The 114,187-nt window shown below is 61.9% G+C and carries 104 protein-coding genes, 1 pseudogene and 1 riboswitch (1 of these 106 cut by a window edge); of the genes and pseudogenes, 40 read left to right on the plus strand and 65 right to left on the minus strand.

Features of this window, described 5'->3' with window-relative positions:
- Window positions 1–185 precede the first annotated feature (185 nt).
- Window positions 186–551: pseudogene (locus JMY24_RS21930) on the plus strand (ISNCY family transposase); the annotation flags it as partial.
- A 40-nt stretch (window positions 552–591) separates the two neighbouring features.
- Here the strand turns inward: JMY24_RS21930 and JMY24_RS21935 are convergent.
- From JMY24_RS21935 to JMY24_RS21975, 9 genes are all read right to left on the minus strand, one after another.
- Window positions 592–1,218 carry a DAK2 domain-containing protein gene (locus JMY24_RS21935; protein WP_201702889.1) on the minus strand — a complete coding sequence of 209 codons (627 nt, stop codon included), beginning with the start codon at window positions 1,216–1,218 and terminating at the stop codon, window positions 592–594.
- Between the two features lie 11 nt (window positions 1,219–1,229).
- Entirely contained in the window at window positions 1,230–2,240 is a 1,011-nt protein-coding gene (locus JMY24_RS21940) for a dihydroxyacetone kinase subunit DhaK (protein ID WP_201702891.1), read from the minus strand.
- 48 nt (window positions 2,241–2,288) lie between these two features.
- On the minus strand, window positions 2,289–3,290 hold the full coding sequence (locus JMY24_RS21945; protein WP_128591625.1) for an ABC transporter permease: 1,002 nt from the start codon (window positions 3,288–3,290) through the stop codon (window positions 2,289–2,291).
- Window positions 3,287–4,822 carry a sugar ABC transporter ATP-binding protein gene (locus tag JMY24_RS21950; protein WP_128598428.1) on the minus strand — a complete coding sequence of 512 codons (1,536 nt, stop codon included), beginning with the start codon at window positions 4,820–4,822 and terminating at the stop codon, window positions 3,287–3,289. The genes JMY24_RS21945 and JMY24_RS21950 overlap by 4 nt, the downstream gene beginning before the upstream one ends.
- Before the next feature lie 60 nt (window positions 4,823–4,882).
- A complete protein-coding gene (locus JMY24_RS21955; protein ID WP_128598429.1) occupies window positions 4,883–5,980 on the minus strand; it encodes a sugar ABC transporter substrate-binding protein in 1,098 nt (365 codons plus the stop codon).
- 65 nt (window positions 5,981–6,045) lie between these two features.
- Window positions 6,046–6,717 (minus strand): class II aldolase/adducin family protein, encoded by a 672-nt coding sequence (locus JMY24_RS21960; RefSeq protein WP_128598430.1) that lies wholly within the window; start codon window positions 6,715–6,717, stop codon window positions 6,046–6,048.
- A complete protein-coding gene (gene mtnA, locus JMY24_RS21965; protein WP_128598431.1) occupies window positions 6,714–7,793 on the minus strand; it encodes an S-methyl-5-thioribose-1-phosphate isomerase in 1,080 nt (359 codons plus the stop codon). The genes JMY24_RS21960 and mtnA overlap by 4 nt, the downstream gene beginning before the upstream one ends.
- A 17-nt stretch (window positions 7,794–7,810) precedes the next feature.
- Window positions 7,811–9,079, minus strand: coding sequence for an S-methyl-5-thioribose kinase (gene mtnK / locus JMY24_RS21970; protein WP_128587229.1), 1,269 nt, complete (start codon window positions 9,077–9,079; stop codon window positions 7,811–7,813).
- A gap of 50 nt (window positions 9,080–9,129) precedes the next feature.
- Complete coding sequence (locus JMY24_RS21975) at window positions 9,130–9,825, minus strand: GntR family transcriptional regulator (protein WP_236597472.1); 696 nt, start codon at window positions 9,823–9,825, stop codon at window positions 9,130–9,132.
- A gap of 364 nt (window positions 9,826–10,189) precedes the next feature.
- Between JMY24_RS21975 and JMY24_RS21980 the strand changes: the two genes are divergently transcribed.
- A complete protein-coding gene (locus JMY24_RS21980; RefSeq protein WP_128598432.1) occupies window positions 10,190–10,948 on the plus strand; it encodes a Crp/Fnr family transcriptional regulator in 759 nt (252 codons plus the stop codon).
- On the opposite strand, the gene JMY24_RS21985 is transcribed toward JMY24_RS21980, so the two are convergent.
- From JMY24_RS21985 to JMY24_RS22000, 4 genes are read right to left on the minus strand one after another with little or no spacing between them, the layout of a single operon-like run.
- On the minus strand, window positions 10,923–11,579 hold the full coding sequence (locus tag JMY24_RS21985; protein WP_128598433.1) for an aspartate/glutamate racemase family protein: 657 nt from the start codon (window positions 11,577–11,579) through the stop codon (window positions 10,923–10,925). The two genes, JMY24_RS21980 and JMY24_RS21985, sit on opposite strands and share 26 nt — an antisense overlap.
- Before the next feature lie 31 nt (window positions 11,580–11,610).
- Window positions 11,611–13,128, minus strand: coding sequence for a sugar ABC transporter ATP-binding protein (locus JMY24_RS21990; protein WP_128598434.1), 1,518 nt, complete (start codon window positions 13,126–13,128; stop codon window positions 11,611–11,613).
- Entirely contained in the window at window positions 13,128–14,069 is a 942-nt protein-coding gene (locus JMY24_RS21995) for a sugar-binding protein (protein WP_128598435.1), read from the minus strand. The genes JMY24_RS21990 and JMY24_RS21995 overlap by 1 nt, the downstream gene beginning before the upstream one ends.
- 39 nt (window positions 14,070–14,108) lie before the next feature.
- Window positions 14,109–15,110: an ABC transporter permease gene (locus JMY24_RS22000; protein ID WP_128598436.1), complete on the minus strand. Its 1,002-nt coding sequence runs from the start codon at window positions 15,108–15,110 to the stop codon at window positions 14,109–14,111.
- Window positions 15,111–15,356: 246 nt separating this feature from the next.
- On the opposite strand from JMY24_RS22000, the gene JMY24_RS22005 reads away from it, so the two are divergent.
- Window positions 15,357–16,256: an NAD-dependent epimerase/dehydratase family protein gene (locus JMY24_RS22005; protein ID WP_128598437.1), complete on the plus strand. Its 900-nt coding sequence runs from the start codon at window positions 15,357–15,359 to the stop codon at window positions 16,254–16,256.
- A 126-nt stretch (window positions 16,257–16,382) separates the two neighbouring features.
- Here the strand turns inward: JMY24_RS22005 and JMY24_RS22010 are convergent, their stop codons facing one another.
- From JMY24_RS22010 to JMY24_RS22030, 5 genes are all read right to left on the minus strand, one after another.
- Window positions 16,383–17,666 (minus strand): MFS transporter, encoded by a 1,284-nt coding sequence (locus tag JMY24_RS22010; protein ID WP_201702899.1) that lies wholly within the window; start codon window positions 17,664–17,666, stop codon window positions 16,383–16,385.
- A gap of 115 nt (window positions 17,667–17,781) precedes the next feature.
- Entirely contained in the window at window positions 17,782–18,642 is an 861-nt protein-coding gene (locus tag JMY24_RS22015) for a fumarylacetoacetate hydrolase family protein (RefSeq protein ID WP_128598438.1), read from the minus strand.
- The gene (locus JMY24_RS22020; RefSeq protein WP_236597473.1) at window positions 18,639–19,322 is read right to left on the minus strand and encodes a hypothetical protein; all 684 of its coding nucleotides are present in this window, start codon (window positions 19,320–19,322) and stop codon (window positions 18,639–18,641) included. The genes JMY24_RS22015 and JMY24_RS22020 overlap by 4 nt, the downstream gene beginning before the upstream one ends.
- The gene (locus tag JMY24_RS22025) at window positions 19,319–20,113 is read right to left on the minus strand and encodes a shikimate dehydrogenase family protein (RefSeq protein WP_201702900.1); all 795 of its coding nucleotides are present in this window, start codon (window positions 20,111–20,113) and stop codon (window positions 19,319–19,321) included. The genes JMY24_RS22020 and JMY24_RS22025 overlap by 4 nt, the downstream gene beginning before the upstream one ends.
- Window positions 20,110–21,726 carry an acyl CoA:acetate/3-ketoacid CoA transferase gene (locus JMY24_RS22030; protein WP_201702901.1) on the minus strand — a complete coding sequence of 539 codons (1,617 nt, stop codon included), beginning with the start codon at window positions 21,724–21,726 and terminating at the stop codon, window positions 20,110–20,112. The genes JMY24_RS22025 and JMY24_RS22030 overlap by 4 nt, the downstream gene beginning before the upstream one ends.
- Before the next feature lie 284 nt (window positions 21,727–22,010).
- Between JMY24_RS22030 and JMY24_RS22035 the strand changes: the two genes are divergently transcribed.
- The 3 genes from JMY24_RS22035 (at window position 22,011) to JMY24_RS22045 (ending at window position 24,783) form a co-directional block, all read left to right on the plus strand.
- On the plus strand, window positions 22,011–22,463 hold the full coding sequence (locus JMY24_RS22035; RefSeq protein ID WP_128585497.1) for a MaoC family dehydratase: 453 nt from the start codon (window positions 22,011–22,013) through the stop codon (window positions 22,461–22,463).
- Between the two features lie 85 nt (window positions 22,464–22,548).
- Window positions 22,549–23,628: a LacI family DNA-binding transcriptional regulator gene (locus JMY24_RS22040; RefSeq protein WP_128594372.1), complete on the plus strand. Its 1,080-nt coding sequence runs from the start codon at window positions 22,549–22,551 to the stop codon at window positions 23,626–23,628.
- 438 nt (window positions 23,629–24,066) lie between these two features.
- Window positions 24,067–24,783 (plus strand): transposase, encoded by a 717-nt coding sequence (locus tag JMY24_RS22045; RefSeq protein WP_128594371.1) that lies wholly within the window; start codon window positions 24,067–24,069, stop codon window positions 24,781–24,783.
- A gap of 151 nt (window positions 24,784–24,934) precedes the next feature.
- Here JMY24_RS22045 and nfsB read toward each other — a convergent pair whose 3' ends face one another.
- The 3 genes from nfsB to JMY24_RS22060 are packed head-to-tail and all read right to left on the minus strand — an operon-like array spanning window position 24,935 to window position 27,900.
- Window positions 24,935–25,588: an oxygen-insensitive NAD(P)H nitroreductase gene (gene nfsB, locus JMY24_RS22050; RefSeq protein WP_128594370.1), complete on the minus strand. Its 654-nt coding sequence runs from the start codon at window positions 25,586–25,588 to the stop codon at window positions 24,935–24,937.
- Between the two features lie 34 nt (window positions 25,589–25,622).
- Window positions 25,623–26,843: an L-dopachrome tautomerase-related protein gene (locus JMY24_RS22055; RefSeq protein ID WP_128594369.1), complete on the minus strand. Its 1,221-nt coding sequence runs from the start codon at window positions 26,841–26,843 to the stop codon at window positions 25,623–25,625.
- Window positions 26,844–26,892: 49 nt separating this feature from the next.
- Window positions 26,893–27,900, minus strand: coding sequence for a zinc-binding alcohol dehydrogenase family protein (locus JMY24_RS22060; protein ID WP_201702902.1), 1,008 nt, complete (start codon window positions 27,898–27,900; stop codon window positions 26,893–26,895).
- A 131-nt stretch (window positions 27,901–28,031) separates the two neighbouring features.
- On the opposite strand from JMY24_RS22060, the gene JMY24_RS22065 reads away from it, so the two are divergent.
- Window positions 28,032–28,964 (plus strand): LysR family transcriptional regulator, encoded by a 933-nt coding sequence (locus tag JMY24_RS22065; protein WP_128594368.1) that lies wholly within the window; start codon window positions 28,032–28,034, stop codon window positions 28,962–28,964.
- A 55-nt stretch (window positions 28,965–29,019) separates the two neighbouring features.
- On the opposite strand, the gene JMY24_RS39395 is transcribed toward JMY24_RS22065, so the two are convergent.
- The 6 genes from JMY24_RS39395 to JMY24_RS22090 form a co-directional block, all read right to left on the minus strand.
- Window positions 29,020–29,322: a VF_A0006 family four-cysteine protein gene (locus JMY24_RS39395; protein WP_128594373.1), complete on the minus strand. Its 303-nt coding sequence runs from the start codon at window positions 29,320–29,322 to the stop codon at window positions 29,020–29,022.
- A 178-nt stretch (window positions 29,323–29,500) separates the two neighbouring features.
- Complete coding sequence (locus JMY24_RS22070) at window positions 29,501–30,829, minus strand: NAD(P)/FAD-dependent oxidoreductase (RefSeq protein ID WP_201702904.1); 1,329 nt, start codon at window positions 30,827–30,829, stop codon at window positions 29,501–29,503.
- Between the two features lie 265 nt (window positions 30,830–31,094).
- Window positions 31,095–32,393, minus strand: a complete 1,299-nt coding sequence (locus JMY24_RS22075) for an MFS transporter (RefSeq protein WP_128596535.1) — start codon at window positions 32,391–32,393, stop codon at window positions 31,095–31,097.
- 1 nt (window position 32,394) lies between these two features.
- Window positions 32,395–32,949 (minus strand): GAF domain-containing protein, encoded by a 555-nt coding sequence (locus tag JMY24_RS22080; RefSeq protein ID WP_128596534.1) that lies wholly within the window; start codon window positions 32,947–32,949, stop codon window positions 32,395–32,397.
- Window positions 32,950–32,982: 33 nt separating this feature from the next.
- Window positions 32,983–34,395 carry an MFS transporter gene (locus tag JMY24_RS22085; RefSeq protein ID WP_128596533.1) on the minus strand — a complete coding sequence of 471 codons (1,413 nt, stop codon included), beginning with the start codon at window positions 34,393–34,395 and terminating at the stop codon, window positions 32,983–32,985.
- A gap of 49 nt (window positions 34,396–34,444) precedes the next feature.
- Window positions 34,445–36,229, minus strand: coding sequence for a gamma-glutamyltransferase family protein (locus tag JMY24_RS22090; protein ID WP_128596532.1), 1,785 nt, complete (start codon window positions 36,227–36,229; stop codon window positions 34,445–34,447).
- Between the two features lie 219 nt (window positions 36,230–36,448).
- Here JMY24_RS22090 and JMY24_RS22095 point away from each other — a divergent pair, with 219 nt between their 5' ends.
- Window positions 36,449–37,126, plus strand: coding sequence for a FadR/GntR family transcriptional regulator (locus tag JMY24_RS22095; RefSeq protein ID WP_128596531.1), 678 nt, complete (start codon window positions 36,449–36,451; stop codon window positions 37,124–37,126).
- A 109-nt stretch (window positions 37,127–37,235) separates the two neighbouring features.
- On the opposite strand, the gene JMY24_RS22100 is transcribed toward JMY24_RS22095, so the two are convergent.
- The 4 genes from JMY24_RS22100 to JMY24_RS22115 form a co-directional block, all read right to left on the minus strand.
- The gene (locus JMY24_RS22100; protein WP_128596530.1) at window positions 37,236–38,474 is read right to left on the minus strand and encodes an MFS transporter; all 1,239 of its coding nucleotides are present in this window, start codon (window positions 38,472–38,474) and stop codon (window positions 37,236–37,238) included.
- Between the two features lie 193 nt (window positions 38,475–38,667).
- Window positions 38,668–39,720, minus strand: coding sequence for a serine hydrolase domain-containing protein (locus tag JMY24_RS22105; protein ID WP_128596529.1), 1,053 nt, complete (start codon window positions 39,718–39,720; stop codon window positions 38,668–38,670).
- A gap of 73 nt (window positions 39,721–39,793) precedes the next feature.
- A complete protein-coding gene (locus JMY24_RS22110; RefSeq protein WP_128596528.1) occupies window positions 39,794–41,083 on the minus strand; it encodes an MFS transporter in 1,290 nt (429 codons plus the stop codon).
- Window positions 41,073–42,521, minus strand: coding sequence for a M20 family metallopeptidase (locus JMY24_RS22115; protein WP_201702906.1), 1,449 nt, complete (start codon window positions 42,519–42,521; stop codon window positions 41,073–41,075). Before JMY24_RS22115 ends, JMY24_RS22110 begins: the two co-directional genes overlap by 11 nt.
- A 178-nt stretch (window positions 42,522–42,699) precedes the next feature.
- On the opposite strand from JMY24_RS22115, the gene JMY24_RS22120 reads away from it, so the two are divergent.
- Window positions 42,700–43,623 carry a LysR family transcriptional regulator gene (locus JMY24_RS22120; RefSeq protein ID WP_201702907.1) on the plus strand — a complete coding sequence of 308 codons (924 nt, stop codon included), beginning with the start codon at window positions 42,700–42,702 and terminating at the stop codon, window positions 43,621–43,623.
- A 39-nt stretch (window positions 43,624–43,662) separates the two neighbouring features.
- Here JMY24_RS22120 and JMY24_RS22125 read toward each other — a convergent pair whose 3' ends face one another.
- The 7 genes from JMY24_RS22125 to JMY24_RS22155 all read right to left on the minus strand — a co-directional run bounded on the left by JMY24_RS22125 (window position 43,663) and on the right by JMY24_RS22155 (window position 49,619).
- Entirely contained in the window at window positions 43,663–44,811 is a 1,149-nt protein-coding gene (locus JMY24_RS22125) for a DUF1501 domain-containing protein (RefSeq protein ID WP_128596527.1), read from the minus strand.
- Window positions 44,812–44,815: 4 nt separating this feature from the next.
- Entirely contained in the window at window positions 44,816–46,369 is a 1,554-nt protein-coding gene (locus JMY24_RS22130) for a DUF1800 domain-containing protein (RefSeq protein ID WP_201702908.1), read from the minus strand.
- Window positions 46,370–46,440: 71 nt separating this feature from the next.
- Window positions 46,441–46,950, minus strand: a complete 510-nt coding sequence (locus tag JMY24_RS22135) for a periplasmic heavy metal sensor (protein WP_201702909.1) — start codon at window positions 46,948–46,950, stop codon at window positions 46,441–46,443.
- On the minus strand, window positions 46,947–47,369 hold the full coding sequence (locus JMY24_RS22140; RefSeq protein WP_201702910.1) for a hypothetical protein: 423 nt from the start codon (window positions 47,367–47,369) through the stop codon (window positions 46,947–46,949). The genes JMY24_RS22135 and JMY24_RS22140 overlap by 4 nt, the downstream gene beginning before the upstream one ends.
- A complete protein-coding gene (locus tag JMY24_RS22145; RefSeq protein ID WP_201702911.1) occupies window positions 47,366–47,926 on the minus strand; it encodes an RNA polymerase sigma factor in 561 nt (186 codons plus the stop codon). The genes JMY24_RS22140 and JMY24_RS22145 overlap by 4 nt, the downstream gene beginning before the upstream one ends.
- A gap of 261 nt (window positions 47,927–48,187) precedes the next feature.
- Window positions 48,188–48,508 (minus strand): YXWGXW repeat-containing protein, encoded by a 321-nt coding sequence (locus JMY24_RS22150; protein WP_128597279.1) that lies wholly within the window; start codon window positions 48,506–48,508, stop codon window positions 48,188–48,190.
- 148 nt (window positions 48,509–48,656) lie between these two features.
- Entirely contained in the window at window positions 48,657–49,619 is a 963-nt protein-coding gene (locus JMY24_RS22155) for a cupin domain-containing protein (RefSeq protein WP_128597278.1), read from the minus strand.
- Window positions 49,620–49,730: 111 nt separating this feature from the next.
- On the opposite strand from JMY24_RS22155, the gene JMY24_RS22160 reads away from it, so the two are divergent.
- Both JMY24_RS22160 and JMY24_RS22165 read left to right on the plus strand, forming a co-directional pair.
- Window positions 49,731–50,270, plus strand: coding sequence for a carboxymuconolactone decarboxylase family protein (locus tag JMY24_RS22160; RefSeq protein WP_201702912.1), 540 nt, complete (start codon window positions 49,731–49,733; stop codon window positions 50,268–50,270).
- 126 nt (window positions 50,271–50,396) lie between these two features.
- Window positions 50,397–51,797: an FAD-dependent oxidoreductase gene (locus tag JMY24_RS22165; RefSeq protein ID WP_128597277.1), complete on the plus strand. Its 1,401-nt coding sequence runs from the start codon at window positions 50,397–50,399 to the stop codon at window positions 51,795–51,797.
- A 164-nt stretch (window positions 51,798–51,961) separates the two neighbouring features.
- Here the strand turns inward: JMY24_RS22165 and JMY24_RS22170 are convergent, their stop codons facing one another.
- On the minus strand, window positions 51,962–52,762 hold the full coding sequence (locus tag JMY24_RS22170; protein WP_236597475.1) for a substrate-binding domain-containing protein: 801 nt from the start codon (window positions 52,760–52,762) through the stop codon (window positions 51,962–51,964).
- Window positions 52,763–52,873: 111 nt separating this feature from the next.
- On the opposite strand from JMY24_RS22170, the gene JMY24_RS22175 reads away from it, so the two are divergent.
- Window positions 52,874–53,665 (plus strand): IclR family transcriptional regulator, encoded by a 792-nt coding sequence (locus JMY24_RS22175; RefSeq protein ID WP_128597276.1) that lies wholly within the window; start codon window positions 52,874–52,876, stop codon window positions 53,663–53,665.
- A gap of 17 nt (window positions 53,666–53,682) precedes the next feature.
- On the opposite strand, the gene JMY24_RS22180 is transcribed toward JMY24_RS22175, so the two are convergent.
- Window positions 53,683–55,020 (minus strand): MFS transporter, encoded by a 1,338-nt coding sequence (locus JMY24_RS22180; RefSeq protein WP_413231261.1) that lies wholly within the window; start codon window positions 55,018–55,020, stop codon window positions 53,683–53,685.
- Window positions 55,021–55,262: 242 nt separating this feature from the next.
- Here JMY24_RS22180 and JMY24_RS22185 point away from each other — a divergent pair, with 242 nt between their 5' ends.
- Both JMY24_RS22185 and JMY24_RS22190 read left to right on the plus strand, forming a co-directional pair.
- Window positions 55,263–56,045: an enoyl-CoA hydratase/isomerase family protein gene (locus JMY24_RS22185; RefSeq protein ID WP_128587867.1), complete on the plus strand. Its 783-nt coding sequence runs from the start codon at window positions 55,263–55,265 to the stop codon at window positions 56,043–56,045.
- Window positions 56,046–56,062: 17 nt separating this feature from the next.
- Window positions 56,063–58,174, plus strand: coding sequence for an acetate--CoA ligase family protein (locus JMY24_RS22190; RefSeq protein ID WP_128597275.1), 2,112 nt, complete (start codon window positions 56,063–56,065; stop codon window positions 58,172–58,174).
- Window positions 58,175–58,177: 3 nt separating this feature from the next.
- Here JMY24_RS22190 and JMY24_RS22195 read toward each other — a convergent pair whose 3' ends face one another.
- Window positions 58,178–58,486 carry a DUF4148 domain-containing protein gene (locus JMY24_RS22195; protein WP_128587862.1) on the minus strand — a complete coding sequence of 103 codons (309 nt, stop codon included), beginning with the start codon at window positions 58,484–58,486 and terminating at the stop codon, window positions 58,178–58,180.
- Between the two features lie 530 nt (window positions 58,487–59,016).
- On the opposite strand from JMY24_RS22195, the gene JMY24_RS22200 reads away from it, so the two are divergent.
- Both JMY24_RS22200 and JMY24_RS22205 read left to right on the plus strand, forming a co-directional pair.
- On the plus strand, window positions 59,017–59,154 hold the full coding sequence (locus JMY24_RS22200; protein WP_128587860.1) for a DUF3563 family protein: 138 nt from the start codon (window positions 59,017–59,019) through the stop codon (window positions 59,152–59,154).
- Window positions 59,155–59,308: 154 nt separating this feature from the next.
- Entirely contained in the window at window positions 59,309–60,121 is an 813-nt protein-coding gene (locus JMY24_RS22205) for an alpha/beta fold hydrolase (RefSeq protein WP_201702913.1), read from the plus strand.
- A gap of 48 nt (window positions 60,122–60,169) precedes the next feature.
- On the opposite strand, the gene JMY24_RS22210 is transcribed toward JMY24_RS22205, so the two are convergent.
- Entirely contained in the window at window positions 60,170–60,817 is a 648-nt protein-coding gene (locus tag JMY24_RS22210; protein WP_128595129.1) for a cysteine hydrolase family protein, read from the minus strand.
- 727 nt (window positions 60,818–61,544) lie between these two features.
- Here JMY24_RS22210 and JMY24_RS22215 point away from each other — a divergent pair.
- The 4 genes from JMY24_RS22215 (at window position 61,545) to JMY24_RS22230 (ending at window position 65,303) form a co-directional block, all read left to right on the plus strand.
- Window positions 61,545–62,234: a phosphatase PAP2 family protein gene (locus JMY24_RS22215; RefSeq protein ID WP_128595128.1), complete on the plus strand. Its 690-nt coding sequence runs from the start codon at window positions 61,545–61,547 to the stop codon at window positions 62,232–62,234.
- A 575-nt stretch (window positions 62,235–62,809) separates the two neighbouring features.
- A complete protein-coding gene (locus JMY24_RS22220) occupies window positions 62,810–63,616 on the plus strand; it encodes a DUF4118 domain-containing protein (RefSeq protein WP_128586440.1) in 807 nt (268 codons plus the stop codon).
- Window positions 63,613–64,500 carry an alpha/beta hydrolase gene (locus JMY24_RS22225; protein ID WP_128595127.1) on the plus strand — a complete coding sequence of 296 codons (888 nt, stop codon included), beginning with the start codon at window positions 63,613–63,615 and terminating at the stop codon, window positions 64,498–64,500. Before JMY24_RS22220 ends, JMY24_RS22225 begins: the two co-directional genes overlap by 4 nt.
- On the plus strand, window positions 64,497–65,303 hold the full coding sequence (locus tag JMY24_RS22230; RefSeq protein ID WP_128595126.1) for a MipA/OmpV family protein: 807 nt from the start codon (window positions 64,497–64,499) through the stop codon (window positions 65,301–65,303). The genes JMY24_RS22225 and JMY24_RS22230 overlap by 4 nt, the downstream gene beginning before the upstream one ends.
- Window positions 65,304–65,652: 349 nt before the next feature.
- Here JMY24_RS22230 and JMY24_RS22235 read toward each other — a convergent pair whose 3' ends face one another.
- The 5 genes from JMY24_RS22235 to JMY24_RS22255 form a co-directional block, all read right to left on the minus strand.
- Complete coding sequence (locus tag JMY24_RS22235) at window positions 65,653–66,048, minus strand: cupin domain-containing protein (protein ID WP_128595125.1); 396 nt, start codon at window positions 66,046–66,048, stop codon at window positions 65,653–65,655.
- A 44-nt stretch (window positions 66,049–66,092) separates the two neighbouring features.
- The gene (locus tag JMY24_RS22240; RefSeq protein ID WP_128586444.1) at window positions 66,093–66,572 is read right to left on the minus strand and encodes a carboxymuconolactone decarboxylase family protein; all 480 of its coding nucleotides are present in this window, start codon (window positions 66,570–66,572) and stop codon (window positions 66,093–66,095) included.
- A gap of 143 nt (window positions 66,573–66,715) precedes the next feature.
- On the minus strand, window positions 66,716–67,714 hold the full coding sequence (locus JMY24_RS22245) for a bestrophin family protein (protein WP_201702915.1): 999 nt from the start codon (window positions 67,712–67,714) through the stop codon (window positions 66,716–66,718).
- Between the two features lie 162 nt (window positions 67,715–67,876).
- On the minus strand, window positions 67,877–68,449 hold the full coding sequence (locus JMY24_RS22250; protein ID WP_128595123.1) for a YbhB/YbcL family Raf kinase inhibitor-like protein: 573 nt from the start codon (window positions 68,447–68,449) through the stop codon (window positions 67,877–67,879).
- 52 nt (window positions 68,450–68,501) lie between these two features.
- Window positions 68,502–68,669, minus strand: a complete 168-nt coding sequence (locus tag JMY24_RS22255; protein ID WP_201702917.1) for a hypothetical protein — start codon at window positions 68,667–68,669, stop codon at window positions 68,502–68,504.
- Between the two features lie 868 nt (window positions 68,670–69,537).
- Here JMY24_RS22255 and JMY24_RS22260 point away from each other — a divergent pair.
- On the plus strand, window positions 69,538–70,416 hold the full coding sequence (locus JMY24_RS22260; RefSeq protein ID WP_128595122.1) for an ATP-grasp fold amidoligase family protein: 879 nt from the start codon (window positions 69,538–69,540) through the stop codon (window positions 70,414–70,416).
- A 54-nt stretch (window positions 70,417–70,470) separates the two neighbouring features.
- Here the strand turns inward: JMY24_RS22260 and JMY24_RS22265 are convergent, their stop codons facing one another.
- Window positions 70,471–71,280, minus strand: coding sequence for a hypothetical protein (locus tag JMY24_RS22265; RefSeq protein ID WP_236597476.1), 810 nt, complete (start codon window positions 71,278–71,280; stop codon window positions 70,471–70,473).
- A gap of 497 nt (window positions 71,281–71,777) precedes the next feature.
- Between JMY24_RS22265 and JMY24_RS22270 the strand changes: the two genes are divergently transcribed.
- The 3 genes from JMY24_RS22270 to JMY24_RS22280 all read left to right on the plus strand — a co-directional run bounded on the left by JMY24_RS22270 (window position 71,778) and on the right by JMY24_RS22280 (window position 75,051).
- The gene (locus JMY24_RS22270) at window positions 71,778–72,779 is read left to right on the plus strand and encodes a sulfonate ABC transporter substrate-binding protein (protein ID WP_128595120.1); all 1,002 of its coding nucleotides are present in this window, start codon (window positions 71,778–71,780) and stop codon (window positions 72,777–72,779) included.
- A 191-nt stretch (window positions 72,780–72,970) separates the two neighbouring features.
- Window positions 72,971–74,377, plus strand: a complete 1,407-nt coding sequence (locus tag JMY24_RS22275; protein ID WP_128595119.1) for a selenium-binding protein SBP56-related protein — start codon at window positions 72,971–72,973, stop codon at window positions 74,375–74,377.
- A complete protein-coding gene (locus tag JMY24_RS22280) occupies window positions 74,374–75,051 on the plus strand; it encodes a hypothetical protein (protein ID WP_128595118.1) in 678 nt (225 codons plus the stop codon). The genes JMY24_RS22275 and JMY24_RS22280 overlap by 4 nt, the downstream gene beginning before the upstream one ends.
- Before the next feature lie 102 nt (window positions 75,052–75,153).
- On the opposite strand, the gene JMY24_RS22285 is transcribed toward JMY24_RS22280, so the two are convergent.
- Window positions 75,154–75,387, minus strand: a complete 234-nt coding sequence (locus JMY24_RS22285) for a DUF2795 domain-containing protein (protein ID WP_128586449.1) — start codon at window positions 75,385–75,387, stop codon at window positions 75,154–75,156.
- A 147-nt stretch (window positions 75,388–75,534) separates the two neighbouring features.
- Here JMY24_RS22285 and JMY24_RS38445 point away from each other — a divergent pair, with 147 nt between their 5' ends.
- Entirely contained in the window at window positions 75,535–75,843 is a 309-nt protein-coding gene (locus tag JMY24_RS38445) for a hypothetical protein (RefSeq protein ID WP_236597477.1), read from the plus strand.
- Window positions 75,844–76,025: 182 nt separating this feature from the next.
- On the opposite strand, the gene JMY24_RS22295 is transcribed toward JMY24_RS38445, so the two are convergent.
- The 6 genes from JMY24_RS22295 to tssF all read right to left on the minus strand — a co-directional run bounded on the left by JMY24_RS22295 (window position 76,026) and on the right by tssF (window position 85,943).
- Entirely contained in the window at window positions 76,026–76,280 is a 255-nt protein-coding gene (locus JMY24_RS22295) for a PAAR domain-containing protein (protein ID WP_128595117.1), read from the minus strand.
- 32 nt (window positions 76,281–76,312) lie between these two features.
- Window positions 76,313–77,176: a hypothetical protein gene (locus JMY24_RS22300; protein ID WP_193425091.1), complete on the minus strand. Its 864-nt coding sequence runs from the start codon at window positions 77,174–77,176 to the stop codon at window positions 76,313–76,315.
- 466 nt (window positions 77,177–77,642) lie between these two features.
- Window positions 77,643–78,296 (minus strand): hypothetical protein, encoded by a 654-nt coding sequence (locus JMY24_RS22305; protein WP_201702919.1) that lies wholly within the window; start codon window positions 78,294–78,296, stop codon window positions 77,643–77,645.
- On the minus strand, window positions 78,296–80,608 hold the full coding sequence (locus JMY24_RS22310; RefSeq protein ID WP_128595116.1) for a M23 family metallopeptidase: 2,313 nt from the start codon (window positions 80,606–80,608) through the stop codon (window positions 78,296–78,298). Before JMY24_RS22310 ends, JMY24_RS22305 begins: the two co-directional genes overlap by 1 nt.
- A 40-nt stretch (window positions 80,609–80,648) precedes the next feature.
- The gene (locus JMY24_RS22315) at window positions 80,649–82,805 is read right to left on the minus strand and encodes a type VI secretion system Vgr family protein (RefSeq protein WP_201702927.1); all 2,157 of its coding nucleotides are present in this window, start codon (window positions 82,803–82,805) and stop codon (window positions 80,649–80,651) included.
- Between the two features lie 177 nt (window positions 82,806–82,982).
- Entirely contained in the window at window positions 82,983–85,943 is a 2,961-nt protein-coding gene (tssF, locus tag JMY24_RS22320) for a type VI secretion system baseplate subunit TssF (RefSeq protein WP_413231262.1), read from the minus strand.
- Window positions 85,944–86,730: 787 nt separating this feature from the next.
- Between tssF and JMY24_RS22330 the strand changes: the two genes are divergently transcribed.
- The 3 genes from JMY24_RS22330 to JMY24_RS22340 all read left to right on the plus strand — a co-directional run bounded on the left by JMY24_RS22330 (window position 86,731) and on the right by JMY24_RS22340 (window position 90,137).
- Complete coding sequence (locus JMY24_RS22330) at window positions 86,731–88,935, plus strand: VTT domain-containing protein (RefSeq protein ID WP_201702929.1); 2,205 nt, start codon at window positions 86,731–86,733, stop codon at window positions 88,933–88,935.
- Entirely contained in the window at window positions 88,932–89,708 is a 777-nt protein-coding gene (locus tag JMY24_RS22335) for an endonuclease/exonuclease/phosphatase family protein (RefSeq protein ID WP_128597941.1), read from the plus strand. The genes JMY24_RS22330 and JMY24_RS22335 overlap by 4 nt, the downstream gene beginning before the upstream one ends.
- Before the next feature lie 120 nt (window positions 89,709–89,828).
- Complete coding sequence (locus tag JMY24_RS22340; RefSeq protein ID WP_128597942.1) at window positions 89,829–90,137, plus strand: hypothetical protein; 309 nt, start codon at window positions 89,829–89,831, stop codon at window positions 90,135–90,137.
- Window positions 90,138–90,164: 27 nt separating this feature from the next.
- Here the strand turns inward: JMY24_RS22340 and JMY24_RS22345 are convergent, their stop codons facing one another.
- The 3 genes from JMY24_RS22345 to JMY24_RS22355 form a co-directional block, all read right to left on the minus strand.
- Window positions 90,165–92,354, minus strand: coding sequence for a DNA-binding protein (locus JMY24_RS22345; RefSeq protein ID WP_201702931.1), 2,190 nt, complete (start codon window positions 92,352–92,354; stop codon window positions 90,165–90,167).
- Between the two features lie 161 nt (window positions 92,355–92,515).
- A complete protein-coding gene (locus tag JMY24_RS22350; protein WP_201702933.1) occupies window positions 92,516–93,886 on the minus strand; it encodes a PQQ-dependent sugar dehydrogenase in 1,371 nt (456 codons plus the stop codon).
- 37 nt (window positions 93,887–93,923) lie between these two features.
- Window positions 93,924–95,588 (minus strand): alpha-amylase family protein, encoded by a 1,665-nt coding sequence (locus JMY24_RS22355; RefSeq protein WP_128598688.1) that lies wholly within the window; start codon window positions 95,586–95,588, stop codon window positions 93,924–93,926.
- A gap of 48 nt (window positions 95,589–95,636) precedes the next feature.
- On the opposite strand from JMY24_RS22355, the gene JMY24_RS22360 reads away from it, so the two are divergent.
- From JMY24_RS22360 to JMY24_RS22380, 5 genes are all read left to right on the plus strand, one after another.
- On the plus strand, window positions 95,637–97,211 hold the full coding sequence (locus JMY24_RS22360; protein ID WP_201702935.1) for an alpha-amylase family glycosyl hydrolase: 1,575 nt from the start codon (window positions 95,637–95,639) through the stop codon (window positions 97,209–97,211).
- Window positions 97,212–97,488: 277 nt separating this feature from the next.
- Window positions 97,489–98,907, plus strand: coding sequence for an ATP-binding protein (locus JMY24_RS22365; protein WP_128598667.1), 1,419 nt, complete (start codon window positions 97,489–97,491; stop codon window positions 98,905–98,907).
- Window positions 98,908–98,916: 9 nt separating this feature from the next.
- Complete coding sequence (locus tag JMY24_RS22370) at window positions 98,917–99,285, plus strand: response regulator (RefSeq protein WP_128589018.1); 369 nt, start codon at window positions 98,917–98,919, stop codon at window positions 99,283–99,285.
- Entirely contained in the window at window positions 99,278–99,880 is a 603-nt protein-coding gene (locus tag JMY24_RS22375; protein ID WP_128589019.1) for a chemotaxis protein CheC, read from the plus strand. Before JMY24_RS22370 ends, JMY24_RS22375 begins: the two co-directional genes overlap by 8 nt.
- Window positions 99,881–99,936: 56 nt before the next feature.
- Window positions 99,937–101,328 carry a response regulator c-di-GMP phosphodiesterase, NosR family gene (locus JMY24_RS22380; RefSeq protein WP_128598666.1) on the plus strand — a complete coding sequence of 464 codons (1,392 nt, stop codon included), beginning with the start codon at window positions 99,937–99,939 and terminating at the stop codon, window positions 101,326–101,328.
- Window positions 101,329–101,370: 42 nt separating this feature from the next.
- Here JMY24_RS22380 and JMY24_RS22385 read toward each other — a convergent pair whose 3' ends face one another.
- Both JMY24_RS22385 and JMY24_RS22390 read right to left on the minus strand, forming a co-directional pair.
- Entirely contained in the window at window positions 101,371–101,856 is a 486-nt protein-coding gene (locus JMY24_RS22385) for a hypothetical protein (protein ID WP_201702937.1), read from the minus strand.
- Window positions 101,856–102,164 (minus strand): DUF6566 family protein, encoded by a 309-nt coding sequence (locus tag JMY24_RS22390; protein WP_128596858.1) that lies wholly within the window; start codon window positions 102,162–102,164, stop codon window positions 101,856–101,858. Before JMY24_RS22390 ends, JMY24_RS22385 begins: the two co-directional genes overlap by 1 nt.
- 156 nt (window positions 102,165–102,320) lie before the next feature.
- Here JMY24_RS22390 and JMY24_RS22395 point away from each other — a divergent pair, with 156 nt between their 5' ends.
- On the plus strand, window positions 102,321–103,241 hold the full coding sequence (locus JMY24_RS22395) for a DUF72 domain-containing protein (RefSeq protein ID WP_128596859.1): 921 nt from the start codon (window positions 102,321–102,323) through the stop codon (window positions 103,239–103,241).
- 53 nt (window positions 103,242–103,294) lie between these two features.
- Here the strand turns inward: JMY24_RS22395 and JMY24_RS22400 are convergent, their stop codons facing one another.
- Window positions 103,295–103,957 (minus strand): UdgX family uracil-DNA binding protein, encoded by a 663-nt coding sequence (locus JMY24_RS22400; RefSeq protein WP_128596860.1) that lies wholly within the window; start codon window positions 103,955–103,957, stop codon window positions 103,295–103,297.
- Between the two features lie 255 nt (window positions 103,958–104,212).
- On the opposite strand from JMY24_RS22400, the gene JMY24_RS22405 reads away from it, so the two are divergent.
- A complete protein-coding gene (locus JMY24_RS22405) occupies window positions 104,213–104,383 on the plus strand; it encodes a hypothetical protein (protein ID WP_164862278.1) in 171 nt (56 codons plus the stop codon).
- On the opposite strand, the gene JMY24_RS22410 is transcribed toward JMY24_RS22405, so the two are convergent.
- Entirely contained in the window at window positions 104,343–105,497 is a 1,155-nt protein-coding gene (locus JMY24_RS22410; RefSeq protein ID WP_201702939.1) for a GNAT family N-acetyltransferase, read from the minus strand. The two genes, JMY24_RS22405 and JMY24_RS22410, sit on opposite strands and share 41 nt — an antisense overlap.
- 309 nt (window positions 105,498–105,806) lie before the next feature.
- Between JMY24_RS22410 and JMY24_RS22415 the strand changes: the two genes are divergently transcribed.
- Window positions 105,807–107,072 carry an acyl-CoA dehydrogenase family protein gene (locus tag JMY24_RS22415; RefSeq protein ID WP_128596861.1) on the plus strand — a complete coding sequence of 422 codons (1,266 nt, stop codon included), beginning with the start codon at window positions 105,807–105,809 and terminating at the stop codon, window positions 107,070–107,072.
- A 90-nt stretch (window positions 107,073–107,162) separates the two neighbouring features.
- The gene (locus tag JMY24_RS22420; RefSeq protein ID WP_128586322.1) at window positions 107,163–107,681 is read left to right on the plus strand and encodes an SLATT domain-containing protein; all 519 of its coding nucleotides are present in this window, start codon (window positions 107,163–107,165) and stop codon (window positions 107,679–107,681) included.
- A gap of 10 nt (window positions 107,682–107,691) precedes the next feature.
- On the opposite strand, the gene JMY24_RS22425 is transcribed toward JMY24_RS22420, so the two are convergent.
- Window positions 107,692–108,393 (minus strand): YceH family protein, encoded by a 702-nt coding sequence (locus JMY24_RS22425; protein ID WP_128596862.1) that lies wholly within the window; start codon window positions 108,391–108,393, stop codon window positions 107,692–107,694.
- A 206-nt stretch (window positions 108,394–108,599) separates the two neighbouring features.
- On the opposite strand from JMY24_RS22425, the gene JMY24_RS22430 reads away from it, so the two are divergent.
- The 3 genes from JMY24_RS22430 to JMY24_RS22440 all read left to right on the plus strand — a co-directional run bounded on the left by JMY24_RS22430 (window position 108,600) and on the right by JMY24_RS22440 (window position 111,046).
- A complete protein-coding gene (locus JMY24_RS22430; protein ID WP_128596863.1) occupies window positions 108,600–109,172 on the plus strand; it encodes a lipocalin family protein in 573 nt (190 codons plus the stop codon).
- Window positions 109,173–109,228: 56 nt separating this feature from the next.
- Window positions 109,229–109,321: riboswitch (glycine riboswitch) on the plus strand.
- A 169-nt stretch (window positions 109,322–109,490) separates the two neighbouring features.
- Complete coding sequence (locus JMY24_RS22435) at window positions 109,491–110,702, plus strand: D-amino acid dehydrogenase (RefSeq protein WP_201702941.1); 1,212 nt, start codon at window positions 109,491–109,493, stop codon at window positions 110,700–110,702.
- A gap of 65 nt (window positions 110,703–110,767) precedes the next feature.
- Window positions 110,768–111,046, plus strand: coding sequence for a BON domain-containing protein (locus JMY24_RS22440; RefSeq protein ID WP_128596864.1), 279 nt, complete (start codon window positions 110,768–110,770; stop codon window positions 111,044–111,046).
- Window positions 111,047–111,067: 21 nt separating this feature from the next.
- Here the strand turns inward: JMY24_RS22440 and JMY24_RS22445 are convergent, their stop codons facing one another.
- Window positions 111,068–112,225 (minus strand): acetate/propionate family kinase, encoded by a 1,158-nt coding sequence (locus tag JMY24_RS22445; RefSeq protein WP_128596865.1) that lies wholly within the window; start codon window positions 112,223–112,225, stop codon window positions 111,068–111,070.
- Window positions 112,226–112,236: 11 nt separating this feature from the next.
- A protein-coding gene (locus JMY24_RS22450) for a phosphoketolase family protein (protein ID WP_128596866.1) crosses the window boundary here: on the minus strand, window positions 112,237–114,187 show its 3' portion. It continues 443 nt past the right edge of the window; only the last 1,951 of its 2,394 coding nucleotides appear in the window; the start codon falls outside the window, past its right edge; its stop codon occupies window positions 112,237–112,239.

The raw sequence follows: 114,187 nt of genomic DNA on the forward strand, positions 1-114,187 counted from the left end.
GTCCTTCGACACTACGTGGATTCAAACCGTTAAAGACAGACTCAAACCTGACATCAAGACTACGACATCTGTATTTAGCCAGCCCTGCGACATTTCAATCTGGCCTCGACATCGTGTGTAGTAGCTTTATAGAAATGTCGTGTTCTAGCCATTTAGAAATGTCGTGTTTTGCTGCTGATGCCATGCTGGCGTGCGAGAAGCTGGCCGAATGCCATGGCGTGGTGCTGGCGAAGGAAACCATGCGACGCTGGATGCGCGATGCAGGCCTGTGGATTCCGCGCAAGCAGCGTCCGCCGAAGCTTCACCAGTCGAGAATCCGCCGCGCCTGCCTGGGTGAACTGGTCCAGATCGACGGCAGCGATCACCGCTGGTTCGAGGACCGCGCACCGGCCTGCACGCTGCTGGTGTTCATCAACGATGCAACAGGCCGGCTGACGGCACTGCATTTAACGGCGACCGAATCGACCTTCACCTACTTCGAGGCGATGCGCGCGTACCCTAAACAGCATGGCAAGCCGGTGGCGCCGTACACCGACAAGGCCAGCGTCTTCTCTTGCAACACCAAACATTGAGCCCGCATGCCGAATCCCGCTATGCACCAAACGCGCCGCGCAGCGCCTCCAAAAAACGCACGTATGCCGTTGCTCCGGGGTCCGCATGGCCGATGCTTCGTTCCTGCACCCACGCAGCACGGCCCTTTCGAGATTGGATCGCAGCCGTCGCAGTGACACCCTCCTGCGCCGTGGCGATCATCGCATCGAGCAGCACGACGGCGCTGCCTTGCGATGCCTCCAGCGTATCGAGGCTCGGCAGCAGCGCATCGAGCACCGTCTTGTCGCCGAGCTGACTCTTGCCGCGTTCGACGATGCGACCCGCCACCGCGCGCCCAATCGCCAGGGCTTCGGCGTGCCCGACCCCTTGTGCGCCGGTAACCGCCCTGGCAGCCGCAAGCAGACCGCCGCCCACGAGCGCCGCGAACGTCGACGGATTCGCGGTCGAGAACGCCTTGCCGGCGGCCAGCAGCACATCGCTGAGCGATGCGTCGTCGGGCAATGCGGCAAGCGCCTTCACGACCGCAGCCGATCCCGCCCGAACCGTGATGCCGAGATCGCCATCGCCCAGGGCGGCGTCGAGCTCACGCAGTTCGTCGGCGTGAGCGGGAAGCGCATTCAGTGCGCGCGTCAGAAGCTCGCGCAGTTCGTTGTTGGATACAGTCATCGCATGCCTCTTCAGGATGCCGTGCCGTCGCGGAAGAACGGCGACTTTGCCGGTGCTTCGAGCAGCGCCTGAAGTTCGTCGTCGAGCAGCATCACAGTGATGGATGCGCCCGCCATCTCGAGACTCGTCACATATTCGCCGACATACGAGCGCGCCACCTTCAACCCGCGATCCGCGACAAGTTGCGCCGAACGTCGATAGAGCAGATAGAGCTCTTCCAACGGCGTCGCGCCGAGCCCGTTGACGAGTAAGGCGACACGTGAGCCTTTCTCTGCATCGAGATCGTCGAGAATCTGGCGCGTGATGCGTTCAGCAATTGCATCCGCGGATTCGAGCTTGCCGCGATGGGTGCCGGGCTCGCCATGAATACCGATGCCGATCTCCATCTCGCCTTCGGGTAGCGTGAAGGTGGGCTTGCCGGCGGCGGGCAGGATGGTCGGCGACAAGCCGACGCCCATGGTGCGGCAATTGGCGTTTGCCTTGCCGCAGACACGCGCCACGTCCTCCAGCGAATCGCCGCGCTCCGCTGCTGCGCCCGCGCATTTGAAGGCGAACAACATACCGGCGACGCCGCGCCGGTCGGCGGCGCGCTCCTTGGGCGCGGAGGCTACGTCGTCGGTCAGCACGACCGTCCGGATCTGGATGCCTTCCGGCTCCGCCAGGTCGGCCGCGAGATCGAAGTTCAGCACGTCGCCGCCGTAGTTCCCATACACGTAGAGCACACCGGCGCCCCCATTCACAGCCTTCGTCGCTTCCAGTATCTGCTCAGCCGACGGCGATGAAAAAACGTTGCCCACTGCGACGCCGCTGCACAAACCCTCCCCCACGTAGCCGAGAAAGCCGGGCAGATGACCTGAGCCGCCACCCGTCACGATGCCGACGCGCCCTTCTTTCGGCGCGTCCTTGCGTACCAGCGCCCGCTTGTCAGCCGTTGCGCTTTTGATCCACGCCGGATGGGCGATCAGCAGGCCTTCGATGATCTCATCGACAAAGACATCGGGTTCATTGATGATTTTTTTCATGTCGTGCTCCTCCGGTTCGGGGTGCTTTCACAGAATGCAAAAAGACGCTTACTGCTTGCGTCGCTGACTGAGCGCATCCAGCAGGACAGCCGCGAATATGACCCCGCCCTGTATGAACTGCGTCCAGAAGGGATTGACGCCGAGCAGCGACAATCCCACATTGATCACGCCGATGAGCACGACGCCGATAAACGTTCCCACGATCGACCCGCGTCCTCCGGCAAGCGACGTCCCGCCAATGACGATAGCGGCGATCACCTGCAACTCCAGCCCGTTGGCCGCGGAAGGCAACGCGGAATTGAGCCGCCCCGCAAGCACGATTCCGGCGATTGCGGCCGTCACACCGGCCAGCATGTAAGTGAGGAACACGACGCGATGCACCGGGATACCCGCGAGACGCGCTGCTTCCTGATTGCCTCCCACCGCGAACACCTGATGGCCGAACGTGGTCTTGCGCAACAACACGTGACCTATGGCGAAGATCACGAGCATGACTATCATCGGCATGGGCAAGCCCGCGACCGTTTTCGCGCCGAACGCCGTGAAGGTATTCGGGAAATCGAACTTGGTGCGGCCATCCGAAATGGCGAGGGTCAAGCCGCGCGCCATGGCCATCATCGCCAGTGTGACGATGAAGGGCACGAGACGCAGCCACGCAACGGCGAGACCGTTCAATGCGCCTGCCGCTGCACCTACCGCGAGCGCCACGCAAAGCCCCGCCATCCCGAGGCCGATGGCTCCTGGACTCGACCCAGCCATCACAGTCGCGGCGACCATGCCCGTCAACGCGACGAGCGAACCGACCGAAAGATCGATCCCCGACGTAATGATGACGAAGGTTCCGCCCACCGCCGCGATGCCGACCACCGACACCTGCACCATGATGTTCGTCAGCGTACTGGTCGTCAGAAACTCGGGCGATGCAATCGACAACGCAATACAAATGATGACGAGCGCGGCGAACAGTGGGCCGATCCCGCTCCTCAATTGGCGGATCACGCGGCGCGACAGCGCCTCCGTATCCGCGCGGTTGGCTGCCGTGGAGGTCATGCGCCTGCTCCTGTTGTAGCCCATTGAATGACAGCTTCGGAATGCGCCTTGTCGCGCGGGATCTCCGTCACGATGCTGCCGCGATACATCACGAGCACGCGATCCGACATGCCGAGCAGTTCCGGCAATTCCGAACTCACCATGACGACCGCCCCACCCGCCCGCGCCATGGACACCATATGCGCGTAGATTTCCGTCTTCGCCCCTACGTCTATGCCGCGGGTCGGCTCGTCGAGCATGATCACGACGGGTGCGGTTGCGGTGGCGCGCCCGAGAATCACCTTTTGCTGGTTGCCGCCCGACAGTGTCCGCGTGACCTGCAAGACCGATGACGAACGCACGCCGAAACGCGTGCTGGCATCTTGCGCCAGCTTGCGCTTCCTGGCATGGCTAACGAATCCGCCGCGTGCCAGCGCTTTGAGACTGGACAGTGCGATGTTTTCTTCGATGCTGGCATCGAGCACGAGCCCCTCGAGCTTGCGATCCTCTGACGTATACACGAGGCCGTGACGCACGCCTTCGGTCGGCGAATGATTCGCGATCTTCCTGCCTTTGACGAGTATCTCGCCACCCGTCGCGGGCAGTGCGCCGAAGATCGTCTTGAGCAGTTCCGTGCGCCCCGCGCCCGCAATTCCCGCGATACCGACAATCTCCCCCGCCCGCACCTTGAAGCTCGCATTGCGCAGCAGCGGCGCGCTGACGAGATTACGGACTTCGAGCACGACATCGCCGTAATCGCGCGGCTCCCACGGGTAGAACGATTCCAGATTGCGCGCGACCATCGCCTGCACGAGTTCGGCTTCGGTCCATTGCGACATGGGACGCGCACCGACAGTGGCACCATCGCGCATCACGACCGCCGAATCGGCCAGTTCGAACACTTCCTCCAGATGATGCGAAATGAAGATGATGCCCATGCCCGCAGCACGCAGCCTGCGCACCACGGAATACAGATTGACGATGTCCTGACTTTGCAGCGCCGCAGTCGGCTCATCCATTACGAGGATGCGCGCATCGCGCGCAATTGCTTTCGCCACTTCGACCAGTTGGCGCTTGTTGAGCGGCAGATCGCCGAGGCGCATCCACGGCGGCACATTGTCGAGGCCCACACGCGCAAGCGCCTCGCGTGCGAGCTGATTGGCTTCGCGCTGCATGAGGAAACCCTTGCGCGCCGGCATGCGGCCGAGGAACAGATTCTCCGCCACCGTCATGTCGTTGATGAGCGAGAGTTCCTGATAGATGACGGCGACGCCGGCGTCGATGGCCGCATGGGTGCCGCGCGCAAGCGGCACTCCGTCGATTTCGATCGTGCCTTCGTCGGGCTCGTAGGCGCCCGACAGCGTTTTGACGAGTGACGACTTGCCTGCGCCGTTCTCGCCGACGATCGCCATCACATGCCCCGCCCGCAATTCGAGGCTCACGCCGCGCAAGGCCTTCACGCCCGGAAAACTTTTGACGATGCCATGCATGCGCAGCAGCGGCACGGGTGTATCAACGGGCGCGTGCTCCCGTTCTTCGGCTTGCACTGTCATGTCGCCTCATTCCGTTTGCAGGCTGCGCGCTATCCGATGCAACGCAGCCCGCGGCTTGTCTTACTGTTTGACTTCCTCGGACCACAGCCCGTATTTCTTCGTCGCGTCCGAGTCGATATTCGACTTGTCGATTAGCAGAGTCGGCCAGGCATAGTTCGCCGGCACCTCTTTCTTCGCGCTGTAGTCGGCGACGAATTGCAACGACTTGGCCGCCATCTGAATCGGGTTCTGCGAGATGGTCGCGTCCTGCTTGCCCGCGCGAATCGCCGACAGCGCCTGCGCCGTGCCGTCCGCACCGATGACAAGAATGTGCTGCTTGTCGCCGAGCGGCTTGTAGCGGCCCGCATTGTCGATAGCTTTTTCCGCGCCGACTGTGTTGTCGTCGTTTGCGCCGAAGACCGCGTCGATCTGGGGATACTTCTGCAGGATATTGGTCATCGCGTTGAGGGACTTTTCCTGATCGAACGCGCCTTCCTGACGAGCGACCACCTTGATGTCGGGATATTTGGCAATTTCGTCGCTGAAGCCTTTCTCGCGATCGGTGGCGGCCGTCGTGCCTACGAGCCCGATCAGATCGACCACGTTGCCTTTCGCGGAGCCGTAGCGCTTCGTCAACTGGTCGGCGATCCATTTGGCCGCCGTCTGCCCTAGCGCGACGTTATCCGACGCAACGAAAGACGTGACCTTGCCGCCGTCCGAACCGCGATCCAGCGTGAACACTGGAATGTTCATCGAATTGGCTTTTTCGACGGCGGGAATAATGGCCTTGGAATCGATCGGATTGAGCACGAGCGCTGTGACGCCCTGGCTCAAAAGATTGATCGCGTCGTTCACCTGCTGTTGCGCGTCGCCATTCGCATTGGTTTGCACGAGATCGAAGCCCTGCTCTTTAGCGCCCTTCTCCACCCCCGCCTTAAGGCCGACGAAGAATGCGTTATTGAGCGTAGAAACCGAGAATCCAACTTTTGTCTTGCCGCCCGACGCGTTGGCCACGGGCGCGCTGGCCGGCGCGCTCGCGGCCTGGCCCGAACTGGTGCTGGTCGAGCTGTTGTCGCTTTTGGAACAACCGGCAAGCGCGGCTGCCGCACACAGCAGCACCGCACAGGTCGGCTTACCCAATACGTCCCATCCGTCGAATCTTGCTGAACTCCAGGCCATAGCTGTCTCCGTTGTAGGATTTATTCACTGCGATGCCAACGATAATTTCCCTTGAAGCAAGCGCGCTAACGCCCTGCTTGCCTGGGCCTGCCATAAGTCTTGAACCTTTCCAGCACCTCATCCATCTGCACATCCGACAAAAGCGGCGGCGGACCCAGCTGACACGCGAGCAGGTATTGCCGTGCCAGCACTTCCACTTCGTGCGCGAGCCACACGGCGCGCGCGAGATCGTCACCCAGCGCGACGACGCCGTGATGCGCAAGCAGGCACGCACGCCGGTCCTGCAACGCCTTGAGCGCATGATCCGAGAGCAACTGTGTGCCAAAGAGCGCATAGGGCGCGCAGCGAATCGAATCGCCGCCCGCTGCCGCAACCATGTAATGCAGCGCCGGAATGTCGCGTCCATGTATTGCCATAGCAGTGGCCGCGGTTGAATGCGTATGCACGACCGCATGCATCTCGTGCCGCGCACGAAGAATGTCGCGATGAATGCGCCATTCAGACGACGGGCGCTTCAAGCGCAGCACCTCGGCGTCGTCGTCCACGTCGAGCGATAGCCACACGATGCTTTCTTCGCGCAGCTCGCGCGCGGGCACGCCGCTCGGCGTGATCAGAAAACCATCGCCCAGGCGCGCGCTGACGTTCCCGGAGGTGCCCTGATTGATGCCGAGCCGCTCCATCTCGAGCGCGGTCTCGACGATTCCCCGGCGCAGCGCGCGTTCCTGCGCCGCGCTCATGCCGCGTTCCCCGCCGCCGGAAAGAAGTTCCCGAGCGATCGTTCGAACGGCGCATTCGCGATGCCACGTTCGGTGATGAAGGCCGTGACGAGTTCGTGCGGCGTTACATCGAATGCGGGATTGCGGGCCTTGATGCCGTGCGGCGCCGTGCGCTGCCCCGCGAAATGCGTGACCTCTTCGTCGCACCGCTCCTCGATCTCGATCTGCGCGCCGGTCGGCGTGCGAAAGTCGAGTGTCGACGACGGGCATGCCACGTAGAACGGTATGCCGTAATGCTTCGCTGCAATGGCAAGCCCGAGCGTGCCGATCTTGTTGGCGAAGTCCCCATTGGCCGCCACGCGATCGGTGCCGACGATCACCACGTCGACGAGCCCTTGCGACATGATCGAAGCGGCTGCGCTGTCCATGATCAGTGTCACGTCGACGCCGGCCTGCTGCAATTCGAATGCAGTAAGACGCGCGCCTTGCAGCAGCGGCCGCGTTTCGTCCGCGAATACCTTGAACGTTATGCCCTCGCGATGCGCTGCATAAATCGGCGCGGTGGCGGTGCCCAGGCCAGTGGTCGCAAGCGCGCCAGCATTGCAATGTGTGAGCACGCCGCCGCCCGGTTTGATGAGCGGCATGCCATGGCGGCCGATGCCTTCGCACAGCGTCTGGTCTTCCGCATGAATCTGGCGGGCCTCTTCGACGAGCGCCTCGTAAAGCGCAGTCGAATCGCTCGCGCTGCAAGTGTGCGCGCGTTCCAGCATGCGTCTGAGGCTCCAGCTTAGATTCACAGCAGTGGGACGCGCCGTATTGAGCCAGCGCGCCCGCCTTTCGAGTTCCGCCCGGAATTCGCCGAGCGGCAATGCACGCGCATCCTGAACGGCGACGCATAATCCATACGCCGCTGCCACGCCAATAGCGGGCGCGCCACGCACGCGCAATTCGTGAATGGCCTGCCATACGGCGGCTGCATCGGCGACATGCTCCACCACGATCTCATGCGGCAGGCGGGTCTGATCGAGCAGCAGAAGATTGCCGTCGCGCCATTCGATCGTAGGGGCCAGCGCGGGGAACAGGGACTGCGCAACCATGAAAGCTCCGTGTGCGGTTAAACGTGTGTCAGCGTCTCGCGCCGGATATCGCGCGCAAGCATGGCGACCTGCTCGATGTCGGTCAGCGTGTCGCGTTCCACGAGCAAGGCTTCCGCGCAACGCAGACAACGCACTTCGATCAGCGCCCGCGCCTGCGCATCCGGTATGCGCGTGATTTCGGCGACCTTCGCCATGCCCACGATGCGGCGAATCATCTTGCAGCCCGCAAAGCCGAGGGTATCCGCAAGCAGGCGGCGCATGAAATGCGCGCGATAGCCTTCGGCCGCGCGCGACTCGGTCTGCCCGCCGATGAAGCGGCGCTCGCTGCGGCTTTCGTGATCGCGCCAGAGTGCGATGAACTGCTCGCTGAAGCCATTCCATATACCGATCGCCTGCGCGAGCAGCCATTCCTCGTAAGCCGCTGGGTCGCGCCCATCCACACGGCCATGCCAGTCGCGCGAAAAATAAGCCAGCAGCAGATTGGCCAGCAAGGCGCCGATGTCGAAGCTCATCGGCCCGTAAAAAGCGAACTCAGGATCGATGACAAACGTCTCTTCCTCATTGACCATGATGGAGCCGGTATGCAGATCGCCATGCAGCAAGGTCTCCGCACGATTCATGAATGCCCATTTCATGTCGCCTGCGGCAATACGCAATGCTTCGTTCGTTCTCAGGCGTTCGAGTACGGAAAGCGGCAGTGCCGGGCTATAGACATTGGAAGGATGGTCTTCGAAGGGAAAAGTGAATACGAGATCTTCGGTAATCCTGCACAACTCGACATTGACGGCTGCGCTCACGGCCTGCTTCTTGATGTCCGGCGCAAGAAAGAGATCCGAGCCGTAGAAAAGCGTATGTGCAAGATAAGTGGACAGATGCGCAGCGAGCTTCGGATAGGTAATGCCGTTAATGAGGCCTTGCCGCAGGATGCAATGCGAGGCAAGCCTTTGCATGACCATCAGGAAACGCTTGCTGTCGGCGTGATACACCTTCGGCACATGCTGCGGACAGAGCGCGCCGAAGCGGCGCAAGGCCGCGACTTCGTGCTCCATGCGCTGGCACGACAGAGGCCACGCCTTGCCGACGAGCCGCAGAAAAGGCGGCGCCTGTTTGACCACGACGCTGCGCTGCGGCGCCTTAGCATTCGTTACGAAGTACACGTAATTCAGATTGCCGTCGCCCACTTCGGCGACGTCCAGATCGTCCGGCTCACCGAGCAGCGCGCGCACCTTGGGAATGGCGCCGAGATACGCTGCCAGCTCACCTGCGGTAAAGGCTTCAAACTCCATCGGTGCCTCCTCCGATGTTGCTTCCGGCGCCCAGCGAACTAAAGACGTCTTTAGCGACGCTTGCGCACCAGATCGAACTTGAAGATGCTCGTGTTGTAGTAGTCGTTGCTATAGCAAAGCGGCTCGCCGCTCTGATCGAAATCCACTTCGTCCAGCAGGAGAAACATGCCGAAGCCATCGCCCAATTCCGGCAGATCCCGAGGCGTGAGGATGGTCGGCTGTATCGACGTGTGCGTATGCGACAAGCGCCGGCCTGTGCGCGCGAACATGCCAAAGAGCGATTCGCCTAATTCACCTTGAGCTTCATCTAGAAGCGTCTTCGGGATCGTGTCTATGCAGTAAGCGGCAATTGCATCGTCGGCACGCCTCACCCGTTCGATGCGGATGCAAGTTTCGCCGGGCGCGATCCCAAGCTTCTCGGCAAGACTCTCCGACGCCGCAATGCTGTCCATCTGAATACGGCTCGTGGACGGCACCGCGCCGACGCTCCTTATCATGTCGGTCACAGACATCAGATCATCCAGGCCGCCTTGCAGCTTGAGCGAAATTTGTCTGATGAAGGTACCACGTCCCTGCACGCGGGAGAGCAGCCCGTGCGAGATCATCTGCGCCACCGCCTCGCGCAAACTCGAACGGCCGACCCCCAGCAGCTCGCAGAGCTCCAGCTCCGTGGGAATCTGGTCACCGGGCTTGAGCTTGCGCTCACGAATCATGGTCAACAGCGACTCCTGGATCTTGTCGCTCATCGATCGCTCTACGCTTAGGCGCATGTTGCTCTCTCGCTCGTTACTGCACCAAATATACATCAGACATCTGATGTTTTTCTAGGGAATTTCCCTTGGTTTCGTGTCGCGCCGCGTGCGACTCACGGCTATCCTGGCGCGTCGCTCGCGCAACAAGCCAGTGCCGGCAACCCTGTCGACGTTGGCTTTGCGACACGCTGCGTTGCGCCAAAGCGGTGTGTTGCAGCAAGCCCTCGCTAAAGTGTCTGACGCGTTGTCTCGAGCGCGTTTCCAGGCTCCATGTGTAGAATGAATCGCACCAAGGCAGCTCTATTACAAACGCCTGAGAAGGCGCCAAAGTTCGCAAGGCAACTTTAAGGAGACGACAATGTGGTTTGTCGGCAAGAGCGAATTGCTCTCTTTGATCCAATGTCATTGCCTCGACGAGGTCATGCCCGCCTTTAGCGACCATCGCTCGCTACGCAAGAACGCCGTCATCTATCGGCCGGATGAATCGAGCGAGCATGTGTATCTGCTCAAGAGCGGCAGCGTAAGGCTTTATCGCCTCACCGAGGACGGTCAGGAAATCACACTTGCCTTCGTCAAGGCCGGCATGATTTTCGGCGATGGCGATGTGCTCAATGAGGAGAGCTACTCCCATCATGCGCAGGCGCTTACGCCGAGCATGGTCTGCTATATCCGCAAGGCGGATTTCAAGGAACTGCTTGCGCGCTATGACGTGATCAATCAGTTCGTGCTGCGCAACCACTATCTACGCTGGCAGGAAGCGCAGCAATTAATTGAGAATCTCTCGTTACACGACGTGAGAAAGCGGCTCGTCAACATACTCGTCATGTTTTCCGGGCAAGTGGGCACGCCCCTCGAACATCCGGAGCACGGCGATACCATTCTCATCGACTTGCCCATTGCGCAGGACAAGCTCGCGGAATTCATCGGCACGTCGCGCGAATCCGTCAACCGGCACTTTAGCGACCTCAAGGCCGAAGGCTTCGTCGACATGCACGAGCGCAAGATCGTGCTGACACCGGCCTTCATTACGCGGTACATCACGAAAGCGCCGGCCTTTGCGGCGCTGCCCGCGAACCCCGCTCCACATGTGTTCAGAGTGCCGCTAATGCGCGCTTGACCGAAGCTACGCCGCTTTGGGGACTCGACAGTACCGGCACTGAGAGCGAACCGAGCGAGGGCACGAGGCGTGCCATCGAGACTTGCGCGAGCACGATCACATCCACCTGTTCAGCGAGCTCGATAATCGTGCGCTTGAGGATGTCGTCGTGCTTCGCGGCCTGGCCCGCAAGCAGCGCTTCGAATGCACCTTGCGCGATGCATTCCGTGACCTGTATCTCAATGCGGCGCTCGGCGGCTTTTCTGCGGATGAGACGCACCGTGGGCTCCAGCGTCGTGGACACAGTCGCGACTACGCCGATCCGCGGTCCAAGCGCGCAGGCCTCCTCGGCCATCGCTTCGTCTACCTTAACGATTGGCGTGCGGATCATGCTGCGCAGGAGATCGGTCGCCTCGCCCACCGACGAGCACGCATTGAGAATGATGTCCGCGCCGAGAGCCTCGGCGTTCGCCATATAACTGTATAGACGGCGCGTCACTTCCGGCGTCAGGCGTCCCGCCGAACGCACATCGGCGAGCAGGCTGTCATCGACGATATTGACGATACGCGCATCGGCGAACTGCTCGGCGAATTGCGCCTTGAGTGGGTCGACCGTGACTGGGCCGGTATGTATAACGACGATCGTGGTCATGTTCGTATCCATTACTTCGTTTGATGGTTTGTCAAGCGGTGGCGAGCGCCATCACTTTTTCCTGCGACGCTTCCGCCCTGCTCAATTGCCCACTAATGCGTCCTTCACGCACGGTCAAGATGCGATCGCTTACAGCGAGCACTTCGAGAAGATCGGAAGAGATGACGATCACGCCAATGCCCTCTGCCGCGAGCCTCGCAATGAGCGCATGCACCTCCGCCTTCGCGCCCACATCGATGCCGCGCGTAGGTTCATCGACGATAAGCACTTTCGGGCTGCGCGCGACCCACTTGGCGATCACGATCTTCTGCTGATTGCCGCCGCTCAGGTTGACGACCTTCTGCTCGACGCCCGGCGTTTTGATGCCCAGCATCCGCACGAAACGCTGACAGCTCTCGCGTTCTCGCGCATGCTGCACGAACTGCAACGGCGAATAGCGCTCCAGATGAGTCAGGCTGAAATTCTCGCGCACGCTCATGCCGAGCACGAGCCCCTGGGCCTTGCGGTCTTCGGTAACGAAGCCTATGCCCGCCCTGATTGCATCGTGCGGATTGCGGATCGCCACCGGCTTGCCTTCCACCTTGACCGATCCCGTGCACGCACGCATCCCGAAGATCATTTCCATCATTTCGGTGCGGCCCGAACCGACGAGCCCGGCGATCCCGAGCACTTCGCCACGATGCAGCGTAAAGCTGATATCGCGGAGACGGGGCTCCGCCTTTCTGACCGGCTTGAGCGACAGCGCCTGCACTTCGAGCACGGGATCGCGGCTCGCATGAGAATCCGGCTCGCCGTAGAGTTCGCTCAACTCGCGAGCGACCATCATGCGCACGAGTGTCTCGCGCGTCATTTCGGCAATAGGCGCCGTGCCGACCGTGCGGCCGTCGCGCAGCACGGTCACGCGATCCGCCAGTTCGAAAATCTCTTCGAGCCGATGCGAGATATAAACCACCGCAATGTTTCGTTCACGCAAGCGCTTGACGATGGTCAGCAATATGCTCGTTTCATGATGACTGAGCGATGCTGTCGGCTCGTCCATGATGATGGCCTTGGACCGCGCACAGAGAGCCTTGGCAATCTCGATCATCTGCTGCTGGCCGACGCTCAATTCGCTCACGCGCGTAGCGGGATCGATATCCATGTCGATGGTGGCAAGCACCTCGCGCGCCTCACGATACATGCGCGGCCGGTCGATCAGTCCGAGCCGTGTGCGCGGTTCTCTCGCGAGAAAAATGTTCTCGCCGACAGTGAGATTGCCGACAACCGCAAGCTCCTGATAAATGATGTTCACGCCAAGCGCGCGAGCATGATGGCGGTCGGCGAGCGCAACTTCCCGCCCTTCGATGAGAATGGTGCCGCCGGCGTCGGGCGCATAGATACCAGTGAGAATCTTCATCAACGTGCTTTTGCCCGCACCATTCTCTCCGGCAAGCGCGAGCACTTCGCCCGCGCGTATTTCCAGATTCACGCGATCGAGCGCCTTGACGCCAGGAAAGGTTCTGGAGATGTTACGCATCTCCAGGAAGGGCACGCCTGTCACGTGGCTCATCACTTCGTATAGCTGGTCATGTTGTCTTTCGTGACGACGGTCACGCCGGTGTCGATGTCCTTTGGCTGCGCATCCTGGCCCTGGATCTGTGCGACAAGGTGCTCGACAGCAAGCGAGCCCATCGTCACCGGACGCTGAACCATGATGCCCTGAATATAGCCATCCTTGAGCCCTTTGAGCGTGTCGGGAAGATCGTCGAAGGCAAGCACTTCGAGCTTGCCCTTCATCGCACCGAATTCCTTCGTGTTGAGCACCTTCGCGACCGCCGGCCCACCCACCTGGCTCACGCCGAAAATGCCTTTGAGTTCGGGATGAGCACGCAGCGTGGTTTCGACCACGGAGACGCCGCGCGCCAGATCGTCGTCGGTACCTTGCGTCTCGACAATCTTGATGCCGGGATATTTCGCCAGCCCTTTCTTGATGCCGGCAATACGTTCGTTCAGATTAACCGCGCCCAGTTGGCCCGTAATGATCGCCACTTCGCCCTGCCCATTGAGCGCCTTGCCCATCGTCTCCGCCATGGTCGCGCCCGCCTGTTCGTTGTTCGTGCCGATATACATGGAACGGCCGCTCCGCGGCGAATCCGAGTCATACGTCAGCACCTTGATGCCGCTTTGCGCTGCGCGCTTCATCACGCTCTCGACCGACTTCGGCTCGTTCACCGATATCGCAATGCCGTCGACATGCCTCGAAATCAGGTCTTCGATGATCTGTACCTGGGTCGAACCTTGCGTGTTTTGCGGCACCACCCATTGATACTTCACACCGGCTTTGTCGGCCGCCGTTTTTGCCCCCTTGTTGCAATCGTCGAAGAACGGCACCGCGACTTTGGGAATAACGGCGACGGAAATATCTTTTGCGTCTTTGGCATGAGCCGTTGCGCAAACTGAGGCGGCAAGTGCGACCAGGGTGCTCGCGGTGAATCGTTGCGTGAGTTTCATACATGTCTCCTGATGTTATGTTTGCGGCATTCAGTGTTCTTAGCGTTCCTTGCGACGCACGCGCCAGATGTCGATGCTGACGGCAATGAGAATCACGCAGCCGGTAATGGCCTGCTGCGCATAGGTATCGATGTTGAGCAGCACGACGCCATTCGTGATGATTCCCGCGAGGGCCGCGCCGATGATCGCGCCCTCCACGCTGCCCGCCCCGCCTGACAGACTTGCGCCGCCGATGGCCGCCGCCGCGATGACATCGAGTTCCGCTCCGAAGCCAGAAGCCGGCTCGGCCGACACGAAGCGCGAGAACGCAATGACGCCTGCCATCGATGCAATCAGTCCAGATAGCACATAGACCGTGAATTTCACGCGCGCGGTGCGCACGCCGGACAAGCGCGCGGCCACTTCATTGCCGCCCGTCGCATACACGTAACGGCCAAAGCGCGTCTGTCGCATGACGACGGAGAAGACCGCCGTCATGGCCAGAAGAATGACGACCGGAAAAGGCACGAATCCAATGTAGCCCTGGCCGATGAAGGTGAAGCTGTCGGGTACGTCGGGCGTGACGGGCACGCCTTTAGTAATGATGTACATGAGGCCGCGCCCGATCGAGAGCGTGCCAAGCGTCGCGATGAAAGGCGGCAGCTGTATCCACGTGATCATGAAACCATTGAATGCGCCGACGGCGATTCCTACGCCGAGCCCCGCGCCAATGGCCAGCGGCGCGTTGTAACCGTGCTGGAAGGCGAGCGCGGTAATGAGCGACGACAAGCCCATGACCGATCCGACCGAGAGGTCGATGCCGCCCGTGATGATCACGAGCATCATGCCGATCGACATGAGCGCGATCAACGAGAACGAGCGGAACACGCCCATCAGGTTGTTGGTCGTGAGGAAGTACGGGGAGAAAATGCTGATCAGCAGTCCCACCAGCAGCAGCACCGAGAGCACGTTCAGCTCGCGTATGCGCAAGCACGCCTTGATCCATTCCGCGGCACGCGTCGGCCCGGACTGGGGTTCCTTCTTCGACGATATTGCAGTCACCGATCGCTCCTCCTTTGCAGGCTCGGAACAGATCATAGGAGCCCCGGCGTGCGGAAATCTGTGACGCTCGTCATAGATCCGTATCGGGGTTGACCCGTAGATTGTCTGCAGGTAGCGTGATGAACGCCCGCCTGCCTATGACGCGCGTCACAGCATTCGCGCGGCGCGCCGCGTTACGATGCGCGTGGTGTCACCAGCGGCGCATCGCAGCCGGGTGGCTTTATGAAACTGCAAAGGAGACAAGGCATGACGAAGCGAGTGATAGTGACGGGCGGCAGCGGACTTGCCGGCAAATGGGTCGTCGAAGATCTGGTGGCGCACGGCTACGAAGTGCTCAATGTGGACCGCGTGCCAATGGCCAAAGGCACGGCGCGGACCCTGATCACCGACATCACCGATGCGGGACAGGTGTTCAATGCGTTTGCATCCACTACGACGGCCAGGGAATTCGACGACGACATCGAGCCGAAGCCGATTGACGCCGTCGTGCATTTCGCCGCCATTCCGCGCATTCTCGTCACCACCGATAACGAGGTGTTCCGCATCAATGTGATGGGCACCTACAACGTGCTGGACGCGGCTGCGAAGCTCGGCATAAAGAAAGTTGTCGTGGCTTCGAGCGAGACGACCTACGGCGTGGTGTTCGCGCACCGGCATCGCGACCCGGTCTACTTTCCGCTTGACGAAGACTATCCCGTCGACCCGATGGACAGCTACGCCACGTCGAAAGTCATCAATGAAGTGACAGCAAAGGCGTTTCATGCGCGCACGGGCGCGGACATTTACTGCTTGCGCATCGGCAATGTGCTCGATCCCGTGGACTACCAGAAATTCCCGACATGGCTGAAGGACCCCGCCTTGAGAAAGCGCATTGCATGGAGCTATATCGACGGCCGCGACCTGGCAACGGCCTGCCGTCTCGGCATCGAAAAGGATGGCCTGGGCTTCACGGTGATGAACGTGGCCGCAGACGACGTCTCCTCCGACCGCCCGGTCGCCGAATTGCTGAAGACTTACTACCCGAATGTGCCGGTCAGGAAACCGCTCGGTGAATTCGAGACCTTGCTGAGTAATGAAAAGCTCAAGCGCTTGCTTGGATGGCAGCAGGCTTACCGGTGGCGCGAGCAGGTGTCCGGACAGTCGTAGGCGACTCACACTCGAACGAGGCGCAAACAATGCGCCTATCGACGACATCAGGCGCACTTTGCGCCTGATGTTTCGTTTCGATCCGGGCGCAATGCGCGAGGTACCGCAACGGGTCGGGCGGCGAGGCTAGTGACCGCCCGCGTCGATTTCGCTTAGTTGCATGCCCTTCGTTTCGCGCACCGACCTGAGAATCACAATGGCGGCCAAAGCCGCGCCGATGGTGAAGACGGCGATACCCAGCGCGATCGTCATATTCGCGGCCTTGACGGTCGACAGCACGATGTACGGTGCAATGCCCCCGCCTACCACACCAATGTTGTACAGAAAGCCCACGCCGGAAGCACGCACATCGCGAGGCAGGTTCTCTGTCAATATCGTTCCCCAGATGCCCGACGATCCGACGAGGAAGAAGCCGCTCAGAAACGCAAAGCATTCGGCGAGCAGAATGTGGTTCACGCTGTACACGAGCGCGACGACGCATAGCGCACCGACACAGAGCATCGCGCTGATGCCCGCGCGTCGCCCGAGGCGCTCCGCGATAAATCCGGACGCGAAGAAGCCAAAGACCTGCCCCACCGCCGAGGTCATCGTGAGCCACGTGATTGTGAGCGGTTCGAACGACAACGACTTCAGGTAGGTTGGGAATAGCCCTTGAAAAGGCCACGAACCGAAGCACAGGACCAGCATGAGCAGCGTGAGGTAACCGACGCGGCGAGGATAGCGCCGGAACAGCACAACGGCAGGGTTCTCGCGCAGCGGTGTGCGTATCGTCCGTACGCCTTCCCTGAAAGCCTGCGATTCGGGCACGCACAGCAGGATGAAGACACCAAGCAATATCGCCGGGATGACGCCGACGAAGAACATGCCGCGCCATCCGAAATGCGGATAGACGAGATCGTAGGCGATCGCCGCGCCGATCGCGCCAAGACCCCAGCCTGTATCGAGAATGCCGATGCCAATGGCACGGTGCCGCTCCGGCCACGACTCGGCCACCATCGTCGCGCCGAGCGAGAAGCCGGGCGCCATGCCGAAGCCGAGCAGCAGACGGAACACGGCGAGCGATGCGAAGCTCCATGAGAGCCCGGTCAACACCGCGCCCACCGTGAACCACGCGAGCGTAATCACGAGCGGGATCTTGCGGCCGATGCGATCGCTGAGACTGCCGAACATCAAGCCGCCGATCCAGCGCACGCCATACGTTGCGAACAGCAGCAGCGACGCTGTGGTCAACGGCACGCTGAAATGCTTCGCGATGTCGTTCAGCACGAACGTGATCGCGAGAAAATCGACGGCGTCCATGACCCACACACCCCATGCGGCGATAAGCACGCGCCACTGTGGCCATGAAATTTCCCTGTACCAGGGCAACACCACGCTCGACGTGTCTGCAGCTGCATTGGCAGCTTTCATCACACCTCCTGCCGACCGGTTGTCCATACCGGATCTCCTCTGTCTCTTACATCTTTTTAATGGGATGCCGCTCGCGGTCGCGACGTGCTGCGCGTATCCGGCAGATCTCGACGTTTCAGGCGAGCGCGGAATCTTCGAAAGCAATTACGGTCTGCTTTTGCGTGCCGAGGCCCTGCACGCCGAGCTCCATCACGTCGCCCGGCTTCAGGAAGCGCTCGGGTTTCATGCCGAGGCCAACGCCGGGCGGCGTGCCCGTGGTGATCACATCGCCGGGCTGCAGCAATACATGACGGCTGACATACGACACGATCGTCGCGATGCGGAAGATCATGTCCGACGTCGACGAGTTCTGGATGCGCTTGCCGTTCAGTTCAAGCCACAGGTCGAGATTCTGCTCATCGTCGATTTCGTCCGGGGTCACGAGCCACGGGCCGAGCGGGCCGAATGTCGGGAACATCTTGCCCTTCACCCATTGGCCTCCGTGTTCGAGTTGCATCTCGCGCTCGGACACGTCATTGCATACGCAATAGCCCGCCACGTGGTCGAGTGCGTTCTCCTCGGACACGTATAGCGCAGACCGTCCGATCACGAGCGCGATCTCCACTTCCCAGTCGCACTTCGTCGAAGCGCGCGGCAGAATCACAGGATCGTTCGGTCCCGAGATGCACGACGGCGCCTTGTTGAAGATGATCGGTTCGGCTGGAATGGGCGCATTGGTTTCTATCGCGTGCTGCACGTAGTTCAGGCCGATCGCGATGAAATTGCCCGGCTGCGCGATGCACGAACCGAGCCGCGGATTGCCTTCGACGACAGGCAGACGCGCGATATCCGCGCGACGCAATTTGTCGAGTCCACCATCCGCGAAGAATGCGGGTGTGTAGTCGGCGCATAGCGACGACGCGTCGCGGATCACAGCCTGCGCGTCGAGCAGGCCGGGTTTCTCGTGTCCTTCCGGTCCGAATCTGAGTAGCTTCATCGTGTTTCCTGAGTTCGATGGTTGGGAGTGGCGAGCCGGCTGATTTCGAGCGTGAAGACGCCCGCGCCCGCCGCCGCTGCGTCACGCTGTGCGGCATCGATGCCAGCAAGAAAACGCATCAACTGCTTTCGCGCCGCATCGAGCGTTGATGTTTCGACGAACAGCACGCGCGCCGGCACGACGTAAGCGCGCTCGCGTGCCTCGCGTGTGTCGAGATGGCTCGCCGCGTCGTCCGCGACGAACAGATGCGCTGCTAGCACGCTCGCATCCGCTGTAATCGCGGGCATGTCGCCTTCGAAGAGATGCTTGGCGTCGAATCCCGCAGGCAGCGGCAAGGTCAGCACGTGGCCGCCCGTGCTCGCGCCCACCGTCTTCTCGACGGTGCAAATTGAGCGCGCCGTATTGCGAAACGCGCGTACGGTGCTTTGGGTGAGCGGAGTCGGATCGTTCAGGCGCTCGAGGTACGCGGGACTCGTCAGAACCGCGACGTCCTCGGCTTCGTATAGCGTCAGCCACTCCGCGACGCCACTGCCGCGATAGCGGCGGCCGCGCAGAAACCCGGGCAGCGCGAGACGCTCGGGTATGTGCTCCTGATCGTGCCAGCGATAGAACACGTCTCGCTCTGTGTCGAGTACGTCGTTCCAGATCAGCACGGCAGCCTTGCCAAGCAGGGACATCATCGGACTCCTTTGAAGAAGGCTGAGATGGCGTCGAGTTGCCCGGCATGCATGTCCTGGCCGGTGACGACATGTGCGCCGGCTTCCTGCGCCAACCTCACGAGTACAGTCGGCGTTGCGGGCGGTCTCAGCACCACGTCGCCCACTAGCGTCCCGGCGCCGATCACGCCAGGATCTCCCGGCAGGCCGTCACCCTCTTTCATGCCGATAGTCGACGCGTTGATCACGATCTCATGCGTCGCGCCGTCGTTGCCGACCGTCACACTGCAACCGTCGAAATACGTGGCTAATGCGTCGCGCAGCGCCAGCGCACGGTGTTCGCTGGGATCCACGAGCGCGATCGAACGCGCGCCGTGGGCCGCGAGTTCCGCGGCGATCGCCGCGCCCGCGCCGCCGCAGCCGAAGAGCAGCGCCCGCTTCCCGCTGATGGCCACGATTTTCTGTGCGGCCCCGACGAAGCCGACGCCGTCGAACATGTCGCCCGTCCAGCTGCCGTCCGGTTCGCGACGCAATGCATTGATTGCGCCGACGATCTTCGCGCGCGTCGACAATTCGTCGGCGAATGCCATTGCCGAAGTCTTGTGCGGCGAAGTGATCAGCAGGCCGTCGAGATTACCGAGGGCCATCAGGCCGCGTATTGCCGCATCGAACGATTCGCGGCTGGCTTGTGCCGCGAACATGACCGCATTGATGCCGCGCTCTGCAAAATGCGCGGTGTACACGGCGGGAGACCGCACCTGTACGACTGGGTCGCCAATGATCGCGTATAGCCGCGTTGCGCCGTCGATGTTCATCGCTGCGCCTGCGTCTGCGCATGCCATTGCGCGATGCGCGCGCAACGGAAGCGACGTTCGCGCGCGACCACTTCGTCGTGAATGCCGAGCCGCGCCGGATCGAAGAGACGCGCGTCCATCGTCCTGAGATCCGGCGACACGTGCGGGCGAAATTCCATCTGTGCAAACACGTCGCGTTCGAGATCGATGCCGGGCGCGACCTCGATCAGTTCGAGCCCTTGCGCGCCGATCCTGAACACGACGCGCTCGGTGACATACAGCGCTGTCTGCCCACGCTCGCTTGCGAACGTGGCGTTGTAGCAGACCTGTTCCAGCTTGTGCACGAACTTCTTGTGCCGGCCCTCCTGGCGAATAATCGTCTTGCCACGTTCCCAGCCGATGTCCAGACCGCCCGCCGTCAATGTGCCGCTGAAGATCACGCACTTCGCATTCTGGCTGATGTTGATGAAGCCGCCGACGCCGATGATCTTGTCGCCGAAACGGCTGATGTTCACGTTGCCTTGAGCGTCGACTTCGGCGAACGACAGGAACGCGAGATCGAGTCCGCCGCCGTCATAGAAGTCGAATTGCGACGGCTGTTCGATCATGGCGGCGAAGTTCTGCGCGCCGCCCGAGTCGCGGCCCGTGATCGGCGCACCGCCAATCAGTCCTTGCTCGTTGGTCAGCACGACTTTCTCGAGCAGACCCTCTTCGGCCGCTACCGTAGACAGTCCTGTCGAAACGCCTGCACCGAGATTGCAGACGGCGCCCGGATACAGTTCCAGCGCCGCACGCCGCACGATCACCTTGCGCGGCCCGAACGGCAGCGGCTTGATTTCCGACAGCGGCACGCGCAATTCGCCGGCGTAGCTCGGGTCGTAGTCCGTCGCATAGGTCTGCCGCTGATCGGGCACGACGACGACGAAGTCTACGAGAATGCCGGGAATCTTGACCTGTTTGGGCGGCAAGGTATTGCGCGTCGCCATGCGCTTCACCTGCACGACGACGACGCCGCCCGCGCGGCGCGTCGCCTGCGCCATCGCGAGCATCTCGCCGAGCACGGCCTCCTGCTCCATCGTGATGTTGCCGTCTTCGTCGGCCGTGGTGCCGCGCAGGAACGCGACATCGATTGGGACGGGCTTGAAGCGCAGCCACTCTTCGCCGTCGAGTTCGATCAGTTCGACGAAGTCGGCAGGCGTTCGCGGGCTTTGACGCGCACCCTGCTGACGCGGATCGACGAACGTATGCAGGCCCGTCTTCGTAATCAGTCCTGGACGGCCGCCCGCCATGTCTCGCATCAGTTGCGACAGTACCCCTTGCGGAAACGTGTAGGCCTCGATCTTGTCCGCGGCGGCAAGCGTCACGAGCCCTGGCGAATCGACGAGCGCGCTCGTGATCGCGCGACGCAGCAGCCCTTCGTGCGCGAGGTGGCTCGCGCCGAGCGTCGCGCGGTCGCCCACGCCTACCACGCTGATCGACGTGAGGTTACGCGGCTCGCCCGCGCTCAGGAAGCGCTCTTCGAGCGCGGCGAGCAGAGCCTCGGGTACCGAATGCCCGCCTCCGGAGCCGCTGATCAGGACGGCATCTTCGTCGCGTACCAGAGAAGCCGCTTGCGTCGTTGAAATGATGTGCATGTCACCTGTTCCACTGCATTGGATTGATTACGCCGACGAAATGCCGTCCCTTTTGCGCCGGGTCGAGTGCAATGTAACCGGTTTCACGAATCTCACAAAGTATTTTTTAGCTGTCCAGGGAAAACCACGATGCCTGCATTTTATGCGCGGTTTTGTTGTACATTGGCCGCACCGGCTCGTTATGTAACCGGTTTCACCTACGCAGCAATATCGGGCGGATTGCCGCCTCGGATTCAATGGATATCCGTCGGCACACAGACGCCGCTTTTTGAGGAGCTTTGAACATGGCCATTAAAGGCGTGGAGATTGGACAGGAATTCAGATTCGCCAAGACGGTTGGCGAAGCCGACGTGACGCTGTTCGCCGGACTGACGGGCGACTTCAGCGATACGCACATCAACGAGCAGTACATGCAGGAGAAGTCGTCGATCGGCAGACGCATCGCGCATGGCGCGCTACTGGTCGGTTATATGTCGACGGCCTCCACAATCAGCATCGCGCACGTGATCCATCGCACCGATATCGATGAGTTCCCGGTGTCCGCCGGCTACGATCGGATCCGCTTCATTCGTCCCGTCCTGCTTGGCGATACCGTCACAGTGATCTACAGGGTGGCAGAAATCGACGACGAAAAGCGTCGCAGCACCGCGGACATGGAAGTCGTGAACCAGCGGGGCGAAGTCGTGGCGGCGGGCCGTCACATCATGAAGTGGGCAACGAAGCTCTCATCGAAGTAAGCAGGCGTCGCGCACGGTCTCGCTCATGTGCTTGCCCAATGAACCGGCCGGTATAATCGGAACGGAAAACAATTCGGCAATCGATATGGCAAAGGCCGCGCGCCCTACCCGAAATGAACAGCTAGCCGCGCCATCCGTTGCGGACCGGCCCGCAACAGCAACGCTTCGCGAAGTGGCGCAGCTTGCGTGCGTGTCAAAGGCAACCGTCTCGCGTTTCATCAACTCTCCGGAGATTGTGTCGCCAAGCGTGCGCGAGCGGATACAGCTCGCCATCGACCATCTCGGCTGGGTTCCGCATGCCGCTGCGCGCGCGCTTGCGACACAACGAACGGGCACTGTGGGCGCTGTCGTTCCGACGCTTGCGAATGAACACTTTGCTACGGCCATTCAGGTCTTGCAGGACGAACTGGAAGAAAAAGGCTATACGCTTCTGCTAGCTTGCTCCGAATACGATCTTCAGCGCGAATACCGGCAGGTTCGCAAGATGCTCGAGCGTGGTGTCGACGCCATTGCCGTGGTGGGCGAAGGGCATCATCCCGACCTCTATCCACTGCTAAAGCAACGGGATGTGCCTTGCGTGAGCACCTTCACGTTCGGGCCGAAGCAGCGCTCAATCTCCGTGGGGGTCGACAACTATCGCGCGTTTTACGACGCGACGAACTATTTGCTCGACCTCGGACATCGGCGCATCGCAATGATCGCGCAGAACGCCGATACTAACGACCGTGCCGCCGCGCGTCGCGAAGGCGTACGCGTCGCGCTAGCCGAGCGCGGCATCGCGATTCATCCGGCGCATATGGCGGAGGGCTACTGGGGCGTGCAGGAAGGCCGCAAGCTCTTCAGTCAGATCATGGCGGCGCCGATCGAGCCGCCGACGGCCCTCGTATGTGGCAACGGATCGTTCGCGACTGGCGCCATGCTGGAGGCGATGGCGGCCGGTTACGATGTGCCAGGCCATCTTAGCCTGATTGGTTTCGACGATTTCGAAGTGATGGCCGAACTGCCCATCCCCATAACAACAGTGCGGGTTCCAAGCGCGGAGATCGGCCGGCGCACGGCGGAACTGCTGATCGCGCAGCTCAACGGCGAAACTGACGTCAGAAGCGTCGAATGCAAATCCACCTTGATTTTGCGCGAGTCGTGCGCGCCGCCGTTCTCCGACTGATCCGACGCTGTCGGGTTTAGATCATGGCCCGCCTGAAAATGGCTCGTACTGAGGCGGGTCTTCGGCCGTGACTGCCCTCAACTGAGTACGCTTCTCCGCCGCCGTTTGCGCGTTCCACCGCGCAAGACTATCGATTCCCGCGGTCATAGTTCATTCGCATCATCCTAAGACCGTTGGTTAGTTGGCTCATCTGGCAATACGACCGGCTGGCCAAGATCGATCAGGGCTCGGTCTACGCCGCTCCTATTCAGCGGCGGCATAAAACCAACGATGGTCGCGCACGGCAAATCAACGAAATGAGGCTAGAACAAAGGCCTATTCGCGATTCGAACCCGCGCACATGCCCGATAGAATTTCGTCCATACCCGCTTTACGCACCGTCACACATTCGTTACCTGTCGGATCGCTTTCCCACATCGGATTTCCGGTTAATTCAGCATGACACGGCTCGCACGGCACTACGTTCCAGAACAACCTCAGCACGTTATTTTGCAGGGGCTCACGGGGCCCGCATTCCTGGACGAAGGAGACTACCTGTACTTCCTCGCCTGCCTGGCAGACGCAGCGCGCGTTGCCGATCTGGCAGTCCACGCCTGGGTACTCATGCCCGACGCGGTGCAGCTTCTCGTCACTCCTTCATATGAGTCGAGCGTGGCCATGGCGATGCAGGCGATCGGCCGTCGCTATGTCGAGACCTTCAACCGCCGCCATGGACGCCGCGGTACGGTGTGGCGTGGCGCATACCGGGCGACAGTGATCGAGCCGGACCGATATTTCCTGCTCGCGAGCCAGATCATCGATCATGCGCCGGTGCGCAATAACCTTGTAGCCGAGCCGGGAAAGTATCAGTGGTCGAGCTACTCGCACCACATCGGGCTGCGTGTCGACAGGTTCATCAAGGACCATCCGCTTTATCGCGCGCTCGGCAATACGCCGTTCGAGCGTCACGAGGCTTATCGGGATCTCGGCGCACAGCCTCCCGAGCAACGCGAGGTCGATAACCTGATGCAGTCCACGCTCAACGGCTGGGTACTCGGCAGCGCCGAGTACTGCGAGTGGGCGGCGCGGACAGCCAACCGGCGTTTGATGCCACTGCTGCTGCGCGACCGGCCGCCAAAGGTTCACACGACACGCGCTTTCGCGCACGGCGGCTAAACAAAAAAACGGGCAGGAAAACCCGGCTGGTTTGTTTGAGCGAGCTACGTCACGTGGGAGGGTTTCAATCCTCCCGGCCGCCGTCGCGCATTGCTGCGGTCAAGCCCGCGCTGTCGATCGACTGTCCCCGACCGACTTAGCGCAAGCTCCACTAAATGAACGTGAACAGTTGCTCGCGAGGCAAACGCGACTTCGGCAGCGCAGCGTTGAAATCCTGCTCGCTGCGGTAGCCCAAGGCCGCGAGCACCACGCTCGTCAATCCGCGTTGGCGCAGACCGAGTTCGAGGTCGAGTGCGCGCGCATCGAAGCCCTCCATCGGCGTAGCGTCTATACCGAGCAGCGCCGCTCCGAGCAGCAGCCCGCCCATGGCCAGGTAGACCTGCTTTTCCATCCACTGCGGCACATCGCGTAGCTCGTACCGGTGCATATCGACGTATGAGCGTCGGCTCTTGTCCTGAGCCGCTTTCATCTCGGGCGTAGCAAACCGTCCGTCGCGCGCCTCCTGATCCAGAATCGCCCCGAGGTGCGCTTCGTCGAAATCCGAGTGCATGCACAGCGCAATCACGTGAGAGGAATTGAGCACTTTCGGCTCGTTATACGCGTAGGCTCCCGTTGTCGCCCTGGCAATACGGGCGCGTCCCTCCGGCGTCGACGCGACAACGAAGTGCCACGGCTGCGAGTTGACCGACGACGGACTTTGCTGAAGCAGCGTCAGCAACGCGTCGATCTTTTCTTGCGGAAGTGAGCGGCCGCCCTCGAATGCCTTGACGGTGTGGCGGGCGTGAATGGCATCGATAAGATTCATGGTGAGTTCCTTGCTGTCTTGTGCGGTCGGGGTATCAACGAGTCGGTGCAGGCGCGGCATCGATACGCACGCGAAAGAGCGCGTACGGCTTTTCACGCAGGTCCTTGCCGCCGTTGAATACGGGCTGACGTGCCAACTGGTTGGCGGTGAAGTAGAGATAACCGTCGGGGCCGATCGACAGCGTGTCAGGCCACAGAACACGCGGGTCGTGGACGATCGTTTGCCAGTCGCTCCCGGTCGTCGACTTGCGAATTGAGTCGTGCTCGTAGTCTCCGGCGTACATCGCTCCTGCGGCGTCGGCGGCGAGCCCGTCCGAAGCGCCTTTCTCGCCGAGGTCGCGCACGGCTTCCGACAGCCGCACGTCGCTCACAGACGGATCGCGCAGCATCGCCGTTGGAATGGCGTACAGATGCCGGCTGGCGAGGGGGCAGAAAAACAGCGTTTGGCCGTCCGCCGAAAGCGCAATGCCGTCCGAGGCGACACGGAACGGCTCGGCATGTCCTTGCCCGTCGCGCAGCATGAGTGTCTTACCGTCGAACACGGGCACGAACTGCGGATCCGCCGAAGTCGAACGGTCGCCGGTGAGCCGCCTTATGGCGTGGCCTGATTGGAGATCGATCACGATGATGCCACCCGTGCCCGACAACGACGAATCCGTTACATACGCGACGCCCGCCTTGCCAATGCGGAAGTCAAAGCGCACATCGTTGACATAGGTCTGCGGGCGCATCACGTCGGCGGGAAATACGATCGTCTTCACGATCTTGTTCGTCTTCAGGTCGATTGCGACGAGCTTCGCGCCGCCTGCTACCGGGCTCGCGAACTTTGGCGCCGCCGTGTCGAGGACCCATACGCGCCCCTGGCCATCGGCAACGACGCTCTGCACGCTCAGGAAGTGACTAGCCGGTCGCGTGTCGTCCTCGCGATTCACTTCGGCATCGGGGTAAGCAACCACGCGTCCGTCGCGCAGTTCGCCGACGGTAAAGGGAACTTCGTCGCCCCAACGCGGGAAATTCACGAAGATGCGCCCGTTTTCGGCGACGGTGACGCCGGTAGGCATCGCGCCGTGAAACGTGGCAACCGTCTCCAGCGAACCATAGGTACTTTCTGCGGCAAGCCGGGCCGCAGCCGGATCGGGTTCCTGACTTCGGGCCGTCGACGTATAACCGGCGAGGCCGAACACAAAAGCCAGAGCGGTGGCGCGCGCAACACGGGTCAGGCCGAGCGTGAGAGATTCCTCGTGGAAGCGGTACATATCAATGTTCTCCCTTTTTATCCGTGGCATGGATGGCGTCGTTGCAGGGCTAGAATCCTTCCAGCACGAGTTTTCCCCGCGTTTGTCCACTTTCGATGAGTGCATGAGCCCGGCGCAGGTTTTCAGCGTTGATGGTGCCGAGGTGCTCCCCTATCGTCGTGCGTAGGACGCCATCGTCAATGAGGGCCGACACGCGATTGAGGATCTCGTGCTGGCGGATCATGTCGGGTGTCTCAAACAACGAACGCGTGAACATCAACTCCCAATGCAGCGACACGGCCTTTCGCTTGAGCGGCACGGCATCGAGCATCTCCGGGTCGTCGATGACGCCCAGGCGTCCTTGCGGCGCGATGGCCTCGACGATCTGCGGATAGTGGCCGTCCGTCTGTGTGAGGCTCGCGATCAGGCGGACGTTATCGAGTCCTATGGCACGCAGTCCTTCGAGCAGCGGTCGCGAATGGTCGATGACGTCGTGTGCGCCAAGCTCGCGGACCCACGACTGTGTCTCGGCTCGAGACGCGGTCCCGACGACTCGCAGTTTCGTCAGGCTGCTTGCGAGCTGAACGAGCATCGAACCAACGCCGCCCGCCGCGCCGATCACGAGCAGCGCGTCGCCCGCCCCAGCGCCCTCGACCGCACCGAGGCGGTCGAACAGCAGTTCCCACGCCGTCAGCGACGTGAGCGGCAATGCAGCAGCCTCCGCGTCCGTGAGCTTCGCCGGCTTGCGGCCCGCGATACGCTCGTCAACGAGGCCGTACTCCGCATAACTGCCCGGCCGTGCAATCGAGCCCGCGTAGTACACGGCGTCGCCTGGCTTGAAGAGCGTGACGTCGGCGCCGATTGCCTCGACTGTCCCGACAGCATCCCAACCCAGCACGCGCGGGTGATCGGTCGGCGATCCTTGCCGGACTTTGGTGTCGACCGGATTCACGGCAACGGCCCGGATTTTCACGAGCAGATCGCGAGGCCCCGGTGCTGGCTTGTCGAGGTCGGTATCGTAAAGCGAACGCGGGTTTTCCGCGGGCAAGCCGTGCTGTTTGTAGACGATGGCTTTCATCACTGCATTCCCTCTATGTCGTTGGCGGCGCTCGGCGGATCGTACTGGGAGCGCGTGCAACGAATTTTCTTCGATGCGGCACCGCGGAAAAACCAGCACAATTGCGCAGCACTTTCACAGCAGGAATGAAAATGATTCGAATTGAAGACCTGGAGCTTTTCGTCCGCACTGCAGCTTTGGGAAGCTTCTCGAACGCAGCGCGCGAGGCGGATCTGCTGCCCGGCCAGGTCAGCGCGGCGGTACAGCGGCTCGAGCGGGAACTCGAAATCCGCCTGTTCGCTCGCACTACGCGCAGTCTGCGGCTCACGAAAGAAGGCGAGCAATACCTGCCCTACGCAACGGAAGTGCTTGCAATGCTGAAAGAAGGCCGCGAGCAATTGCACGGCGAGCAGGAGTCTTTGCAGGGTACTTTGAAGGTTGCCGCACCATCGGACCTGGGGCGCAACGTGCTGTTGCCGTGGTTGACGGAGTTTCGCGAGGCGCATCCGAAGCTTGTGCTACGGCTGTCGTTGTCTGACCGGGTCACCGATGTTTTCCGTGACCCGGTCGATGTCGCGATCCGTTACGGCGTGGCTGAAAGTGCGAGTTACGTCGTACTGCCTCTCGCGGAGAACAACCGGCGAGTACTGGTTGCGTCGCCTGAGTATTTGCAGCGGCGCGGACGCCCGCGCACACTCGACGAACTCGTGATGCACGAGTGTCTGCCGTACGTGCTTGGCGGCAGAGTCTATGATCGCTGGGTGTTCCCGGCTAACGGCGTGCGCCGGCAGGTGGCCGTCAAAGGATCGTTGCTATGCGATGACGCCGAGATTGCGCGCCGCTGGTCTTTGGCCGGCAAGGGCATCGCATACAAATCGTGGCTCGACGTCTATCACGACGTCACAGCAGGCAGGCTGGAAGTGTTGATTCCCGATCAGCCCGGCGAATCATCGCCACTTAACATGGTGTGTCCGCACCGCCGGCAGTTCACGCCCGCCGTACGTTATCTTCATGCGGAACTCCGCGAGCGTACGGTGGCGATGACAGCCACGATGCGCGAGCACACCGAGTTTCGGGAGCCGTGATTGCGACTGAGCTGCCAGGTACCGTTCGCCAGTATCGAATCGTGGTCCGCACAACTCACATTCGATTCTGGCGGCGGCAGGCGTGCAATATCTCGTTGACTGCAAATGCCCCTCTCACGGTCTGCACATTCTGCAACACACATATGTGATAGGACTTTTCGCGCGGCAAAAGCAGTCCACTATTCTTGTAGAGTGCTACGCACGAATTTCTGATGACACGTGCCGCGTAGCTGCTCTGGCTATTCGCTAACGAATTCAGAATGCATTGATCGTATTCCCCATTCTCGCCGCCAAACGCCAGGGCTGATAACGGTGCGGCGAGCGTCAGAGAGACGACCATGTAAGCTAGTTTGAGCATGGACGTACGGCAAAGCGAACATAACCAAGGCAATCGTAGCACGCTGCGTTTAGATGCAAATGCGTACCCGATCCAGCGGGCATCGCCCTCATCGTCGATCGACGTCCGCAAGCGTGGCGCGCGACGTTGCGCGAAGTCGTGCATCAAGGTGCCGCGAGCGCTCGCCCACGTCTTCAGCTCACATCATTTCGGGGCTGCTCAGTTTCGTTCCGTCGGAAAAGCGCGCGAGTCTGTAGGGGCCGATGTCCAACTCCGGCGCCTCGTCCATTACCAGCCGGCTCACGAGTAAGCCCGCGCCCGGTCCTAGTCCGAAGCCGTGTCCGCTAAAGCCGGAGGCGATCACCAGACCCGGTTTTGCATCGACCTTCGAGATGATCGGGACGAGGTCCGGCGTCGTGTCGATCGCACCCGCCCATGCGTGAGCGATGCGCAAGCCCGACAACTCGGGAAACACGCGGGCCACGTTGTGCAGGCCGCGTTCGAGCCATTCGGCATCGGCGCGCGGGTCCAGCACCCGTGTTTGTTCAAACGGCGAGATGTCATCGTCGCGCCAGGTCGCGCTCGCTTCTGGTCCGTGGAAGAAGCTGGCACCGACGCGAATCTTGAGTTTCTTCTTCAGCTTACTGCGGAACATGGTGCGGAACTTCACCGAATGCCGCAGGTTTTGCGGCGCGAGTTCCACCCGTCCATAGCCGGGGACAGCGATGGTGTAGCCGCCGTCCAGCCTCCGCCTCAACGCGAAGTCAGGCCCGGAGAAACAGCCTTCGATGACCGCAGGCGCCTCAGCAGTGCGCAACGCCGTCCCTATTACGTTGATGGCGGGCAGATCGATACCATGATGCTGGCAGAACAACGCGCTCCAGGCACCTCCCGCGAGCACCACGGTGTCGGCTGCGAGCCGGCCGCGCTCCGTCCAGACGCCGCAGACGCGCCCCGCACTCGTGTCCAGACTGCGTGCCGCGCAGTTCTGGTAGATCCTGGCGCCAAGCCGTTGCGCGCCGCGCGCAATCGCAGGCGCGGCTTTCGACGGCTCGGCGCGGCCGTCCGTGACCGACCACAGACCTCCAGCCCACCTCGCACGTCCGGACGGAATGCGCGCTGCCAGTTCGCGCGCACTGAGGATCTCACTGTTGAAGCCGATCTCCCGTGCACGCGCAATCCACGACTCCCATTGCGCGACGTCCGATTGAAGCTCCGTGCCATACAGGATGCCCGCTTTACGAAAACCAATATCCTCGCGAAGTTCTCCGCTCAGTTCGCCCCAGCGCCTGAGACTTTGCATTGCGAGCGGCAACTCATAGAGGTCGCGGTTTTGCTGACGCACCCAACCCCAATTGCGCCCCGACTGTTCGCAGCCAATGACGCCCTTTTCGAGCAAAACCACCTGGATGCCGCGCCGCGCCAGTTCGTACGCGGTGCTGACACCAACAATGCCGCCGCCTATTACCGCGACATCGCATCGCTCGGGGAAATCTTCGCTATTCGTGACTTCGTCTATCCTTAACATTTCACAGCCGCCGGTTGCCGCCTCTTGGTTGGACTGCAGTAGAGACCTTCGGAAATGCGCACATGAGCGCGGTTCACCGTTTCACCATCTGCAGAAAGTGGCTACGATTTTGCTATCTTCCATCGCTTCGCTGATAGGACGATCCTGTCGCCTCTGAGGCGGATACGTCGAAGATCCACCGCAACACGCATTGCTGAGTTCGACGAGCGATGCTCACCGGCGCAGGTATCGGCGACCTCAAACTTCTGCGGTGAAACCCGCAGAGTCACGGCGTGGATGGCCGCTCGGTGTCGTACAAGCGGTCCGGGATAAACAGCGCGGTGACGCCGCTCAAGAAGAAGACCGCACCCACGACAAGAAAGCCGAAGCCGATGGAGAACTGGGTGGCGAGATAGCCGATAACAATCGGCGCTGCGCCCGCGCAGAAACGTCCGACGTTATAGGAACCACCAACAGCAGTGCCGCGGATGGAAGTGGCGAAGCTCTCGGACATGAAAGTGCCGATCGTGCCCAGCGGAACACCATACAGAAAGCCGAAGAAAAGCATGAGAGCCGCAATGTTCTCGCGCGTATGCCAGAAGATGATGACCGGCAAAAAGAGCGCGGCGCCCGCGCAGCCCAGCACATACACGCCACGCCGGCTCCAGCGGTCGCCCAGCCAGCCGGCGAAGATCTTGCCGATGAAAGCGACCACGTAAGTACCGATCATGTAGCCAGTCAGCGAGCTGAACTTGATATGCAGTTCTCTTTCCAGGTACGTGGGTAGCCAGTTGTTCAAACCATAAAAGCCGGAAAGAATGAAAACCGAGGCGAGAGTCCACAGGATGAACAGCGTGCGCGTCTGTCGATTGCGGAAAATCACGGCGTAGCGGCCGTCGCGCAATCGCGCTCCGCTCTGGCCTTGAGTGCTGCTTTCACTCTGGCTTTTGCGGTCGGCTGCACGGCTCGCCCGCCAGCTAGCCGGCTCGGGCACGGCAAACCTGATCGCCAGCGCAAACACCACGGGAACGGCCGACACGTAATACAGCGTGCGCCAGCCGTAGTGCGGCAAGATCCAGCTGCTCAGTGCAATCACCACGATGTAGCCGGCCGAAATACCGGTCTGCAACGCACCGAGAATCAGCGAGCGTCTTTCGGTGGGCACATATTCGGCAACCAGCGTGGTGACCAGCACCATGCAGCCGATTCCCAACGCACCGATGAAGCGAACAATCGCGAACTGCAGAAAGCTGTGAGTGAGCCCGAGCAGTCCCGCGCCGAGCGAAAAGAGCGCCAGCGCCCACACGATCACCCTCACCCGGCCCACACGATCGCTTAGCCAGCCGCCCAGTATCCCGCCCGCGGCCATGCCTAACAACGTCAGGCTGCCCAACGCTCCCGCCTGGACATTGCTCAGCCCGAAATCGTCCTTGATTCGCGTGAGGGTCAAGCCGTACATCATCACGTCGGCGCCATCGGCCATTAGCGCCAGATAGGAAAGGACGAAGACCAGCAGCCAACGGCCTTGCGATTCGACACCTGGTGTCGCCGGCGACGCTGTCACAGCACGCGGAGTTGTGGTCATGTCAGAGAGAGGTCGAACTGCCGGCAGATGCCGTATTGGCCGCCATGAGAGCGGGAGCGAGGAACGAACCGATCAGCAATCCGAGCGCTTCGTGCCCCTCGGTGTACCACCATTCCCGATGTGTCAGGTTCATCGTGCCGATGCACACGCCGTTGTACGCGACCGGAATGTTCAGTATCGATCCAAGGCCCATGCCGGTCATCACCGCATGATCGTCGAACGCTTCGCGAATGCCTTGCGGCGTTTCTGCGCGAAATGGCTCTAGGTCGTGCAGAACCCGTCTGGCCCACGGGGTGCCGCGTTTTTTCTTGCGCCCGCCAAGTGGATACACGTCTGGCATGTTCGTATAAGCGCGCTCGACTTCCTCGCGCTCCGCGTCGTAAGACATGATCGTAAAGAGGCGAAAGCCGATTACGCTTGCCGCCACCTCATGAACCGCACGGAAAAGCGCCGCCGGCTGACCGTTGAGCCGCATGGCCCTGGCGAGATGTTCCAGATGGGAAATGTCCAGCGTTTGCGGGACGGGCGGCGCAGTCACGATCCGGTTGGCTTGCATGGTGTGTAGGCGAAAAGTTGGCACATCGCGGCTTCAGCCGCCTAGTTCCGTGGAACTGAGCGGGCCTCGAACATCCTGTTCGCGCCCGAACTCCTCGGCCTCGATATCTTCGAGCGAGCGGTTGCGAGTCTCGATACCCAGGCAGAAAACCACGCATGCCCCGACGAGCAGAACTGTCGTGGTCATCGCGAACACGCCGAGAAATCCGAACGCGGGGTAGACGAGGCCGACCAGAATGGGCGCGCTCACCGAGCCGATGCGGCCAAACGATGAGGACGAGCCCGTACCCGTCGTGCGAACCGCAGTGGGAAAGACTTCAGGGGTGTACGCATAGACGCCCGCGAACGCGCCGTTCATGAAGAACGACAGGCATATGCCCGCAAGCATGATGCCGATTCCCGTGTGAGAGAACGCAAGCGCGATCGCCGCGAGGCCGCCCAGCAGCATGTACGACGCGACCACCGCTTTGCGTCCGATGCGCTCATTGAGCCATGCGGCCGAGAAATAACCCGGGATCTGCGCCCCATAGATCGCGATGGAATAACCGAAGCTCTTCGTCATGGTGAGCCCCTCCTTGAGGAGCAGACTCGGAATCCATGAGAAGAACGAGTAGTACGCGAATGCTACCGAGAACCACATGAGCCAGCTTACCGCCGTGGTGCGCGCGAGTCGCGGCGACCACAATGTGAGCACGTTCTGCAATGCGCGACCCTTTGACGGTGCCGACGTCGGCATCATGCGGACGGGAGCGACCGGCGCTAGATGAATGCCTCGGCCGGTAAACCATGATTCGATAGCGCTAACGATGCGATTCGCTTCTTCCGTTCGGCCCTGGCTCTCCAGCCATCGCGGCGACTCCGGCAGCGTCCTTCGCCACCAGAGCAGCATGACGACCGGCAACGACGTCACCACGGCCAGGTAGCGCCAGCCATCGGCAAAGTTTCTCACCACCAAGAAGCCGAGAATCGACGAACTCAGATAGCCAAACGACATGAAGCCGACCAGCGCGCCGCAAAACATTCCCCTGTAGCGGCGCGGCACGAATTCCGCGAGGAATGGCGCGATCACCACCGTCTCCGCGCCGGAGCCGAAACCCGCGACGATACGTAATGCGAAGAACGTGTGCCAATCCGTCGCCGCAGCACTCGCGAGCGACGCGACACAGTAGATCGCCAGCGCCGACATCATGATGCGGCGGCGGCCGATCAGATCGGCGAATACCCCCGATAGAAAAGCGCCGAAGAAATAACCGATATAGGTACTGCTGGCAACGAGGCCTGTCTCGGCGCTCGTCAAATGCCACAGCTTGCTCACGACCGGCAGCAGAAACGCAAGCGACGACGAATCGAGTCCGTCGAACAGATACCCCAGCCCGCCGATAAGCAGGAGTTTGCGGTGAAAACCCGATAACGGGAGTCGTTCGAGACGAGCGGCTACGGCAGACACGGCAAGGTTCTCCCTGAAGGATTGAGCGCGTTGATCGCGGGCGCGAAGTTCATCGCCCAACCGCATATGCCTGCATCTGACGAGGCGTCGCCGCGCCGCGCATCAGGCCATTTCTGATTCCCACTGCGCAGACCCGCCCCAATGCCCAAGGCTCGGCCACGGTCAGATCATGTCCACGCGCGCGCAATTCGGCGAGCGTGCTTTCCGGGAAACGGGCTTCGGCGGACATCTTGCCCAACTGCATCGCGCGCGGGTAGAACGAGCCGGGGAAGTGAGCGGTCTGGAACGACGGCGAATCTGCGGCGGCCTGGAAGTTCATGCCCGCGTGCACATGTTTCAGGAATAGCTGGAGCGACCATTGATCCTGCTGGTCGCCGCCGGGCGTGCCGAATGCCGCGTAGGGTTTGCCCGCGCGGGTGACGAGCGTGGGCGACAGCGTTGTGCGAGGACGGCGCCGAGGACCCAGCGACGAAGGCAGGCCCTCTTCCATCCAGAACATCTGCGCGCGCGTGGTGACGTTAAAGCCGAGCCCGGGCACCGCTGGCGACGCCTGCAACCAGCCGCCCGACGGCGTAGCCGACACCATGTTGCCCCACCGGTCGACGACATCGAGGTGAACGGTGTCGCCTCGCAACTCAGGCAACGGCGCGAAGGTCGGTTCGCCCTGCCCGAAGCCGCCGAACTGTTCCTTCCCAGCGAGTGCCATGATGCGCGCGGCGCGGTGCTCGCTGTCGCCCAGCGTTCCCGGACGAAATTCGAGCGACGCGCGCAGCGGATCGATCAGCCGGCGACGTTCGTCGTTGTAGGCGTCGCCGAGCAGCACGTCGAGCGGGACATGGGCAAACGCCGGGTCGCCGTAGAACACCTCGCGGTCGGCGAACGCGAGCTTCGAGCACTCGATAACCGTGTGGACGAAATCCGGTCCCAGCGGATCCATGGCTGCCAGATCGAAGCCCTTGAGCAGCGCGAGTTGCTGCAGGAACATCGGCCCCTGCCCCCACGGACCGGTCTTGTGGACACGGAGGTCGCCGTAGTCGTAGGACACTGGGTCTTCATAGGAGGGTTCCCAGCGAGCGAGATCTTCGGCGTCGAGCAAGCCGCGATTGCGCTGGCCGGAAGTATCGAGAACGGCCGTCGATCGAAAGTACTGGTCGATGGCGTCGGCCACGAACCCGCGATAGAACACCTCGCGAGCCCGTTCGCACTGCTCGGCGCGATCACTGCGGCTCGTCGCTTCTCGCAGAATGCGCTTGTAGGTATTGGCAATCGCCGGATTGGCGAAGAGTTGATTCGGCGTGGGTGCGTCGCCATTGCGCAGCCACTGCTCGGCCGAAGTAGGCCATTCGGTGAGGAAGAAATCCTTGATCGCGAGGATCGACGAAGCCATGCGCGGCAGCACCGGATAGCCGTTCTCCGCATAGCCGATCGCATAGCTCAACACGTCTTCGAGCGGCAACTGGCCATAGTCGCGCAGCATGGCCATCCATGCGCCGAATGCCCCGGGTACCACCGCCGGCAATAGTCCGGTGCCCGGCACCACTTCCAGCCCCAACTCGCGCATACGCTCGATGGTCATGCTCGCGGGCGTCACGCCCTGCCCGCAAAGCACTCGAACACGGTCTTCACGTGCGCTGTAGAACACCACCGGCAGTTCACCGCCGGGACCGTTCAGATGGGGCTCGACGATCTGGAGCACAAACCCCGCAGCGGCGGCGGCGTCGAACGCATTGCCGCCTTTTTCGAGCGCGGCCATGGCCGACGCGCTGGCCAGCCAATGCGTGGAAGCCACCATTCCGAACGTTCCAATCAGTTCGGGACGAGTTGTAAACGACATACGCTACTCCTCTGCGATGGCTAAGACCGGTGCTGAACCAATTGATATAGGTACAACTTGATTAACCAGCATGTGGCTCACGCCACTCATTCCTCGATGCTAACCTGGAACGTATCGTCGGAGAATCCAGCCAAAAAAACATTACATGAAAATTCCCGCCGTCAGTGCGCCGTCAATCTGTTATCTTTGATACCAATATTCATTGGTTCGGTAGGCGGAATGGAAGAAACAGCATTGAACGGCCTGCTCGGGTATGTCGCCAGCCATCAGCTCAAAGACGGCGACGCCTTACCGCCCGAAAGAAAGCTGGCTGAAGAGCTCGGCGTCAGTCGAAGAGAACTGCGCTCGGTGCTTGCCTCACTGGAGGCGTCGGGACGGGTCTGGCGCGGGGTTGGGCGCGGCACCTACCTGGGAGCACGGCCGCTCAAATTCGGTCCCACGCTGCGCGGCTTGCGCGCGGGCACCAGTCCAGCGGATATTGCCGAAATGAGGCTACTCTTCGAGCCCGCTCTGGCAGAACTCGCCGCGACCAAGGCCAGTTGGGACGATCTGCTCGAACTGGAGAAGTGCGCGCGTAAAAACGCGGCCGCGAACAGCGACGAGGAGTGGCAGCAATGGGATCACCGATTCCATTTGTTGATTAGCCAGGCAACCCGCAATCCGGCGCTCATTGCGCTCATGGAAGTGATCAACGGCATGCGCGTCAAGCCGGAGGTTCGAAAGAAAACTGTCAGCCAGGAGACGCGGCACTATTTCGCCCAACAACATCAGGCAATCGTCAACGCGATGAAAGCGCGTGATGGAGAAACGGCGGCTCGATGCATGCGCGAGCATCTGTCGAGCGTTCAGTCGCGGGCGTCGAGCAAGATGAGCGGCGCGGCGGATTCACCGGGTTGAAACTGCTTTAGCTGTGTATGGGTTTCATTGGGCTTTCGGTGGACTCGGGGCGCGAGCAGGTGTCCGGACAGTCATAAACGCCTGGGAATCGCCCAGCGATCCGCCTTTGCTACTTCACGCTCTCCGGTTTTCCATCAGCGTGTCGCGCAGCATTCGGCCTGTTTGCATAGCGGCGGCGCCAAGCCTCAATGGTCAGGGCCAAAGCCCCTGAGCCGCCCATAAAGAGCGAGATTGACACGATTACCAGGCCGACGCGGCCGTGGCCCGAGAACAGGCCGACCAGCAAGCCCGCAAGCGGCTGCGTCAGATTGTTAAGCATGATGATCACGCCGAGAGTCTTGCCGTAGTCCTTTGGTGGAATGATCGCCTGTCGCACAGCCCGAATGTAGATGCTGAACATCTTGTCGAAGCCTGCAATCAGCAGAAAGCCGATAACGTAACCCCACGCGGACGGGCTGGCACCTGCAATGATCCCGCCAGCGCATATCGCCACGAATGACAGCAAGCCCAGTACTCGGCGAGGAATTGCGGTTCTCGCTATCAGCAGCAAAATGACAACGGTTGCGACAGCCCCGGCGGTCTGCAAAAGGGCATAGAAAGCGTCAGATTTATGGTGCACGCCGGTCACCATCGCCGCTGAAGTCGCCAGCGTAACGCCAATGACGAGGTTTTCCGCCGCCGCCAGCGCTACAAGCTTCTTCAGTTTCGGCAGACGGGCTACGTGATTTAGCGCGACCTTGATCGGCGCGGACCAGGGCCCCTTAGCAACCTCAGGCGCTATCAGTTCGAAGTCGCTCGTGCGTTGCCATACGACGGTCGCCCAGTCCGCGGCGAAAAACAGAATCGCTGTTGCCACGACAACGAACTCCCATCGCCAGCAACCCAGCAGCAACGCGGCTAACATGGGTCCGGCAACCACGCCTATCTGATCGGCGAGTTGCGCGTGCGACAGGACGCGTTCGAACTTTTGATGTTTGAATACCTGCGGCAGCAACACCTCTCGTGCGACGAGCCCTTGACTCGTGAGAATGCCGCAACACGCTGAAAGTACGACGAGCCAACCAATGCCGGCGAATGCCGCGTAGCCGAGAACGCCTGCAATACACGCCAACCCGCGATACAACTGGCTTACCCGCAGAATCCTGACCGGCGATATCCGGTCACACAGGACGCCGCAAAAGGGAAACACCAGGTATCTCGGGAGTGCCTCGATGAAAAATGCGATGCCGGACCACGACGTGTCATGTGTGGTCTGATAGACGACCAGGGGCACCAGAAAGAGCAGGATCTGGTCCGCTAGTCTCGACAGAAACAAAGAGGCAAAGAAGGCATGTTGATTGGTGCGCACTGGACGATTTCCGTTTCGCTGACGCCGTAGCAAATTGAAGGCGGATACGTCACCGCCGTTTTATTTGTGCGGACCACGACCAGGCCTGTTGTCGGGCGCGATCGTGTTCTCAGAGCGAGATTGTCCACGATCCGGCTGTTTCGGCCGAGCGAATTATTAATGTGAATCTGTCCCGTGCGCACCAGATTGCCCGTCACCGCAACTGTGCGACCGCGTCGAACACGCGTCCAAAGAATTCGTCCGCATGCTCAGGATTGAGCCAGCGCACGATAACGGCGAGCCGCCGGGTCGGCTCGATCCACATGAACGAGCTACCCGCGCCGACGCCAAAGTAGCTGGATGCCGGCACGCTCGGGAACATCTTCTGCCCGGTATTGAGCCAGACGAGATAGCCGTAGAACGGCGCGATCGGGCAAGGCGTTTGCATACGCGCGATCCATTCCTTCGACAGCACACGGCGTCCCGATACGGTACCTTCGTCGAGGAGCATCTGCGCGATCTTCAACTGATCGTTCGCGCTGATCGACATGCCGCCGCCCCAGTGTGTGCCGCCCGGCACCGACTGCACGCGGCGTCCGCCGACCTCCACCCACGCGTGGTCGTAGCCAACCCAATCCCAGGCGTCGCTTGCTCCGGAAGGCCGCGCAATCGCCTCGCGGAACACTTCCGGCAGCGGCTCGCCGAACAGATGCAGCAGCGCAAGCGAGAGCTGGTTGATGCGCACGTCGTTGTACTCCCAATACGTGCCCGGCTGCTGTAGCGGACGCAGATCGCCCTTCTTGCCGTTCGGCGGCTCACCGAACGTGACCGCGCGATAGTGATCCGCCTGATCGGGCAATCCAAAGCATGTGCCCTGCCATTCGCTCGTCTGTTGCAGCAGTTGCGTCCACGTTATGTTCGCGTTGTGATCGTCGTCGAAGCCGATGCCGGGCACGCTCACGCGCACGGGTTCGTCGAGATCGGACAGCAGGCCGCGGTCGTGGGCCACGCCCGCGAGCAGCGCGAGATAGGTCTTTGCAATGCTGAACGTGAGGTCGGCGCGGTCCGGCTCGCCCCACGTCGCGAGCTTGCGTCCGTCGAGCGCAATCGCGCCCGATACCGGACCCCGGTCATGCACTGGCCCGAGCAGCCGGTTCCACGGCGCCGGGTCTTTCACATGCACGCCCCAGTTGGCATCGACCTGGCGATCCCACGTCGATTCATGGTCGATGGAAAACTGGATGGCCTGCTGCAATGCTTCGTTCATGCGTATTTCCTGTGAGTTCTCTGAAAAGGCGTTGCGCTTGCGGCGGCGATGACCGGCGATGAACTCCGCCTCGTCACCGCACATGCAGACGGCGCCGCGCCCATATCAGCGTGAAGAGACTGATTACAGCGGCGATCATCAGATAAAAACCGGGCGCCAGATTGTTATGTGTGAAGGCGATCAGCGCCGCCACCACGACCGGCGTGAAGCCGCCGAAAATCGTCGTGCCGATGTTGTATGCGAAGGCCATGCCGGTTGTGCGCGTTTCAACCGGAAAGAGGTCCGCCATCAACGCGGGAATCGGCGCGAAGTACGTCGCTTTGAGAAGCGCGACCCAGATCACGCAGGCAAGCAGCATGGGCAGCGACGGATAGGCGTTCATCAACATGAAGGCCGGATACACGGTGACGAGAAACAGCACGCCGACCGGCAGCATGATGCGTATGCGCCCCAACTTGTCCGACAGATGTCCCACCACCGGCACGAGCGCCATCACGATAAAGCCCGCCACGAGCGTCGCAATGAATCCCGACGACGGCGAGAGCTTGAGCTGATGCGTCGCGTACGTCGGCATATAAAGCAGCATGTAATTCGCGGTCGTGGTGAGCACGAGCGAACCGATCGAAACGAGCACCAGTTCCTTCTGTGTCGCAAGCACCGCTCGCACCGGCGACGCGAGCTTTTCGGCGCGAGCGAACTCCGGTGTCTCGTCCATGCGCCGGCGAATGTAAAGGCCGATGGGGCCGATCAGCATGCCGAACAGGAACGGGATACGCCAGCCCCACCCTTCGAGTTGCGGCGGCGTCAGCAGACCGGTCAGCAAGGCGCCGAACAGCGAGGCGAGCAAGGTGCTCGCGCCTTGGCTCGAGAACTGCCAGCTCGACATGAAGCCGCTGCGCGCCGGCGCATGCTCGACGAGAAACGCCGTCGAACTGCCGAATTCACCTCCAGCGGAAAAACCTTGCAGCAGACGCGACAGGAAGATCAGGATCGGCGCGGCGATGCCGATCGTCGCATACGGCGGCATGACGGCGACGAGTCCTGTACCGAGCGTCATCAACCCAATCGAAAGCGTGAGCGAGGCCTTCCTGCCATGCCGGTCGCTATATGAACCGAGAACCAGCGCACCAACCGGACGCGCGAGATACGACAGCGCGAACGTGCCGAGCGTAAGTAGCAGCGAAACGGTGCGGTCGTGCGTCGGAAAGAACAGCCGCGACAGCGTGGAGGCAAAGTAGCCGTATACGACGAGGTCGTAGAACTCGAGCGCGTTGCCTATCGATGTCGCCACGATCAGGCGCGCGATGTTGTGCGACCGCGCGGCGTCGAGCGGTTCCTGGATGGCGACGGTGTCAGTGCTCATTGCGCAGTCCTCGATATAGTTGACGGGGCAGATTGGCGGCCGGATTCGCGTCGGATGCGTCGCCCTCGCGCGCACCGAGATCCCAGAAGAGGCCCGCCATGATGCGCAGACCTTCCTCGACGACCGGCGCGAGCAGATGCTCGTCCGGCGCGTGCTGCGAACAGCCGGGATACGAATGCGGCACCCACAGCGTGGGCATGCCGAGCACGTCGGCGAACACATCGTTCGGCAGCGTTCCACCGAGGTTCGGCAGCAGCACCGGCTGCGCGCCGGTAGTCTGCGTAAGCGAGCGCAGCGCCCACCGCACCCAAGGATTTTGCGGATCGACGCGCGTTGCGGGCGCGCCGCGTTCGACGTTCACCTCGACCGTGCGGAAACCGTGCGCGTCGAGATGGCGGCGCACGATGCCGGCGATATCGGTCCAGTCGGTGCCCACCACGAAGCGCAGCTGCATATGCGCAAACGCGGACGGCGGAATGGCATTCACGGGCTTTTCGGGGTTGCCGGTGCGAAACGCGAGCACCTCCAGATTGTTCCAGCCGAACACGCGCTCGGCGGGCGTCAGGCCCGGCTCGCCGTAGTCGGTATCGACTTCAGGCTCGCCGGGGTTGCCGCCCACGGTGATGTCGGCCAGCGCGCGGCGCACCGCATCCGGCACTGGCGGCGGACGAAGCCCTTCGATCGCGATACGGCCGTTGGCATCGACCATCGACGCGATCGCGTTGGCGAGCACGATGCCCGGATTGCGCAGCAAGCCGCCCCAGTTGCCCGAGTGATGCGCGCCGTCGCGCAGCGTCACGTCGAGCCGGAAATTGATTACGCCCCGCGAGCCGAGAAAGAGCGTCGGGCGGTTGGCGGCGAGGCGCGGCCCGTCGGAGGCGATCAGGACATCGGCGGCAAGTTCGTCGCGCAACCTGGTGCATAGCGCGTGCAAACCAGGCGACCCGACCTCCTCGCCGGTTTCGAACAACAGCTTCAGATTGAAGCCGAGCTTGCCAGCGCGGGCGTCCATCACGGCTTTCAGCGCGGCCAGGTTGATGCTGTGCTGGCCTTTGTTGTCGGCAGTGCCGCGACCGTACCAGCGCTCGCCGTCAACGCTCACCTGCCACGGCGAGCGGCCGCCGGCCCATTGCGCGTCGTAGCCGCGCACCACGTCGCCGTGGCCGTAGCTGAGCACGGTCGGCAGATCGTCGCCTTCATGACGATGGGCGATCAGAAACGGGCCCGCGCCTTCGTGCGGATTCTCCGCGATGCGGCACACGAAGCCCCATGCTTCGAGGCGCGGCATCAGTTCGTCGGTGAGATAGGCGCGCAGAAGCGCGTCGCGCTCCGGCTCCTGACTTTCCGTACGCAGCGCGACGCGGCGTTGCAGGTCGGCGAGAAACTGGCCGGACCGGTAACCTTCGGTGGCTAGCTCAATGGCGGTGTGTCGGGTCAACTCGGTCTCCGTCGGGTGCGCTGGAAACTGCGTCGCGCCGCCGCGTCAGAGTGCGCGGCGCATGCGGGCAGCGGGTCAACACCCATGCTGTGGTGGCCGATATTTCTGCACAATTACAATATTTCTCACTCACCTTTGCCGGAACGGCAAAGGTCGCCACCGGGACTCAACGCATCCAATGGACCAGACAGCCTTGCGCTATTTCCTCGAAGTCGCGCGCAGTGGATCGCTCAGCAAGGCGTCCGAGCGGCTTTTCGTCGCCGTTTCGGCTCTGAGCCGGCAGATCGCGAGGCTCGAGGGGCAACTCGGAACGCCGCTCTTCGAGCGCCGTCCGCGCGGCATGGTACTGACCGATGCCGGTCGGCTACTCGCCAACCATGCGCGCCGCAGTCAGCTGGAGGACGAGCGCGTCACCGACGAGATCCGCGGTCTTTCGGCCGGCGAACGCGCGACGATCCGCATCGCGAGTTCGGAGGGCGTTGCACCGGACTTCCTGCCGCTCGTGTTCGCGCAGTTCCTGAAGACGCATCCCGGAGCGCATTTCCAGCTCGACGTCTCCGCGCCGTCGATAGCGACGCAGCGCGTGCGGGAAGGCACGCACGACGTGGCGGTATGCTTCAACATGGCGCCGGAGCGGGACGTGCAAGTGCATTACGCACAGCGTGCGCCGGTGTACGCGCTGATGCGGCAGAGTCATCCGCTCGCTGTGCGCGCAAGCGTCTCTCTGGCGGACCTGCTGCCCTGGCCGCTCGCCATGCCGAGCCAGACCCTGACGATACGGCGACTGTTCGATATCGCATGTAGTCTGGAAGGGCTGATCTTCGAGCCGGTAGTCGCCAGCAACTATCACGTGGCGTTGCAAAACTTCGTGCGCTACACCGACGCCATAACGTTGACTGGTTATCTGACGGTGCACAGCCGCCTCGTGTCCGACTCCCTTGCGATGGTGCCGATTTCAAACCCCGAACTGCACCAGCGAACGCTGCAAATCCAGACGATGGCAGGCCGCACGCTTCCGCAGGCCGTGACCGCGTTCATCGCACTGCTGATGGAAGCGATCGAGTCGCCGGAGCATGTCGACGTGGGAGTCAGCCGAGGTTAGCGAGGCGCGAAAGCTATGTGCGCTGTTGAGCGTGCCGCACTATGCGTGCACGATACCCGTGAGCGGTCTCGTCGCGGCGGTTTGACCGAACAGCGCGCGAGCCGTGCGCTGAGGATCGAGGCCGAGGCCTTCGCTCGCGACGCCGGCAATCAGCGAGTCGAGGGATGTAGTCGGTTTGAGGTCGCGCGCTTCGTAAAGGTCGCGAGGCGCGAGACCGGGCCAATCCGCGATGACCCGTCCGCCCGCGACCGCGCCGCCCAATACCATCGCCACCGAGCCCGTGCCGTGATCGGTGCCGCCTGTGCCGTTCGCGGCCGCGGTTCTGCCGAACTCGGTCGCCACGAGTACCGTGGTTTTGCGCCAGGCCGGGCCCATGTTGTCACGCAGCGCCGCGAGCATCGTGTCGAGCGCTTTCAGCTGATTGGCAAGGCGCGCGTTCTGCGCACTGTGCGTGTCCCAGCCGCCGGTTTCGATCATCGCGATACGCGGGCCGTCATCTCGCGACAGAAAACTGGCGGCCAGTTTGCCGAGGCTCGCGGGGTCCTGACGCGCGCCGGCGTCGCCTGCGAGGCCGCGCGCCGTCATTGCCGACTCCCACAGCGGGCGCAACTGCGCGTCCTGATCGTATAGCTGAGAGACGCGCATGAGCAGATCGTCCGGCGCTTGCGGCAATGCCGACGGCGCGTAAGAAGTCACCTCGGCCTTGCCGCGCAGCGCCATGGGCACCGTCGGCGCGAACGCAATCGCGCTTTCGCGTGCCGCGGGCAATTGCGCGACGAGCCGGTTCAGCCAGCCGTCCTTAGCCTGATATGGCGAGGCGCCGCCCGTCTCAAGCACGTTTTGTCCGTCGAAATGCGAACGGTCGCGATACGGCGATGCCACCGCGTGCACGAACAGCGCCTGACGGTCCGCGTACATAGCGCCGATTTGCACGAGTGCGGGATGCAGCGCGAAGGTGCCGTCCAGATGGCGCGCGCTCGACGCATCGATCGCAAGCGCGCCGCGCAACGTTGCATAGGCGGGCTCCGCGTATGGCACGACGATGTTCAGGCCATCGGCGGCGCCACGCTGAATCACGAACACGAAACGCCGATCCGTGACGACGCGCGCGAAAGCGATATGCGGCGATACGAGAATCGCACCCGCCCCGGCAGCAGCAACTTGCAGAAATTGACGGCGTGAATACATGGCGCTATCTCCGTTGAAAATCCGGCGAAACCAGCAAAAGCGCGATGGCCGTGGATGCGCTTTCGGCACGCGCCACGGCCGCTGCGCTCGGCGCGCTGAGCGATCCGGCGAGCAGAACCTGCCCCAGCGAACGGGCGTCGAGCCGGTCGCCGACGCGGGCGGCGAAGCGCTGCGCCACTTCCACGCGGCGCACCAGTGCATCGGGCGCGGCCCAGCTTGCAGCAATATCGTCGTAACCGGCAGGCGAGCCTGGCCGCCACACTGGTTGGCCGAGTTGCGCAAGCATGGGCGCTGCCTGCAGATTGCCAAGGTCTTGCCAGCCGAGCCCGCGCATCGAGGAGATCGCCCATTCCCACGGCGTCTTGAACTTGACGGCTGCGGGCGACCACGCTTGCGGCATGTCGAGCAATGCGCGGTAGACGGACGGCAGATCGCCGCCGCTGCGCTCGAACACGCTCGCAAGCCGCTCGCTCACGTCTGGCGGCGGATTGTCGGCAATGAAATGACGAGCCAGTTTCGAGCCGATGTGCTGCGCTGTCGCGGGCGCGCTTGCGAGATCATGCAGGATTGCGAGCGCCTGCTGTTCGCCTCGCTGATCGTAGCGGCGACCCATGATGGTTCGCGAGCCGGGCTCATGCAACGCCTCGCGGAACACGAAACTGCCCGGTGCAGAGGCCGCTTGCATCGGCGGGCTTGCCGGCATGCCTGCACTGGCTGAACTGCCGGGATTAACGGCATTAACGGCATTAACGGCATTAACGGGATTCCGTGGACTCGCAACGAGACTCCAACCGGTCAGCGCGCGGGCGAATTCGGTCACGTCGTCCTGGTTATAGCCACTGCGCACGCCTAGCGTATGCAGTTCCATGATTTCGCGCGCGAGATTTTCATTGAGGCCGCGCTTGCGCTCGGGATTGCGCTGCGCGGCCCGCATCGCCGCGACGCTGTCCGGCCCTACCGAGCTCGTCTGATCGAGAAACAGTTGCATGGCCGGATGACGTTCCACCGCGACCAGCATGTCCTCGAAACGGCCCAGCACATGTGGGCGGATCGCTTCGGCTTCGAATGAGCCGGCGAGCGCCGCCACAGCGGGTTTTTCCGCCGACACCGCAAAGTGGTTAGCCCAGAAATGAACCAGCCGCTCGACAAAGGGCGTCTGTGTGGTCAGTGCGCTGGTCACTCGCGCATTCACGGACGATCGATAGTTGTCGCGAATTTCCGCGCGAATCGCCTTTCTTTCGGCTTCCTTATCTTTGCGCGTGTCGCTTTGCGATGCCGCTTGCTCACCTGTCTGAGCATTCGTTTGTGCGGGCATGCTCGCTCCGCCCGGATTGCGCTGAGTCTGCAAACGCAACTGCATGCGCTGCTGCTCCAGTTCGCTTGATATTGTCAGCGCATCCGGCTGGCTCGCCCACGCAGCCGGCTTCGGCTGATACTGATCGAGCTGCGCGAGCAGCCAGGCTTTCGGATCGGCGGGCGCCTTATCGTCAGGGCGCGCGCCCAGGCCGAAACGGTTCAGCGCAATCGCAGCGGCAGTGAGATTCGGTTGCGCAGCCATGCCATCCTCTTCGGCGTTAGATAAAGCTTGAACGTGCGGCGCGATAGATATCCGTCGCGCCCGTCTGATTTTTAATCACCCGCAGATGCCGGACTCGCCGGCCTGGCGACATTGGCGCCGGACAGCGGCTCGCGCCACTGTCCGCGCAAGCGCAGGCTGTCGGCGAACTTGACCCGCTCTTCGGGCGACAGCCCCGCCGCGAAATCCGCCACACTGCTTTCCACTTGCGCGCGCAGATTGCTGTCGGCCGCGCGCGTGCGAGCGAGGGCGGCGTCGAGCGCCGGGCGATCGAGCTGCGGAGCGGCCAGCAGACGCAACACCTCGCGCCGCCCTTCGCGTGCTTCGCGCGCGAACTGCCGTGCCTCGCGGCGCCCGTTCTTCAGAGTGTCGGCAAACTCTTTCTGCCGCTCGGGTGTAAGCGTCTGCGCGGCAAAGCGCAGCGCGCGCTGTTGCACGGCGAGCGGTGTCGTCGCGCCGCGCGCCGCAAACCATTGATAGGCACCACCGGCAATCGCGCCCAGCAGGAACACATTGAGCACCAGCGAGGCCACGAGCACGATTTTCCATGAGCGGCTGTTCATTCGCCGCTCCAGTCGGCGGATGAACCACCGAAACTCGACGTCAGATAAGAGGACTCGTGCACGGGCGGCACCGTTTCGGTCAAGACGAAAAATGACACGGCCAAAGCGCCGGCTGCGCCGCCGAGCAAGCCGACGCCCGCGACCGCCGCGCCTGACCACCACCATGCGCGCCGCTGCAAAGCGGGCTTCCGCGGCAGCGGCGCGCCGCCGATGATGCCCTGCTGCAACGCCGCGTCCGGCGGCGCAACATGGTCGGCGGCGAGCCACGTGTCGAGCTCGGCCGCTTCAGCGAGGTACGCATCCGCTTGCGCGCGATGCGCGTCCGCCCACGCCTGCCCCGCTGCTCGCTCCTGTTGCGGCCAGCGGCGCGGATCGGCGCCATAGGCTTCGACGATCTGATGAAATCTTTCTGGCGTCATGACTTGTCCTTGCTAAGGCCGCTGCCGGCCAGTTGAGCGCGCAGATTGCGGCGCGCGCGGGCCAGCAGACTTTCCAGCGCATCGACGGTAACGCCCATTAGTGCAGCGGCGTCGGTGTTCGACATCTCCTGGTAATAGCTGAGCACCAGTGCCTCGCGTTGTCGCGCGGGCAAGGCGGCGAGTGCTTCGCGAACGCGCTCGTCGCGGGCGCGCGCTTCGAGCCGTGCATCCGGCGGCGCGGCGGGATCGACCTCGTCGGGCATGTCGTCGCGAGGATCTTCGCGTCGGCCGCGCAGGCGGTCATAGCAGAGATTGAGCGCGACGCGATGAATCCACGTGTCGAATTTCGCCTCGCCTTCGCGCCAGCGCGTGGCCTGTTTCCAGATTCGCACGAACACTTCCTGCGCGACGTCTTCCGCTTCCATGCGATCGCCCAGCATGCGCGTGGCTAACGCGAGCAGACGCGGCAGCTTGCGCGCAACCAGTGTGCGCACGGCGGCCGGATCGTGCCGGCCGACCTGCTCCAACAGTTCCGCGTCGGGATCGCGTTCGCTCAAGAGGCCGCGCCCTGCCACACACATGCGATGCCCTTCACGTCGGTTTTATCCTCGTAGGTTCGTTGCGCTTGCATTATTCGATCGCGGGTGCTCACGTGGGTGTTCACGCGCTTGTTCATGCGATTGCTCAATATACGACGACTGCCGGGCGATAGTAGACCGACCGCGCCGGGTAGACCACACAACCGCCGAGCGACGTCACGAGCAGCAATAAGAGCAGCGTTTTCATGGCAGCTTGCCTCCTTGAGTCACGCGAGACCTTCACGCCCAATGACCTTCGACCCAGCGCCAGTTCGGACCGCGCTGCACCCAATGTCCTGGCACCCAGTGATAACCGACGCGAACCGGCTGCCAATGGCCCGGCGCCCACTCGTAACGACCGTGGTGCCAACGCCAGCGGCCTTGGTCCCAGACATAGCCCGTGCGGGGCGCGGGCATGACTTCGACACGGGGCGGCGGTGGCGCGACAGGCGCGAGGATCACTGTCTGGGCGATGGCGGGTGCCGCCGTCAGCGCGGCAGCGCAGGTCGCCGCGACGGCGAGCATATAGCGTCCGAAGCGAAACGGCTTTTTCGATGTCATGTCGGTTTCTCCCATTCACTCAGTATCAAAGCGCGGCACGGCTTCGTTTCTTCTTAAACGCCGCAGCGGGGAAAATCCGTCGAACGCTTTGAATACTCATAAATCTCGCAGCGACAATCGCCGCTGCGACGAGCCGAAACCGTGCAACTCAGGACCGTCCGTGCTGCTCTTGCTCCGAGCGACGCCAGCCGGCGGGCGTCATGCCCAGATGTTGGGTGAAGGCGCGCCGGAACGCCGCCACGGATTGATACCCGACGTTCTCGGCTACGAGTTCCGTGGAAACGCCTGGTTTTTTCAACTCGTTGGCGGCCAATGCCATCCGGACATCTGTCAGGAGTTCATTGGGCGAGCGTCCCACCTTGTCCTGAAAGTGGCGAAGCAACGTCGCGCGCGACATGCTGCAAAGTGCGGACAGTTCAGACAGGGTCCACGGATAGGCCGGCTCGTTGAATATGGCCGCAAGCGCCGGAGCGAGGCGTGGATGTCCAGCGAGAGCCAGCAACCCTGTCGGCGCTTCGTCAGACTCGCCGGACATACGCAGCGCGAGCGCGAACAGCGCCGTCGACAGCGCGTTCAGCATTGCATAGCCTCCCAGCCTGTCCGCATTCGATTCCGCATGCATTAGCGCCATCAGACCTTTCAGTTGCGCAAGCGTCTCACCGTTGGACGAAGCCCCTGCGGGCGATGTCCGGACGACGAGCCGGGGAGGAAGGTATGCCCGGATCAAGCGGTCATGCGGCGGCGCCAGCATGATTCGACCGCAAAGCATTTCAAGGCGCTGACCGGTGCCTTTATTTTCGCTAATGGTCAGGTTCAACGCCTGGCGCTCGCGCGCAGGCTTCGGCCGCGCACCGCTGCCGTCGTGAAGAATATGGGCGGAGCCGTGCGTCAACATCACGATGTCGCCGGCGCCCAGGTCTTGCGGTTTGCCCTCGCCCGGCGTCTCCAGAATGGCCGATCCGCCGAGCACGATGTGATATGGCATTTCCCCGGCAGCCGAATCGTCGTAGATGACCTGCCAGGGGGCGCCGTACGAACATCGGAGTTCGAGCTGGCCGCGCACCGTCATCATGCCGAGCAGACGGCTCAGCCAATCAAGCGTGAGTGACATACCTACCTCGTTTGATACTTTCGAGCATGATATTGGCAATTCAGAGGCTCAACAAGATCATCGAGCGACCCTAAAGTGGAGGCTCCTAACCACCACTGCATGAGGTCAATCATGAGTCGCATCGCAATCCCCGCAGTCACGAACGCCACGGGCGCCACCGCCGAAGTCTATGCACGGGTGCGAAAAATCGCTGGCGGCAGCGTGCCGAACCTGTTCGCGGCGCTCGGTCACCTTGCCCCCGCGACATTGAATGCCGTGCTGGACGCCGAAGGCGCGCTAGCGTCCGGCAGTCTCAGCAAACAGGATCTGGAAACCATCAAGCTGCTCGTCAGCGAGCAGACGGGTTGTGACTACTGCGTGGCCGCGCACACGATGCTGGGAAAGATGACGGGCCTCTCGCCCGAGGCGCTCCGTCAGATTCGCGCGGGCAAGGCGACGAGCGATGCGAAGCGCGACGCGCTCATCCACTTCGTGCTGACCCTGCAGAGCACGCGCGGCACGATTGATGAAAGCGAGTTGACAGCCATTCGCGCTGCCGGCTACAGCGACACGCAACTGGCTGAGATTTCGCTGGCGATCGCCATGACTATCTTCACCAATACATTCAATCGCATTAACGACACGGACGTCGATTTCCCGCCGGTCAAGTGACACGTGCGTAGCCGGGCGGACTCGTCACGCGGTGACGTGCCGCTCGCCGCATCCGTTGTGCCCGGGCAGAAAGCTGGATCGCTGCCGCACCGGCCACACTAACTCGCAGGTGTATTGGAGGATTTCATGTCTCACGTTGAACATTTCGATACGTTGATTCTCGGCAGCGGCCAGGGCGGCAAGCTCTTGGCGTGGCATCTCGGGCGATTGGGACGACGGGTCGGCGTAGTCGAACGACAGTGGGTGGGCGGCTCATGCCCCGCCGTGGCTTGCCTGCCGAGCAAAAATGAAATATGGAGCGCGCGCGTCGCGCATCTGGCGCGGCATGCCGGCGACTTCGGCACGACCACTGGTCCAGTCGCCGTCGACATGCTGAAGGTTCGCGAGCGCAAGCGCGGAATGATCGAGAGAGAGGCGGCGTTTCATGTGCAGGCGTATGCGTCGAGCGGCGCCGAGTTGATCATGGGCTCCGGCCGCTTTATCGGACCGAAGACGATCGAGGTGCAGCTGAACGACGGCGGCACGCGCACGCTCGTTGGCGACCAGGTGGTGGTCAATGTCGGCACGCACGCTGCGATTCCCGATGTGCCCGGATTGCTAGCCGCCGATCCGCTGACCCATATCGGCGCGCTAGATCTTGACTACGCGCCGGCGCATCTGGTCGTGCTCGGCGGAGGTTATATCGGCATCGAGATGGCACAGGCTTATCGCCGCTTCGGCAGCCGCGTGACTATCGTCGAGCGCGGCGCCCGGCTGATGGCTCGCGAAGACGTGGACATCAGCGAAGAGATGCTTGGGATTCTGCGCAACGAAGGAATCGATGTCGTGACGAGTGCTGAAACGCTCCGCGTCGAAGGCCGCTCCGGCACACAGGTTCGCATCGTACTGCGCACCGCTTCAGGGGAACGGGTGATCGACGCCAGTGACATCCTCGTTGCGGCAGGACGGGTTCCGAACACCGCCGGGATCGGCCTGGAACTGGCAGGCATCGAACTCGACGAGCGCGGATACATTCGCGTCAATGACAGGTTGCAGGCATCGGCGCCGGGCGTGTGGGCGATCGGCGAAGTCGCGGGCAGTCCGCAGTTCACGCATGTTTCGGTAGACGACTTCAGGATAGTGCGCGACAACCTCGCGGGCGGACATCGAACGACAACCGACCGGCTGGTTCCGTACACGCTATTCACCGATCCGCCGCTCGCGCGCGTGGGCTTGAACGAAAGTGATGCGCTTCGTGACGGTATTGCGGTTCGCGTCGCAACACTCCCAATGAGCAATGTGCTGCGAACAGAAGCGACCGACGAAACTCAGGGATTCATGAAGGTACTCGTCGGCGCCGACGACGACCGTATCCTGGGATTCACGATGATCGGACCGGAAGCGGGAGAGGTAATGGCTTCGGTGCAGACGGCGATGATCGCCGAGCTTCCGTACCAGAAGCTACGCGATGCTGTCATCTCGCATCTGACGTTCGCCGAAGGTTTGGGGCCGCTTCTGTCGAAGGTACCCGCAAGGCTGGCTCCATAGCTGATCGGAGCCCGGGGCTGACCGAGCGAGCCCGTCGAATTTGACGCGCTCGCTCGTTACTTGCGTAGCCAGCCCGCCCGCGCCCGGACACGGTGAACGATCAGAGAAACGGGCGTCGCGACGGCCTGTCTTTCGGGTGTAGCACGACTTCAAACCAGTGCGATTTATTTCCCTGGTTCAATTGGATCGAGACCGGTCTTTTCGAACACTGCCGACGCTGCCGGCGTTTTCAGATAAGAAATGAGCGCCGCAGCCCCTTCCCGCTCCTGTGCGGTTGTCGACACCGCGGCAGACACGACGCTCGCCTTCTGCACTTCTTCCGGAAGCGGCCCGACGTACTGAATCCCCTGAATGGCGCGAAGCTCGCTGATCTGTTGCAATCCGAGTTCGGCGTATCCCCGCTCAATGGCCGTTCCGACCAGTTCCTTCCCTTTGATCTGAACACTCGTGGCTTTCATTTGGTACGCGATACCGAGCTTGGGGAACAACGTCCCAGTGATATAGGTGCCGCTAGCTCCCTCCGAGAAAGCAACTGACTTTGCTGTGAGCAGTGCACTACGCAGTTTTTCCACGGTACTCACATCCGGCTTCGGCATGCCGGCCTGCACCGCGACGCCGATTCGTGAAGCAACGAGGTCTGTGCGAGTGTCCGGGAAAAACCTTCCCTGCCTGATCTGTTCGTCTAGCGCAGGGCGGATCATCAAGCAGACGTCCATTGCTTCGCCATTGCTGATGCGCATGGGCAACGCGTCAGCGGACGTCCCGTATGAAGGTCCCCACGATATGATGAGGTGATTGCCCGTCTGCCGTTCATAGCCCGGTCCGAGTTCTTTGAACGCTGCTGATAGCGCTCCCGTTGCAAGGACATGAACTCCAGCGGCATGAACTGCAGTCGACATTAGTGACCCGCCGAAAAATGCCGCAGACAGTGCCGCACATCGGAGGTTTGCATTGTTGATGATCATCGGATTACCCTATTTTAGTAAATCTCGCGGCCGCTACGATGTGCTTTGATGCACTCGGATGCGGCGTCGATATTCGGCCTTTTCACATTCAGCACGGCAAACCCCCTGTCTATGGCGAGCAACAAGAATCACCAACCGGAACAGAGCGCTTCCCCATCGAATCGATCGCTCGAACGTGGGCTCGAGTTGCTGCGCGCCTTCGGCCCCGGCGCGACGCTTCTGGGCAACGGCGATCTGGCGGAACGCACGGGCCTGCCGAAGGCGACAGTGAGCCGCCTCACGCGAACGCTCGTGGAAGCCGGTTATCTCGAACACGACTCTGCGCGCAGGGCATATAGACTGGGGCTGCCGGTGCTCAGTCTTGCGCAGGCGCTGCGCAGCGGATCCACCGTACTCAATGCCGCTGGACCGCTAATCCGCGACACTGCCCAGACCAGGCACATCAATGTCGGAATCGCGGGCGCCGACCGTGAAGAGATGGTCTACCTCGAGTCCATTCGTTATAACCAGCGAGCCTCATTACGCACCATCGTCTCGGGACAACGCGTGCCGATGGAACTGACGTCGCTCGGCCGGGCCTATCTCGCGATGCAGCCGCAGGCCGAATTCGCCCGTCTGATGGATGCATTCAAGCGACGCGGACGGAGCGGCTGGGAGCGTCTGGCAAAAGAAATCGCACAGGCCGTGGACGACGTTCACAGAAACGGCTGTTGCGTCGCAAGCTGGCAGCCAGAAGTGATTGCGCTCGCAACGCCGCTCGCCATTCCCGGACACCGGTTGCTGGTCCTCAACTTCAGCGTCCGCACCGCCGCGCCGAAAGACAGCGTTGTGAGCGAACTAGCGGCGCCGCTGCTGCGTCTGCGCGATGAGATAACAGCCGCATGCGCGCGCCTCGAAGGTTGAGACTGCAAGCATGAATTTCATTCGCGGCGTTCACTGATTGCGCGCGCTGGAATACCCAGCACCACTGCAAGACCGCCGAGAATCGAGACGACCGCAACCGCATAGAGGCCCACAGTATTGCTGCCGAAGTGCGTCGATGCATAGCCGATCACCGAGGGCGCCGAAATCCCGCCGAACTGGCCGAGGCTGCTGATGAGTCCGATACCGCTCGCGGCGGCGGTGCTCGACAGGTACGCGGGCGGGATGGTCCAGAAGAGCGAGAGCATGCCCAGATAACCCGCCGTCGCGACGCAAAGCAGTGCCACCAGAATGCCTGCGTGATTCGCCGCCGCCGGCAAGAGCGCGACGCCCAGAGCGGCCATCAATGCACTTGCCATGAAATGCCAGCGCCTCTCCAGCATACGATCCGAGTTCCGGCCGAGCAGATACATCGCGATTGCGCCGACCACATACGGAATCGCGGATAGAAGCCCAATGTGCCAGTAGTTCGATACGCCGCTTTTCTGGATCACGCTCGGTGCCCAGATGTGCACGACGATGCTCGCCCACGGCACGCTGAAATAGGCAAACGTCAAGAAATAGAACTTTGGCTCCTTCAGCGCAACCCAGATCGAACCATGAGCGCGTGCGGCCTTCGTTTGCGCGTCGCGGCTGAGTTCCGCCAGCAGGAGAGCCTTTTCGTCGTCGGAGAGCCAGGTCGCCTGCTCGGGGCGGTCCGTCAGATAGACATACGCAAAGACACCGGCGATCACGGACGGAAAGCCTTCGAGAAGGAACAGCCATTGCCAGCCGTTGTAGCCGAGTAAGCCCGACATGCTATTGAGAATCCATCCCGACACGGGCCCGCTGACAATGCCCGATACGCAAATCGCCGTCATGAAGATCGACGTGACGCGCGCGCGGCGCGCGGCCGGAAACCAGTAGGTGAAGTACAGAATGACGCCTGGAAAGAACCCTGCTTCGGCTGCGCCCAGCAACACGCGCGCGATGTAAAACTGCGTGGGCGTCTGTACGAACGCTGTGCCAGCCGAGACGATGCCCCACAGCGCCATGATCCGCATGAGCGTTTTTCTCACGCCGACTCGTGCGAGCCACAGGTTACTCGGCACCTCGAAGAGCATGTAACCCACGTAGAAGAGTCCAACGCCCAGACCGAATGCCGCGTCGGAAAGACCGATGTCGCGCGAGAACTGTAGATGCGCAAAGCCGATGTTGGCGCGATCCAGATACGCAAAGACATAACAAACGAAGAGGAACGGCAGCAGCCGTGAGGTGACCTTCCGGTAGACAGCCTCTGTCTGCGGCGGGGCGACGGCGCTTACGTCGATTGGATTGGAACGGGCTGCGTGCATCATGTCTCCGGGCTTGTATGGGCCGCAGGATCGTCATGGCAAGTGTCCTGCGCTGGATTTCATTATCGACGCCGAACGCTCGATGACAATCCGCCAATTCCATGCAGTGGAATTGGCGGATGCAGCGCTAAAAATCTTCCGTTCCACAGAGTGGAATTGATGGGGTGTCGCAGGCGGCCGGTGAGGCTAAGCTGCATTGGCGACTGACCTGATCGGTCGACTCCAATTCAACCATCGAGACACGCATGAGCACATCCAGTATTCAAGTCACTATCGAGTCGCAGGTCGCTACGATCGCGCTCAATCGTCCGGAAAAGCGTAACGCCATCACCAACGAAATGCGTGCCGAACTGATTGCGGCGCTGGAGTCCGTGTCGCGCGACCGTGACGTGCGCGCCGTGGTGTTGACCGGCAACGGCAAGGGATTCTGCGCGGGCGGCGACGTCAGCGGCATGGCGCAACGCATGGAAGCACCCGCCGGCGAGGTTGCGTTCAACGGCTGGTCGCGTCAGCAAGTCGTTCATCACACGGTCAATCTGCTTTATTCGATGCCCAAACCGACCATTGCAGCAGTCAACGGCGCAGCGGCGGGTCTGGGCGCCGATATGGCGCTCTCGTGCGACTTTATCGTCGCGTCGCAGGAAGCGAGCTTCACGTGGAGCTATATCAAGCGAGGGCTGATTCCCGACGGCGGCGGCATGTACTTCTTGCCGCGACGGGTCGGTCTCGCGCGGGCAAAGGAACTGATTTTCAGCGGGCGCAAAGTAGACGCAAAGGAAGCGCTGGAAATCGGCATCGCGGATCGCCTGAGCGAGCCGGACTCGCTGATCGCCGACGCTCATGCCTGGGCCGTCGAATTGAGCCATGGTTCGGCCACAGCGCTCGCGCTCGGCAAGACCATCCTCAACCAGAGCTACGAACTGTCCGCGCACCAGGTGTTTGCACAAGGCAGCCAGGCACAGGCGGTCTGCTACACGAGCAGTGAACATCGCGACTCGGTGCTCGCGTTCCTGAACAGAAACAAGTGAGCGCGAAGGAGATCGACATGAACCCAATTTCAAAATTGATGCGCCCGGCGAGCGTCGCCGTGATCGGCGCGTCGGCGGACGCAGCCAAGACCTCGGGCCGCCCGGTGGCTTACCTCCGGAAGCACGGCTTCGACGGCGACATTTACCCTGTCAATCCGCGTTATGAGTCGATCGACGGCCTGCCCTGCTATCCAGACGTAGCGTCGCTGCCGCAGGCGCCCGATGTCGGTATCGTGCTGCTCGGCGCCGAGCGCGCCCACCTCGCGGTGCGGGATCTGGCCAGCCGCGGGACGAGCGCTGCAATAGTGCTGGCAAGCGGCTATGCAGAAACTGGCGAGGAAGGCGCACAGCGTCAGACGCAATTGATCGAGGCAGCAGGGTCCATGCGCCTGCTCGGCCCGAACACGATCGGGCTCGTCAACCTCACCGATCGCATCACATTGTCAGCAAGCGGAGCGCTCGAGACCGACGCTTTCACCGTCGGCGGGATCGGCGTGGTGTCGCAAAGCGGAGGGATTCTCGGCTCGCTGCTGTCGCGAGCGGCGGCACGCGGTATTGGCTTGTCGAAGCTGGTGTCCACGAGCAATGAAGCAGATCTCGACATGGCGGACTTTGTCGATTATCTCGTTGACGATGATTCGACTTCCGTTATCGCGCTTTACATGGAAGGGCTTCGTCATCCGGACCGGTTCCGGCGCGCAGCGTTGCGGGCGGCGACAGCGGGCAAGCCGGTCGTGGTGTTCAAGATCGGGCGCTCCGAATCCGGCGCGCGGTCGGCGGTCTCGCATACGGGCGCGCTAGCCGGCTCGGACCGCATGTACGACGCGCTTTTCAGCCAGATCGGCGTCATTCGCGCCCAGACTTTTTCCGATCTGCTCGACATTCCTCATGCGCTCGCCACGCGTCGCAAGCTCTCCGGGCGAAGAATCGCGATTCTGACCTCGACCGGCGGTGCGGGCACGCTCGTCACCGATAGTCTTGGCATGGCCAACTTCGAGACCCCGCCTCCCGATGAAGCGACTGCTGCGAAGCTGCGCGCGCTGCAGACCGGCGATCATGCGGTGCTCGACCGCAATCCGATCGACGTGACGCTTGCGGGCCTGCAGCCGGCGCTGCTGCGCGGCGCGATCGGCACGTTGCTCGACAGTCCGACTTACGACGCGGTCGCGGTTATCGTTGGATCGTCAGGTCTCGCGATGCCTGACCTGATGGCCGGCGCGATCCGCGATTCGCTGCCCGGAAGCGACAAACCCGTTATGGCTTTCGTGAGCCCTCACGCGCCGGAAATCACACGGTTGCTCAACGAGCATGGAGTGCCGGCGTTCCCATCGCCCGAAAGCGTGACGAGCGCACTCGCTGCAATGTGGCAGCACGGCAAATTCAGGCAACCCGCGGTGACTACGGGCGAACAACACGCTGAAGCCGAAGTCGACGTAAGCGATCTTCCTTCTGGATCATTAAACGAAGCGCAGGCGAAAGAGCTTTTTGCCCGCTTCGGAGTGAACGTGGTACGCGAGCGTGTCGTCACAGACCCGAATGAAGCCGGGAGCGCCGCGCGCGAGCTGGGCGAGAAGGTCGTGCTCAAACTGCTGTCGAACACGATCACGCACAAGAGCGATGTGGGCGGCGTAGCGGTCGGGCTCACCGCTGACACCATCGGGGCGCGCCTGAACCGTATGCGCGACGATGTCGAAACCGCGACCGGTGTATGCGCAAACGCGTTTCTGGTCCAGGAAATGGTGAGCGGCGGAACGGAACTGATTCTCGGTCTTCATCGAGACCCGTTGGGTACAGCATTGCTGCTCGGCATGGGCGGGCTCACGGCGGAATTGTTCAAGGACACGACAATGCGGCTTCTCTCTGCCGACGCCCCGTTGTCGCGCGATGACGCAATGGAGATGATTCATGAATTGAAAACGTGGCCGCTGCTCAACGGCTATCGTGGACGGCCGCGCGCTGATGTCGATGCGCTCGTGAGCGCAATCGTCGCTTTTGCGCGAATGGCCGTGCGGCTTGGCGAGCGTATTGTCGAAGCAGAGATCAATCCGCTTTTCGTGCTGCCTGCGGGCCAGGGCGTACGAGCGGCTGACGGAGTTGCCGTGCTTGCATCGGACGCTGCTGTTGAATGACGATCAGCCCGACTGAGGCCGCTGGCACTCCGTCTGGAACCAGTAGTCGACCAGGCGCTGTGCCGCTTGCAGGTCGTCCGGATAGTACGGGTCATACCAGGGGGATGGGTCGTAGCCCGCTTTCCTCAGGGCACCGAGTTCGCTCTGGTGTTGCGCCATGGTCGGGGGCGCGTTCGTTCGCAGCGCTGCGAGGTCGCGGCACTCGGTGGGGGTAAGGTGCGGCCCGGTGTATGGCATGACGGGAACCGCGCAACCGGCGACCAGAATCGACACAGCGAAAAGCGTCGACCAGTTTGTCAGCAGTCTGCTCATGGTACGTGTCCTTCGGTGCAATCGCGCCAGAGGCGACGCCATGCCGCTGCGGCTGGCGTGTCTCCTCGGGTTGTTTCGTGTTTCGGGTAATGACTCCGTTATTCTGCCGGAGGATGAAGTTTCAACAGTTTCGCCGGCTATGTTGCTCTGCCATAACGCCTCCTGATTGGAGCGACAGAAGCGACGAGCAATCGGCACGCCTGGATGTCGTCAAGCTGCGCTCACATTTCCCGCAGCCCGCGACGAGCGCGAACGAGCGCCACGAGCGCCACGCGCAGCGAACGAGTGTTCGTGTCATGCCGACTTTTGCATGAATTCCGTGTTGGCGACGCTACGACAGTTTCTCGCATTCGTCGCACCCAGCATTGTTCGAATCGCCGCTATACAAGGCTTGCAGCGATATGGCATGGACTCTGCAATACACAGCGTCCAGCCGTAGCGCGAGCCACCGTCCATCGAACCGGATGCCGTTGCATTCCGCCCCGTTCGCGCTGGTATTTGATCGACCAGGTCGCCGACCGGAGGGCATCATGTTCATCTATCTTTTTCTCCTGCTTCAAGAGTTGCTGGACCGCGCTGAACACAGCCGTCGAGATGCGTACCTCGCATCTGCCGTCGACATGTGCGAGCTCGAACGTCGCATGCAGTCGATCGACATCGACGGCTGACTCCGACAAACGTACGCACTGTCCGCCTATCAGTTCGGATGACGGAGCAAATTTTCCGGCGTTTCGAACATAGCCAGCCGGCGGCTTCGCGCCGATAGTAGAGACTCCCCGGCACGGCATCCGTGCTCTCAACTCTTCGAGTTCCAGGAACGACATGAATAGCGCCATCGCATCGCGAGTCTACTCATCCCCAACGACCGTAATCGCACTGCATTGCTCCGGCTCCGGAGCGACGCAATGGCGCAAGCTCGGCGAGGCGCTCGGCTCGCACCATGCATTCGTCGCGCCCGAGCACTACGGCTGCGACAGCACTGGCCCGTGGAGCGGCGAGCGCGCGTTCACGCTTGCCGACGAGGCGGCGAGGACCATCGGCATCATCGACGCCGCCTGTGGCAAGGTGCATCTCGTCGGCCACTCGTATGGCGGTGGCGTGGCGTTGCGCGCGGCCGTCGAGCGGCCCGAGCGCATTGCGAGTCTGACGCTCTATGAACCGTCGGCATTCCACCTGCTGAAGGCGATGGGCACCTACGGAGTCGAAGCGCTGTCGGAAATCGTCGCGATCTCCAAGCGCACCGCCGACGGCGTGAACTGCGGCGACTATCGCGGTGCGGCGGCTTCGTTCGTCGACTACTGGAGTGGACGGGGCGCATGGGAAGCGCTGCGGCCGTCGGTGCAGGCGGCGCTCACGCGCTGGGCGCCGAAGGCGCCGCTCGACTTCCGCGCGCTCCTCGATGAACGCACGCCCGCCAGCGCGTACACGAGCCTGCGTGTGCCCGCGCTGATCATGCGCGGCGAGCATGCGCCCATCCCGACGCGGGCCATTGCAGAGCGGCTGCCCATGCTGCTGCCCGCCGCACGCCTTGCAATCGTCGAGGGCGCGGGACACATGGGGCCGCTCACGCACGCAGACAAAGTCAATGCGACGATCGCGCGGCACATCGCCGAATCAGAAGCGGCGCATTGCTGAGGGAGTAAGCGACGGGGAGTCCGTGCGGGAGTTGCTGGTTCCCGTGCGTTATTCCATTGAAGCGACAACCTCGTCGGTAGTCACCACGCCGTGCGCGAGAAATGCGTAGTTGACCATTGCCGCTTTATATCCATCGCCCCAAACGGGGTGACGTGGTCCTGCAGTCGCATCGCTCACGACATGGACCTCGAATCCCTGTTCGAGCAGATCACGCAGATGCGATTCCACGCACATATTGGCAAGCATGCCTCCCAGGACCACCCTTCTCACTCCACGCTTGCGCAGTTGAAGGACGAGATCGTTGGTTTGCGGTCCGAAGACCTTATGCGGGCTCACAACAACGGTCTCGCCGTCGTTGATGTAAGGCTTGAATTCGGCCAGCCAGTCTGCGCCTGATCCCTCGAAACCTTCGAGACTCAACTGACCACTACGCGCAAACGTGCCGGTGGCGAATTCGTCGGACTCCAATGGCCCATTGAATTTCCATAAGCGATCGGTCGGAAAAAAGTAATGTGGCGATATGAAGACGGGAAACCTCGCGGTCTTTGCCGCCTTGAAGATTCGCAGCATGTTTTCGACCGTCCTGTTCTCTGTCACGCTTGCTCCCACCGCGCCCCAATTCTTGCCCGACTTGCTCAGGACATCGACTTGCGGGTCGATGAACACCACGGCTGTCTCCGTACGATCAAAGGACACTTCGGACCTCCAGGAAAACGCGTGACGGCTCACCGACCTTCTCCGACCGGAGCCTCCCGACCAGATTAGGAAACGAAGGGCTGGAAAGCAACGACGCTTTGATGCCGCATCCCGGTTTTGCACGCGAGCGCCGAGTGACGGGGCGCTCGATGCGTTCGCAGGTTGACCGCGCGTGAGTGCTTTTAACAAGGCGATGATTAAGACTCAAACGCGGTCATTGGGATCTGGCATGCAGATACAGTTTCCGCGACCGTTCGGCGCGTCTGTTCGAACGTGTGCGGGTTGTTGAGGGCTGCTGCTGGCGGTCGACGCCCGAGGCGAGCCTGGCCGCGCTGGCTTCCCAGTCCATCAATTCCGATCCTGAACGGTGATCAGTGATCGACACATACCGGTCCGCAGACAGCCGAATGCGGTATTAACCGCAGTGCATATTGTGGATGACATGCATGTGAAGATGCATTGGCAAATTCACAACCAAGTTTGGGAAATACGCCGTCAACATTAGGCATCCGCGACGTAAAGCGCCCCACCCACGCCTAATACAATCGTGCCTCGCCGGGTCAAGGTCGGAAAGGTAGGTGGTTCTTCCCACATACCGGATTGAAAACAAGGCATATAAATCGTGCACGTCACTGCGGGGGCTATGTCGCCTCTTGAACAATGACGACATGGCCACCGGCTGACAAAGAACTTTGGTTACAACAAAAACGGGGTAAGAGGGTTGCCGATGAATGTCTTCGATACCGCAATCCAGACCTTCCTGACCGGCATTGCTGCAGATCTGCCCTTACTGAACCACCCGATCCGAGTCGTTGCGGCTCTATACACATTCAAAGGTTTAGCGCTCGTAGCAGTGCTATGGTGGATCTGGTTCAAGCCCGGTCAGCGGGGTGAATGGGAACGTGAAATGGTCGTTGCGACGATCGCGAGCGCCCTGCTTGCGCTCGCAACGTTCAGACTCGTTGCCCATTTCCTACCGTTCCGGATACGTCCGGTCTATAACCCGGAGTTGCACCTGCATTTTCCATCGGATGATCTGGGTGCTGCCGTTTTGCCGACCTGGAGCTCGTTTCCGAGTGACCACGCCATGTTGTGGATGTCGGTCGCCACCGGCATCTTTCTCGTCTGGCGTGGCGTCGGCGTGCTTGCGCTACTGCACGCGGCGATCTTCATATGCCTGCCGCGCGTCTATCTCGGCTGGCACTATCCAACCGACATACTGGCGGGAGCGGCGTTCGGAGCGGCCACCACGTGGACCATGACTCGAGACGCAGTCAGGACCCGTTTTGCAGTTCCGATCCTGCGATGGCTGCAAAAATCTCCGGGGCCAGCTTATGCATTGCTATTTGCTTTATGTTTTGAGCTGGTAACTCAATTCGAAGAATTACTGATTCTCGGGCGGTTGCTTTTGAAGTAGCTCGAACAAAAGCCAGGTTGCCAATATCGTCGCCTGGGTAAACCGTCTCAATAGCGAGGGCGAGCATCTGAGCAAACATAAACGGTGGATGAATCCGAAAAAGCGCTCAGCTTCGCGCACACCGGCCCAATGCGCGTTACATCCGAAAGACGCGCGATTATGACCGCCGGCGCCGGGGAACACGGTCCGTGCGGTCGTCGGGGCATTGTCCACGGCTCAACTTTTTGCATCCGAAGCCGTAAACCCACTAGGGTGCCGCAATAGACGCAGCGACTGGCGAGACACAGCACGTTTGCCCGAATTTCGGAACGTACATGAATAAGCGCACTAAAAAGCGCCAGTTTGGACGTGCCCCAGGGAAACAAACTCCATTTTCTGCATGACAAGCTTGATGCCGTTAGCAATTGCGCTCCAACGGATCTAAACCGGGAGCAGCGTCTGAGACATCTCGAATCAAACCACCAGGAAGCGCGAATCCCCTGCCCTGCAAATGGTGCAGGCTTTCGCGAGACACAGCCCCCTGAACAAAAACATCGTTATTTCAACAGCGCAGCCGACGCGGCCCGTAATTGCATATGAAAGTCCGTAACGCCCGTTGTTGGGCACCCCAAGGGAAGCGGCGGTGGCTCGCCGCTGCCGCGGCGCTGGCCATCGCAAGTGCAGTACGAATGCTGCTGCATCCGTTGCTCGGGCCCGTCATGCCTGGAACCGCGTTCTGCATTGCGGCGGTGCTCGTTCAGTACCACTTCGGCCTTGCTCCGGCGCTGACCGTGATGCTGGCAGGCCTGGGCCTCGCCGACTATCTGTTTGTCCCGCCCTACGTGACCATCGCAGTCTTCGACCGGTCAGACCTGATATTGCTCGTGTCGTATCCAGTCGTCACGCTCGTGGTGATCACGTTGCTCGAAAAACTGCGCCGCGTACAGTTTCGCGCCGAACTTATCGCTGCGGTTGCGCAGTCGCGCTACGAAATGCTGCTTCGCCATGACAACGAGCGCGCGATCGCACGCCGTGCCATCGACGAAACGCATCGGCTGCTAAGGCATCTATCGCACCATCACAAGACGTTCATTCTGATTCAGGCACTCGAACGTGAGCCGCTACGGCGCAACGGCGCCGGCACGACGTCCGCGCTGGCCGTCGCAGCGCACACGTTCGCCGGGTTGCCTGCGGATCTCGCGCCGGGGCCACGCCTCTCCGAGGTCGATCCTGACGATATCCGACGGCTCTCGAATGGGCTCTCGGCCGGTTCACATCGTGTGCGATTCGCCGCTGGGTCGAACCTTGCCGGAGGCGCTGCACGCGTTGTCGACTGCATCTGCGAACAATTTACGACTCACGCAGGCGATTTCCTCGTGCTGCGCGTGGCGACCGACACATGAAATCATTAACGCAGTCCATCTTCCTCGAAGGCGGCGGACACGCGGTGCTATTGCTGCACGGCCTGTCGAGCTCGCCGCTCGAAATGCGCTATCTCGGGCGGTTCCTGCACGACGAGGGCTTCACGGTGTGTGCCCCAGTGCTCAATGGATATAGCGCGGGCACGGGCGGCGAAACAATGGAACACTGGCTTGACGCCGCAACGAGTGAATTCGATGCGCTCGCCGCACGATTCGATCGGGTGTCCATCTGTGGATTGTCGATCGGCGCGGCTCTCGCGCTCGCACTCGCTCATCGACGCCCGCAGGCACAGGCGGTAGTGCTGCTGTCGCTCACGCTCGCCTATAACGGCTGGGCCATCCCTTGGTACCGCTTTCTCCTTGGCTGGGCTTACTACACGCCCTTACGCTCGCGCTGGCACTATCGCGAGTCGGAACCCTACGGCCTGCGCAACGAAGCGCTGCGTGCAAAAATCGCGCGCTCAATGCAGCGCTCGAATTTCAGCGAAGTCGGTCCTTCGACGATTGCATTGCCCGCGTTGCACGAGGCGAGCCGCCTCGCATCGCTCGTCCGCTCGCAGATTCGTGGTATCCGCAACGATTGCCTCGTCATACACGCGATCGACGACGAAACGTCGAGCCCGCGTACCGCCCAATCCGCTGCATTGGCGCTTGGATCGAGCTTTCTGCGCACCATCTATCTCGACGATTCGTACCACATGATCACATCAGACAACGAACGCGAGATCGTTGCGCGCGAAACGGCATCCTTTCTACGCGAGAGCGAAGCCGCTTCGGGATCTGGAGAACTGCGCAGCCCCGTTGTATCGAAAGCGCTCGCGCGCCGCTTGCGGCAGCTTGCTGCCATCGGCAAGGACGACGCATGAAAGCGCGGACGTTCACGCACCGAACCGCGGGCGCCGCAGCGCTCGCGATATCGTTGGCGGGCTTCCTGCCCGCTTCGACCGCGCACGCAGCCGACGCAACAGCTGCCGCCGGTGACGGCAAATGGAAAGTGGCGCTCGGGCCGGGCGTCGTCGTGACGCCGGAGTCGCCCGGCTCGCGGCATACGAGGGTGTTCCCATTCCCTTCGCTCGATATCTCCTACGATGACCGGGTCTTCTCGCAGGGGCCTGACGTGCTTGGCGTCAATGCGCTGCGCGGTACGAACTATCACGTCGGCGCGGCGCTGAGTTTCGATTTCCAGTCACGCAACGAGAACGACGATCCGCATCTGCACGGTCTGGGCAACGTGCATGGCGGCCCGAAACTCAAACTGTTCGCCGACTATACGGTATGGATGTTCACGGGCTCGGTCGCCCTGTATCAGGACATTGCAGCGCACGGCCAAGGCAAAACGGTTCCGGTGGACCTGCTAGCGTCGGTGCCTGTTGGAAGCTGCCTTTTCTCTATTGGCCCGGGCTTAACGTGGGCCGATGCGCTATACACGCGGACGTTCTTCGGCGTGTCGAGCCAGCAAAGCGCGGCATCCGGACTGCCGGTCTACAGAACCGGTTCCGGCATTCGGGATGTTCATCTGAACGGCTACGTCAGCTACGACTTCTCAAAGCACTGGGTAGGCTCAGTCGCAGTCACTGTCGGGCGGCTGCAGCACTATGCGGCGGCGAGCCCGATCACTGAGCGCCGCAGCGAACTCAATACTCTGGCGTCGGTCAACTACCGCTTCTAGGTTGTGCGGGAGTCGAAAAACAATGTGCGTGCCGCAAAGCTCATTTTGATCCGAGGCCGGCCTCAGAACGAAGCACACCGTCGCCCGACCATAGGGCGCTGCTTCACCAGTAGATACGCAATGATTCGAGTTGATGCGAGCTGAACTGCCGGGCCATCTGCATTGCAGCCGCATCGTATTCGGATGAGGGCGCGAACGTCGTGCGACGATCGGCGCACGACGTTCTCCTCAAGGATGCGCTTCAGTTCTTGCAGAACAGTCCCGATGTACACACAAAGGACCGCGCATCGCCTTATGAAGCCGTCCGCGGCGGCTCGTTGCTGAGCACGCCGCGAGTACTACGTATGCGTTACTTCACCGGCACGAGAACAGGCGCGTTCTGCTCCTTCAACAGCAGAACGAGAAACTTCGCTGGTTGCGTCGCGCTGGCGTTGCGGCCGACCGTATGCACGTCGTTCGGGCCTTCATAGAAGGTCTGTCCGGGTGTGAGCGTGACTTCCTTGCCGCCCTTCACAGCCATCACGATCGTGCCTTCCAGCACGTAGATGAAGCCGTGCGCGCGATGCACGTGCACCGGATCGGCGGCGCCCGGCGGATAGACGACCGTGAGCATCAGCGCTTCCTTGCCTGGATAGTCCGCTAGCGGCTTCTCCATCAAGGGCGTGACAACAGCGTCGGGCGCGGCGTGAGCCGCTTGCGCGAGACACGCCGCCGCGATGATCGCAAGCTTTCTGAATTCAGGCATGATGTGCTCCGTGTTGCTGCAGATGGGCGGCTACGATTCGTCGCTCAGGCCAGATTGGCCTTTCCGAGTCCGAATGCCGCGTCCGACGATCCCGGCACAGTCCTGAACGCCACATTAACGCGGTTCCAGCCGTTGATCGCCATCACTTGAAACGTCAGGTTCGACAGTTCCTGGTCCGTGAACTGCGTGCGCACGCGTTCGAAAATATCATCGGGCACGCCGTCTTCCGGCAACTTCGTCAAAATCTCCGTCCATGCGAGCGCTGCGCGTTCACGCGGAGAAAACAGCGTCGACTCGCGCCAGATCGCCACATGATGCAGGCGCAATTCGCGCTCGCCGTGAATCTTCGCCTCCTTCACGTGCATGTCGACGCAAAAGCCGCAGCCGTTCATTTGCGATGCGCGCAGCGACACCAGTTCGCAGATCGACGTTTCGATGCCGGTCTCTTTCACCGCGAGGCCGAACGCGACGAACTTCTTGAACAGTTCGGGCGATTGCTGCATATAGTTGATGCGTTGAGTCATGGTTGCTCCAGCGAGGATGAAACCAGTGCGCACGAGCCGCGCACCGGGGCCGGCGATATGCCGTACGCAACCATCGTAGTCTTCGCGGCAGGCAACCGGAAGCCATGCTGCGCGCCTCACTCTGTTGTCCGTAAGACACCAATCTAAAGCGCGATGACCTGGGGCGCCGCATGCTCGACAGGCTCTCCGAGCATCCAGCGCAGATCGCGCTCCATCGCGGCGCACAGCGTGGAAATGGGGACGTCGTTCGCACTTCCTTCGAAGGGATTTTCCGTGCTTTCGCCCACCTGCGCGAGCGACGTGTACATCCACGAAACCATTACGCTGCAAGGCACAACGAGCCAGATCATGTTGCCGTGCATGGGTCCGCTTGCGCCGCTGTTGAGCTTGTCGAATTCCTGAAGCAAGCCGAACGGAAAGAGAAAGCAGAAGAACCGCACGAACAACGCGCTGATCGTCGCGTATTGGCGAGGGTAAGGGAAATTTTTTAAACGCTCCGCTTTCGCCTGAAGCGCGATGAAATCGCCAGTTGCCCGCTGAAGTTCGAGATAGAACGACAGGTTCAGATGCCCATCGTGATGCAGTGCCTTAAGGCAATCGCTTTGCATGCTCAATATGGCTGTCGTCGCCGAGGGCGATGCCAGCGCGCGCGCACTTTCCGCGCTGGAAAGATAGTTCGTCAGAACGTCTTCGATCGCTGTTTCCCATTCGGGGACATGATAGTGACGCCGGTACTCGAGATTGAAGCGCCGGGCCATGCTTTCCCAGATACGAGGGCTACGCAATTCGTATCGCAATGCGGTGAGCCACGCGAGATGCCGGCAGATCAGTTCGCGGCTGATGTTTCGTTCAGAGGGAAACGCGCACGCCAGTTGCCCCCACTTGCGGCTCGCGCCGACAATCTCGGTCCAGACGTCCTGTGCCTCCATTGCACGGTTATACGTCTGCACGTTCTTGAAGCCCACGATGAACGACGTCGCCGTGCCCAGCAGTACGACGATAGTGAACGGCACCGAAAGCCACGTCATCGACGCGTACTTGTAGAGAATCACAGGCACCGAGCCGCAAATGACGAGTGCGTAGATCTGCCTTCGCGTCCAGATGAGGAACTCGGTCAGCCGATACGATTTACCAAGGTGCATGTCGTGTGTGAGACGTTCGATTAAATAAGGTCTGGTCGAATGACCGCACTCTCACAAGACGTTTGATCCTGCGTCGTGTGACATTGACACAAGAATTTTTCGTTCGATTACCAAAGGCGCATGGCGGAAGACCGCATGACAATCTCCCGCCGAAGTCTACGGTTACTCCACCGAACGGTGATACCGCGCGACAAAGCGCGCCTGCCCAATGACCTTTCCATGCATCTGGTATGCGACGAGCGCCGGACTCGACGCCGCTTTCACATCGATGGCCGGCACAGTCAGCGCCGAAACCGTGACGACATATCGATGCGACTCGCCTTGTGGCGGGCACGGTCCACCGTATTTCGAGTCGCCGAAGTCGGTCAGGGTTTCGACAGCACCCGCCGGCAGCAGGCTTGCATTACCGGACGCGCCCTTTTCGATCGACGTCTGCGACGGCGCAATGTTGGCCACTTCCCAATGCGTCCAGCCGAGGCCGCCCGTGGGCGCATCGGGGTCGTGGATCGTGACGACGATGCTTTTCGTCCCCGCCGGAACATGCGACCACGAGATGTGTGGAGAGACGTTCTCACCGTGGCAGCCGAATCCGCCGTACACCTGTTCGTTTGCGAATTGCCCGCGATTCAGGCCATCGATTTTCACGGAAAACGGTTCGGCAAACGCGGCGGCCGGCACGATCGCCAGCAAGCTTGCGCAACAGGCAGTCGTTCGCAAAGCGGCACGCAATTTCATGATCAACTCCGTTGTAAAGAAGACTAGTGAACGTTTGGTCGGCGGGTTTCGATCAGCCGAAGGTTGCGAGCGGATCGCCCACTTCAAGTGCATCCGCGATTGGGCGTGGAGGGTAAATTCGTTGCGTATTGATCATCTGCTTGCAGGCCGTACCCTTGGCTTGGGTCAGTTCGGTCTCCCCTTCCCGGCCTGACGATGCGGGATTCGACGAAACTCTCATGCATGCTTGTTAGACACTGCTTCTTCGATTAAAAACGACTGACCGAATGCCGGGCATATCCAACTGGACTGCTAACGAATCCAAAGTGAGCGCGTAGAGATGGCCCGTCGTTATGGAAGCATGCATATCGGGCTGCTCGGTCCAACGTCGGCTTTACTGCACGCAGCGCCTTCGTCGAGACGAATTGTAGGATCGGGCTCTGATTGCCAGTAGAGGGCTCGCGGCGATCACCATGTTGTCCGCAGGACAACAATGATCAGGCTATTGAAATGTCTACTGACTCGTCGTGCTTAGCGGCGAACTCCGGGCCGCGCGGCGGACATATTGAGCACGGCCCGCCTGCCGTGGCGGCTGGCGACTGAAGCGCAGTATCGGCGAACGGATATGGCAGATTTTTGACGAAGGCGACACCACGAAATCTGCGATATGCTGAATTCGCGCCCCTGGAAGCTCGGATTTGGGAACCACAGAAGCCGGACCACCCGCGCTGCCGAGCGCAACCCGACGGAAATGCTTGTGGATCATTGATTGGACGCCGACCGCATTGTGCGAACCACACAACCAAATTAGCCGATATCTCGACAATTTGCGCCACTAGCTTTCGAGCGGCCTTCTCCGGGCTATGCTGAACCACCTCGCCGCTTTCGCTATTTCACAAAGTGGGCGGGCGTCTGAGTATGACAATTGGATGCCAGGACACCTAATCCATTGCTAACCGGCCCAGTCGCAAGCCTGGCGGCGCAATGGACTTATCGTGCGCGGCCTGCCCGACTGAAAACAGGCAGGTTCGCGCATGCGACCGGTTGCGGCCACTGACCGACCTATCGCGTTGGCTCATAACTGTGTGCCCTATATTCGGAGAGAGACCATGTGGCAGCCGTCCAGTGCGATTCTTCAGTTGATGAAGGACAACGCAAAACAATTGCTTCCCGATGCGCTTTTCCTGAGCTTGCTGCATCGGAAGCACATCGGGCGCTTTCCGAAACTGTTCCGTCCCACGACATTCAACGAGAAAATCCTGCAGCGCAGCTTGCGGCCAGACCCGCGATATGCCGCGCTGACCGATAAATTGGCCGTCAGAGACTATGTGAAGGCGAAAGTCGGCGAAAGGCATCTGGTCCCACTGATCTCGTCGCCCGACGTTTTCACGCGGGCGGTGTTCGATACGCTCCCGGACTCATTTGTCATGAAGGCCAATCATGGCAGCAGTTTTGTTGAGATCGTGCAGGACAAGTCGAAAGTCAGTTTCGAGGAACTGCAGACCTTGGCAAATCGCTGGATGGCTACCGACTTCTACCGGATTGCAAGAGAACGTCATTACCGGCAAATTCGGCCACGTATTTTCTTCGAAGCACTTCTTCTTGACGAGCATCGCCAGGTGCCAGCTGACTACAAGGTTCACTGCTTCGGCGGAAAGTCCGGACGACCGATGATGTATATCGTCGTCATCTCGGATCGGTTCGGCACTAACACGCGTGGCGACGTATTCGATGTTCATTGGAATCATCTTGACGTGGGCATCGGCCCGTATGCCCGCAGCGCGACGCCGCCGCCGCCTCCGGACAATCTGGATTCCATACTGGACATGGCCGCCGTACTGGCCGAAGACTTCAACTATGTTCGCGTCGATCTGTATGCACCGGGCAATGCGGTGTACTTTGGCGAACTCACTTTCACGCCGGGAGCTGGGGTGGTCCCTATGAGGCCCGATCGGGTCGATTTCGAGTGGGGCCGGCTTCTAACGTAACGCTTCCTTAGCCGATAAAACCACTCGCACGATCGATTCGGAATTCAATTTCACCTATTCGGGAGTTTGATCGTCGAAGGCGCTCCGAGCCTGGGTTACTGGAAGCCTGGCACGCTCGGACGGCGCGGAATTCCTGTGATGGGCCCACTCGCGCAGTCTGTCCAGTGCGCCGCCCGAATGCGGGTTGGCAAAATGAAACAGGACGGTCGATCTCACGCTGTGCGGCAGGCACGCCTGGTTCGCGTGGAGCGATCGCATTCCCCAGAAAAAATACATATTGCCTGGCTCCAGCGGCAAGACGCGTGCGCCGAGCGCACGCTGCACCGTCTCGCGCGCGAGTACCGAGCGCGTCAGTGAGTTCTGCACTAATGCTTTTTCGGCCAGATTGATCACCGATGAAGACCGGACCCTGCGCAGGTTCGGATACATCACGAGGTCGCCACGCGGTTCGTTCGGGCCGTTTGGAATGACCAGCGGCAACAGCGCGGTGACGACATAGGTGTCGTAGTGAAACAGGTTCGATGCCTTCAGTCCTAAATCACCCGACAGCACGCGAAGCGCGGCGACGATGTCGATGTCCGGTGCGGCTTTCCCGGTGCCGCGCCGGTACAGCCCGGCGAGTATGCGCCGCAGGTGCGGAGATTGCCCGAACGTCGCGAGCGGTGAGGCGTCGAGCCAAGGGCGTCCGGCGTAAATGAAATGCTGGCGCTGATGCTTGTCCAGTTCACGCTGCACATAGTCGCCCGCGATTGCAATTTCGGCTGGCGAGAGGACATCGTGAAGTGCGCTGATACCGACGGCATTCATCTCCCGGCTCAATGCGTCGAGCCTTTCGTCGGTCACCTGCTTCAATCTGGAGTCCAAAGCTTGATTCGGGGCACTTTCCATAGCTCCTCATGCGGTGTTGTCGCAGAATTGATGGTGGTTTCGTCCTGGGAATCGCCGGCTACTGCCTTACAGTTTGTCATGGGCCGATTACGTCGTTATGTGCGGTGGACCATATGCGGTTGCATAACCGTCCGGATTCACCGCAACCTGTCCGCCTTATCGACAGCGCACTCCTGCCGCAAATACTCGATGAAGCCAGACTGCATTGCCGTCCCGAGCCAATCGGCGCGCGACGTGTAACCCACCGCACGGCCGGCCTCTGGCGCCTCAGTTCCAGTGCGACCATTTCGCTGCCGAGATAAGCCTCGGGAATTTGCGAACGAGACAACAGCGTCGCGACCCCACGCCGTGCAATTCGAAGCTCGCGTCTATTCCACCTCACGTCATTTGCTTACGGCGAAAGATCGGTTCGTCAACTTCGCACCCGCAGGTAGGATGGCTCGCCAGATGCATCCCTAACCTTCCAGACTGCCATGTCCACGATAACGACACGACCCAATCGCCGCGCATTTCTCAAACTTTCCGCAGGCGCTGCCGCGGCTGCGGCAGCCGCCGTGGCCGCGCCGCTCTCTCTTGCACAAGCACCGGCTCCGGGCGCACAAGCGGGCGCGCCGCGCGCTTTGCGGATCGGCAACCAGAAGGGTTATCTGAATTTGCTGAAGGGGCGCGGCACCCTCGAAAAACGGCTGGCGCCGCTAAACGTATCGGTGAGCTGGACTGAATTCGCCGCGGGCCCTGTGCAACTGGAAGCGCTAAACGTAGGTTCGATCGACTTCGGCGATGTTGGCGAAGCGCCGCCGATCTTCGCGCAGGCGGCCGGCGCGCCGCTCGCTTATGTGGCAGCGACGGTTCCGCGACCGCAATCCGAAGCCGTGCTGGTACCGCCGGGTTCACAAATCCGTTCAGTAGCGGATCTGAAGGGCAAAAAGATCGCGCTTAACCGCGGCAGCAATGTCCACTACTTTCTCGTCAAGCTGCTGCGTCAGCATGGCTTGCAGTACGCCGACGTGAACGTTGCCTTTCTCGCTCCCGCCGACGCACGCGCTGCGTTCGAGCGCGCGTCCATCGACGCATGGGTGATCTGGGACCCGTTCTTTGCCGCCGCGCAGAAGTCGCTCGGTGCGCGTGTGCTCGCGGATGCCAGCGGCGTCGTGGGCAATCGCGGTTATTACTTCTCGTCGCAGAGTTACGTAGCGAAGAATCCCGACGTGATACGGATCGTCATCGAGGAGATCGAAAAGGTCGATCAATGGGGCAGCCGGAACAAGGATCAACTGTCGAGCGAACTGGCACAGTTGTGGGGATTGCCGAAACCGGTCGTGGATGTCGTAGTGGCCCGTCAGAAATTCGGCACGGAGCGGATCACTCGCGCCATTCTCGGCGAGCAGCAGCAGATCGCGGATGCGTTTCTCGACCTGGGATTGATCCCCAAACACGTCGACGTGCTGAGGGCCGGCCCGCCGAACCTCGCGTAGAGAAGCCGGCGCGGACGTCCGATGTCCGCCGACGAAGCGCTTAAGGCGCTGCGACGCACAACGCTGGCGATGTCGGCGCCAGCAAGCTCCATGAAAGTTTCGGTTGCTCTCGGCGCCGCGGTGAACTACATCTAAAGCCGGAGCGCGTTCGGCGCTAAGCCCGCGCCCGATCAGACAGAGGAGAAGCCGTCATGGGTATGCGCCCCGATCCCACATTCCACGCGTCGCCAAAACTCGCAATGGATGCGCCCGCCGAAGAATACGCGTACACGCTCCTGCTCAGCCCCGATTTTTCGCAGCCCGACGCGCTCGCTGTTATCGACGTCAAGCCCGGCTCGCCGACCTACAGCCAGGTGGTCCACACGGTGCCGGTGCCGAACAAGGGCGACGAATTCCATCATTTCGGCTGGAATGCGTGTTCTTCGGCGCTGTCGCCATTGACTGGCCACGCCTTCCTGGAGCGGCGCTTTCTGATCATTCCGGGTATGCGCTCGTCGCGTATGTATATCGTCGATACCAAGCCGCATCCGACGCAGGCGCAGATCCACAAGATCATCGAGCCCGAGGAGATCTTTCGCAAGACGGGTTACTCGCGTCCGCACACGGTTCATTGCGGCCCAGAGGGCATTTACGTCAGTACGCTCGGCGGCGCGGGGCCGGACGGCACCGACGGGCCGCCGGGCATCTTCATCATGGACTGCGAAACGTTCGACGTGCTCGGCCGCTGGGAAATCGACCGCGGGCCGCAGGAGAAACATTACGATTTCTGGTGGAATCTGCCGCGCGACTACATGGTGTCGAGCGAATGGGCGTTGCCGCCGCAGTTCGAGAACGGCATCGTGCCCGAGGACCTTCTGTCGAACAAATACGGCCACGCAGTCCACTTCTGGGATCTGCGCGCCCGGCGCAATGCGCAGACCATAGACCTCGGCGCGAATCATCAGATGGCGCTCGAAGTGCGTCCCGCTCACGATCCGAGCCGCGAGTATGGCTTTATCGGCGTGGTGGTCGACACGACCAATCTCGAAGGCTCGATCTGGACATGGTGGCGCGAAGGCGGCCAGTTCCACATCGAGAAGACGGCGACCATTCCGCCCGAGCCGGCCGACCCCGCGGCGCTGCCGCCGTTGCTGCAAGGGTTCGGCGCGGTGCCGCCGCTCGTCACCGACATTGATCTTTCCATCGACGACAAATTTCTCTACGTCGCCTGCTGGGGCACCGGCGAAATGCGCCAGTACGACGTGACGGAGTCGCGCAAGCCGAAGCTCGCCGGTTCGGTTCATCTCGGCGGGATCGTGCGGCGCACGCCGCATCCGAACGGCGAGGCCTTTGCCGGCGGCCCGCAGATGGTCGAGATCAGCCGCGACGGCAAGCGCGTGTACTGGACCAACTCGCTCTACTCGACGTGGGACAACCAGTTCTATCCGAACGGCGTGCCCGCGGCGCAGGTCATGGCGCACGCCGCTCCTGGCGGCGGCCTGACATTGGCTGACGATTTCTGGGTGAAGTTTCCCGATGGCTACCGCGCGCACCAGATACGCCTCGAAGGAGGAGACTGCTCGACGGATTCGTTCTGCTACCCGTCGGTGGGCACTTGAGCGGCGGCTGGTCGCAGACCGGCCTCTGGCTCGCGGTCGTCGCAAGCGGTTGCTATCACGGTGCCAATCCCGCGATGGGATGGCCGCTTGCGGTGTCGAACGCCCTGATGCAACGGCGCTCGCATGCGCTCTTCACCGCTCTCTTCTATCTCGCAGCCGGACATGTGCTGGCAATCTTTCTGATGGTGATGCCGTTTGCCATGCTCGCCGCCGTATTCGCATGGCAGCGCGAAATCCAGACTGGCGCAAGCGTGCTCGTAATTGGCTTCGGCGTTGTCCTGCTGATCTGGCAACGGCATCCGCGTGTGCTCGCCCGGATCGCGCCATCGCGGCTCGCGCTGTGGTCCTTCGCGATAGCGATTGCGCACGGCGCTGGGCTGATGCTCGTGCCGATCTACCTGGGCCTTTGCCGCGCCGACGATGCCGACCGGGCGCACCAGGCTGCGCAGACATTGATGCAAGCGCGGTTCGGCATGGCGCTGCTGGTCTCCGGCGTGCATGCCGCCGCGATGGTGCTCGCCGGCGGACTGATCGCGTGGCTCGTGTATCGCTATCTAGGGCTCAAGTTCGTGTCGCGCAGCTGGTTCAACCTGGACGCCGTGTGGGCCTTTAGTTTCATCCTCGTCGGCACCCTTGCACTGGTGCTCAATTCTGGCGATTTGCCTGGCTCGTGACGACACTGGGCTTCGACACCGGGAAGCCCCGTCAGGCAGTTCACGTCATCGCGTGCGAAGCCAGCACGAGCCGCTGCGATCCGCTAAAGCGCGCCAATAGCGCTACTCGACGTTCGATGCCTCCCGAACGACAGCCGAGACGCTGTCGAAATTGCGGTCGCCCATTCTCTTAAGGACGGCTAACACCTCGCCGTCGACGCCCTTGCGCTGCGCAAACTCGACCAGTTTGTCACGCGTAGTGGGAAACGCGGCGCCTTCGAGCGCGCGTGTAATTTCTTCCAGTGGCGGTTGGTCGGGGTGGCGGTGGTTCTGCGAACGAGCCGGATGCTGAGCCATATTCATCTCCTTGCCGGTTGAGAAAGCTTCTTCCTATGTTTCGCATAACGTGTGCCGCGCTTGTAATTCCGCATCAAGTTGCTTTGTAAGCTGCCGTTAATCTTGTTGACGTTCCAACACAGACTGACGAGAAGCTGAGAGACAACAATGCATTTCCCGCGCGCTTCGGGCGCTTTTACCGCCCTCCTCGCCCTGCTGCCGATCACGCTTGCCGGTTGCGGCGGCACCGTCAGCCAGCAGCCTTCGATCAGCGGCAGTGTCTATCTCGGTTCAGTTTCCGGCGCGACCGTCGTTGCCTATGCCGTCGACGCAAACGGGCACGCGGCGGCTATCGGCTTATCTATCAGACGAGCGGCGCGCAGTCGTGCTATCAGGCTGAGACGCCTTGAGGCGGAAGGGGTTGGAGACCTGTTCTATTTCGTCGTGGTAATGGCGTGCGGTGCGCCGTTAACGTGAATCACATGCGACGACGCCGTAGAAGATCTCGAGGTGTGGCGTGCCGTAGGTGCGGAGTCGCGCGTTGTTTTCGCCGATGTCGGCTGCGAGCATCAGGGCCGGTCTGGTCAACTTTGCGGCGCGGTTGATCGATTTACGGGGTTGGCGTATTGCAGTTTCATGAGCGTCTCAGTTCAGCACGTTCAGTCAAGCAGCCAGCCGTCGTCGCCTTCGATCAATGTGCCGCCGTGGCTGGTCGTATCGCCTTTGCGGGCGACGCTCGAACCGCCAAACGTGGTCGACGAGCCAGTAACGATGACAGCACCGCAACTTGTCAGATCACCTATGCAAGCGACAGCGCGCTCGTTGACCGTAACACTGCTCGTGCCACTGGTGACGGTGCCTATCCCATGCATGGGACAGGAATGGCGATGACCTAGGAGGACGACGGGACGCATGGGAAATTCCTGAACGTTGATGTGGTAGAGACCTACTGAACGCTGGCCTGACTATGTTCGCCGACGTATTTCCACTGGAAGCTGAATGGGTCCACGCCCTTTTCTCCCGGCAAGTTCGGCATCGAGTCGCCTTCCCTGACGAACACCTCGTGATAACCGCCCAGCCGTTCGATGCTTTTGCCAGTTGCTGACCAGTAGCCGGCTTTCGATGCGAAGTCGCCGGGGCGTGCATATGGAAAAGCCGGAATCTGTGTGCGGGCATCGACCTCGCCGAGGAATTCAATATGTCGGCCCTGTCGTGCTTCGTCGTCGGTCGGTTTATAGACCTTGAAGTACAGTCGGTTAGATGGTGCGTTGTCGGTGATCGGATACATCATCCTGCCCTTGCCCTGTGAGTCGGTACGATCGAGCACCTCGCGCACGTCGATCCAGTCCAGTTGACTATGCCAGTAGACGACTTCGTAGATGTGCGTGCCGGTGAGGAACTGGCTGTTCATGATGACAAATTCGGCCAGTCCATCGGTCGCCCACTTGTCCCTTGCTTTGACAACGCTGGCGTTCGCCTTTATCTCTTCGTCTCGGGGAGCGGCCTTGTTGGCCTCGATTCCGCTCTCAACTCGCGGGGCAGGCAGGATCTGTTTGCCTTCCGAATATAGCCGCATCTTGGGGCCGTCCGGCGTCGGCATAGCAGTCCACTTAACGTCCTTGTCGCTTGGATTGATGTACGCGAGGTAGTAGCGAACTTTGATGCTTGACGGGCGCACAATCGCATCGTGAAACCTGATTTGCGTGATCAGCGGATTCTTGACCCAGCTCACGCGCTCGTCCGGGACGATGCCGGTTCCATTGGCCACCTGCTGCGCCCACGGGGACGACAAGGAGAAAAGCATTGCCATCCCACACATCGAAATGGCCAACGTCAAGTTATTTATCATCAATCGATTAGGCTTCATCCTTCCGCTCTCGACAAAAATGTGAAACTCTCGGCATTAGTCACTGCCCGGTTGGGCGTAAATTCGGCCAGCGCGCGTGCGGCACGCGCGCCATCTGGTTTGCGTTTTGAATTTCCAGCGTAGCCAGACGACCACCACATAATCCGTCACACGTTTGTGCGACCTTCGCTCTCTATCGATCGCAATGTTTGCCCACCTGATGGCAACGTTATGCTATGCGGACGCGCGAGCAAATAGTCGTATCATGAGATAAATCATGTGCAAGCTTGCGTAGGTTCTTTGTGCCTACGAGCCCGTTTTTGGTTTTCGTCCTTCAGAAAATCCGTATGAAGGCCGTCGTCCCTCAGGAACCCGCTCTATCCAATACAACGGCCTGCTTACGTTCATGCGATTGACGATTTGCCCTTTGTTACCGGCGTACGGGAATTGGCCGGTCCGCAGGTATGCCAACGGCTGTCGCACCAACAAATTGTATTGAGTTAATGATAGTGAGCGCGTATGGCATTAAATCATCCCTATGAGCGTACAGACGTCCACTAGCGGGCAATCCACCACACAACACAACTGGTGGATGGCGCATGCAAAAGGCGAACGAACGAGGGTCATCGGTGGTGGCTTCCCGAGTCATTCCCACTCCACTGCTATTTATGCCGCGTAGTGGAAAAATCTTGGTAGTTTTGCGTTCCCCACGGGGCACGAAGGACACATCTTTTTTCCATCGTCCTTTGCCTTTGTCATAGGTGGCTGCGACGCTATACCTGATATGCTTCGTGTCATTCACACTAAAGCAAACAAGATAAAGAGATAGGCCTTCAAGTCCACTTTCCTTGTTTGGTAGATCTTTTAACTCGTAACCGTCCTCATCAAGTCGACCACCATATGGGTCGTTGATCTTAATCGGGCAGCTATGGCCCTCCGCCCGGATAGTTATCTGCTTGACTTCTATCGACTTGGACTCAGCAAACGCAATCGTGGGTAAACCCAGCGCAAGGCAGGAAAACACACCGGTCCTAAACCGATGACCGATGCATTTGGCACTTAACGATTTTAGACGGCTATACATTAGCTTCTCCTTAGGATCCCGTCTTCTGGGATATCCGGCGATTGCGCCACCGGGACCGGAAATTTCATCTCAGTGAGGACAGAAAGTGCCACGCTATAAGCCATGCAACGCGCCTCAAAGCCGTTCAAGGATGTCGAGTACAAGTGATCCATCGCGCTTGGTAGGTTTACCGCGGCGGAGACTCTCCAGAAGCTTCGGCTGCGGTAATAACTGTGCGGATGACCACTCGCTGTAACGGGCGCCCGCTCCAGTACGTGCGGTTCATCGGCGAAGCGCGCCATACGGAGCTTTGCCCAATAGAAGCCCGCGCTTAAAGCCGCTTCAAACTTTTCGGCGTCGGATACATCATCCCGCCACTGCCTCATTTCATCGGTCAGCGCGGCCTCAGACGAAAGCCAAGCCGCATTACAATCCGTTGCGATAGCTTGGTGTTCCGCATGCAGCAATGCTGTGCGTACTGTCGTTGGAATCCGAGAGCGCCGCCCGCGGAAATCCCAATAGTCCAAGTAGTTGCTTGCCCACGTGATCTGAAGAAACCCTTTCCCGTACCAAGGATAATATTTCCTCGCAGATGGGCTTCCTTCTTTCAGCGACTGCAACCACTGTGACTCCTGCATCGCGTTGCCGAAGAAGGAGGCCATGCGAAACGGAGTATTGATGCCATAGGTCCGCAGCATGCGGTTGAGCTGAACGCGCTGTCTTTGAAAAATGTTCCCGGTGACCGAGATCGTCGGCACTGGCTCCCAGAGTATCTGCCCGCCATGCTTACGCATCGCAAATGACGGTACCAGTTGTTTGAACTCTTTTTCACTCAGCCACATGCACTTCCGAAACGTCTGGATAAACCGCCCCGGGTGAAAGTGGTAGTGAACCTTGTCCAACGCAAGACCCTGAGCCTGTGCGTCCTCCCAGAACGCGAGCGCCGCATGGTGCGCCTTAAACTGTGCATAACCTGCATCGCTCAATCCGGCGGACGCTATGACATTCGCCGGCAGATCATTGGGATCGCCGCCTTTGACCCATACCCATCGCGTATCGAAGTCCGCCCTTGACCACTCGGTGGGCATCTTCACCACGCAGTAACTCAGGCGTTCGCGGATGGAACCGTCAAGACTGCGTGCATAGGCGCGTGCAATGTGATCGCGCCGCTGCTGCGGCGTGGCGGCACCGCTCGTTGAGACGCTAACCGGATCGAGCATGTCAGTCAGCACATCGGAATCGCACCGGCTATTGCCGTCGATATCGTCGTCGATAATCGTCCATCCCCGCCAGTCGGGAAAATCGGCATCGCTGTAGACCCGGACGCCCCGGCCGTTCAGGTCGGCATAGACCGCCGTATGATCGACCGGTGAGTGAATTTGCCGGATATGCGGCAGACGTCCCTGATAAAGGTCCGTCGCTGCCGGCGCATCCGGCCCAATCACCCGGCCAAAGCGCAGCATTTCATAGCCTGCGCTCGGGCAGCCGGGATAGCGCTTCGTGGCCCGTTCGTACAGGCCATAACCATCTTCGGGGGTCGCGGAGCCGAGCACCGCGCCGCGGATAGTGCGCGTGGTCAGCGTAATCAGTCCCTGCGCTTCGCTCGTGCTCACTATCGCAGGCGCCGTGGTGCGGGTGAGAACCGGCGTCTGCCACGCAGGATGGCCCGGCGTGCCCACCGACGGGTCGGTCGCATAGAGGGGCGTATTGGCTGGCAGAACAACATGCGTGTCACCCCAAAGGCTACTGGTACGCCCCTGTTCCGCAGCCAGCGGCCCCTGGTTGCGCCCCATCAGCGCTGCGACGCTGGCCGCATCAGCCACAATCTCGAAGTGGATGCGATTGGGCTGCCCATAGATTGCGCCTGCGGTGCCGATGGCGTCCTTGCGATACACCTTCTGCCCATGCGCCAGTTCGACCGGATGGCCGTTGACCGTTCGAGTGGCCAGCGTGTGCAGATGCTGGTAGATCGAGTAGAACTCGACGTTCACTCCGTCACCTATCTCGGTCGCGTGCTTCAGTATCACCACGCCGTTGCTTGTCCAACCTGCGTAATACAGCAGCGGATGGGCGGCGATCACCGCCGGATCGTCCTGATGTTGAGGAACGGGCTCACTATTGCGGGCAAACACCACCTCGCCATCCGCAATGGCCCGCACCGGCTCAACGTGATTTCCCGTACCCGGCGCATCCAGGTGGATGCCACCGTGCCAGCCAAATTCACGGCTGACCGGGAACGCACCTTTGCCGCTGCGTTCGCCCAAGGTGGTAACCGGTTGCGTGGGGTCGTCTTCCTGCGCCTCGGCGCTCAGAAACGGCGGGCTGATCAGCATGATGGGGACTTCCTGAAATTCATATTCATCTCGATGTGTGTTATTCGGAGAGCGGCAGATGGTCCACATCGAGCAGACGGCCGAGTAGCGGAATACCTTGCAAATCGGATGCGCCGCCGCGACCCGATTCCTGGGTTACCGAACCCTTGAGCTTGATCGCTACGCCGTCAAGCGTGATACCGCTGTTGTCGATGGTGACGGTGCCGCCCGGCCCTTTGATCACCACCTTATCGCTGGACTGCAAGGTGTACAGCCGGGTCCTGCGCTCAATGCTCTGGCCGGCCTGCAGTTGGTGATGGCCCTGGACCCTATGCTCGACATGGCCGCCGGTGCTGATGTGATAATCAGCCGCGATCTTCTCCGTGCGGTTATTACCGACGTTGCCGGTGTAGTCCTTGGCGACTGTTAATCTGAGATTACGGCCCACTGCAAGCGAGTCATCCTGGGTGATACGGTGCGTGCGGTCGTGACCGATATCAACCTGCTCGTCATTGCCTACATGCTTCACGCGATCATGACTCACCGTAACGGTCTGGTCGTGCTCGACCGCATGCACCTCGTCGTTTTCCACCTCGGTACGGAGGTTTTTCTCCGCATGGATCCACAGTTCTTCGCTGCCTCTCTTATCCTCGAAGCGGATCGCGTTGGCGGTGTTATAGCCGCCTCCTTTTGTAGATCGCGATAGCGTCCCGCTCTGCGTCGCATGATCCGGCAGCTTCCACGGCGGCATGCTCATTGCGTTGTACACGCGCCCGGTCACAATGGGTCTATCCGGATCGCCGTTCTCGAAGTCCACGATAACTTCGGTCCCGACCCGCGGAATGTTGATGCCGCCGAAGTTACTGCCCGCCCACGGATACGACACGCGCACCCAGCACGACGAATTCTGGTCGTTGATAGCCGACCGATCCCAGTGAAACTTGAGCTTCACGCGTCCGTACTGATCGGTCCAGATTTCACTGCCTTCATAGCCTGTCACGATTGCCGTCTGCGGACCCGTCGTGCGCGGTTTAGTCACCGTGCGCGGCGGCCGGAACATCGTGGTCGCCGGCTGTACTTCGAACGTCGTGCCGACCCGGTACTCGCCTCTTCCGCTCGCATCGCCAATTTCCTCTGCGTCAAGGCTCGAACGGATCACCAGATACTCGCGATTCGCCGCGTCCTGCGGATGACCCGCCAACGTGAAGGTCGTACCGCACACCACAGCACGCAGGTTGCCCCGACCTTCGGCGCGCTCGCCTCGTGAACGGATTTCCTGCATGCGCACGCGCGCGAGTTGCTCGCCCTGCTCCGGGTCGGTGTAGTCGCCCGGCCATTCATAGACGGTAAACTGGTTGTGCGCTGTCTTTTGCGGCAACGCGTTCTGCACGGCCAGATCAGCCCTCGGCTTCGTGAAGTCGAAATCGTCGGTCGTCCAGATGCCCGACTGGATACTTTCCGCGGTGTCGAAGTGGCTCACGTATTCCGTGTCGATTTTTCTGTCCGGCGGGTAGTACGGCAGTGTGTGATACGCCTCGCTTACCACGCGCTTGTGAGCGCCGAGGTTATCGACCAGCACCATCCGGTGTACGCCCTTCGAATGCTCGTAAAACCAATAGATGCCGTGCTCTTCCATCAACCGCTGAATGAACGAAAAATCTGATTCACCGTATTGGACCTGATAGACCAGCTTCGGATATGTGCCCCCCAGGCGCTTGACATAGGAGTACATGTAATTGCTCTTCAGCACTTCGTCGATGATCTCGATTACCGACCGGTTCTGGAAAATCCGATAGTCCGTGCGCCGCTCAGCCAGCACGATCCACGGCTTGAGGATCAGCCGGTAGCGGTACTGACGGTTCAGTTGCTCAACCAGACTGGCGGCGGTGACAATGCCACTGATCTCGCGTTCGCCCCGGCCGATATTTGCGGCGTCTGTGGTGCCCGCCATGCCGGAAACGAAGGTACCCATGCCGTCCAGTTGCACGGTCACCGTGAGTTCCTTGCCGACCACCGCCTTCAGGTCCAGATTGGCTGCGATGCTGTCGGGCAACAGCGGGTTGAGTGGCGTGACCAACCCCAGTTCGTACTCGTAGATCTTCGACAGCGCTTCCTCGCCCCTGATGGAGCGCAATTGAAGCGCAGGCGCGCCGTCGTCGAGCGTGGGCAACGCGGCGCCGCTGACCGTGAAGGTACGCGGGGTCGTAAAGTTCAGCATGAGCGCCATCCTCCGCGTGAACCGGACCGGTCGCCGTCCGCGCAACGGACACCGTTATGCCGGGCGTGCGGCGCCCAACGCTTCGTCATGCGTGTCTGCATCGATCGTTCTCCATGAATGCCGGTGTCCTGCCCGGATCGCGCCGGCTGCCTGCCATGTGTTTCACTGTGGTTGTGCTCATGCGACTCCGCGAGTGCCCATTCGCACAGGCCAGGTCGCCACATGACCGCGCTGCACCGAGCGCAATCGGGTTTCAACGAACGAATGGGCCGAAGCGCCCCGCGCCAGAAAACGTTCGAGAATCAGGCCGAACAGGTAGGGACTCACGCCATGAAAGCTCGTTTCGTCAACCGTGATCTCGCACTCGGCGCCGCAACCAAAAACAAGTTGTCCGTTGCCCGGCAGCATGCGAGTGACCGTGCGCGTCCTGATATCGACCAGACTTTCGATCTGCTGCCGGTAGACCTCGTCACCCGGAGCGAGGAACAGTCCGAGCAGATTGCGCAGGCTGGCGGCCGACGGGTCTTCCAGTGCCAGGTAACTGAAGCTCAACAGGCGAATCAGCTGCCAGGCGGTTTCCCGCTCCGCATACGGTGCGCGTGGCGCGCTCGGTGCGCGGATGAGACCCACACCGAGAACAGAGGCAGACTGTTCAAGCGTCAGGTCATCACGCCCGTCAGGAGCGATCAGGTTCGGGAGTTCGCGATTAGTCAGCAACGCGCTCAGCGCCAGGTAGTTCATGCGCTCGCCGTAGGGTTGGCCGTCGCGGTCAACCAGCGACACGAAAGTTTCCGTACCGACGTAAGGCGTGCGCGTGCCGTAGCGGCGACGTGACAGTTCCGTCGTCAAGCGGCGGGCGCAACGCGTGGTGAAATAGCGCCCGTGGTTTCCTTCGTCGTTCGTCAGCGGCTGGTGCAGCGGCCGGAATTCGAGCGGTGCCGACCTCTCGCTGACCTGGCCGTACAGCGTCTGAACGGAAAACACTTCATAGTCCTGCGGCTTCAGTACGTCCGGGACCAGTTGAAATTCCGTGCCGGTTTCTGGTAGTTCGACGGGGTCGCACGTGCGGGGAAAGAGGTTGATGACGGGCGTGCAGAAGAGCGCGAAGTGTGAGGCGTCCACGCGCTCCGCCAGTGCTCCAGTGAACTGGTTCAACAGCACGACGATTTCCGCCTCGCGCCCACGCACCTGACGCAGGCCCGCTTCGAGCCCCGTCAGCGTGAAGAAGTAGAAACGCGACGGGCAAGCAGAAAACTCGTGCAGCAGATTGTGTCCATGAAACTTCGGCCAGACGAGCGGCAAGAGGCTCTGTCCGGGATCGAGTCCCTCGTGTATCACCGCGTCGCGGCTTACCGCGTGGAACGGACTGCCCGGCGTGCCGAAATTTCCGGGCTCTCCGGTTATGGATGCGACGCCCGCCACATGCAGCAGTTCGAACAGGTGGGATGCCACCTGCTCATCCCCGGCCAGATACATCGGCAGACGGTCGAGCCCCTGCAACTCTGCAATGCCGACTTCGCCAGTGGTACGCAGTCGCAACCGCAACGCGCCACGCACCTGGGTATGCCCCGGCACGTACCGGTCGAGCGCGGGAATGTCAGGGGGAATGCCGGTCAGCCGCGCGCTCACGATCTCCAGCGGATACAACGTCACGTCCTGGCTGCTGCGGAACTCGCACGACGTCTTCTCGCCATCGGGCACGCGGCTTGTGAACGTCGCACCGCGCGCGACCCGGATGCCCTCGGCGAGATTGCCCTCTGTGCCGTTCGGATAGAGGCGCGCCACCGCGATGGAAGGCGTCGACGCCACGAAATTCGGATATACGCATTGCAGTAGCGGCTGGGTGAACTCCGGGAACCGGGCATCCAGTTTCATGCGCATGCGCGCGGCGGTGAAGCTGAATGCCTCGATCAACCGCTCGACGTACACATCCCCAATCTCGCCCCCCCGCATGCCTAGGCGCCTTGCGATTTTCGGATGCGCCTTCCCGAATTCGGCGGCGAGTTCGCGCATGTACAACAACTCTTCGTTGTAGTACCTCAGCAGTTGTTGATCCGTGCCGGTATCCGGATGTTGATTGGATGGAGCGGCGCTCGTCGCCGGCTGCTTCAGGTAGTGCTCCGGTTCGAAGCGCATGCCGGTAATGGGCGCGCAGGCGGGCGCGTGGCCAAGCCATCCGGACCAGCCGAGTCGTTGGGTTCCTCCCAGCACCGCAGGCGGTGCGCACTGCGGCTTGATACGTAATTCCAGCTCCCAGCGGGAACCGCGTCCGATGAATTCCATCACGCATGCGACCAGCTTCGGCAGGTCCGTGCCCTGCGGCGTGAAGCGCAGGTAGGCGTCCATGTCGAGCGGCCCGAGGATAATGCGGAACTTGTGCTGGCGATCCGGCACCTGATCGCCGAGCATCGCACCCATGGCCAGCGTCGACGACTCCACGGGCGTTCCCAGGTGGCTGTGGTTCGCAGGCGCGGTTTCCATCCAGTGAAAGACGTATTCTTCGATGGCGACCGGCACCCCGAAGTAATGCTCAAGCGTTGCTTGAAGCCCGTCCGGATTGCGCGCTTCGCGCACCAGGTGCGCGGATGCCGCCAGACGCGCATGCGCAGGAAACGGCTGATGAGCAATTTCGTCGACATGGTGGCCCGCGAGGCTCGCGATATAGAACGAAAACGCTTCGTCATCCGGTCGATCAAGGCCTGCGGCAGCCTGGCCCGAGGCCCACGCCCGATACAGCAGCGTCAGATAGCGGTGATGAAAGATATCGAGGAAATCGACCAGCGTCGGGTCGTGCCGGTTCTGCTCGCGCTCACGTGCAATCTCGGTGACGTGAACCGGCAGCGGTCCGTTTGGCCCTAGCATACCCAGACCCAGAAGCCGGATCTTCAGACGCCCATCGATCTCACGCGCGTCGGCAATCTCACGCGGAGCGAACGCGAGGCTCGGCGCCTGGCCGAGACGGAATGGTTCGGCCTGTGGACGGCGTGCGGTGCCGACCGGATCGAGACGGGGATCGGCGCCGATACGGCGCAGCAGGGAGATAAACCCGTAGCGCCAGGGTTCGTCCAGCAGCCGGCCGACGCTCTCAGCAGAAAGCGCTACCTCGGGCATGGCCGGGTTTAGAGCGCTGTAGGCCATCAGGCCTTGTCCCTCGCGCTCATACACACACCGGAATAGCAGTAGGATTCCTTAACAGCGAGTCCGCAAGCACTTGCCGTTTCCGCAGATGGTGTATCCCACGCTGAACGAGCGCAGTAGTGGATGACGCACGCTTCATACGCATAACGGCATCGACATTCGGGCGCGCTGGAGTGTGAGAATGTTGAGTGCATCTGCTCATGACGTGTCTCGCGTTTGTTCTTGGGGCGGCCAGGCGTTGCTACCCGCTACCGAGCGCGCATGCGTGGGAATGATTGGCCGTTATGCGTTAGCAGTAACCGGCATAAGGCAAGTTCGACTCGAACGCTCGCCCATTGGAAACGGCGCGTGGACGCAGCCGCTCGCCTGTTTGCAGACGCATAGCCGGCGAGGCGAATGACGAGTTCGCCAGATCTGTTCGTCCCTGTTTGCGGCCGATCAGTCTAGAACGGATCGGATTCGGTACGCACGCTGAAGGCGGGCAGCACTGCTAATTCAGAAAATTCGGCGCGGCATCGTTTGGAGATCTGACGCCACGCGAGACTGATCCCCATCGATCAGCGCTACACGATGACCCGCGAAGCATCACTCACGACTCCAGCGCAAAACGCCAGTCGCCTTGCGACTAAAAAAACAGCGCTCACTGCCGCCAAAATTTCAAAGGCTACCAAGCGCGACTACAAACCGCCGCCCGGTTGACACGCGAGAACGGCCGACGACAGCCCCCTCCCCGCCATGGAATGCCAATTGCGTCCGCATATATCTATTGACAGTCGCATGGACCGCCATGAGTGAACCCGACCCGATAGAATCCGAAGTGCTCGATGCGCCGTCGCGGGACACCGCGGACGCGCCGCCCGCCGTCCCGAATGGCGAGGTGATGGACACCCGTTCGACCTGCGAATGGATTCTGAAGGCGCACCGCGCGAGCGTGCTGATCGACGCCGCCTCCTACTACGCAGTGTTGCGCGAGATGATTCCGCGCGCGCGTCATTCGATTTTCATCCTCGGATGGGATATCGACAGCCGCATCGAACTCGTCCCCGGCGGCGTCAACGACGGCTTTCCGCCCAAGCTCTCCGAATTCCTGTGCGCCGTGCTCGACGCGAATCCGCAGTTGCGCATTTATCTGCTCGGTTGGGATTTTGCGATGCTGTATGCGTTCGAGCGCGAATGGCTGCCGTCCTACAAGCCCGCGTGGCACGGGCACCGGCGCCTTTCGTTCCGGCTGGACGGGCGTCATCCGCTGGGTGCGTCGCATCACCAGAAAATCGTCGTGATCGACGACAGCCTCGCGTTCACCGGCGGCATCGACCTGACTGGTTCGCGCTGGGACACGCCCGAGCACCGGCTTGACGATCCGCTGCGCAAGAATCTCGGCAAGACGAGTTACGAGCCGATGCACGACGCGCAACTGATGTTCGACGGCCCCGCTGCCGCCGCCATCGCGCATCTGGCCCGCGAACGCTGGCGCCGTTCGCGCCGCAGCGGCAACGCGGGCCGGCCGTTCAACGGCAAGCCGCCGCCGCGCACCGATTTGTGGCCGTCGGGCATCGAACCCGATTTCGCAGATGTCGACCTGGGTATTTCGCTCACCGAGCCTGCGTACGACGGCAGGCCCGCGATCCAGCAGGTGAAGGCGCTGCATCTGGCCACCGTGGCCGCCGCGCGCCGCAATATCTATATCGAGAATCAGTATTTCACGGCGAATTCGGTCGGCTCGGCGCTGCAAAAACGCATCGCGGAAGAAAACGGCCCGGACCTTGCGGTAGTCTGCCCTTACCGCCAAAGCGGCTGGTTGCAGGAAGCGACAATGGGCGTTCTGCGTGCCCGTCTGCACAAGCTGCTAAAAACCGCAGACAGCAACGGCCGCTATGCAATGTATGCGCCGGCCGTCGATGCCCCCAACGGTCGGTTCATCAACGTGCACAGCAAGATCATGATCGCCGACGAGCGTTTGCTCGTGATCGGCAGTGCCAATCTGAACAATCGGTCGATGGTGCTCGACTCTGAGTGCTGCATCGTCATCGACGCCCGTGACAATCCCGTCAGACAAGCAGCGATAGCACGCATTCGCAACCGGCTGCTCGCAGAACACCTCGATTCGAGCGAAGCCGACGTGGAGCGGGCGCTCGCGCGCCATGGCCGTCTCAACGCGGCCATTGCGAGCCTCAAGGGACATTCCGCGCGCACGCTGGAACCGTTGACGCCGGAGGTGCCGCCCGAACTGCGCGACATCGCCGATCAGGTTCACGTTCTGGATCCCGAAGCGCCGATCGCGGCCAATGAACTGCTCGCGCAGTTCTTGCCCGAGCCGACGCGTCGTCCCGTTATTGCGAAGCTGCTGGTGCTCGGCGCGCTCGCGCTCGGCGTCGTCGCGCTGACCATTGCGTGGCGCTTCACGCCGTTCGGTCATGAGTTGAGCTTCGCCAAGCTGAGCGCCGACGCACAACGGCTCGCCGCAACGCATTTCGGTCCAGTCGCGGTGGTCGCGATGTACGCAGTGGCCGCGCTGCTGTCGGTGCCGGTCACCTTGCTGATCGCCGTGACCGGGCTCGTGTTCGGCGCGATAGCCGGGGCGGCCTATGCGCTGGCCGGGACGCTGATTGCCGCGGCGGCGGGCTGGGCTGCGGGCGCCTGGCTCGGGCGCGACGCCGTGCGCGAACTGGCCGGCGAACGCCTGAACCAGCTCAGCGAACGGCTTCGCAGCAAGGGGCTGGTCGCAATGATCCTGCTGCGGCTCGTGCCGGTTGCGCCCTTTTCGATCGTGAATCTCGCGGCGGGCGCATCGCATATCCGCTTTTGGGACTTCATGGCGGGCACTGCGATCGGCATGGCGCCGGGCGTGGTGCTCGCGACGTCGTTTGCCCGTCAACTGGTGACGGCGCTCACGCATCCAACGCCGCTTTCGTTGCTGCTGGTCGCCGCGATCGGCGTCGCGCTCGTCTCGATGTCGCTTGTGCTGCGGCGCGTGCTGTTGAGGCGGCAATGAGCGGCCGCGCGAACGATACCGTGACGCTCGACGAAGCGCAGCCCGCGCCGCGTGTGCGAACGGTGCCGGCCCATGCGAGCGATGCGGGCCAGCCGCTGCGCATCGCCACGTACAACATTCACGGGGCCGTGGGCACGGACGGCAAACGCTCGGCGGCCCGTATCGCGCAGGTGATCACGGCTTTGAAGGCCGACGTGGTCGCGTTGCAGGAAGTGCCGCTCGGCGGCGCGGCGAGCATCGACGTGCTGCGTGAATTGCAGGACCTGACGGGCATGCACGCGGTGCCGGGGCCGACGCTGGACGGCCCGGACCGGCGCTTTGGCAACGCGGTGCTGACGAATCTGCCGGTGCGGGCCGTGCGCACGCTGGACCTGTCGTTCGGCAGCCGCGAAGCGCGCGGCGCGCTCGACGTCGACATAGAAACGGGCCATGGCGTGATGCGGATCGTCGCGACGCATCTGGGCCTGTCGGCGCGCGAACGCCGCGCGCAGGTGCGGCTGCTGCTGGAAGCGTTCGATACGCCCGATCTCCCCGTGATCCTGCTCGGCGATCTGAACGAATGGTTCGTTTGGGGATGGCCGCTGCGCGCGCTCCTCACGCGCTTTGGCCGGGTGGCCGCGCCGCGCACGTTTCCTTCGCGCTTTCCGACTTTTGCACTGGACCGCGTGTGGGTGCATCCGGCCACGCGCCTCGTCGATATCGAGGTGGATCGGAGCGAGCCGGCGCGCGTCGCGTCGGATCATCTGCCGCTCGTCGCGCGCGTGCTGCGCTGAGCACCGATACCCGGGTGTTCGCAACCGTGCAGGCCAAGGCTGATGGAACGGCGCGTGCTGCGTCTGCAGTACGCATTGCACGTAAATGCCGTTCGTGACGACCCAGCCAGGAGATGACCCATGACCGAGCAGCAAGACGCTACTTCCTCTTCTTTGAGCAGCGACCCCGCCACACCGCCCTCGCCGTCGACGCCTTCGCAAGAGGGCTTGTCGGGGCCGGGACCGGCTCAGCCACGAGCGGTCCCGACACCGGCGCCGGGCACGCCGCGCACGCCGGGCGGCAATCAGCTCAACGCGATCGACGAAGCCGATGCCGACAAGGTCGTGCCGAAGGACCCAAAAGAGACGCAACTGCGTGACACGACCTCGCCGCCGGGCGCGGGCAGCCACAGCGTCGACGACGACGGGTCGCCGCCCAAGCCGTTATAAGCACGAGGCTGGCGACGCGCCGACGCGTCACGCTTCGATCTTCGATATGACCGCGGTTGCCGGATCGTACCGATAGCCCTTCTGTTCGAGGCGCTCGGCGAGCGTCGCGCTAATGAGCTTTTGCTGCGCGTCGCGCGAAACCAGATCGTGATCCGGCTTCAGCCGTTCAAGCTCGGACGACAGCCGTCGTAGCAGCGCGACCTCCGCCGCGCTGCGCGCGTCGAGGAAGGTCACCTTCTGATTTGTCGCGCTGAGCCGCTGCTTGAGTTCCTTTGCATGCGCGACCCACTGCTCGGCCAACGCGCGAAGTTCGCTGTACGCCTTCTCGTGGGCCTTCGCCTGACTGGACATCTGACGGCGTAACGACGCGATTTCGTCGGCCATCACCGTTTCCTTCGATTCGGATTCCGGTGACGGGCTATCCGGTGACGGGCTATCCGGCGACAGACGCTGTTGCTGAGCCTGTTCCAGTCGTTGCGTGTGTGCTGTTTCAAGCTCGGCAAGCTGGCGCTCGAGGTCTGCGGCGCGCTGTTCGGCCGCCTCGGCGCGGCTCGCCGACGACGATGCCTGCTCTGCGAGCCGGCTCGTCTCCGCCGTCGCCGTCGCATTGGCTTCACTCATGGCGACGAGCTGTTCGCGGGCGGCATCGAGTTCCTGTTGCACACGTTCGACCTCGGCGCGCTGGGCGGCCGCTTCGTCGCCGTGAGCCGAGTTCGCCTCGCGATGCGCCGCCAGTTCCGCGCGGGCCTGATCCAGTTCGGTCTGCAACGCCGCAAGCTGCGCGAGGCTTTCGCTCGCCTGAAGCGCCGCGTCCTGCGCACGCGACGACGCCGCCCCAGATTCCTCCGCCCATCGCTGCACTTCTCGCGCGTGTGCCTGGCCGGCCTCACCCAGCGTGGCCGCCTCGTGGCGCGCGGCATCGCGCTCTTCGATAAGACGTGCGATTTCCTCATCCTTGGCGATGGTAGCGCTGCTCAACGCTTCGCGCGCCTGACGCTCTTCGTTCAGGGATGTTTCGGCGGCTTGCAGCCTGGCTTGCGCTGCCGACGCACGCTCTTCTGCCTCTGCAATGCGTGCTTGCGCCGCCGATGCGTGTTCCTCGGCGCTTTCTTCGACATGGGTAACGCGCGCTTGCGCGGTCGTCGCACGCTCTTCGGCCTCTGCGACTTGCGCCGCCGCGCCGGCTGCCCGTTCATCTGCCTCCGCAATGCGCGCCTCTGCCGCCGAGGCGCGTTCCTCGGCCTGTGCGCCGCCCGCTTGCGCCGCTAATGCGCGTTGCTCTGCCTCTGCAACGCGCGTTTCCGCTGTCGAAGCGCGCTCTTCGGCTTGCGCGAAACGCGCCTCTGCCGTGGCTGCCCGCTCGTCTGCCTGTGCAACGAGCGCTTCTGCTGCCGACGCCCGTTCCTCCGCCTCCCTGATGCGCCGCTCGGCGTCCGCTGCCCGCTCCTCAGCCTGTGCGGCATGGGCCTGCGCGGTTGCAGCCAGCTCCTCGGCCTGGGCGACACTCGCTTCCGCAGCCGAAGCCCGCTCCTCGGCCTCTGCAACACGCGCCTGCGCAGCCGAAGCACGCTCCTCAGCCTCTGTAACGCGCGCCTGCGCAGCCGAAGCCCGCTCCTCGGCCTGGGCGATGCGCGCCTCAGCCGCCGCTTCGCGCTCCTCGGTCTGGGCCACGCGCGCTTCCGCCGCCGCAGTGCGGTCCTCGAGTTCGGCGACGCGCTCGTCAGCGGCTTTCGCCCGGTCCCGCAACGCCGAGAGTTCGGTCGCGAGGCGATTCACCGCGTCTTCCGAAATGCTCAGCGCGTTCGTGAGCGTCGCGACCCGCTCGCGCGCCAACTCCGCTTCGGCCAGCGTGTTCTGGTACTCGACTAGCGCCTCGTCGCGCTCCGCGGCAATCGCACCGGCGTGCTCGCTTGCCACGGCAAGACGCTGATTGACGACGCGCTCGGCTTCCTCCCGGGCGCTGGCCCACACATTGCCCGCGGCGTTCAGCATGGTTTGGGCAACGTCGTCCGGCAAGCCGGTCGCCACAGGCGCGGCATCCGGCGCGGGCTGCCGCGCTGCACGCCAACGCTCGAGAGCCACGGACACGGCGACGATCGAGCCGCTGCGCACCTCTCCCCAGACCGCCAGCGCGGAAACCTTCTTGCCTTCGCCAACCATGCGGTCCGCAATGTGAGCCACCTGTTCATCGGTGACGGTGTCTGTTTCCATGGACATGAACGCCTCGAAATTCAAAGTAAGCAGGCGGAGATCGAGCCTTCCGCGCCATCGGTAGTGGGCGGTATTTTACCGGGCAATTCCGGGAGGCTACGCCAGGACGTTCCGAGGCGGCCCGCTCCTCGCACGCGGCCTTGCCGTGTCGCATCCGCGCTCAAGCGTCAGGTGCCGCTGTAAACGACTTTCCAGACGACGTTGCCCACATCGTCGGCGACATACAACGCGCCCGCCTTGTCGACAGCGACACCGACCGGCCGCCCCAATGCATGCCCGTCCGCGCTCAGAAAGCCGCTTAGAAAAGTCTCCGGCATCCCTGCTGGCCGGCCATCGGCGAACGGCACGAAAATGACCTTATAGCCGCTATGCTGCTTGCGATTCCATGACCCATGCTGGCCGACAAATGCGCCGCCCCAGTAATGCGGTGGAAAACTCTTGCCGGTATAGAACACCAGTCCGAGCGACGCGGTGTGATTGCCGAGCGCATAGTCCGGCGCGAGCGCGCTGGCTACCTTGTCGGGGCGCTGTTCTTTCACACGCGTATCGACATGCTGCCCATAGTAGCTATAGGGAAATCCGTAGAAGCCGCCGTCTTTCACCGCGGTCATGTAGTCGGGCACGAGATCGTCGCCCAGTTCGTCGCGCTCGTTGACCGCGGCCCACAATGCGCCGCTATCGGGTTGCCAGTCCATCCCGTTCGGATTGCGAAGGCCCGACGCGAACACGCGCGAGCGCCCGGTCGCAAGCGTGAATTCGAGGATGAGCGCGCGGCCCTCTTCCGCCTGAATGCCGTTCTCCGCGACGTTGCTGTTCGAGCCGACCGTGACATACAGGCGCTGTCCGTCGCGGCTCGCCACGACATTCTTGGTCCAATGATGATTGATCGGCCCGGCAGGCAGATCGGCCACCTTCTCGGGCGCCGCGGTGATTTGCGTGTCGCCCGCGTGGTACGGAAAGCGCAACAGCGCGTCGGTATCGGCGACGTAAAGAGAGTCGCCGACGAGCGCCATGCCGAACGGCGAGTGAAGCCCCGAGAGGAACACCGTGCGGCTCTGTGCGCTGTCGCCCTGACCGCGCAGCAGCACGATCCGGTCGGGGCTCGGCACGCCCGCGCCCGCGCGCTTCATGACCTGCTTCATCACCTGTTTGCGGATCCAGCCGACGATGCCCTGATCCTCGTCGTGCTCAGCCGGCGCATTACTCTCGGCGACGAGCAGATCGCCGTTCGGCAGCACATACACCCAGCGAGGATGGTCGAGTCCGCTCGCGAACGCCGTCACCTTGAAGCCTTGCGGCGCAACCGGCACGCTTTGGCTGTCGCGCGCCTGAACGGGCGCGATGTTCACCGTCGGCAGCAGCGACGTTTGCGGCGCGGGCAGTGGCGGATTCGGACCCAGACCGGTGTCGCCGATATCGGCCGCCCCGGACGCGCAGGCAGCGAGACTTAAAGTGACAGTCAGCGAGAGACTCAGCGCGAGTATCCTCGCGATCCCGCTCAGCCGCGTTTTGCCAGATCCGGCGTGTTGGTTATTCATCGCATTCGCCTGCATGTTGCGGACTCCGTAACTGTGTCTAGATTTCGCTGCGCTTTAACAGATAGTCGAGCCCACCGACCCGATACCATCGGTAGCCATACGGTTCGAGTACGACCGCGTGGCGGCCGTCGTCCTCCTCTTCGCTGTGGTCGTCGGAGAGAAGGTTGATGAGCCGGTTCTGGCCCGGCTCGTTGCAGCCGGAGCGGAATTTCACCGTGCAGGCCTCGGCGCAGAAGTTGTGCAGGCACAAAACCGAGTTGTTGCGCCAGTCGAAACGAAGCGCAAGAACGTCGCTGCGCGAGGTGCGCAGCACGGCGAAGTCGCCCCAACTGATTTCGGGCACCTCGCGGCGCATGCGGATCATCCGCTCCATCCAGTTCAGAAATGAATTGGGATCGCGCCGCTGGCTCGCCACATTGACGCGCTCAAAGCCGTAAGCGCCGCCGCTTATCACGCGGCAAGGCGGCTTCGCATGCTTGGTGAAGCCGCCTTGCGGTTCCGTCGACCATTGCATTGCCGTGCGCGCGCATTCGCGCTCGGGTAGTCGCAGGTCGTCGCCCATGCCGATTTCGTCGCCGTAACGGAAAACGGGCGTGCCGGGCAAGGTCAGCATCAGGCTGTAGGCAAGCTCGAGCCGCCGCCTGTCGCCTGCGAGCATCGGCGCGAGTCTGCGGCGTATGCCGCGCTCGTAGAGTTGCATGTCGGGCTCAGGCGCGAACGCCGCAAACACGGCCTCGCGCTGTTCGGGGCTGAGGCGGCCGAGATCGAGTTCGTCGTGATTACGCAGGAACACGCCCCACTGCGCGGTCGCCGGGCGCGGTCTGGTCGCCGTGAGCGCCTTTTTCAACGGTGCCGTGTCGCCGGTTGCAAGCGCGTAGAACGTGTTCTGATTGAGCTGGAAGTTGAACATCATCTGCAGGCGTTCGCCTTCGTCGCCGAAATACTCCAGATCGGTATCGGGCAGCACGTTGGCTTCGGCGAGAATGATCGCGTCGCCCTGACGCCATTGCAGGAACTCGCGAAACTCGCGCAACATGTCGTATTGCTCGACGGGCTCGCGCACCTTCGGGCCTTTCGTCGCAATGACGAAGGGCACGGCGTCCATGCGGAACCCCGAGACGCCGAGCTGGATCCAGAAGCCCATGATCTTCAGCAATTCGGCTCGCACATACGGATTCGCGGTATTCAGGTCCGGCTGGAATTCGTAGAAGCGATGGAAGTACCAGCGCTTCGCCTGCTTGTCGAAAGTCCACGTCGACTTCTGCACGCCGGGAAACACCACGCCGTCCTTCGCATTGGGCGGCTGCCTGTCCGACCAGACATACCAGTCGCGATACTGCGAATCAGGATCGCTGCGTGCTTCCCGGAACCAGGGGTGCTGATCGGACGTGTGATTGACCACGAGGTCGATCATCACGCGCAAGCCGCGCTCGCGGCACGCGTGTGTGAACTCGGAAAAGTCGCCGAGCGTGCCGTATTTCGGATCGACGTTGTAATAGTCGGAGATGTCGTAGCCATTGTCGCGGCCCGGCGAGGGCTGGAAAGGCATCAGCCAGATCGTCGTGACACCGAGCCCTTGCAGGTAGTCGAGCCGGCGCAGCAGGCCCTTGAAGTCGCCGACACCGTCGCCATTCGCGTCCATGAACGTGCCCACTGAAAGGCAATAGACGATGGCGTTCTTGTACCAGAGGTCGTTGAGCATGCGGTCTGTGTGTGGCACCAAAACAATCGATCGTTGAGGGAAATTGCAATGTCGGAACTCGCATGGTGGCAACGCGGGGTGATCTACCAGATCTATCCGCGCTCGTTTCAGGACAGCAACGGCGACGGCATCGGCGATCTCGCGGGTATTACTTCGCGCCTTCCGTATCTCGCCGAGTTGGGCGTCGATGCAGTCTGGCTTTCGCCGATCTACCCGTCGCCCATGGCCGACTTCGGTTACGACGTCGCCGACTACTGCGATATCGACCCGATGTTCGGCACCCTCGGCGACTTCAAGCAATTCGCGGACCGGGCTCACGAACTGGGTCTGAAGGTGCTGCTCGATTTCGTGCCGAACCATTCGTCGGACCGGCACCCATGGTTCGAGGAAAGCCGCTCGTCACGCGACAATCCTAAGCGCGACTGGTACTTGTGGCGCGATCCCGCGCCCGATGGCGGGCCGCCGAACAACTGGCTAAGCCGCATGGGCGGCTCCGCGTGGGAATGGGACGAGCGCACCGGCCAGTACTACTACCACGCCTTTCTGCGCGAGCAGCCGGATCTGAACTGGCGCAACCCGCAGGTGCGCCGGGCGATGGACGACGTGTTGCGGTTCTGGCTGGATCGCGGCGTGGATGGCTTTCGCGTCGACGTGCTGTGGCTGCTGATCAAAGACGCGCAGTTCCGCGACAACCCGCCCAATCCGGCGTATGAGCCGGGCCAGCCGGATCATCATCGACAATTGCAGACTTACACCGAAGACCAGCCCGAAGTGCATGAGATCGTGCGCTCCATGCGCGCCACGCTCGACGAATACGGAGAGCGCGTATTGATCGGCGAAATCTATTTGCCCGTTTCACAGTTGGTCAGGTACTACGGCGCGAACGGCGATGGCGCGGACATGCCGTTCAACTTCCAGTTGCTGAATGCGGCGTGGAACGCGGGCGAGATCGCTCGCATGATCCGCGATTACGACAGCGCGTTGCCCGAACACGCGTGGCCCAACTGGGTGCTGGGCAACCACGACAATCCGCGCGTGGCGTCGCGCGTGGGAGCGGCGCAGGCACGCGTGGCGGCGGTGCTGCTCCTGACGCTGCGCGGCACGCCGACGCTTTATTACGGCGATGAAATCGGCATGACAGACGGGCTGATTCCGCCGGATCAGGTGCAGGACCCGGCCGAGATCCGGCAGCCCGGCATCGGCCAGGGACGCGATCCGGAGCGCACGCCGATGCAATGGGATGCGGCGCTGCCGGGTGCCGGTTTTACAAACGGCAGGTCATGGTTACCGATCTCGACAGACACCAGCGTGCACGCCCAGGACAGCGACGCGTCGAGCATGCTGTCGCTCTATCGCCGGCTGCTCAGGTTGCGGCGCAGCAACCCGGCGCTCGTGCAGGGCGCGATTGAAAACGTCGCCGCGTATGGCGATGTGCTCACTTATGAGCGGCACTATCGCGGTCAGCGGTTATTGATCGCGCTGAATATGGGTGCAGCGGATGCGGTCGTTCAGTCGCGCCCGGGCGTGGTGCTGTTATCGACGGTCGCGGGCCGCGAGGGGCAGGCGCTTTCGGAAGGCGGTTATCGTCTTTCCGGTGCGGAGGCGTTGATCGCCGCTATCTGACGTTGACGACGACTCGCCCAGCCTGCGCCCTTTCGATGTATGCCGAAGCAACGTTGACGCTTCAACCATCCTCCCGACCTTAATCCCCTGCGCCGCCTACCGTGCGTTCGCCATCGCCAGCCTGCCATGCGCTTTGACTCAGGGTAAATACCGCTTAGTGCCGGTGCCTGACGCTCCGTTAATTCACTCATGGCAGCGACGCCGGTCTTCAGAGCATGAGCGCTCTTGCGGCCCGCGATCACACGTTGCCGGCGTTGTCATTTCACGGGCCTTCGGGGTGAAAACCAATCTGTCGGAAGCTATTGTCGAGCGGGTGAATTGCGGTCTTTTTACGGTCGACCGCGAGTTGCGCATCGTCACATGGAATCGCTTCATGCAATCGCACAGCGGACGTTCAGCGCAGTCCGTGGTCGGCGAAAATCTGTTCGACACTTTTCCGGAACTGCCGCGGCAGTGGCTTCAAAGAAAGATCGAAGGCGTGTTCGTATTGGGCACGCCCGCTTACTCGTCGTGGGAGCATCGGCCGTATCTGTTCCGTTTCGAGCATTCGCGTCCGATCACTGGCACGATCGACGCGATGCGCCAGAATTGCAGCTTCATTCCAATCGAGGACGAGCACGGCGAAGTGGTCGCGGTCGGCGTCGCGATTGTCGATACGACCGATGTCTGCATCGCGTACGGCGAACTACAGGATCGCGAGAAAGCGGTCACCAGCGCACTCGCCGAATTGACCGTGCGCAACGAACAGCTCACCTCGCTTAACGAAGAACTGGAGCATGCGCACCAGCAATTGCTGCAATCGGAAAAACTGGCCGCGATCGGTCAACTTGCGGCGGGCGTCGCGCATGAGATCAACAATCCGGTCGGCTTCGTGCTGTCGAATCTGAACACGCTCGACGGCTATGTGAAGACGCTGATCCGTTATGCAGCGGACATCGAGCGCATGGTAAGCGAGGCCGCGCCCGCGCTGAAGAACGACATGCACGCAATCACGGAACAGGCGGACCTCGAATATCTGCTCGGCGATGCACCGACGCTCGTACAAGAGTCGAGAGACGGACTCGCACGCGTACGCACCATCGTGGTCGATCTGCGCGACTTCTCGCGCATCGACAGCACGCATGTATGGGAACGCGCCGACATTCACCGCTGTATCGAGTCGACGCTGAACATCGTCCATAACGAAGTGAAGTACTGCGCCCAACTCGTCCGCGAATATGCTCAGATACCGTTCGTGCACTGCATCCCCTCGCAGATCAGCCAGGTGGTGCTCAATCTCGTGGTGAACGCCGCGCAGGCCTACGGCAGCAATCACGAGCAGCACGGCGCGCCGCTCGGCACGATCACGGTGCGCACCGGCATGGATTCGGCCGATCCGTCACGTGTGTGGTTCGAAGTCGCCGATGCGGGGTGCGGGATCCCGCCCGAACACCTGAAACGTATCTTCGACCCGTTCTTTACGACGAAGCCCGTTGGCCAGGGGACCGGCCTCGGTTTGTCGGTGACCTATGGAATCGTCAGCGCGCATCGCGGCACGATCTCCGTGGTCAGTACCGTGGGCCGTGGCACGACGTTCCGCGTCACGCTGCCGGTCGATGGCTCCTTGCGCGAAGAAGCCGCCAATCCCGAGGCGCTTGCGCAATCCGCTCCACTGGATGAAATCGCGCTGCCGGCGCAGTTGCCCGCAGCCACGTGAGGTGAACCCATGCCATTGCCCGTCCTCGTTGTCGACGATTCGACGCTCGCCCGCAAGCTATTGATCCGCTCGCTGCCCGAAGGCTGGGACATCGAAATTACCCAGGCATCCGATGGAGCGGCCGCGCTCGACCTTTATCGCGCCGGCAAGGCCGCGGTGATGTTTCTCGACCTGACCATGCCGGTAATGAACGGCTTCCAGGTGCTCGAAGCGGTCCAGCATGAAGGACTCGACACATTCGTGATCGTCGTGTCGGCGGACGTGCAGTCCGGCGCTGTCGAGCGCGCAAAGGCGCTCGGCGCGATCGGCTTTGTTTCCAAGCCGGTATCGCCGGAGGCGATCCGGCCGATTCTCGCGGAGTACGGTCTCCATGAATGAACCGATTCTGAACGAAGACCAGCGCGACGCATTGCAGGAAATCTGCAACGTCGGCATGGGCAAGGCCGCCGCGGCGTTGGCAAAACTGCTCGGCGCATTCGTTACGCTTGCCGTGCCTGATATCCGGCTCGTCGGCGTCGAGCAGTTGCGCGTCCTGCTGGCCCCGCAGGCCGACGGCGAATTGCCGCCTGTGCGCCAGGCGTTCCAGTCCGACATATCCGGCGAAGCAATCGTGCTCGTCGGCAAAGACGGTCAGCGCGAACTGCAACAACTGATGGGGCATGACGTCGGCGACCCCGACGCCGAAGTAGAAGTGCTGTGCGACATCACGAACCTGCTGGTCGGCGCATGTGTGCGAAGCGTCTTCGAGCAGTTGGGGTGGCATATCTGCTTTTCGCAACCCACTCTGTTGCCGCCTGCCGGGAACAAACAGGGCGGACTGGTGCCTGGCGGCCGGTGGCAGATGGCGCTGTTGCTAGAGATTCACTTCACGATGGAGGAAGGCGGCTTCGGCGCGCGCATGGTGCTGCTGCTGCCGGATGCGGCCATTCGCGGAATGATGGAAGCGCTCGACCACTTTCTCGAGGCGCTGTAGTTCGGGCTAATGATGCAATGCGCGCTGCGACGCGAAAATAATCAATGAGGATGACCATGTCCGACCTTCAGGCAACCGGCAATTCGACGAGCCCCGCCGACCCGCGCGTTGAATCTTCCAATGGGGGTAGCTCGCCCCTTCCCACGCTGTTACTCGTGGACGACGAGCCCGGCGTGATTTCGTCGCTCAAACGCCTGCTGCGGCCGCTCAAATACGAAGTGCTCAGCGCGAACAGCGGCGCAGAGGCGCTTACCCTGCTCGAATCCGCGCACGTCGACGTGATTATTTCCGACATGCGCATGCCGAACATGGACGGCGCAGAGTTTCTGTCGCGCTCGCGGACCGTTGCGCCCGACACGATCCGCATTCTGCTTACCGGCTATTCCGAGGTCGAAGCGGTCGTGCGCGCTGTCAACGAAGGTCATGTCTATCACTATCTGCACAAGCCGTGGGACGACCAGGACCTGCTGCTCACGGTCAAGCGCGCGCTGGAACAACTCGCTCTGCAACGCAAGGCCGAGCGGCTAACAGCGCTGTTGCAGGAGCAGAACGAAAAGCTGTCGTCGTTCAACATGGAGCTTGAGCGCGAGGTCCATGCGCGCACTGAAGAGATCCGCCAGACGGTGATGTTTCTCGAAGGCGCCGAGCACGACCTGAAGAGCAACTTCCTGACGATGGTGAAGGTGTGCGCGAACATGGTCGAAATGCGCTGCGGCCTGCCCGGTCATTCGGCACGAATCGGGGAGACAGCGAGGCAGATCGGCGCCTCACTCGGCCTGAGCGACTACGCGTGCAACGAACTACTAATGGCGGGGTTGCTGCACGGCATCGGCAAGCTGTTTCTGCCCGACGCGTTGCTAAAGACGCCGGTCGCGAAGCTGCAACCGCAGGAAGCGAAGCTCTACCAGCTTCATCCTCTGCATGGGCAGATGGCGCTTTCGCCTGTATCGCAATTGAGCGCGGTGCAGACCATGATCCGCCACCAGTACGAGCGTTACGATGGACGCGGGACGCCCGATGGCCTCGTCGGCGGATTGATTCCGTTGGGCGCGCGCGTGCTCGCGTTGGCGCGCGATGCCGAAGACTTGCGCATCGGCGTCATTGCGCCGCAAAAGATGAACGACGCGCAGATCATTTCGACAGTGCGCGCGCAAACAGGTATTCGCTACGACCCGACGATTGCGGAGAAGTACATCGACTTGCTGACTCAGCATGCCGAATTGACGCCCGAAGGCGTGCCCGACCGCGTGGATGCCTCGCAACTGAAAGAAGGGATGAAACTAGCCGACGATCTGCGCACGGCGCGCGGCACGCTGCTGATGACGAAAGGCAAAGTACTTTCCGCCGAGCAGGTCACGCAAATCCGGCGCTTTGAGATACACGAGGGCGAGCCGTTCGTGATTCTCGTCGAGCACGCGGCGGATGCCCGCAAGGCGCAAGCAGCGTGAGCGTACGCTCGTACGTTGCGGTGCGGTGCTCCGAATTTCACCTCATTCGTCGCGAGTTCCGCGGCACAGTGCGGCTGCTGCAAAGCCCGCAGCAAGCGCGGCGTACACGTAAAACATCGAGCGCTTGGATAGATGCGCTTCGAATCCGGGCGTGAGACGGCTCGGCACCGCGTGATAGTCGACGGCATAGGCAACGGCCGCTGTCGTCGCCGCGGCAGCTGCGACTTCCCCAATGCGAGGGCTGCGATTGACGTGGCATTGCCAGCGGTCGAGCAGTCCCTCGAACAGCACGCCCCAAAAGATAGCCGACGCCTGATGAATCGCGAGACCCGTGAGCGTAAAGCGCGCACTCAAGCCGGTTTCCGTAAACGCGCGGCGCGGCCACAAGCAATGGGTGACCGCGTTGAGCGGCGCGTACGGCGTGCTGCCGTCGTTGCAGGCCCGAGCGGCTGCCGTCACGGCGGCGGCGCTGCCCGCCGCGGTGCCCGACACCGACGCGCGGCATACGAGATTGGCGAGGCGGTTCATCAGCTTTCTCCCGATCCGTGCGCCGAATCTTCAAGGCCGTGACCGGCGCTGCTTCGGTCGACGAGGTAGCAGCCGCGCTCAACGCCGTCGCGCAGTGCCTCGGCCTGTGTCGTCCATTCCGGCGTAACCGGCTCGACGTCGGGTAACGCAAACGGCTTGCCGTCGACGGACGCCTCGATTTGCGCGACCCAAGCGCCCCGGTCGTTCTGCTTTGCACTTACAACAATGTGCACGCCGCGATGCGTCACGCGCAGGGTGCCGTCGCTATGCGTCTCTAGGTCCGTGCTGCGGGAATCGGTGCCTTCCATGCGTGCCTCCGAATGGGTTTGCCAGATACGTTCGTGCTACGTGGAGTGCCCACACGCGCTGCTCGATATGCATGTGCAGCAACGCATGTGCCGCGCGATGGCACGGCCATTGCTCGCCGGTGATTCAACAGACCTCTAGCCCATTCGAGCATTAACGTGAAAAGCGCCGCAGGCCAGATTCACATAGGCATTTCCGGCTGGCGCTATAAAGGATGGCGCGGCACCTTCTATCCAGAAGGACTGAAGCAGGCGACCGAATTGCAGTACGCATCGGGCCTCATGCAGACGATCGAAATCAATGGCACGCACTACAGCCTGCAATCGCTCGACAGTTGGCGGCACTGGTACGAGGAAACACCGCCGGGTTTTATTTTCAGCGTGAAAGGCGCGCGCTATCTGACTCACCTTCTGCGGTTTCGCGACGAAACGGCGACCGTCGCGTGCGCGAATTTTTTCGCCCAAGGGCTGCTCGCTCTGAAAGACAAGCTCGGGCCGATACTGTGGCAGTTTCCGCCCTCGTTGCGTTTCGACCCGCAGCACATGGAGCGTTTCCTGACCCTGCTGCCGCGCGACACAGAAGCCGCGCTTTCGCTCGCGCAGCAGCACGATCAGCGAGTCAAGACACCGTATCTGGAAATCGACCGCAAGCGCAAATTGCGTCATGCGGTGGAAGTCCGTCATGAGAGCTTCGTCGACCCCGCGTTCATCAAGCTGCTTCGCCGTCATAAGGTCGCGCTGGTCGTGTCCGATTCGACCGAAGCATGGCCGCAGTTCGAAGACCTGAGCGCGGGCTTCGTATATATCCGGCTGCATGGCACGGAAACCAGGTATTCAGGCGAATACTCGGATGCATCCCTCGAACGGTGGGCACGCAGAATCGAGTCGTGGAGCCGCGGCTCGCAGCCAGCCGATGCTCGCCTCGCCGCACCGGATCTGCAGCCGCCTCGCGCGGCAACGCGCGACGTGTACTGCTATTTCGACAACGACGCAAAGACCAATGCGCCCTTCGACGCGCAACGGTTGATGGAGCGCCTGGGGCTGCACGCGCACCAAGGTAGCGGCATGAAGGCCGCATAACGGGTGGTGGCCCCATGGCGACATCCTGGCGGCCAGACAACGCCGGCACGCCTCTACTTGTCCCGCTGTGAGAGTTTCCTGGCGTTCTGCAGCGCGGCGACAATCGCGGCGTATGCGCGATGCCGGGTCTCAGGATCGGGCGCACGCAACGCAAACGACGGGTGATACGTCGCGACCACCAGACGGTCGCCATGTTCGATCACTTTGCCGATCGCATCCTGTAAGCGCGATTTTGGATCTTCGAGCACGGCCCTCAGCGCGGTCGCGCCCAACGCGACAATCACATGAGCGCCCACGCTCTCCAGTTCGCGGTCGAGCCAGTAGCGGCATGCATCCACCTCGCGTTGCCCCGGCGTTTTGTGCATGCGGCGCTTGCCACGCGGCGTCCATTTGAAATGCTTGACCGCGTTGGTCACATAGACTTCCTTCCTGCCGACGCCGGCCTCCACGAGCGCATCGTCGAGTAATGCTCCGGCCGGTCCGACGAAGGGCAAGCCTTGCAGATCTTCCTTATCGCCGGGCTGTTCGCCCACCATCATGATCGGCGCGCGGCGCGGGCCCGCGCCGGGCACAGCTTGCGTGGCGTTGGCCCAAAGCGGACAGCGGCGGCACTCGTCGAGCGTCGCCGGCTGCTGGTCGGGATCGACCTCGGGCCCGGCTGGTCGGTCGCCCTCCACTGCCGGCGCGCGTCGGGTTGTTCGCTTAGTCGTAACCATGGTTCGTCGCGTCGCGCTTTTTGTGTGCGGCAGATACCGTGGCGAAGCAAAGCGCATTCCGGTACCAGTCGCGCGGTACGCCGGGGTCAGGCGCGCAATGTGCTTGGATATAGTCCCGCTGATTGCCTGGCGGCGGTGGCATTGGGCACACCCGGCCGCCGATTCGGGGCAATGGCAGCGGCTCATCGGCGCGCACGGTAAATTCTGCACGGCAGGCAACCGTCGCCATCAGCCGAAACTACAAGGAGAAAAACGATGACTCTGCTTATCTACCTGGCCGGATGGATCATTTTCATTGGCGGCGTCGCGTGGGGATTGATGGCTCTACATGTCGCGCAGCACATTATCGCGATCGTGGCCGTGATTCTTTTCGGCATCGCCGTGATTACCGGCGCGACGCGAGCGCGGAATCGGGATCGGTCGTAGCGGTATCAGCCGGCCCGCTCGCGCGGGCCGCGAGTGCGCGGGCGAGCCGGCGCACTCGAATTGCCAGCATTCCCCAGTGCGAGTTGACGATCTGCGTGGTCCATGCCGTAGACGCTTCGCCGCGCGCCCAGTAGGCTTTGAAGCGCTCCGCGCCGACGCCGAAGTCGAGATCGAAGCCGTTGTTGAACGCCCACTTCACGCATTCCTCGACCGCGATCAGACCGGGGCAGCATCTGCCGTAGTACGGATCGTAGCCGGCAAAAATCGCGCTTGCCCACGGATTGCCGAGGCTCACGATAATGCCCGCCACCGGCGCCTCGTTCAGCGTGACGACGATCAGGCGCGCCATTGACGGCACATCGGGCGAATAGATCAGCTTGCCCAGAAAGCGCTCGAACTCGGGCGAGTCGAGCCACACGCTGCGTTTGCCGACGCGGTCGCTCCAGCTACGCTTGCAGTTGAACATCCATTCGATGATCGACGCGGTCTCGCCCTCTTCGGCCGGATCGATTACGCGCACGGCAACGGTGCCTTCTTTCGACAAACGCTTGACGAAGCTGCCGGGCCGCTTGCCGAATAGCGTGCCAAGCGATCGGCAATACTCGTCCCACGTGCCCTGCCCGCGCAAGCGTGCTGCCGACGCCTGGTGAGGCTCGGTGAACAGCACTCGGCGTTCGCGCGACACGAGCTTGTGGAGATCAAGCGTCTCGCGAACATACGGCATGTGAATGAAATCCGCGCCACAGCGGCGGCGCGCTATGTTCCATGCGCCTTCTATCAACGCCGGGGCCGATGCGTCGTCGGCAACCAGCACGCTCGTGTAGTCGCCGCCTTCGGGTCCGAGCGGCACGAGATACGTCCATAACGCACGCTTGGCTGTTTCGAGCGGCCAGATCATTACGAGCTGGCCGTCTTCGCGACACACGATGCATTTGAGCATGCGTCCGTGCGGCTTCGACACATGCTGCCATGCGAGCCAGCAGTAACTGAACGACTGATAGTAGTAGCCTTGCGCACGCATCCACAGCGCGTCCCATTCTGGCTGTAGCGCGCGGAATTGCGCTTCGTCGGTAATGATGTCGTAGTGCCGCGTGCGATGGGTTGTCTCGTTCATGCGGTCTCACAGAATGCCGGATACGGTTGCCGCTTTTGCACCAGTGTTGACCCGCGAACGACGGGGCAGGCGCAAGCGGCCGCCCCGGGTTCAAGCAGGTATTGCGAGCATGCACCGCGCGCCTCGCAGCGTGTGTGCGGGGCCGCACGCTGTGCTGGTCGTGCCGGTCATGAAGCGCTATGCGGCAGCAGGCGCTGGAGCCATTTCGCTCCTGCTGCTAAGAATCGGCCAAATGCTTCGTTGCTCACGGCGCATCTGATGCCGTACCGTTGACGGATTGCGCATTGCGCGCCTCAATACGGAGAATCCATGTCCGCGCCCACATCGCATGACAACCCGGCCCCTGCGGCCGGCATCGCCGACGCCGCACAGCTTTTCGACGACAACGCGCTAACCCGCCGTTTCGCGCCTGTCTTCGCACGGATCGCGCAAGGCGCGGTGCATCGCGAACGCCATCGCGAGCTTGCCTACGAACCCGTGGAATGGCTGCGCGAAGCCGGCTATACGAAGTTGCGCGTGCCGAAACAATACGGCGGCGAAGGCGTGTCGCTAAGCGAATTTCTCGCGCTCGTCACGCGCCTTGGCGAAGCGGACTCGAACCTGCCGCAAATTCTTCGCGTGCACGGCGGCTTCATCGAATCGCTGCTGGAATATGGCGACGACGCGTTACGCGACCGTTGGCTCTCACGCGTCGCGCAAGGGCAGATAATCGGCGGAGCGGTGGCCGAGCGCACGGCCGTCACGAACAACAGCGTGCGCCTGACGCAATCGGGCGGCGCGTGGTATCTCGACGGAGAGAAGTACTACACCACGGGCACGCTGTACGCAGACTGGGTGGATGTGACCGCGCACGACGGACAAAGCGACGTGCGCGTGCTGGTTGCCAGCGGCACGCCGGGCCTGGAACGTATCGACGACTGGGACGGCTTCGGCCAGCGTCTGACGGGCAGCGGCACCGCGCGTTTCAATCATGTGCCTGTCACGCGAGAGAACGTGTACCGGCGCTACGACGCGTCAGCACCGCGCCGCAACAGTGTGCTCACCTCGTACTACCAGGCGCTGCACGTGGCGAACCTGGCTGGCATCAGCCGTGCCGCCCTGCGCGATGCAGTAGCGTTCACGCAAGGCAAGACGAGAACCTTCGGTATCCCAGGCGAATCGAGTCCGCGCGACAATCCGCTCGTGCATCGCGTGGTCGGCCGGCTTGCGAGTCTCGCCTATTCGACGCAGAGTGTTAGCGCGTCGCTCGCGCGGGCCATCGACGAAGTATTGGTCGCGCGACAGGAAGGACGCACAACCGAAGAGACCTATATTCGCCTCGACATTCAGACCTTTCAGGCGCAGCAGATCGCCATCGAGCAGACCTTGCAGGCCGCCACGCTGCTCTTCGAAGTGGGCGGTGCATCCGCGACCAGTGAAACGCGGCGCTTCGACCGCTACTGGCGCAATGCGCGAGTGCTCGCGTCGCACAACCCCGCCATCATTCGCGAGGCCGCCATCGGTGACTTCTACCTGAATGGCAACGCGCACAACGAGCGCTTCGGCATTGCCCGGCCGACAGCCGAGGCCGCCTGACAGGCAGCGCGCCAAGCCGCGCTTTCATGTGGCACAGTAGCGTCAGTGCATGCGCGCGGGGCGCGGCACGCAACTGCCCTGACGAGCCCCATGAAGAACCTGCCAGCCTATGAGCCGCCAGTCGATGAACAGCAGCTTTTGCTGAAATGGATCCGGCGAGCGCGCGAATCGCAAATGAGCCACTACGACATGGCCGATCTGTTGTCCGCACGCGACCGCCAGGTCGGCTGGCTCGTCACCGTATTGGCAGCGTTCGTGGGCACGGCGGTGTTTGCATCGCTGAACACGAACGCAGTCTCGCTGGAGATCAGGATTCTGGTCGGCCTCGTGAGCGTGATCGCCGCGGTGTCGTCTGCGTTGCAAACGTATATGCGTTATGCGGAGCGTGCAGAAAAACATCGCGCGGCAGGCGCACGTTATGGCGCGGTGCGGCGGCGGCTCGAATCGGTTTTTGCGGGCGACGCCGACGCACGCGACGGCCACTATCTGACCGCGATTCGCGACGAACTCGACCGGCTTGCACAAGACTCGCCGAATGTGCCGCCGCGCAACTTTTACCGTACGCAGCGAGCGTTATCCGTGGATCCGCGCCGCGGCACCGACACCTGAGCGGGCGGCCTCAAGCATCGAGATCGTTCGCGTCGATGCCTAGTTCGGCAGCCATGCGCCGCACCACAGCCTGAAGGCGGTTGACCTGATCGGCGAGCCGTTTCTGCTCGGCCTTCACCGCTTCGAACGTGGACAGCGGCACGGTTTCTTCCTCGCCGCCGCCCGGTTGCGCGAACTCGCTCAAGCTCACTTCACCGCACAGCAAGTGCATCCATCTATTCTCGCGCTCGCCCGGCGTGCGAGGCAGCTTGACGACACGCGGGGGATCGTTCGCGGCGAGTTCGTCGAGGAATGCCTCGACCGAGGAGATATCGGCAAAGCCATGCAAGCGCGCGCTGTTCAGGCGCAATTCCGCGGCCGTCTGCGGGCCGCGCAGCAACAACGTGGTCAGTAACGCTGCGGACTGGCTCGGCAGACCGAGCACGCGATTCATGTTGTGCTCGAAGCGCGGCACGCGGCTGCTGCTGCCTTCCATCACGAGGCTTAGCCGTTTCAGACCGTCGAGCGCGGTCAGCACTTCGGCGTCGGTCGCATTCATTACCGGCGAGCGGCCGGTCTTCTGATTGCAGCCCAACGTCAAAGCATTGAGCGACAGCGGATAACTGTCGGGCACCGTGTGCTGTTTTTCGACGAGCACGCCAAGCACGCGCCCCTCTAGCAAGGTCAATGCGCGGATGGCAGGACGGGACGGAGCGTCGGGAGTCGAATTCATTTGATGTAGCGGCATGTGCCGATGTGGTCGTGGATAACACGCCTTACCATCGCTCTGCGAGGTGGCACTTTTCTGGTAGTGGGCACTATGATAACGGCCCGAGCGGCTCACGGCGCATGAATCGCCGCAGCGGACCAGGGGCGCGCGCCCCTGCGCTGGGCACGCGGTCTGCTCTCTCATCGTCTTTCTCGACACGGAGTGTTTCAATGCCGATGCGTTCACAGTCGGTCCTGCGCGTGAGCGCTATCTCCCTCGCGGTGGGCGCCGTTTGCCTGCTCGGCGCCTGTGCGCTGAGTCCAGGCGGCAAGAGCGGCAACGCGCGCGTGCCCGAGCCCGCCAAGCCGGTCGACCTCGGCCGCTATCTGGGCCGCTGGTACGAGTTCGCGCGCTACGAAAACCGCTTCGAAAAAGGCTGCGAGGCGGTGACCGCCGACTACGCCGCGCGTGAAGACGGCCTGATCGACGTGACCAACAGTTGCCGCAAGAATGGCGTTGAAGGGCCGCTCGACGTCTCGAAGGGCCGCGCCAAGGTGGTAGCCGGATCGGACAACGCGAAGCTGAAGGTGTCGTTCTTCGGCCCGTTCTTCGTCGGCAATTACTGGGTGCTGGATCACGCCGACGACTACAGCTGGTCGATCGTCGGCGAACCTGGCGGGCGCTACCTGTGGATTCTGACGCGTGAAGCCAAACCGGCCGCCAGCGTGAGAGATGGATTGATCGGGCGCGTGCGTGCGCTCGGCTACGACACGTCGATGTTGCGCGTCACGCAGCACGGCTAGCCCGTTAGAAAACACTTGCCGGAAGAAATTTTGCCCGGTATCGTCGTGGCGTTCTGCAAAGCAGCGCGGGAGAGATCGTCCGAAGGCAGGGCGACGCCGACGGAGCAACCGCCCCGGAAACTCTCAGGCAAAAGGACCGCGCAGCAGGAACATCTGGAGAGCGGCGCCGCGCGCGCCCACCGAAGGGGATTCCCGCACACGGCCAGCGCTTTCGCGCACCGCCGGGAAGAAACTCTCAGGTACATGGACAGATGGGGCATCGGCACCGGTTTCGCATGAAATCGAACCCGGTGATGCTCAACTACTCTGGACCATGTCATGTCACGAATCGCCATTATCGGCGCCGGCATTACCGGCGTTACGACTGCGCACGCCCTCGCGCAATGCGGCCACCACGTCACCGTGTTCGAACGTCACCGCTATGCGGCGATGGAGACCTCGTTCGCCAACGGAGGCCAGCTATCGGCCAGCAATGCAGAAGTGTGGAACAGCACGGCCACGGTTCTGAAAGGCCTGCGCTGGATGTTCACGCGCGACGCCCCGCTGCTGCTCAATCCCCTGCCCACGTGGCACAAGTATTCGTGGATGGGCGAATTCCTGCGGCAGATTCCGCACTACCGTGCGAATACCGTCGAAACGGTGCGGCTTGCCATCGCCGCGCGCGAGCATCTCTTTTCGATCGCCGAGCAGGAAGGCATCGACTTCGATCTGGAACGGCGCGGCATTCTGCACGTCTACAAGACGCGCAAGGAGTTCGACGCGGCGGCCAAGGTCAATGACCTGCTGCGCGAAGGCGGACTCGAGCGCAGCGCCGTGACGTCGAGCGAATTGCAGCGCATCGAGCCCACGCTGCACGGCGATTTCTACGGCGGCTTTTTCACGCCGTCCGATTCGACAGGCGACATCCACAAGTTCACGCGCGGTCTCGCCGATGCATGCGTGCGCCACGGCGTGCAGTTCCATTACGATGCAGAAATCACGTCGATCGAGCAACCCGCCGAAGGGCGCTTCTCGCTCACAGTCAATCTCGAAGGCGAGACGCAGCGCTTCGGGTTCGAGCGGATCGTCGTGTGCGCGGGCGTGAAAAGCCGGCATTTTGCGGCGATGCTCGGCGACCACGTGAACGTGTATCCGGTCAAGGGCTATTCGATCACCGTCTGTCTCGACGATCAAACGAGCAGGCAGCGTGCGCCGTGGGTCAGTCTGCTCGACGACAGCGCGAAGATCGTGACGAGCCGGCTCGGCGCGGACCGTTTTCGCGTCGCGGGCACGGCGGAGATCAACGGCTTCAATCGCGATATCCGTTCCGACCGGATTGCTCCGCTAGTAGACTGGACCCGGCGGCATTTCCCCGAGGTGTCGACCGCGCGCGTGATTCCGTGGGCAGGCTTGCGGCCGATGCTGCCGAGCATGTTGCCCAAGGTCGGACGCGGAAAGCGGCGCGGCGTGTTCTATAACACGGGGCACGGCCACCTGGGCTGGACGCTGTCGGCCGCAACGGCGCAGGCGGTGGCGGGCGCGATGGAGTAGCCTGCCGCCAGGAAGACGCGGCATCTGCTAGTGTTGTGCAATCCGCGTCTTGACCTTGAAAATCCATGGCTCATTCGGGCTTTGCCAATCCGGACAGTGCCGCCTCCCACGGCGCGGACGGCTCGCGTCTGAGCGACGAGCAGATTGGCGAAGAAGCGACGCGGCGGCTCGCATGGGACGCCGCGGTTCCTGAACATACGATCACGGTGGAAGTGTGCGACGGGCACATCGTGCTGAGCGGCGAACTCGAACACGATGCGCAACGAATTGCGGCGCTCGAAGACGTGACGCGGCTATTCGGTGTCGCGGGTGTATGCGATCGACTCGTTGTGAAGCACCCGTGAGCAGAGCACGATGCAACAGGCTCAAGCACGATCCGCACGCAGCAACGCGCGACAATGCCTCGCGATCTGCTTCTCTTCTTCGGTATGAAGCGCCCTCACCTTGCCTGATGCGTCGCCCTCGTGAAGGCCGAGAAACGACAGCCCGTCGCAGATACGCTTGCGCATCTGCCTGCTGTGCTCGCCGATGCCGCCGGTGAACACCAGCAAATCTATGCCGCCCAGCAAAGCCGCATATCCGCCAATGGTTTTGCGCACGGCGGTCGCGAACGCGTCGAGCGCCAGTGACGCATGCGCGTCGCCCGCCGCCGCGCGTTGTTCGAGCGCCTGCATGTCGCTCTCGCCATCGGCGTAACCGGCCAGGCCGCTGTGCCGGTTCAGAAGGGTCTCCAGCGCGTTTGCGTCGAGCTTTTCCACTCGCATCAGATATAACAGCACGCCAGGGTCGAGGTCGCCGCAACGGGTTCCCATTGGCACGCCGCCGGTCGGCGTCATGCCCATCGACGTATCGACCGAGCGGCCGTCGCGCAATGCGCACACGCTCGAACCGTTGCCGAGGTGGGCAAACACGGCCCGCGCCGGCAGCTTGGTGCCAAGCTGCGCGACGAGCGATTCGTACGAAAGCCCGTGAAATCCGTAGCGAATCACACCGGCGTCCGCATAGCGCCGCGGTAACGCGAGTTGCGCGGCACGCGGCGGCAGCGTCGCATGAAAGGCAGTGTCGAAGCAGGCAAAGTGCTGCGCGCCGCCGAAAATCTTCTGCGCTTCATCGATCAGATCGAGCGCGGGCGGAATATGCAGAGGCGCGAAATGCACTGCATCCTGCAAGCGGCGGTGGACCTCGGGCGTAAGCCGCTGATGCGAGCGCAAGTGCGGCCCGCCGTGCACCACACGGTGGCCGACCGCCGTGGGTTGCTCTTGACGTTGCTGGGCAAGCACGGTGGAAAGCTTCTGCAATGCGTCGGTTTGCGACTCCAGCACATGCTCCTCGTGGACCAGCACGCGCCCGTCGGGAGCCGCGATCCGCAAGCTGCCGTCGCGGCGGCCAATGCCTTGCGCGCTGCCTTCGAGCAACAGCGACTCGTCGTAGCCGGAATGCTCGAACAGCCCGAACTTCAGCGACGACGATCCGCTGTTCAGCACAAGAATGGTATGCGGCGAAGCGCTGTCCTGAGTGTTCATGACGGCCTCGCTCAGTTTTTCCACGTCCAGTTGCGGATTTCTTCCTTGTCGATGCCCTCGGCATGCGCGTAATTCAGATGCTCGATAATCTGGCCGCGCAGCCATTCTTTCGCATGATCGCCGACACCACGCAGCTTCGGCACGCGGTCGATCACGTCGATAGCCAGCGAAAAACGGTCCACCTGATTGATGATCGCGAGTTCGAGCGGCGTGTTGATGTTGCCCTTCTCGTGATAACCGTGCACATGCAGATTCTCGTGATTGGTCCGGTTGTAGGTGAGCTTGTGAACCAGCGACGCATACGAATGGAAATTGAAAATCACCGGCTTGCTCGTCGTGAACAGCGAATCGAAGTCGCGGCTCGACAGGCCATGCGGATGTGCATGCTCGGGCATCAGCCGGAACAGATCGACCACATTGACGAAACGGATTTTCAGATCGGGGAAACGCTCCTTGAGAATCTCAACGGCGGCGAGCGCTTCCATTGTCGCGATGTCGCCCGCGCAGCCGATCACCACGTCCGGCTCGGCACCCTGATCGGTCGACGCCCAGTCCCAGATGCCGATGCCCTTCGTGCAATGCGTAACGGCTGCATCCATGTCGAGATACTGCAGGTGCGGCTGCTTGTCGGCGACGATCACGTTCACGTAGTCGCGCGAACGCAGGCAGTGATCGGCCACGCTGAGCAGACAGTTCGCGTCGGGCGGCATGTAGATACGCACCACGTCGGGGCTCTTGTTCGTCACCACGTCGAGGAAACCGGGGTCCTGATGCGTAAAACCATTGTGATCCTGGCGCCACACGAGCGACGTGATCAGCAGATTGATCGACGGCACCGGCTGACGCCAGCCCAGCTCGCGTTTCGCTTTTTCGAGCCACTTCGCGTGCTGGTTGAACATCGAATCGATCACGTGCACGAAGGCTTCGTAAGTGGCGAACAGCCCATGTCGCCCAGTCAGCACGTAACCTTCGAACCAGCCTTCCAGCGTGTGTTCGCTGAGCATTTCCATCACGCGGCCGTCGGCCGACAGCGCGCCGCCGTCCGCGTCGCCGGGTTCGCCCTCCGCGAGCCACGTCTTGCCCGATGCTTCGTAGATGGCAGTGAGCTTGTTGCTTGCGGTTTCATCCGGGCCGAACACGCGGAAGTTGGTCATGTTGTTGCGCATGACATCGCGCAGAAACTCGCCAAGCACCTGAGTCGGCGACGTGTATGCGGACGCGGGCTTTCTCACGTCGACCGCATAGTCGCGAAACGCGGGCATGACGAGCGCCTTGCACAGCACGCCGCCGTTCGCATGCGGATTGGCGCTGATGCGGCGCGCGCCCTTCGGCGCGAGTTCGCGCAATTCTTCGACGAGGCGGCCGCTAGCGTCGAACAGCGATTCAGGCTCGTAACTGCGCAGCCAGCCTTCTACCAGTTTCAGGCTCCTGCTGTTCGTGACAGGATCGGCAATCGGCACCTGATGCGCGCGCCATGAGCCTTCCACCTTGTGGCCGTCGACTTCCTTGGGACCGGTCCAGCCTTTGGGCGAGCGCAACACGATCATCGGCCAGCGCGGCCGCTTGGCGTCGTCGTTCTCGCGGGCATGCTGCTGGATCGCGCGGATTTCGCCGACGCACTGTTCGAGCGTGGCCGCCATCTGCTGATGCATGACCTCGGGATCGTCCCCTTCGACGAAATACGGCTTGTGGCCGTATCCGGTCAGCAGCGCTTCGAGTTCCTCGCGTGGAATCCGCGCGAGCACAGTCGGGTTCGCAATCTTGTACCCATTCAGATGCAGAACCGGCAGTACGGCGCCGTCGCGGATCGGATTCAGGAACTTGTTCGAATGCCACGAGGTGGCGAGCGGACCGGTTTCGGCCTCGCCGTCGCCGACCATTACAGTGACGATCAGGTCGGGGTTATCGAATGCGGCGCCGTAGCCGTGCGACAGGCTGTAGCCCAGTTCGCCGCCTTCATGG

The sequence above is a fragment of the Paraburkholderia kirstenboschensis genome, from assembly GCF_904848585.1.
Lineage (GTDB): Bacteria > Pseudomonadota > Gammaproteobacteria > Burkholderiales > Burkholderiaceae > Paraburkholderia > Paraburkholderia kirstenboschensis.

Coding starts and splice junctions, on each gene's coding strand:
- JMY24_RS21935 (WP_201702889.1), bottom strand. CDS start 1,218: ATGACTGTATCCAACAACGAACTGCGCGAGCTTCTGACGCGCGCACTG.
- JMY24_RS21940 (WP_201702891.1), bottom strand. CDS start 2,240: ATGAAAAAAATCATCAATGAACCCGATGTCTTTGTCGATGAGATCATC.
- JMY24_RS21945 (WP_128591625.1), bottom strand. CDS start 3,290: ATGACCTCCACGGCAGCCAACCGCGCGGATACGGAGGCGCTGTCGCGC.
- JMY24_RS21950 (WP_128598428.1), bottom strand. CDS start 4,822: ATGACAGTGCAAGCCGAAGAACGGGAGCACGCGCCCGTTGATACACCC.
- JMY24_RS21955 (WP_128598429.1), bottom strand. CDS start 5,980: ATGGCCTGGAGTTCAGCAAGATTCGACGGATGGGACGTATTGGGTAAG.
- JMY24_RS21960 (WP_128598430.1), bottom strand. CDS start 6,717: ATGAGCGCGGCGCAGGAACGCGCGCTGCGCCGGGGAATCGTCGAGACC.
- mtnA (WP_128598431.1), bottom strand. CDS start 7,793: ATGGTTGCGCAGTCCCTGTTCCCCGCGCTGGCCCCTACGATCGAATGG.
- mtnK (WP_128587229.1), bottom strand. CDS start 9,079: ATGGAGTTTGAAGCCTTTACCGCAGGTGAGCTGGCAGCGTATCTCGGC.
- JMY24_RS21975 (WP_236597472.1), bottom strand. CDS start 9,825: ATGAGCGACAAGATCCAGGAGTCGCTGTTGACCATGATTCGTGAGCGC.
- JMY24_RS21980 (WP_128598432.1), top strand. CDS start 10,190: ATGTGGTTTGTCGGCAAGAGCGAATTGCTCTCTTTGATCCAATGTCAT.
- JMY24_RS21985 (WP_128598433.1), bottom strand. CDS start 11,579: ATGACCACGATCGTCGTTATACATACCGGCCCAGTCACGGTCGACCCA.
- JMY24_RS21990 (WP_128598434.1), bottom strand. CDS start 13,128: ATGAGCCACGTGACAGGCGTGCCCTTCCTGGAGATGCGTAACATCTCC.
- JMY24_RS21995 (WP_128598435.1), bottom strand. CDS start 14,069: ATGAAACTCACGCAACGATTCACCGCGAGCACCCTGGTCGCACTTGCC.
- JMY24_RS22005 (WP_128598437.1), top strand. CDS start 15,357: ATGACGAAGCGAGTGATAGTGACGGGCGGCAGCGGACTTGCCGGCAAA.
- JMY24_RS22010 (WP_201702899.1), bottom strand. CDS start 17,666: ATGAAAGCTGCCAATGCAGCTGCAGACACGTCGAGCGTGGTGTTGCCC.
- JMY24_RS22015 (WP_128598438.1), bottom strand. CDS start 18,642: ATGAAGCTACTCAGATTCGGACCGGAAGGACACGAGAAACCCGGCCTG.
- JMY24_RS22020 (WP_236597473.1), bottom strand. CDS start 19,322: ATGATGTCCCTGCTTGGCAAGGCTGCCGTGCTGATCTGGAACGACGTA.
- JMY24_RS22025 (WP_201702900.1), bottom strand. CDS start 20,113: ATGAACATCGACGGCGCAACGCGGCTATACGCGATCATTGGCGACCCA.
- JMY24_RS22030 (WP_201702901.1), bottom strand. CDS start 21,726: ATGCACATCATTTCAACGACGCAAGCGGCTTCTCTGGTACGCGACGAA.
- JMY24_RS22035 (WP_128585497.1), top strand. CDS start 22,011: ATGGCCATTAAAGGCGTGGAGATTGGACAGGAATTCAGATTCGCCAAG.
- JMY24_RS22040 (WP_128594372.1), top strand. CDS start 22,549: ATGGCAAAGGCCGCGCGCCCTACCCGAAATGAACAGCTAGCCGCGCCA.
- JMY24_RS22045 (WP_128594371.1), top strand. CDS start 24,067: ATGACACGGCTCGCACGGCACTACGTTCCAGAACAACCTCAGCACGTT.
- nfsB (WP_128594370.1), bottom strand. CDS start 25,588: ATGAATCTTATCGATGCCATTCACGCCCGCCACACCGTCAAGGCATTC.
- JMY24_RS22055 (WP_128594369.1), bottom strand. CDS start 26,843: ATGTACCGCTTCCACGAGGAATCTCTCACGCTCGGCCTGACCCGTGTT.
- JMY24_RS22060 (WP_201702902.1), bottom strand. CDS start 27,900: ATGAAAGCCATCGTCTACAAACAGCACGGCTTGCCCGCGGAAAACCCG.
- JMY24_RS22065 (WP_128594368.1), top strand. CDS start 28,032: ATGATTCGAATTGAAGACCTGGAGCTTTTCGTCCGCACTGCAGCTTTG.
- JMY24_RS39395 (WP_128594373.1), bottom strand. CDS start 29,322: ATGCTCAAACTAGCTTACATGGTCGTCTCTCTGACGCTCGCCGCACCG.
- JMY24_RS22070 (WP_201702904.1), bottom strand. CDS start 30,829: ATGTTAAGGATAGACGAAGTCACGAATAGCGAAGATTTCCCCGAGCGA.
- JMY24_RS22075 (WP_128596535.1), bottom strand. CDS start 32,393: ATGACCACAACTCCGCGTGCTGTGACAGCGTCGCCGGCGACACCAGGT.
- JMY24_RS22080 (WP_128596534.1), bottom strand. CDS start 32,949: ATGCAAGCCAACCGGATCGTGACTGCGCCGCCCGTCCCGCAAACGCTG.
- JMY24_RS22090 (WP_128596532.1), bottom strand. CDS start 36,229: ATGTCGTTTACAACTCGTCCCGAACTGATTGGAACGTTCGGAATGGTG.
- JMY24_RS22095 (WP_128596531.1), top strand. CDS start 36,449: ATGGAAGAAACAGCATTGAACGGCCTGCTCGGGTATGTCGCCAGCCAT.
- JMY24_RS22105 (WP_128596529.1), bottom strand. CDS start 39,720: ATGAACGAAGCATTGCAGCAGGCCATCCAGTTTTCCATCGACCATGAA.
- JMY24_RS22110 (WP_128596528.1), bottom strand. CDS start 41,083: ATGAGCACTGACACCGTCGCCATCCAGGAACCGCTCGACGCCGCGCGG.
- JMY24_RS22120 (WP_201702907.1), top strand. CDS start 42,700: ATGGACCAGACAGCCTTGCGCTATTTCCTCGAAGTCGCGCGCAGTGGA.
- JMY24_RS22125 (WP_128596527.1), bottom strand. CDS start 44,811: ATGTATTCACGCCGTCAATTTCTGCAAGTTGCTGCTGCCGGGGCGGGT.
- JMY24_RS22130 (WP_201702908.1), bottom strand. CDS start 46,369: ATGGCTGCGCAACCGAATCTCACTGCCGCTGCGATTGCGCTGAACCGT.
- JMY24_RS22135 (WP_201702909.1), bottom strand. CDS start 46,950: ATGAACAGCCGCTCATGGAAAATCGTGCTCGTGGCCTCGCTGGTGCTC.
- JMY24_RS22140 (WP_201702910.1), bottom strand. CDS start 47,369: ATGACGCCAGAAAGATTTCATCAGATCGTCGAAGCCTATGGCGCCGAT.
- JMY24_RS22150 (WP_128597279.1), bottom strand. CDS start 48,508: ATGACATCGAAAAAGCCGTTTCGCTTCGGACGCTATATGCTCGCCGTC.
- JMY24_RS22155 (WP_128597278.1), bottom strand. CDS start 49,619: ATGTCACTCACGCTTGATTGGCTGAGCCGTCTGCTCGGCATGATGACG.
- JMY24_RS22160 (WP_201702912.1), top strand. CDS start 49,731: ATGAGTCGCATCGCAATCCCCGCAGTCACGAACGCCACGGGCGCCACC.
- JMY24_RS22165 (WP_128597277.1), top strand. CDS start 50,397: ATGTCTCACGTTGAACATTTCGATACGTTGATTCTCGGCAGCGGCCAG.
- JMY24_RS22170 (WP_236597475.1), bottom strand. CDS start 52,762: ATGATCATCAACAATGCAAACCTCCGATGTGCGGCACTGTCTGCGGCA.
- JMY24_RS22175 (WP_128597276.1), top strand. CDS start 52,874: ATGGCGAGCAACAAGAATCACCAACCGGAACAGAGCGCTTCCCCATCG.
- JMY24_RS22180 (WP_413231261.1), bottom strand. CDS start 55,020: ATGATGCACGCAGCCCGTTCCAATCCAATCGACGTAAGCGCCGTCGCC.
- JMY24_RS22185 (WP_128587867.1), top strand. CDS start 55,263: ATGAGCACATCCAGTATTCAAGTCACTATCGAGTCGCAGGTCGCTACG.
- JMY24_RS22190 (WP_128597275.1), top strand. CDS start 56,063: ATGAACCCAATTTCAAAATTGATGCGCCCGGCGAGCGTCGCCGTGATC.
- JMY24_RS22195 (WP_128587862.1), bottom strand. CDS start 58,486: ATGAGCAGACTGCTGACAAACTGGTCGACGCTTTTCGCTGTGTCGATT.
- JMY24_RS22200 (WP_128587860.1), top strand. CDS start 59,017: ATGTTCATCTATCTTTTTCTCCTGCTTCAAGAGTTGCTGGACCGCGCT.
- JMY24_RS22205 (WP_201702913.1), top strand. CDS start 59,309: ATGAATAGCGCCATCGCATCGCGAGTCTACTCATCCCCAACGACCGTA.
- JMY24_RS22215 (WP_128595128.1), top strand. CDS start 61,545: ATGAATGTCTTCGATACCGCAATCCAGACCTTCCTGACCGGCATTGCT.
- JMY24_RS22220 (WP_128586440.1), top strand. CDS start 62,810: ATGAAAGTCCGTAACGCCCGTTGTTGGGCACCCCAAGGGAAGCGGCGG.
- JMY24_RS22225 (WP_128595127.1), top strand. CDS start 63,613: ATGAAATCATTAACGCAGTCCATCTTCCTCGAAGGCGGCGGACACGCG.
- JMY24_RS22230 (WP_128595126.1), top strand. CDS start 64,497: ATGAAAGCGCGGACGTTCACGCACCGAACCGCGGGCGCCGCAGCGCTC.
- JMY24_RS22235 (WP_128595125.1), bottom strand. CDS start 66,048: ATGCCTGAATTCAGAAAGCTTGCGATCATCGCGGCGGCGTGTCTCGCG.
- JMY24_RS22240 (WP_128586444.1), bottom strand. CDS start 66,572: ATGACTCAACGCATCAACTATATGCAGCAATCGCCCGAACTGTTCAAG.
- JMY24_RS22245 (WP_201702915.1), bottom strand. CDS start 67,714: ATGCACCTTGGTAAATCGTATCGGCTGACCGAGTTCCTCATCTGGACG.
- JMY24_RS22250 (WP_128595123.1), bottom strand. CDS start 68,449: ATGAAATTGCGTGCCGCTTTGCGAACGACTGCCTGTTGCGCAAGCTTG.
- JMY24_RS22255 (WP_201702917.1), bottom strand. CDS start 68,669: ATGAGAGTTTCGTCGAATCCCGCATCGTCAGGCCGGGAAGGGGAGACC.
- JMY24_RS22260 (WP_128595122.1), top strand. CDS start 69,538: ATGTGGCAGCCGTCCAGTGCGATTCTTCAGTTGATGAAGGACAACGCA.
- JMY24_RS22270 (WP_128595120.1), top strand. CDS start 71,778: ATGTCCACGATAACGACACGACCCAATCGCCGCGCATTTCTCAAACTT.
- JMY24_RS22275 (WP_128595119.1), top strand. CDS start 72,971: ATGGGTATGCGCCCCGATCCCACATTCCACGCGTCGCCAAAACTCGCA.
- JMY24_RS22285 (WP_128586449.1), bottom strand. CDS start 75,387: ATGGCTCAGCATCCGGCTCGTTCGCAGAACCACCGCCACCCCGACCAA.
- JMY24_RS38445 (WP_236597477.1), top strand. CDS start 75,535: ATGCATTTCCCGCGCGCTTCGGGCGCTTTTACCGCCCTCCTCGCCCTG.
- JMY24_RS22295 (WP_128595117.1), bottom strand. CDS start 76,280: ATGCGTCCCGTCGTCCTCCTAGGTCATCGCCATTCCTGTCCCATGCAT.
- JMY24_RS22300 (WP_193425091.1), bottom strand. CDS start 77,176: ATGGCAATGCTTTTCTCCTTGTCGTCCCCGTGGGCGCAGCAGGTGGCC.
- JMY24_RS22305 (WP_201702919.1), bottom strand. CDS start 78,296: ATGTATAGCCGTCTAAAATCGTTAAGTGCCAAATGCATCGGTCATCGG.
- JMY24_RS22310 (WP_128595116.1), bottom strand. CDS start 80,608: ATGCTGATCAGCCCGCCGTTTCTGAGCGCCGAGGCGCAGGAAGACGAC.
- JMY24_RS22315 (WP_201702927.1), bottom strand. CDS start 82,805: ATGCTGAACTTTACGACCCCGCGTACCTTCACGGTCAGCGGCGCCGCG.
- tssF (WP_413231262.1), bottom strand. CDS start 85,943: ATGGCCTACAGCGCTCTAAACCCGGCCATGCCCGAGGTAGCGCTTTCT.
- JMY24_RS22330 (WP_201702929.1), top strand. CDS start 86,731: ATGAGTGAACCCGACCCGATAGAATCCGAAGTGCTCGATGCGCCGTCG.
- JMY24_RS22335 (WP_128597941.1), top strand. CDS start 88,932: ATGAGCGGCCGCGCGAACGATACCGTGACGCTCGACGAAGCGCAGCCC.
- JMY24_RS22340 (WP_128597942.1), top strand. CDS start 89,829: ATGACCGAGCAGCAAGACGCTACTTCCTCTTCTTTGAGCAGCGACCCC.
- JMY24_RS22345 (WP_201702931.1), bottom strand. CDS start 92,354: ATGTCCATGGAAACAGACACCGTCACCGATGAACAGGTGGCTCACATT.
- JMY24_RS22350 (WP_201702933.1), bottom strand. CDS start 93,886: ATGAATAACCAACACGCCGGATCTGGCAAAACGCGGCTGAGCGGGATC.
- JMY24_RS22355 (WP_128598688.1), bottom strand. CDS start 95,588: ATGCTCAACGACCTCTGGTACAAGAACGCCATCGTCTATTGCCTTTCA.
- JMY24_RS22360 (WP_201702935.1), top strand. CDS start 95,637: ATGTCGGAACTCGCATGGTGGCAACGCGGGGTGATCTACCAGATCTAT.
- JMY24_RS22370 (WP_128589018.1), top strand. CDS start 98,917: ATGCCATTGCCCGTCCTCGTTGTCGACGATTCGACGCTCGCCCGCAAG.
- JMY24_RS22375 (WP_128589019.1), top strand. CDS start 99,278: ATGAATGAACCGATTCTGAACGAAGACCAGCGCGACGCATTGCAGGAA.
- JMY24_RS22380 (WP_128598666.1), top strand. CDS start 99,937: ATGTCCGACCTTCAGGCAACCGGCAATTCGACGAGCCCCGCCGACCCG.
- JMY24_RS22385 (WP_201702937.1), bottom strand. CDS start 101,856: ATGAACCGCCTCGCCAATCTCGTATGCCGCGCGTCGGTGTCGGGCACC.
- JMY24_RS22390 (WP_128596858.1), bottom strand. CDS start 102,164: ATGGAAGGCACCGATTCCCGCAGCACGGACCTAGAGACGCATAGCGAC.
- JMY24_RS22400 (WP_128596860.1), bottom strand. CDS start 103,957: ATGGTTACGACTAAGCGAACAACCCGACGCGCGCCGGCAGTGGAGGGC.
- JMY24_RS22405 (WP_164862278.1), top strand. CDS start 104,213: ATGACTCTGCTTATCTACCTGGCCGGATGGATCATTTTCATTGGCGGC.
- JMY24_RS22410 (WP_201702939.1), bottom strand. CDS start 105,497: ATGAACGAGACAACCCATCGCACGCGGCACTACGACATCATTACCGAC.
- JMY24_RS22415 (WP_128596861.1), top strand. CDS start 105,807: ATGTCCGCGCCCACATCGCATGACAACCCGGCCCCTGCGGCCGGCATC.
- JMY24_RS22420 (WP_128586322.1), top strand. CDS start 107,163: ATGAAGAACCTGCCAGCCTATGAGCCGCCAGTCGATGAACAGCAGCTT.
- JMY24_RS22425 (WP_128596862.1), bottom strand. CDS start 108,393: ATGAATTCGACTCCCGACGCTCCGTCCCGTCCTGCCATCCGCGCATTG.
- JMY24_RS22430 (WP_128596863.1), top strand. CDS start 108,600: ATGCCGATGCGTTCACAGTCGGTCCTGCGCGTGAGCGCTATCTCCCTC.
- JMY24_RS22435 (WP_201702941.1), top strand. CDS start 109,491: ATGTCACGAATCGCCATTATCGGCGCCGGCATTACCGGCGTTACGACT.
- JMY24_RS22440 (WP_128596864.1), top strand. CDS start 110,768: ATGGCTCATTCGGGCTTTGCCAATCCGGACAGTGCCGCCTCCCACGGC.
- JMY24_RS22445 (WP_128596865.1), bottom strand. CDS start 112,225: ATGAACACTCAGGACAGCGCTTCGCCGCATACCATTCTTGTGCTGAAC.